Genomic DNA, 81,812 nt, shown 5'->3' with positions numbered 1-81,812 from the left:
ATCCGTCCGGGGGCCGCTCCACGTTCTCGGCGAAGCGGACTACTTCACGTTCTTGGCGAAGTAGTCGAAGGCCTGCTTCGCCTGGTCCTGGAGCGACGGTCCGGCCAGGTACCCGGCCGGGCCGCGGTTGCCGACCGCGCTGACGCTGACCAGGTTGGGCTTGCCGTCCTTGGTGATGAACCAGCCGCCGCCGCCCGCCCCGCCGGTCATGGTGCAGCCGATCACGTACATCGGCGGGCGGGCGCGGTCGAAGGACAGCCGGCCCGGCGCGGCGGGGGAGTCGCAGCGCTGCAGCTCGGTGCCGTCGAAGGGCCGCTCGACCGGGTAGCCGAACGCGGTGGCCGAGGTGACCTGCTCGCGCGGGGCGTTGAACCAGACCGGGACGGAACCGCCGACCGCCTCCTCCAGCGACGGACCGGAGCCGGACTCGGGCCGCACCCGGACGATCCCGTAGTCGTACTGGTCGTGGGCGCCGACCCCGTCCTCCTGCAGCCAGGTCGGCGACACCAGGGCGCGCACCGCCGTCCAGCGGCCGTAGGGGGCGGCCTGCCGGTCGTCGTACGGCTTGCCGCGGACCACCCCGCCGTCCCGGTTGAAGCCGGGGACGAAGGCCAGGTTCCTCACCCAGCCGCCGCCCCTGCCGTCGTGCAGGCAGTGCGCTGCGGTGTAGACCAGGTCGCTGCGGCCCGGGTTGAGCGGGTCGGCGACCACCGTGCCGGAGCAGACCGCGTCGCCCTGCGGCGTGGTCATCAGCAGCTTGCCGACCAGGGCGGAGTCCGGGCCGTACGGGTGCGGCTGCGGCTGGGCCCGGACGGCCGCCGGCGGGGCGTCCCGCTGGACGGTGTCCGGGGCGGCGGCGGTCAGCGAGTACTCGGGGGTCGGCCGGGCCTTGGCGGCCTCCGTCCGGGCGGTGGTCCAGTAGCCCGGCGCCGCCCGGCCCGGGGCGCCGCTGTCGGCGACGTACCGGGCCCAGTCCTCCAGCTTCCAGCCGCTCAGGTCGCCCAGGCTGGTCGGCGCGGCCTTGGGCAGCGCCGCGGGCGGGCCGGCCGGGGCGGCCGGGTTGTCCGGCCCGCAGGCGGCCGCGGTGAGGGTCAGGGCGGCGAGCAGCGCGGCGCCGGCCGTGGCGGCCCGCCGTCCGCGGGTCCTGCCGGTGCCACCGGTGCCACGGACGGTGCTGGTGGTGCTGATGGTGCGCAAATCGAGGTGCCCCCGTGGTGGTGCCGGTCACTGCTTCCTGGAGATCCAGTCCAGGGCCTGCCGGGCGACCGTCTCCAGGTACGGGCCGCTCAGCGAGGTGTGCTCCTGGGTGCCGATCGACGTGTTGCTGACCAGGGCGGTCTTCCCGTCCGGCATGGTGGCGAACCAGCCGCCGCCGCTGGCGCCCTGGGTCATGTTGCAGCCGATCGTCAGCATGCTCGGGCGCTTGGGGTCGAAGGACAGCCGGGTGGGCTTGCCGCCGTCGCACTTGTACAGCTCCTGGCCGTCGAACGGCTTGACCAGCGGGTAGCCGACCGCCGAGACCTTGAGCTGGGCGCGGGGCGCGTCGAACCACACCGGGACGGCCGAACCCACCGTCTCCTCCAGGGACTTGCCGGTGTCGCTCTGGTTGTGCACCCGCATCACGGCGAAGTCGTACTGGTTGGCGGCGTCGCCGGTCGGACCGCCCTCGACCATCCACTGCGGGGAGGTGACCACCTGGTCCGCCCACCAGGTGCCGAGCGGGGCCAGCTCGGACAGCGGTGCCTTCTTGCCGCCGCTGGAGGCACCGGAGTTGTTGTACGCGGGGACGAAGACCAGGTCCTTGAAGAAGTCGCCGCCCTTGCCCTCGTGCACGCAGTGCGCGGCCGTCCAGACCAGGTTGCTCTTGCCCGGGTGCTGCGGATCGGCGACCACCGTCGCCGAGCAGTTGCCCCGGCCGCCCTGGGCGGAGAAGAACACCTTCCCGGAGGGCTGCTTGAGGTACGGGCGGGGCACCTGGACCGCCTTGACCACCGGCGGCTCGGGGTCCGTCACGCCGTCGTCGGTGGACGGCTTCGGGGTCGACGGGGCCGGCTTCGCGGTGGGCGGGGCCGGGTCGGCGGGCTTGGCGTCGCCCATCTTGTCCGGGTCCCAGAAGTCCTTCACCACCGGGTTGTTGAAGACGTGCTTGGACGCCCACTTGTCCCAGTCGTCGAACTTCCACTTCTTCAGGTCGTCCCAGCTCTTCGGCAGGCCCTCCAGCAGGCTGGTCGGCAGGCCGGACGGCAGGGTGATCCCGCCGATCACGCCGCCGCCGGAGGTGGCGGAGGCGCTCACGGTCGCGGTGGGCGGCGGCGCCGCGGACCTGTCGGGGCCCGCCGGGCCGTCCGGTCCGCAGGCGCTGACGGCCAGCAGCGTTCCGGTGGCCAGGGCGGCGGCCAGGACTGACCGGTGGATCGGTGGCATCGGTGCGCTTCCCCCTGCGTTCGGTCGGGCTTCGGTACGGCGGCTCGCCGCCCTGGAGTCTTCCATCGCCGTGCAGGACGGCGGCGGCCGCCCCCCGGGTTCCGGGGCTGAGCGGAGGTCACCGATCCGTGATGCGGGGAGGCTTCCCCCGTCCGTCCGACCGGCCCTCCGGTCGGCCCGGCGGTCGGCGCTCCGGCCGACGCTTCGTCCGCGCAGCAGGGCCGACCGGTCCGGTGGCGCACTATCACCGATCTTCACCCGGACGAGTGAGTGGTCCTTGTGATCACCCGTCATGGATAGGTAACCCTTACCTGACGCGACGGTGCGAGCGCCCGCCGAACCCCTCCGCCACCAGCGCGCGTCCGCACCCCACGCGCACCAAGGAGCAGCCTTGAGCACCGCCCTCACCGGAGCACCGCCCGTCCCGCCGCCGACCGCGGACCGGTCCGCCGGGCCGGACCCGCTGCTGCACCCGGAACCCGCCGTCGCCGCCGAACAGGCCGCCCTGGAAGCCCTGTTGCGCTGCTGGACCCGGGAGACCGGCGCCCGCCCCGGACCGGACGGCCGGCTGCGGATCGAGGTCCTCGGCGGTGCCGCCCGGCTCACCGCCCCGGTCCGCTACTGGTCGCCCGGCGGCTGGCACCGGTTCGGACCGGCCACCCTCGCCGCCGGGGGGACGGACCCGGCGGCGGAGGACGGCAGCGCCCCGGTGGACGCCGTCACCGCGGCCGCCCTGCTCGCCGCCGCGGCCGCCGACCGGCCCGACCCCGGACAGGTCGCCGACCTCGCCGCCCGGGTCGCCGACTCGGTCGTGCGCACCGCCGAGATCCTCGCCCACCACCGCACCGCCCCCGAACCCGGCGGGCCGGAACGCTCGCACTTCCTCGCTGCCGAACAGGCCCTGCTGCTCGGCCACCCGCTGCACCCCACCCCGAAGAGCCGCGACGGCCTCGGCCCGGCCCAGAGCGCCGCCTACTCGCCCGAGCTCCACGGCTCCTTCCAGGTCCACTGGTACGCCGTCGACCGCGCCCTGCTCGCCGCCGACTCCGCCGTCGCCCCGAGCGCCGACCGGATCACCGCCGCCCTGCTCGGCGACCGCGTCACCCTGCCGTCCGGCACCGCCGCACTGCCGCTGCACCCCTGGCAGGCCCGCGAACTCGCCCACCGGCCGGCCGTCGCCGCGCTGCTCGCCGACGGGCTGCTGCACGACCTCGGCCCGGCCGGCGAGCCCTGGTACCCCACCTCCTCGGTGCGCACCGTCTACCGGCCCGGCACGCCCTGGATGCTCAAGCTCTCGCTCGGCCTGCGGATCACCAACTCCCGCCGGGAGAACCTGCGCAAGGAGCTCCACCGCGGACTGGAGGTGCACCGGTTGCTGGAGAGCGGGCTCGCCGCCGAGTGGCGGGCCGCCCACCCCGGCTTCGACGTCGTCCGCGACCCGGCCTGGATCGGCGTCGACCACCCGGACCTCGGCGACCCGGGCGGCCTGGACACCGTGCTGCGCGCCCAGCCCTTCGCGCCCACCGACCGCGCGCTCTGCGTCGCCGGGCTGATCGCCGAACAGCCGGACGGCAGCGCCTCCGGCGGCCCGGCCGGCACCGTGCCGTCCCGGCTCGGCGACGTCCTGCGCGCGCTCGCCGCCCGCACCGGCCGCCCGCTGCGCACCGTGGCTGCTGAATGGTTCCTGCGTTACCTGGACGCCGTCGTGCTGCCCGTCCTCTGGCTGGACGGCCGGGGCGGCATCGCCCTGGAGGCGCACCAGCAGAACAGCATCGTGCTGCTGGACGGCGAGGGCTGGCCCACCGGCGGCCGCTACCGCGACAACCAGGGCTTCTACTACCGGGAGAGCGCCGCCGAACGGCTGACCGCCCGGCTGCCCGGACTCGGCGCGCACAGCGACACCTTCCTGCCCGACCCGGTCATCGACCACCACTTCGCCTACTACCTCGGCATCAACCACGTGCTCGGACTGGTCGGCGCCCTCGGCTCCCAGGGGCTGGCCGACGAGACCGTGCTGCTGGCCGGGCTGCGCCGGTTCCTGGCCGGGCCGCGCGCGGCCGCCACCGGCTCGGCACTGCCCGCGCTGCTGCTGGACGCGCCCACCCTGCCCTGCAAGGCCAACCTGCTCACCCGGATCAACGGCCTGGACGAACTGGTCGGCCCGGTCGCCACCCAGTCCGTGTACGTGGACATCCCCAACCCGCTGGCGGGGGCCTGATGCTGGACGACCTGCCCGGGTGGGGCGACGTCCCCACCCCGGCCGGCCGGTTCCGGCTCGCCCCGGTCCGGCTGCCCGCCGACCTGGCACTGCTCACCGGGTGGATGAACGACCCCGAGGTGGACGAGTACTGGGCGCTCGCCGGACCGCCCGCGGTCACCGAACGGCACGTCCGGGCCCAACTCGACGGCGACGGGAGCAGCGTGCCCTGCCTCGGCCTGCTCGACGGCCTGCCGATGAGCTACTGGGAGGTCTACCGCGCCGACCTCGACCCGCTCGCCGGGCACTACCCGGCGAGCCCCCACGACACCGGGGTGCACCTGCTGCTCGGCCCGGCCGCCAGCCGCGGCCGCGGCCTGGGCGCCCCGCTGCTGGACGCCGTCGCCGCCCTGATCCTCCGCCGGAGACCGCACTGCCGGCGGGTGGTGGCCGAGCCCGACGTCCGCAACCGGCGCTCGGTCCGGTCCTTCGAACGGGCCGGATTCCGGGCCGCCGCCGAACTGGACCTGCCCGACAAACGCGCCGCCCTGATGGTCCGCGACCGAGACTCACCCCCTGCCTAGGACAGCCCTGTGGACACCTCGACACCCCCTCCGTACGACCTGATCGGCGTCGGCATCGGCCCGTTCAACCTCTCGCTCGCCGCCCTCGCCGAGCCCGTACCCGGCCTGCGCACGCTCTTCCTCGACCAGCGCCCGGAGTTCCGCTGGCACCCCGGCATGCTGGTGGACGGAGCCCGGATGCAGGTGCCCTTCCTCGCCGACCTGGTCTCGCTGGTGGACCCGACCAACCCGTGGTCCTTCCTCAACTACCTGCGCGCCCAGGACCGGCTGTTCCCGTTCTACTTCGCCGAACGCTTCCAGCTGACCCGCCGGGAGTACGACCACTACTGCCGCTGGGCCGCCGAAGGGCTGCCCAACTGCCGCTTCGGCACCGAGGTCACCGCCCTGCACCGGGAGGGCCCGCTGTTCCGGGTCGAGACGACCGACACCGCGACCGGACGGCGCTCCACCGCACTGGCCCGCAACCTCGCCCTCGGCGTCGGCACCCGGCCGGTGCTCCCCGAGGCCTTCGCCGGGTTGGCGGACCACCCGGGGGCCTTCCACTCCGCCGAGTACCTGGACCGCCGCGGCCAGCTGGCCGGCGCCCGGGACATCACCGTGGTCGGCAGCGGACAGTCCGGCGCCGAGATCTTCCTCGACCTGCTCCGCCGCCACGAGGGCGACGGCGTCCGGCTCCGCTGGCTCACCCGGACCAGGGCGCTCGCCCCGATGGAGTACTCCAAGCTCGGCCTGGAACACTTCACCCCCGACTACACCCGCTACTTCCACGGCCTGCCCGCCCCGGTCCGGGACGCCCTGGTCAGCGCCCAGTGGCAGTTGCACAAGGCCGCCAGCGCCGAGACCCTCGCCGAGATCCACGACCACCTCTACGAGCGCACCATCGGCCGCCCGATCGACGCCGCCCCGGTCGAGATCACCCCCGGCACCGCCGTCACCGAGGCCCGCCCGGGGCCCTGCGGCGGCCTCGAACTGCGCCTGCGGCACACCGACTCCGGTGCCGAGCACGTGCTGCGCACCGACGCCGTGGTGCTCGCCACCGGCTACCGGGCCGCCCGCCCGGCCGCGCTCGAACCGCTCGCCCCGCTGATCGACTGGGACGAGTCCGGGCGCTACCGGGTCGACCTCGACCACCGGGTCGCCACCCGGCCCGAGCTCACCGGCGGCCTCTACGTCCAGAACGCCGAACTGCACACCCACGGCGTCGGCACCCCGGACCTCGGCCTCGGCGCCCACCGGGCCGCCGTGATCCTCAACGCCGTCACCGGCCGGACCGTCCACCGGCTGCCCGGCCGCACCGCCTGGACGGGCTTCGCCCCGCCCGGGCCCGCCACCCCGGCGCAGGACCCCGCGACGACCCCCGCCCAGACCTCCGCCCGGACGCCCGTCGTCCCCCGCCCCCAGGAGCTGACCCGTGCCGCAACCGTCGGCCGCTGAACCGCCGCTCTACCTGCCCCCGCACCTCACCGCCGGGCACTGGCAGCGGGCCGGCCGTGCCCTGCTGGCCAAGATGCTCGGCGAGTTCGCCTACGAGGACCTGCTCCGTCCCGTCCCGGGCGCCCTCGACGGCGAGTACCTGCTGAAGCTGCCCGAGGCCGAGTACCGCTTCGCCGCGCGGCGCGGCGCCTACGACGGCTGGCAGGTCGACCCGGAGTCGATCCGCTGCTCCCGCCCGGACGGCCTCGACCCGCTGCGCTTCCTCCCGTACGCCCGGGACGCCCTCGGGATGCGCGGCGAGACCACCGCCCACCTGGTCCGCGAGCTCTCCGCCACCCTCACCGCCGACGCCCGCCAGCTCGCCACCGCGCTCACCGCCGCCGAACTCGCCGAACTCGACCACCCCGCACTGGAGGGCCGGCAGACCGGCCACCCGTGGATCGTCCCCAACAAGGGCCGGATCGGCTTCTCCGGCACCGACGCCGCCCGCTGGGCCCCGGAGGCCCGCAACCCGCGCCCGCTGCCCTGGATCGCCGTCCACCGCCGGCTCGCCGAGTACCGCGGGGTGCCCGGCCTGGAGCGGCCCGAGCAGCTGTACGCCCGCGAGCTGGACGACGTCGACGCGCTGCGCGCCCCGCTCGGCGCGGACGACGACGACTACCTGCTGCTGCCGGTCCACCCCTGGCAGTGGGACGAGACGGTCCTGACGCTGTTCGCGCCCTGGATCGCCTCCGGCGAGATCGTCCCGCTCGGCTCGGACGGCGACCCACGGCTGCCCCAGCAGTCCATCCGCTCCTTCTTCAACACCGCCCACCCCGAGCGCTGCACGGTCAAGCTGCCGCTGTCCGTCCTCAACACCCTGGTCTGGCGCGGGCTGCCGGTCGAGCGCACCCTCGCCGCGCCCGCCGTCACCGCCTGGCTGCACGGGCTGCGGGACGCCGACCCGTACCTGCGCGACGAGTGCCGGGTGATCCTGCTCGGCGAGATCGCCTCCGTCACCGTCGACCACCCGCTCTACCGGGAGATGCCCGACTCGCCGTACCAGTACAAGGAGCTGCTCGGCGCGATCTGGCGCGAACCGCTCGGCCCCGCGCTCGCCGCCGGCGAACGCGCCCGCACCCTCGCGGCCCTGCTGCAGACCGGCTCCGACGGGCGGGCGCTCGCCGTCGAACTGATCGCCCGCTCCGGCCTCACCCCCGCCCGCTGGACCGGTCGGCTGTTCGCCGCGCTGCTGCCGCCGCTGCTGCACTTCCTCTACCGCTACGGACTGGTCTTCTCCCCGCACGGCGAGAACGCCATCGTGGTCTTCGACGACCGGGACACCCCGGTCCGGCTCGCGGTCAAGGACTTCGTCGACGACGTCAACCTCAGCGACCAGGACCTCCCCGAGCTGCGCGGGCTGCCCGCCGAGGTCGCCGACGTGCTGCTCCGCGACGACCCCCAGGGGCTCTGCCAGTTCCTCCACTCCGGGCTGTTCATCGGCGTCCTGCGCTACCTCGCCCCGCTGCTGGAGGCGCAGGCCGACCTCGCCGAGACCGAGTTCTGGGCCCTGCTGGGCGCGGAGATCCGGCGCTACCAGGAGCGCTTCCCCGAGCTGGGCGAGCGCTTCGAGCTGTTCGACCTGTTCCGGCCGCGGATCGACCGGCTCTGCCTGAACCGCAACCGGCTGATCATGGACGGCTACCAGGACCGCCCGCACCGCCCGCACGCCGTCCGGCACGGCACGGTGCCGAACGCCCTGGTCGGCGTGGAGGTGCGCGTTCCCGCCCAACGGGACCGGATTGTCACCCCCGCCCCGTAGGGTGGAAGGGTCATGACGAACGACTCCGAATCCCACGCCGTTGAATCCCAGCGGGCGGCGGCCCCCGGCGACGAAGCCGAGGAAGCCGTCGCCGTCCCGCGCTCGCGGATCCCCGAGCTGCTGCACGCCGCGGTCGAGTCCGTCGGCGGCGTCGAGCGCCCCGGCCAGGTGCGGATGGCCGAGGCCGTCGCCGACGCCGTCGACCACGCCGAGCACCTGCTCGTCCAGGCCGGCACCGGCACCGGCAAGTCCCTCGCCTACCTGGTGCCCGCGCTCGCCCACGGCGACCGCGTGGTGGTCGCCACCGCCACCCTGGCGCTCCAACGCCAGCTGGTGGAGCGGGACTTGCCGCGCACGGTCGAGGCGCTCCACCCGGTGCTGCGCCGCCGCCCGCTGTACGCGATGCTCAAGGGCCGCTCCAACTACCTGTGCCTGCACCGCGCCAACGAGGGCACCCCGAGCGAGGAGGGCGAAGGCCTCTTCGACCCGGTCGACGCGCTCGGCGGCCCCGCCGGGAAGCTCGGGCAGGAGGTGCTGCGGCTGCGCGACTGGGCCGACGAGACCGAGACCGGCGACCGGGACGACATGAGCCCCGGCGTCTCGGACAAGGCCTGGGCGCAGCTGTCGGTCAACTCCAAGGAGTGCCTGGGCGCGACCCGCTGCGCGTACGGGCAGGAGTGCTTCGCGGAGAAGGCGCGGGAGCGGGCCAAGCTCGCCGACGTGGTGGTCACCAACCACGCGATGCTCGCGATCGACGCGATCGAGGGCGCCCCGGTGCTGCCCGAGCACGGGCTGCTGATCGTGGACGAGGCGCACGAGCTGGTCAACCGGGTCACCGGCGCGGCCACCGCCGAGCTGACCGTCGGCGCCGTCAACCGGGCGGTGAAGCGGGCGGCCCGGCTGGCCAACGAGAAGGCCGTCGACCTGCTCCAGGCGGCCGCCGAGAACTACCACGGCCTGATGGAGACCGCCCAGCCCGGCCGGGTCGAGGAACTGCCCGAGTACCTGGCCTACGCGGTCACCGCGATCCGGGACGCCGCCCGCCAGGTGATCACCTCGCTCGGCGAGACCAGGGACAAGGGCCTCAGCGACGAGGACGCGGTGCGCAAGCAGGCGATGGCCTCGGCCGAGGCCCTGCACGAGACCGCCGACCGGCTGCTGGAGGGCTCCGAGTACGACGTGGTCTGGATCGAGCGCAGCGACCGCTACGGGCTGGGCACCGCCTCGCTGCGGGTCGCCCCGCTGAGCGTGTCCGGGCTGCTGCGCGAGGGCCTGTACAAGGAGCGCTCGGTCGTCCTCACCTCGGCCACCCTCAAGCTCGGCGGGGACTTCAACGGCGTGGCCGGCTCGCTCGGCCTGCCGAAGGAGACCAGGCTGCCGGACGTGCGCACGCCCGGGGACAACCCGGAGCCGGGGTTCGGCGAGGCCGCCCACGGGGAGGACGCCGTCCCGTACTGGCGGGGGATCGACGTCGGCTCCCCGTTCAAGTACCCCAAGCAGGGCATCCTGTACGTCGCCAAGCACCTCGCCGACCCCGGGCGGGATCCCGAACGGCCGGACATGCTGGACGAGTTGGCCGAGCTGATCGGCGCGGCCGGCGGGCGCACCCTGGGCCTGTTCTCCTCGATGCGCGGCGCCCAGGCCGCCGCCGAGGCGATGCGGGAGCGGCTGGACCACCGGGTCCTGCTCCAGGGGGAGGACACCCTGGGCGAGTTGATCCGGGAGTTCGCCTCGGACGCCACCACCTGCCTGTTCGGCACGCTCTCGCTCTGGCAGGGCGTGGACGTGCCGGGCTCGGCCTGCCAGCTGGTGGTGATGGACCGGATCCCCTTCCCGCGGCCGGACGACCCGCTGATGAGCGCCCGCCAGAAGGATGTCGAACAGCACGGCGGGAACGGCTTCATGGCGGTCGCGGCGACGCACGCGGCGCTGCTGATGGCGCAGGGCGCGGGCCGGCTGGTGCGCGCGGCGGACGACCGGGGCGTGGTCGCGGTGCTCGACCCGCGGGTGGAGACCAAGCGGTACGGGGGCTTCTTCCGGTCCTCGATGCCGGAGTTCTGGTACACCACGGACCGGAACCAGGTGCGCCGCTCGCTGGCGGCGATCGACGCCTCGGCGGCTCCGGTGCGGCCGGTGGCGAAGCGGGGCTGAGGCCGCCGCCCGGGAACGCCGGAGGGGCTCCCCGCTCTCGCGGTGGAGCCCCTCTCCGGTGTGCGGTGATGTGGCGGTGGTGTGCGGCGGCGGGTGCCGCCCTCCGGGTCAGAGCCGGCGCAGCACCGCGACGACCTTGCCCAGGATGGTGGCGTTGTCGCCGTTGATCGGCTCGTAGGCCGGGTTGTGGGGCATCAGCCAGATCCGGCCGTCCTCGCGCTTGAGCCGCTTGACGGTGGCCTCGCCGTCGATCATCGCGGCCACGATGTCGCCGTTCTCGGCGACCGGCTGGCGGCGCACCGTGACCCAGTCCCCGTCGCAGATGGCCGCCTCGATCATCGAGTCGCCGCGCACGGTGAGGGCGAACAGCTCGCCCTCACCGACCAGCTGGCGGGGCAGCGGGAAGACGTCCTCGACCGTCTGCTCGGCCAGGATCGGACCGCCGGCGGCGATCCGGCCGACCAGCGGCACGTAGGAGGTGGAGGGGCGCCCGGCCGTCTCGGCGGTGTTGGGGCGGGCCACCTCGACGCCGCGGACCTCGTAGGCGCGCGGTCGGTGCGGGTCGCGGCGCAGGAAGCCCTTACGCTCCAGGGCCATCAGCTGGTGCGCGACCGAGGAGGTGCTGGACAGGCCGACGGCCTGGCCGATCTCGCGCATGGACGGCGGGTAGCCGCGCCGCTGGACGGAGTCGCGGATGACCTCGATCACCCGGCGCTGGCGCTCGGTGAGGCCGGCCTCGTCGGTGCGGATGCCCGGGGGTCGCCCGGGCATCGAGCGGGCCGGGGAGGGGTGGGAGTCGTCCATCGTGGGGGCGTGCTCGATCGGCTGGTCGGGGACGCGGCCGGTGGTGGAGACGGCCGGGCCGGAGAGGCGGTGGTCTTCGCTACGGTCCATGCTGATGTCCACGCTCTGCTGATTCGTGGTGCGCTGCCCCACCTTGAACTGGGAGTGTTCCTGCACCGGGATGGTGTTGGTTTCGATGGTGTTCACGGCGGCCCCTCTCGACGGCTGTCCTCTCCCTTTTCCAGCCCAACGCACCTCCTATCGAAAGGTTGCGCCAAACACACGTTCGAGTGAATTATTCGGGAGTTGGCTGACTCGATCAAGGCTTTGTTGTACATCGAGTAAATGTTCGACCGGATGTCGACTCCGGAAGTCTAATCGGCGCCGACACGCCAGGGGTGCCGCTTCCCCCCGGGGCCTAGATGTAGTGGCTAGAGTCCTCTCCGTGCCCAGTACTAGTGGTCGTGCCCCATGATCGGCTTGCCGATGCGGGGGGCGCATCGCATAGACTCGACCCGTCCGCACGTCCTGCCAGGGAGGGATCCCGAGGTGCACTGCCCCTTCTGCCGGCACTCCGACAGCCGCGTTGTCGACAGCCGGACCACCGAGGACGGCAGCTGCATTCGCCGTCGGCGACAGTGCCCGGACTGCGGTCGCCGTTTCACCACCGTGGAGACGGCCGCGCTGATGGTCATCAAACGCAGCGGCGTCACCGAGCCGTTCTCCCGGCAGAAGGTCATCACCGGGGTCCGCAAGGCCTGCCAGGGCCGACCGGTCACCGAGGACGCCCTCGCCCAGCTCGGCCAGCGGGTCGAGGAGTGCGTGCGCGCCAGCGGCAGCGCCGAGCTGACCACCCACGACGTCGGGCTGGCCATACTCGGCCCGCTCAAGGAACTCGACGTGGTCGCGTACCTGCGCTTCGCCAGCGTGTACCAGGCGTACGACGGGCTCGAGGACTTCGAGGCCGCCATCGCGGAGCTCCGCGCCGAGCGACCCGAGCCCGAGGCGGACGGCACCTGCGTGCCCGTTCCCGCCGCCGCGCCCTAGGCGGCGCACCCGGGCTCCTTCGGCCCCCGGACCCCAGCACCGCACAGGCCCCCGCGGGCCCTCGGCATCACACCGGGCCCCGCGTGGGCCCTCAGCACCACACCCGGCCCCGCGTGGGCCCTGGCGTGCCCGAAATCTGGGCACAGAACATGACAAAACGTGCGCGAGTGGGCGGGGTCTCCGCCTGCCCGCACGCCGGAAGAACGAACCAGCAGTGCCCGGACTTTTCGGGGCACTTCGGGCGTTTGCCCAGGAGGAGGAGCGAGAAGTGACAGACACCACGAGCGGTTCCGCACGCGGGTCGAAGTCCGAGAAGGCCGCGGCCAAGGGCGCCAAGGCCCCGAAGGGCGGTCTCCGGATGGAGCGCATCCACACCACCCCTGGCGTGCACCCGTACGACGCGGTCCGCTGGGAGCGGCGCGACGTCGTCATGACCAACTGGCGCGACGGCTCGGTCAACTTCGAGCAGCGCGGCGTCGAGTTCCCCGACTTCTGGTCGGTCAACGCGGTCAACATCGTCACGTCCAAGTACTTCCGCGGCGCCGTCGGCACCCCCCAGCGCGAGTGGAGCCTCAAGCAGATCATCGACCGCGTGGTGCTCACCTACCGCGCGGCCGGCGAGAAGCACGGCTACTTCGCCACCAAGGACGACGCCGAGATCTTCGAGCACGAGCTGACCCACGCCCTCCTCCACCAGGTGTTCAGCTTCAACTCGCCGGTCTGGTTCAACGTCGGCACCAAGCAGCCCCAGCAGGTCAGCGCCTGCTTCATCCTGTCCGTCGACGACTCCATGGAGTCGATCCTCGACTGGTACAAGGAAGAGGGCATGATCTTCAAGGGCGGCTCCGGCGCCGGCCTCAACCTCTCCCGGATCCGCTCCTCCAAGGAACTGCTGTCCTCCGGCGGCACCGCCTCCGGGCCGGTCTCCTTCATGCGCGGCGCCGACGCCTCGGCCGGCACCATCAAGTCCGGCGGCGCCACCCGCCGCGCGGCCAAGATGGTCGTGCTCGACGTCGACCACCCCGACGTCGAGGCCTTCATCGAGACCAAGGTGAAGGAGGAGGAGAAGATCCGCGCCCTGCGCGACGCGGGCTTCGACATGGACCTCGGCGGCGACGACATCACGTCCGTCCAGTACCAGAACGCCAACAACTCGGTCCGCGTCAACGACGAGTTCATGACCGCGGTCGAGAACGGCACCGGGTTCGGCCTGCGCGCCCGGATGACCGGCGAGGTCATCGAGACCGTCGACGCCAAGAAGCTGTTCCGCAAGATGGCCGAGGCCGCCTGGGCCTGCGCCGACCCCGGGATCCAGTACGACTCCACCATCAACCGCTGGCACACCTGCCCCGAGTCCGGCCGGATCAACGCGTCCAACCCGTGCTCGGAGTACATGCACCTGGACAACTCCAGCTGCAACCTCGCCTCGCTGAACCTGATGAAGTTCCTCCGCGACGACGACTCGTTCGACGCCGAGCGCTTCGCCAAGGTCGTCGAGCTGGTCATCACCGCGATGGACATCTCCATCTGCTTCGCCGACTTCCCGACCGAGAAGATCGGCGAGACCACCCGCGCCTTCCGCCAGCTCGGCATCGGCTACGCCAACCTCGGCGCCCTGCTGATGGCCACCGGCCACGCCTACGACAGCGAGGGCGGCCGCGCCCTGGCCGGCGCCATCACCTCGCTGATGACCGGCACCGCCTACCGCCGCGGCGCCGAACTCGCCGGTGTGGTCGGCCCGTACGACGGCTACGCCCGCAACGCGGCCGCCCACCGGCAGGTCATGAAGCAGCACGCCGACGCCTCGCTCGACGCCGTCTCCTTCGACGACCTGGACGCCCCGGTCTGGCTCGCGGCCAACAAGTCCTGGCAGGACGTGCTGCGCGTCGGCGCCCAGAACGGCTTCCGCAACGCCCAGGCCTCGGTGCTCGCCCCCACCGGCACCATCGGCCTGATGATGGACTGCGACACCACCGGCGTCGAACCCGACCTCGCCCTGGTCAAGTTCAAGAAGCTGGTCGGCGGCGGCTCGATGCAGATCGTCAACGGCACCGTCCCGCGCGCGCTCAAGCGCCTCGGCTACCAGGACGAGCAGATCGAGGCGATCGTCGCCCACATCGCCGAGCACGGCAACGTGGTGGACGCGCCCGGGCTGAAGGCCGAGCACTACGAGGTGTTCGACTGCGCGATGGGCGAGCGCTCCATCTCCCCGATGGGGCACGTGCGGATGATGGCGGCGATCCAGCCCTGGATCTCCGGCGCCATCTCCAAGACCGTGAACATGCCGGCCGCGGCGACCGTCGAGGACGTCGAGGAGATCTACTTCGAGGCGTGGAAGATGGGCGTCAAGGCGCTCGCCATCTACCGCGAGAACTCGAAGGTCGGCCAGCCGCTCTCGGCCAAGAAGAAGGACTCCGAGGACAAGACCGAGGAGGCCCCGGCCGCCGCGGTCGAGCGGGTCGTCGAGTACCGCCCGGTCCGCAAGCGCCTGCCGAAGGGCCGCCCGGGCATCACCACCTCCTTCGCGGTCGGTGGCGCCGAGGGCTACATGACCGCCAACTCCTACCCGGACGACGGCCTCGGCGAGGTCTTCCTGAAGATGTCCAAGCAGGGCTCGACCCTCGCGGGCATGATGGACGCCTTCTCCATCGCCGTCTCGGTCGGCCTGCAGTACGGCGTGCCGCTGGAGACCTACGTCTCCAAGTTCACCAACATGCGCTTCGAGCCGGCCGGCCTGACCGACGACCCGGACGTGCGGATGGCCCAGTCGATCGTCGACTACATCTTCCGCCGCCTGGCGCTGGACTTCCTGCCGTTCGAGACCCGCTCGGCGCTCGGCATCCACTCCGTCGAGGAGCGCACCCGGCACCTGGAGACCGGCTCCTACGAGCCGCTGGAGGCCGAGGAGATCGACACCGAGTCGCTCGCCCAGTCCGCCCCGGTCGCCGCCGCGAAGCCGGCGCCCGCCCCGGCGGCCGCCGAGGCCCCCAGCCCGGCCCCGAAGCAGGCCCACAACTCCACGGAGCTGATGGAGATCCAGCTCGGCCTCAACGCCGACGCGCCGCTCTGCTTCTCCTGCGGCACCAAGATGCGCCGCGCCGGCAGCTGCTACCTCTGCGAGGGCTGCGGCTCCACCAGCGGCTGCAGCTGACGGATCCGGTGTTCACCTCCTGAGGTGAATCCCCGAAGCGGGGCGAGGACTTCACGGTCCTCGCCCCGCTTTTCCGCGTTCCGGGGGCTGATGTCACGAAGGCGGTCGCCGGTCGGTCGTAGGGGGTGTCGGGGCTTCCGGGAGGAGTGGTGCGGTGATGGTCGGGACGGTGCTGGTGACCGGGGCGACGGGGACGTTGGGGCGGGAGGTGGTGCGGCTGCTGGTGGCGCGCGGGGTGGCGGTGCGGGGGTTGAGCCGGCGGCCCCGGGCGGCGGGGGACGGGGTCGAGTGGGCGGTGGGGGACCTGGTGACCGGGGCGGGCGTCGCGGCGGCGGTCGCCGGGGTGGCGACGGTGGTGGACTGCGCGACCACCCGGGGGCGGAGGGACGTGGCGGCGGTCGGGCGGTTGGCGGCGGAGGCCCGGCGGGCCGGGGTGGGGCACCTGGTGTACGTGTCGATCGTGGGGATCGACCGGGTGCCGCTCGGGTACTACCGGGCGAAGCTCGCCTGCGAGCGGGTGGTGCGGGAGTCCGGGGTGGGGTGGACGGTGCTGCGGGCGACGCAGTTCCACGACCTGGTGCTGGAGGCCTTCGACCTGAGCGCGCGGTTGCCGGTGTTCCCGGTGGCGGGCGGTGCCCGGATCCAGCCGGTGGAGGTCCGGGAGGTGGCGGCGCGGGTCGCGGAGCTGGTGGGGCGGGAGCCGGCCGGGTTCGCGCCGGAGGTGGGCGGGCCGCGGGTGTGGACGTACCGGGAGCTGGCCGGGGCGTACCTGCGGGCGGCGGGCCGGCGGCGGGTGCTGGTGCCGCTGCCGGTGCCGGGGGCGTTGGGCCGGTCGTTGCGGGCGGGTGGGCTCACGGTGCCGGAGCGGGCGGTGGGGGAGCGGGGCTTCGAGGAGGCCCTGGCGCGACGGTTCGGGTGAGCGACCCGGCCGTTGCGGCGAGCCATCCGTCCCCCGTCCCAACGGTTCCCCGTCCCGCGTGTGTCAACCAGGGTTGACATTCGCGCGACTGTCAACCATGGTTGACAGCATGAGCGAGAGCGGAGAGCTCGCGGCCGCCGCGAGCAGTCGTGACCCCGCCGTCGGGCTCCGGGCGGTCCGCGCCCTGCGGGACCTGGCGGACCGCCTGGAGGCCCTCCAGGTGGGAAACGCCCGGTCGCAGGGGTGGTCCTGGCAGGACATCGCGGTCTGCCTCGGGGTGACCAGGCAGGCGGTGCACAAGAAGCACGCACGACGGGGGCCCGGCAAGGGCGAGAACGGAGGCTGAGCGATGTTCGAACGGTTCACCCGAGGAGCCCGGCGGGCTGTGGTGATCGCGCAGGAGGAGGCCAGGCAGCTGGGGCACGACCGGGTCGGCACCGAGCACCTCCTGCTGGGGATCCTGGAGCAGCCGGAGGAGCCGGTCCTCGCCGTGCTGGCGGAGGCCGGGCTGGACCAGGAGGCGGCGCGGCAGGCGCTGCGCCGCCTGCGGGGGAAGGGCGACCAGCAGGTCCTGGCCACGATCGGGGTCGACCTCGACGCGGTCCGCGAGGCGGTCGAGGCGGCCTTCGGCGAGGGCGCGCTGGACGATCCGCCGGAGGAGGGGCGGAAGCGCTGGGGCCGGTTCCGCCCCTCCGCCGACGGGGTCGTGACCGGCCACATCCCGTTCTCCTCCCCGGCGAAGAAGGCGCTGGAGCTGTCGCTGCGGGAGGCGCTGCGACTGAAGTCGAAGGAGATCGGGGTGGGGCACCTGCTGCTCGGAGTGCTCCGCGAGGGCGAAGGGCTCGGGGTGCTGGTGATCGCGGAGCACGGGCTGGAGCCGACGGCCGTCCGGCGGGCGGTGGAGGCCGAACTGGCCTGAGTCGCGGTGCCGGTCGGGGTGGAAAGTGTCGCTGCGGGGTGTGCCCGACGTGAATGTAAGGAGATTGACCGTCAACTAGCGGCTTGAGGCCAATGTCTGAATCGATATGATCGGCCGAAAGCGTGAACCGATCAGCCGCCCGGAGATGTTTCACGACGTCACCGGGCGGTCTGGTATGCGCCCGACCAGCTGTCGGCGGCCGCAACCGTCGCCGACCCGCCGCCCGCGCCGCCGCCCGCCGACGTTGCCGAGGACCGCACCGATGAGAGAAGCCACCAGCCCCGACGGTCGGCCGCGCCGTCGCCCCGCGCCGCGCACCACCGCCCTGACCGCAGCCGCCGTCCTGCTGGCGCTGGTCGCCGCGCCGGTCGGGATCGGCCGGGCCCTGCACGCCCACCAGCCGGTCACCGCCCTCGCCGTGGCCGCGGTGGCGGTGCTCTGGCTGATCGCGGTCGGCCAGGCCGCGAGCGGTGCCGAGCGCTCCCGCCGGCTCACCGAGGACCTGGCCGCCCAGCACGAGGAGACCCGCGCCGCGCTGGTCGCCGCCGGCACCGCCCGGCAGGCGGAGACGGCCGCCCTGGACCGGGCCGCGGCCGCCCTGGTCGAACGGGACGCGGCCCGCGCCGAGCAGGCCCGGATCGAGGCGGACGTCACGGCCGCGCACGCCGAGCTGGCCCGGCTGCGCACCGAGCTGGACGCCGAGCGGGCCGGGGCGGAGGAAGAGCGGGAGCGGTCCGCCGCCGAGCGGGCCGAGTTGGAGCGGATCCCCGCGGGTGTCCTGCCCGAGGTGGTGCAGAAGCTTCGCGGGGGCGCGGCCGTGGACAGTGCGCTGTCCGCGTACCGCAAGCACCCCCAGTACGCGCTGCTGCGCGCCGTCGGGGAGGAGATCGGCCGGGGCGAGCGGCTGCGGGCCGCCGCGCTGGCGGTCTGCGCGACCGCTGCCGGCCGGGTCCAGGCACTGGCCACGAGCATGCACGCCGAACTGCGCGAGATGCAGCACCGGCACGACGAGGAGGTCCTCGGCGACCTGCTCCGCCTGGACCACTCGACCGCCCAGGCGGGCCGGATGGCCGACAGCATCGCGGTGCTCACCGGCGCCCGCTCCGGTCGCCGCTGGGCCAAGCCGATCGCGGTGGAGTCGGTGCTGCGCGGCGCGCTCGGCCGGATCGGCGCCTACCAGCGGGTCCGGCTGCACAACGCCAGCACCGCCGCGGTGGCCGGGTTCGCGGCCGAGGGTGTGATGCACGCGCTGGCCGAACTGCTGGACAACGCCACCAACTTCTCCGCCCCGCCGGCCGAGGTGCACGTCTACGTCGAGGAGGTGCCGGCCGGTCTGGCGGTCACCGTCGAGGACAGCGGGCTGGGCCTGAGCGACAGTTGGCTGCGCCGGGCCGAACGTGCCGTCTCCGCCGAGCCGCTGGACCTCGCCACGCTGTCCGCCGGTACCCGGCTGGGCCTCGCGGTGGTCGGGGTGCTGGCGCGCAAGCACGGGCTGCAGATCTCCTTCCGGCCGTCGGCGCGCGGTGGTACGGGGGTGGTGATGCTGATCCCGCAGCAGTTGGTCACCCACCCGGCTCCGACGCCCGCCACGGCTCCCGAGGCAGCGCCCGTCCGGGCTTCCGCGCCCGCCGCGGAGTCCGTGCGCCCCGCGCTCACCCCGGCCCGCCCGGCGCCCGCCTCCCTGCCGCCCGCGCCCAGCGCCTCGCGGGTGTCGAGCGCCCCGCCCGCTCCGGGAACTCCCGCCGTGATCGCCGCGCCCCTCGCCCCCGCCGTACCCGCCCCGACCCCGTCGGCGCCCGCCCGGACTCCTTCGGCACCCGCCCGGATGACCGACAGCGGTCTGCCGCAGCGGCGGCGCGGACAGACGATGGCCACCGCCACCGCGGCGGCCCCGGCCGCGAAGCCCGTACGGACCGACGCGGCGCGCGCCGCCGCCCGGTTCGGCGCCTTCCGCAGGTCCGCCCAGCCGGCCCTGCCCGCATCCGGGCCGGTCCAGCCGGCCCAGCCGACGCAGACGACGACGTCGGCCTCGACATCGACCGCGGACCCCGACACCACGCCCGACGCTTCCCCCGTCACCGAGAAGGACTCCTGATGAGCAGCGCCCCCGAACGCGACCTCGACTGGCTGTTGGAAAACCTGCTGGCGGCAACCCCCGGCACCCGGCACGCCCTGGTGCTGTCCGCCGACGGCCTCAAGCTCTGCCACACCGCCGGGCTGAGCGCGGACCAGGCCGACCAGCTGTCCGCGATCGCCTCCGGGCTGCAGAGCCTGGCGCACGGCGCCTCGATCGAGTTCGGCGACGGCAGCGGCGGCGTGCGGCAGTCGATGACCGAGTTCCACGGCGGCATCCTCTGCATCGTGGCGGCGGGCGAGGGCGCGCACCTCGCGGTGGTCACCGACGACGACGCGGACGTGGGCGTGGTCGGCCACAACATGCACGGCCTGATCGAGCAGATCGGCATCCACCTCAGCGCGCCGGCCCGCGATGCGGACGCGGGCCCGGAGGCGAACGCCGAGGTGGGCCCGGAGGCGGACGCGGGAGCGGAGGCCGTCGGGGCCACCGGACGAGGGAGCGCCGGGATATGAACGCCGGGCCGGTGCTGCCGGGCCGCGACGACGACCCGGACCGCCTCTACACCATCACCGGGGGCCGGAGCCGTTCCCCGGAGAACGCCTTCGACCTGGTCACCCTGATCGTCGCGGAGCGGCAGCCGGCGCCGGGGATGCAGTCGGAGCACGCCCGGATCCTGCGGCTGTGCGAGGCCCCGACCGCCGTCGTGGAGGTGGCGGCGGAGCTCTCCCTGCCGATCTCGGTGGTGAAGATCCTGCTCGGCGACCTCCTGGAGTCCGGCGCGGTCACCGCGCGCCACCCCAGGTTCGCGCCGAACAAGGCCCGGCTGCCCGACCTCGACACGCTGAAGCAGGTGCTGCATGGCCTCCAACGGCTCTGACCTCGGGGACGACCGGTCCGCGGTGCGCACCCCGCTGCGGGCGACCGCCGACAACGCGCTGAAGATCGTGGTGGTCGGCGGTTTCGGGGTCGGCAAGACCACCCTGGTCGGTTCGGTCAGCGAGATCCGCCCGCTGAACACCGAGGAGGTGATGACCCGGGCGGGGGAGGGCGTCGATCCGGAGGGCAGCTGGGGCAAGCGCTCCACCACGGTCGCCTTCGACTTCGGCCGGATCACGCTGTCCGAGCGGCAGGTGCTCTACCTGTTCGGCGCGCCCGGGCAGGAGCGCTTCTGGTTCCTCTGGGACCGGCTGTTCAGCGGTGCCCTGGGCGCGGTGGTCCTGGTGGACACCCGGCGGCTGGAGGACTCCTGGTACGCGATCGACCGGCTGGAGCACCACGGCACGCCGTTCATCGTCGCCCGGAACAACTTCGGCGAGCCCGGCCACACCCTGGAGCAGGTCCGGGAGGCCCTGGACCTGCCGCCGGAGGTGCCGCTGGTGGACTGTGACGCCCGCGACCGGGAGTCCGGCAAGCGGGTGCTGATCGACCTGGTCCACCACCTGGCCGCCCTCGCCGGTGCCGGGCCCGACGACCTGGCGGAGGCCGGTGCCGTGGCCGTGGCCGTGCCGCCCGACGGGGTCGGTACCGGGCCCACCGTCACCACCGCGCCCACCGCGCCCGCCGCGCCCGCCGCGCCCACCGCCACCGCCGGAGCACTCGAAGCGATCTACGAGGAGAGCACCCCGTGACCGAGCCCGCCGCCACCCCGCCCCCGGGCTGCCCGGCGCACGCCGGCGCCACGCCGCTGTACGGGCCGCGCTTCCAGACCGATCCCGCCCAGCTCTACCGCGAGCTGCGCGCCGCACACGGACCGGTCGCCCCGGTCGAGCTGGCCGGCGGAGTGCCCGCCTGGCTGGTCATCGGCTACCGGGAGCTGCAGCAGGTCACCGGCCAGCCGCAGCTGTACGGCCGGGACTCCGGCCGTTGGCACGCCTGGGCGACCCTGCCCGCCGACTGGCCGTTGAAGCCGATGATGGCCCCGGTGCCGTCGATCCTGTACGCCGAGGGCGAGGAGCACGTCCGCCGTTCCCGGGCGGTCACCGACGCGCTGGCCGGGATCGACCCGTACGAGCTGCGCAAGCACGCCGAGGAGATCGCCGACGGGCTGATCGACGAGTTCGCCGGGCGCGGTGAGGCGGACCTGGTCGCCGAGTACGCGCACCGGATGCCGTTGCTGGTGCTGTGCCGGGCGCTGGGTCTGGACGAGGAGCAGGCACCGCAGCTGATCACGGCGCTGCTGGCGATGCTGGACGGCGGTGCGGACGCTCCGGCCGGCGCCCAGCGGCTGCTGGAGCTGATGCAGGCGCTGGTCGAGGAGAAGGCCGAGTACCCGGGCGCCGACGTGGCCTCGCGGATGCTGTCGCACCCGGCGGAGCTGACCCGGGACGAGGTGATGCGCGACCTGCGGGTGCTGCTGATCGCCGGTCACCAGCCCAGTTCGTACTGGATCTCCAACGCGCTGCGGCTGATGCTCACCGACGAGCGGTTCGCCGCCTCGCTGGCCGGCGGGCGGCGCAGCATCAGCCAGGCGCTCAACGAGGCGCTCTGGGAGGACACCCCGACCCAGATCTTCGCCGGCCGCTGGGCGGTGCGGGACACCCAGCTGGGCGGTCAGCGGATCGCCGAGGGGGACATGCTGCTGCTCGGCATCGCGGGGGCGAACGCGGACCCGGCGGTGCGCGAGGCCGACGGCCGTCCGGCGGAGGGGAACCGGGCGCACATGAGCTACTCGTACGGCGAGCACGGTTGTCCGTTCCCGGCCCAGGAGACGGCGGAGGTGATCGCCACCACGGCGATCGAGGTGCTCCTGGACCGGCTGCCGGACCTGCGGCTGGCGGTGGCCGAGCACGCGCTGGTGTGGCGGCCGTCGGCCTGGGTGCGCGGGCTGGTCGCGCTGCCGGTGTCGTTCACCCCGGGGCACTAGGGCAGTTGGGGCTGCGCGGACCGCCCGGTCCGCCCGGTCTGCCAGGGCCGCCCGGTGTGCCAGGGTCGCGGGGCGTGGGAGTGGGGCCCGGTCGGCCGACCCGGCGCGGGGCACGTCTTGCGGATCCGGGCCGGGCCGGTCAAGATCCACAGTGCGTGCACAATCGTTCGAAGTCCCTTGATCTGCAGGAGAGTTGACGCCGATGACCGCTGCCCCGGCCCCGATGGCCCTCGACCCGCTGGCCCGTGACAACGCCGCCGAGGGCGCCCTGCTGCGGGCCGCCGGCCCGGCGGTGCCGGTGGTGCTGCCCGGTGGGGTCGCCGCCTGGGCGGTCACCCGGCACGCGGCCGCCCGCGACCTGCTCACCGACGCCCGGCTGGTGAAGGACGCCCGGCACTGGGCGGCCTACCAGCGCGGCGAGGTGCCGAAGACCTGGCCGCTGATCGGCCTGGCGGTGCCCGGCCCGAGCATGGTGACCACCGACGGCGCCGAGCACCGCCGGCTGCGGGCGCTGGTCGCCCAGGCCTTCACTCCGCGCCGGGTCGAGCTGATGCGCCCGCGGGTGGAGGAGATCACCGGTGCGCTGCTGGACGCCCTGGCGGCGGGGGAGCCGGTGGTCGACCTCAAGTCGGCCTTCGCCTTCCCGCTGCCGATGACGGTGATCTGCTCGCTGCTGGGGGTCCCGGAGTCGGACCACGGGCTGCTGCGCGACCTCTACGAGCGGTTCTTCGGGGTCAAGCCCGACCCGGCGGGCATCCAGGCGACCGTGGCCGGGCTGAACGCCTTCGTCAACGGCCTGGTGGCGCAGCGCCGTTCGGCGCCCGGCGAGGACCTGGCGAGCGTGCTGCTGGCGGCGGACACCGAGGGCGGGGCGCTCACCGACGCGGAGGCGGCGGCCACCCTGCGGGTGATCATCGCGGCCGGTCACGAGACCACGGTCAATCTGATCTGCAACGCGGTGCGGGCCCTGCTGGCGCACCCGGACCAACTGGCGCTGGTGCGGGCCGGGGAGGTGTCCTGGGACGCGGTGGTCGAGGAGTCGCTCCGCTGGACGCCGCCCACCAGCAACTTCCTGTTCCGCTTCACCGCCGAGCCGGTCGAGGTCGGCGAGGTGGTGATCCCGGCGGGCGAGCCGGTGCTGGTCTCGTACAACGCGATCGGCCGGGACCCGCTGCAGCACGGTGTGACGGCCGAGCTGTTCGACATCACCCGGGACCCGAGCCGCCACCTGTCCTTCGGCCACGGACCGCACGTCTGCCCGGGCTCGCCGCTGGCCCGGCTGGAGGCGGCGGTCGCGCTGCCGGCGCTGTTCGAGCGCTTCCCCGGGCTGTCGCCGGTGGTGCCGGACGGGGAGCTGCGGCCGAGCCCCTCGCTGGTGGTGAACAGTCTGCTGGAGCTGCCGGTCCGGCTCCGGTGACACCCGGTCGCGCCGTTCGTCGGGGCCGCGGCCGCGTCCGGTTTCCGGGCGGGGACGCGGCCCGCAGCGGTCGCGGTCGGTGTTTCGGGCGTCCCGGTCGGGGCACCGGTACGGGAAGGTCGACCATGGACCTTGGCGGCGGCGGACGGCTGCGTTAACGTCGTCGAATCGGTTCGGCCGCCGCTCGTCCAGTGCTCCCGTACGCCCATCTCCGGTACAGCGCAATGTCGTTCAGCCCACCCTAGGCAGCACGCCCTGGCGAGGAGGACCGCATTGACCCTCAACCCGACCGCGCCGTCCACGAGTTCGCGTCGTCGACTGGTGGCCGTACCCGCCCTGTTGGCGGCACTGGCCCTGACCGCGGCCTGCTCGAACAGCTCCGGCGGTTCGGGTGACGGCGGCGGCGCGGCCCAGACGCTGACCGGCGACTGCGCCACGTACCAGCCGTACGCGGGGCATTCGGGCACCACGGTGACGATGTTCGCCTCCATCCTCAGCCCGGAGTCGGACAACCTGGAGAAGTCCTGGGCCGAGTTCAGCAAGTGCACCGGCATCAAGATCAGCTACGAGGGGTCCAACGACTTCGAGTCCCAGCTGCCGGTCCGGGTGGCCGGCGGCAACGCCCCGGACTTCGCGATCATCCCGCAGCCGGGCCTGCTGGCGCAGATGGTCAAGAGCGGCAAGGTGGTCAAACCGCCGGCCGGGACGGTGGCCAACCAGGACAAGTGGAGCCCGGTCTGGAAGACCTACGGCTCGGTCGACGGCACCTTCTACGCGGCCCCGATGAGCGCCAACATGAAGTCCCTGGTCTGGTACTCGCCGAAGACCTTCAAGGCGGCCGGCTACGAGGTGCCGAAGACCTGGACGGACCTGATGGCGCTCAGCGACCGGATCGCCAAGGCCGGCGGTGCCAAGCCCTGGTGCGGCGGCATCGCCTCCGGCACGGCCACCGGCTGGCCGGCCACCGACTGGCTGGAGGAGGTGGTGCTGGGCACGTACGGCGGCGACGTGTACGACCAGTGGGTCGGCCACCAGGTGAAGTTCTCCGACGAGAAGATCACCGCGGCGATGCGGACCGTGGCCGGCTGGATGCTCAACCCGGCCTGGGTCAACGGCGGTTACGGCGACGTCAAGTCGATCGCCACCACCACCTTCCAGGATGCGGGCGCGCCGATCCTCACCGGCAAGTGCGCGATGCTCCAGCAGGCCTCGTTCTACGAGGCGCAGTGGCCCAAGGGCACCAAGGTCGCCCCCGACGGCGACGTCTTCGCCTTCCACCTGCCCGCCGTCAACCCGGCGATCGCCAACCCGGTCGAGGGCGGCGGCGAGTTCCTGGCCGCCTTCTCCGGGCGGCCCGAGGTGCAGGCGGTGCAGAACTACCTGTCCAGCTCGGACTGGGCGAGCAGCCGGGTGAAGACCGCGAGCGGCTGGGTCTCGGCCAACCAGGGCGTGGACAAGAGCCTCTACACCGATCCGATCGACAAGCTCTCGGCGGAGGCGCTGACCGACCCGAGCGCGACCTTCCGCTTCGACGCCTCCGACATGATGCCGGCGGCGGTCGGGTCCGGGCAGGAGTGGAAGTCGCTGACGGCCTGGTTCGCGGAGGGGCAGTCGATCCAGAAGGTCGCCGGCGACATCGACGCCGCCTGGCCGAAGTAGCCGGCCGACCGGGGCACTCGGGGACCACCTGTCGAGGGCGGTGCGGGGCCACCCACCCGCACCGCCCGCCCCCTTCGCCCGGTTCCGCTCCCGTTCCTCCGTTCCTGCCCCCTGCTCCTGCTCCTTCGTCTCCGCTCCACTGCTTCCGCTCCCGCTCCTCCGCTTCCCACCGGATGACCCGAAGGGACGTGCAGCCATGTCCGTATCCGGCTCCCCACCGGTCGCCGACTCCCTGGCCGTCGGCGCCTGGGGCGACGCGGCGGTCAAGTTCGGCAACAGCCTCGGCGCGATCGCGGGCTTCCTCGGCATCCTGCTGGTGGTCTTCCTGGTGGCCGGCCGCGCCCGGGGCCGACTGGCCCGTCCGCTGGCCGTGCTGGTCTTCCTCGGTCCGGCGGTGGTGCTGCTGGTGGTCGGGCTGGTGGCGCCGCTGATCCGTACGGTCTACCTGAGCCTGCACAGCGCGGACGGCAGCACCTTCGTCGGCGGGGAGAACTTCGGCTGGGCCTTCACCACCGACTCGGTGCGCGAGGTGCTGCTCACCACCCTGCTGTGGCTGGTGGTCGCCCCGCTGGCGGCGACCGGTCTCGGCCTGGTGCTGGCACTGCTGGTGGACCGGATGCGCGGCCAGGCGGTGTACAAGTCGCTGATCTTCATGCCGATGGCGATCTCGCTGGTCGGGGCCTCGATCATCTTCAAGTTCGTCTACGAGGCGCGCGGGAAGGACCAGCCGCAGATCGGGCTGCTCAGCCAGCTCGCCCACGCGGTGGGCTGGTCGGACCCGCCGAACTGGCTGCTCAGCCAGCCGCTGAACACCTTCCTGCTGATGGCGGTGATGGTCTGGGTGCAGACCGGCTTCGCGATGGTGGTGCTGTCGGCGGCGATCAAGGCGATCCCGGACGAGGTGGTGGAGGCGGCCCGGCTGGACGGCGCGACCGGGGTGCGGCTGTTCTGGCACGTCACGGTGCCGATGATCCGCACCACGGTGATGGTCGTGCTGACCACCGTCATGATCATCACGCTGAAGGCCTTCGACATCGTCCGCACCATGACCGGCGGCAACTTCGGCACCCAGGTGCTGGCCAACGAGATGTACTCGCAGTCCTTCGTGCAGTTCAACGACGGGCGGGGCGGCGCCCTGGCGGTCCTGCTGTTCCTCGCGGTGCTGCCGCTGGTGGCCTACAACATCGTCCAGCTGCGGAGGGAGCGTGAGGTGCGGTGAACGGGAGTGAGGCGAAGGCCGCCGCCCGGGGCCCGGTCCGGGTGAACCCGGTGCGGAGGGCCTTCAGCAGCCCGCTGGCCTCGGTGTTCGTGATCGCGATGACGGTGCTGTGGACGATCCCGACCCTCGGCCTGCTGGTCACCTCGCTGCGGCCCAAGCAGGACGTGACCGCCGACGGCTGGTGGAACGCCCTGCTGCACCCGGACTTCGGCCTCGGCAACTACCACGCGGTGCTGTTCGAGGGCGGCTCCGGCGGGTCCACCGGCCTGATGCCCTTCCTGGTGAACTCGCTGGCGATCAGCATCCCGGCCACCCTCTTCCCGCTGGTGCTCGCGGCGATGGCGGCGTACGCGCTGGCCTGGGTGCGGTTCCGGGGCAGCGACACGGTGTTCTTCACGGTGTTCGCGCTCCAGGTGGTGCCGCTCCAGATGGCGCTGATCCCGCTGCTGCGACTGTTCTCCAGCGGCGCGCACCTGGGCTCGCTGACGCTGATCCCGGCGCTGGACCTGAAGGGCAGCTACGCGCCGGTCTGGCTGGCGCACACCATGTTCGCGATGCCGCTGGCGGTGTTCCTGCTGCACAACTTCATCGCCCAGCTGCCGCGGGACCTGATGGAGGCGGCGGTGGTGGACGGCGCCTCGCACTTCAAGATCTTCCGCTCGATCGTGCTGCCGCTGTGCGCCCCGGCGCTGGCCTCGTTCGCGATCTTCCAGTTCCTGTGGGTCTGGAACGACCTGCTGGTCGCCCTCACCTTCGCCGGCGGTACGCCGGAGGTGGCGCCGATGACGGTCCGGCTGGCGCAGCTGTCCGGTTCGCTCGGCGGGCGCTGGGAGCTGCTGACCGCCGGGGCCTTCCTGTCGATCATCGTTCCGCTGATCGTCTTCTTCAGCCTCCAGCGGTACTTCGTCCGCGGACTGCTGGCGGGCTCGGTCAAGGGGTAGGGCATTCTGAACGCGTTCAGAAGTAACTTTTGAACTTGTTCAGAATGGTCTACAGTCGGCAGCGGCAGCGGCGCTGAGCGCGCCCGCCGCGGACCGCCCGGAGGGCGGCTTCCGCCTGCCCGCCGACCACCGAGGGGGACTCATGCCGGGCCCGTCCACGCCTGCCCCGACCGATCCGCAGCCCGCGCCCTTCGATCCGAACCGACCCGGGCCGCACTCGTCCGGGGGCCCGGGCTGGGGCGGGCCGCACCCGTCCGGGGGCCCGGGCTGGGGCGGGCCGCACCCGTCCGGCCCGAGCTGGGGCGGCCCGCACCCGTCCGGCGGCCCGTACCGGCCGGGCGGCCCGCACCGCTCGCCCGGGGTTCCCGCGCCGTCGATCGGGGACCGGCTGCGCGACACCGACCCCGAGCGGCGGGCGGCGGCCACGCCCCGGGTCCTCCTGTGCGCGGTGCTGACCGGCCTGCTGACCGCCTGGCTGCTGTACGGCGGAATCGGCGCCAACCTGCTGATCTGTGGCGTCGCCACGGCCGTCGCCGCCGGCGCGGTGGCTCGCACGGCCGGTCGCCGGGTCCGGCCCTGGACGGTCGTCTGGAGCCTGCTGGCCCTCGCCCTGCTCGCCGTCCCGGCCTGCTGGGACGCGGGCTGGCCCGCCCTGCTGGCCGTCGCCGGCGCGCTCGGCCTGGCCTCGCTCGCCCTGCACGGCGGCCGCCGCTGGCCGGGGGTGCTGCTCGCGCTGCCCGCGCCGCTCTGGCAGCTGGTGCCGGGGGTGGACTGGCTCTGGGACGGCCTACGGGGGCGGTCGCTGCGCGGCCGAGGCCGGATCGTCCCGGTGCTCAAGGCGCTCGCGGTCGCGGCCGTCCTGCTGACCGTCTTCGGCCTGCTGTTCGCGAGCGCCGACGCCGCCATGGCGGACCTGCTGGCCGGCCTGACCCCCAGCCTCGACCTCCGTCAGCTGCCCGTGCGCGCGCTGCTGTTCGCCGTCGGGGTGCTCACCGTGCTGGGCTTCGCGTACACCGGTGCCGGTCCGCGCCGCTGGGACCGGCTGGCGGTCCGCCCGGGGCGGGAGCGGCGCCGGCTGGAGTGGGCGCTGCCGCTGATCGCGCTCGACCTGATGTTCGGCGCCTTCGCGGTGATCCAGGCCGTGGTGGTACTCGGCGGCGCGGACGCCGTGTTGGGCAGCACCGGGATGAGCCGTTCCGCGTACGCCCGCCAGGGCTTCTGGCAGCTGAGCGTGATCACCGTGCTGACCCTGGTCGTGGTGGCCGTCGCCAAGCGCTGGGCCCCGCGCACCATGCCCGGCGACCGTCGGGTGGCGCGGATCCTGCTCGGACTGCTCTGCCTGCTCGCCCTGGTCGTGGTCGCCTCGGCGCTCGGGCGGATGTGGTTCTACGTGGACGCCTCCGGGCTCACCCGGCTGCGGCTGTGGGTGCTGGTGGTCGAGATCTGGCTGGGCGTCGTCCTCCTGCTGCTGATCGCCGCCGGACTCACCCGAGGCGCCGGCTGGCTGCCCCGCGCCGTCGTCCTCAGCGGCATGCTCACCGCCGCCGTGTACGGGCTGGCCGGGCCGGACGCCATCGTCGCGGAGCAGAACGTGGCCCGCTACGAGCGGACGCAGCGGATCGACCTGCGCAACGTCCGGGACCTCTCGGCCGACGCGGTGCCCGCCCTGGACCGGCTGCCCGAGCCGCAGCGGAGCTGCGCGCTGCAACTGATCCGGCGGGACCTGGACCGGGACACCAGGCCCTGGTACGCGGCCGGCGGCTCGGTGGCCGACGCCCGGCGGGTCCTGGCGGAGCGACCGCCGGCGGAGCGGCCGCAGTCGGGGCGGGGGCCGTGCGAGCTGGTCGGACTGCTGACGGCGGGGGGCTGGTAGCGGGCGAACGGCGGGTCGGCCCGGGGGCGAGCGGGCGGGGGGCGGAGCGGGCCGGGGCGCCCGTAGCGCGGCGACCGACCCGGCGGGGGAGCGAACGGCGGAGCGGGCGGGGAGACGGAAGGGCCGGCCGGGAGCGTGCTGCTCCCGGCCGGCCCGTCGCGGTTCCGCAGCGGATCAGTGCATCGCCACGCCGGCGCTGTCGCCGCTCGGCAGGTCGCTGGCCTTCGCCTTGATCACGAAGAGCGCGACCAGCAGCGCGACCGCGGCGAGTGCCGCACCCACGATGAACCCGTGCGAGATCCCCTGGGAGAGGACCGAGTTGGCGGGGCCGGTGCCCGGCAGGAACTCGTGGTGCTGTTCGAAGTAGGCCTGCTCCTGCGGACTGCCGCCCTGGAGCAGAGCGGGCAGCTGGGCCTTGGTCTCGATGGTCGCGTAGTGCGCGAAGACGGTGGTCAGGATCGAGAGGCCGAGCGAACCGCCGATCTGCTGCATCGAGTTGAGCAGGCCCGAGGCGGCGCCGGTCTCCTCGCCGGGCACGCCCGCGACGGCGAGCAGCATCACCGGGACGAAGATCAGACCCATCCCGAAGCCGAAGATCACCGTGGGGGCGAGCACCCCGTCCAGGTAGCCGCTGTCCTGGTGGATCTGGGTCAGCCAGGTGAGGCCGACGGTGACCAGCAGGGCGCCGCCCGCCATGAACGGCTTCGGGCCGTACTTGGCCTGGAGGTTGGAGGCGAGCTGCGCGGCGATGATGATCGACACGCTGATCGGCAGGAACGACACGCCCGCCTTGAGCGGGCTGTACCCGAGCGGCCCCTGCACGAACAGGACCACGTAGAAGAAGATGCCGAACATGGCCGCCGCCAGGCAGAGCATCATCACCAGCCCGCCGGTGCGGTTGCGGTTGGCGAACAGGTGCAGCGGGGTGATCGGCTGGGCGGTGCGCCGCTCGATCACGAAGAAGGCGGCCAGCAGGATCGCGCCGCCGGCGAAGGAGCCGATCGTCAGGCCGTCCGACCAGCCGTAGTCCGGGTTGGCGGCCCGGATGAAGCCGTAGACCAGGCCGACCAGTCCGAGCGTGGAGGTGAAGGCGCCGGGCAGGTCGAAGCGGCCCGGGTGGCGCTCGGACTCGGCGATGTAGCGCGGCGCGGCGATCGCGATCAGGACGGCGATCGGCACGTTGACGAAGAACACCCAGCGCCAGTTCAGGTACTCGGTGAGCAGACCGCCGGCCAGCAGGCCGATCGCGGCGCCGGAACCGGCCACCGCCGAGAAGACCCCGAAGGCCTTGTTGCGTTCCGGGCCCTCGTCGAAGTTGGTGGCGATCAGGGCGAAGGCGGTCGGTGAGCAGATCGCGCCGCCTATGCCCTGCAGTGCACGGGCGGCCAGCAGCAGCGTGCTGTCCTGGGCGAACCCGCCCAGCAGCGAGGCCAGACCGAACAGCAGGGTGCCGAAGATGAACACCCGGCGGCGGCCGAGGATGTCACCCGCGCGGCCGCCGAGCAGCAGCAGCCCACCGAAGGTCAGCGTGTACGCGTTGATGACCCACGACAGGTCGGTGGTGGAGAAGTTCAGCGCGTCCTTGATGTGCGGCAGCGCGATGTTCACGATGGTCGCGTCGAGCACCACCATGAGCTGGGTGGCCGCGATCACGGTCAGGGTGATGCCCTTTCCCCGGCCCTGACCGCCCTTCGGCGGTGAGTTCTTGCTGAGCGTGTCGGTGATAGCCACGAAATGAGCCCCCTGCTGGCAACGTGCTCGGTGCTGGAGTGCGTCGGGCTCATCGCGGATCCGCTGGCCCGGACGTGCTGCTGCGCATGAGCGCAGACTAGGAAGGAACGGTGCCGTTCACTAATCTGGACGATAGCCTGCGCTTGATAGTGAACGCAAGCGTTCCTTAAGGGCGGTAAGGACGGTAGGGACGGTGGGGATGGATCGATTGATGCGGCGCCTGTCGGCGGACCGGGCGTCCGGTCGGGCGGCCCCTCGGCCGACTGCGACTGCGACTGAGGCTCCGACTTCGGCTCCGGCTCTGGCCAGGGCTTCGACGGAGGGCGCGACGCCCGCGGAACCCGCCTCGTCCGCGGGGTCCGGTGCGGTCCCGACCGGACCCGGAGCGGCCCCGGCGGTGCCGGGGGCGGAGACGGAGTCCGATCCCTGCTGTCGGGTACGGGTCGCCCGGGAGGCGCTGGCGCGGCCGATGCGGCGTCGGGGGAAGGAGTTGGAGAACGCGATCTTCGAGGCCGCGCTCGACCAGCTCACCTCCGGCGGCTACGCGCGACTGACGATGGAGGGTGTCGCCGCTGCGGCGCGGACCGGGAAGGCCGCGCTCTACCGGCGCTGGACGTCCAAGGTCGAACTCGTCATCGACGCCCTGGACTCCACTCTGCCACGCCCCTACGGCATCCCCGATCTCGGGTCCGCCCGAGCCGAGTTGCTGCAGCTCATCGAGCTGTTCACGGACGCGATCTGCTCCCGGGCGGGCGCCGCCCTGCACACGCTGATGGCCGAGCTCTCGCAGCAACAGGCCGAGGTGTTCAAGGACTTCATCGTGCAGCGGGTGATCGGACCGACCAAGGACACCATCCTGGACATCCTCCGCCGGGGTGTCGAGCGCGGTGACGTCCGGCCCGGAGCGGTCACCCCGCTGGTCGTCGACGTCGTTCCGGCCATGCTGATGTTCCAGGTCAAGGCGTTCGAGGAGCTGGCCCCGGACTTCGCGGTCCGGCTGGTGGACGACGTGCTGATCCCGATGGTCCGGCAGCCGTAGGACTCCTGCGGCCAGGGGTGGGGCGGGGGTGCGGTGCCGGCCCACCCGGCGACCGGCCGGACCGGATCGAGTGGGGCCGCGCAGTATCGGGCGGGACCGGATCGGGTGGGGCCGCGCAGTGCCGGGCGGGACCGGGGCGTCCGTGGGCGGGCTTAGGCTGGAGAGCGCCCCACCGGTGCGGGTCACCTGCCCGACCGGTCGCCCGGCCCGCGTGGGCCGCCCCGCCCCCCGACCGGGCCGTCCCGCCCGACGGGGCTGCTGTGCCGAACGGAGTCCCTGATGCCCATCGTCCCGCCGACGCACTCGGTCGAACGCTCCCTCCGCCGGGCCGGAGCCAAGGTCGTGGTCGGGCTGGACGAGGTGGGCCGCGGTGCCTGGGCCGGACCGGTCACCGTCGGCGCGGCCGTCACCGGCCTGCGCAAGCCACCGGAGGGGCTCACCGACTCGAAGCTGCTCACCGAGTTGCGCCGCGAGGCCCTCGCGCCGGTGCTCGCGGACTGGGTCACCGCGTACGCGCTCGGTCACGCCTCGTCGCAGGAGTGCGACGAGCTCGGCATGACGGCGGCCCTGCGGCTGGCCGCGGTCCGCGCGCTGGAGGCCCTCCCGGTCGAGCCCGATGCGGTGATCCTGGACGGCAAGCACGACTACCTCGGCGGCCCCTGGCGGGTCCGCACGGTGATCAAGGGCGACCAGTCCTGCATCTGCGTCTCCGCGGCATCGGTGCTCGCCAAGGTCCACCGCGACGGACTGATGGCCGAACTGGGCGAGGCCTGCCCGGAGTACGGCTTCGCGGACAACGCCGGCTATCCGTCCCCGGTGCACCGCGCCGCGCTGGAGGAGCTCGGCCCCACCGAGCACCACCGGCTCTCCTGGGCGTACTTGGACGCGCTGCCCAAGTGGCGCCATCTGAAGCGCGATCGGGACCTCGCGGGCGCGGGTCAGGGATCCGCCGACGAACAGTTGACGCTCGGTTTCTGACGGTGCGTCTGGAATTGCCCCGGGTGGGTCGGGGGGATACCCGACGTCCAATGGGTGGGGTGCCCGTGCGCGTTCGACCGGCATTTGATAGATATCCGGGTATGCCTGTCTTCCCCGAGGAGCCGGAGATTCACGAGAGCCTCCCGGGCCCCGGCGTTCCCTTTCCACGCGAGTCGGACGCACAAGCCCTCCACACGCCTGCCACCGGCGGCGCACCCACCAAGCCCACCGCCACTGCCGCCGCGCCGCTCCCGGTGCCCGGCCCGCGCCCGGCGCCCCGTCCGGCACCGTCGCGTGCCGACCGCTCGGGCCCGCCGCGCCTGATCCCCAAGCCCGGTCCGGCCCCGCGCCGCCCGGCCCCCGCCACCCCGCAGGTCGAGGTCCGGCGCATCGCCGCCACCCCGGCCGAGGCGCTGGAACGCGCCGACGAGGCGGTCGACCAGCTGCTGGACTCGGGCCGCAACCCGGGCGAGGTCCTGGTGCTGACCGTCGGCGAGGCGCACCCCTGGCAGCAGCACGAACTCTCCTTCGGCGAGCAGCGCTACTGGGCGCAACTCGCCGAGGGCGGGGACGTGTTCTACGCGGACGCCGCGCTGACCCGGCCGGTCCGCCGCGAGGTGGTCGTCCTGGTGGCCAACGGCGGTTCGCCCGCCCGGGCCGCCACGGCCTACACCGAGGCACTCGGCCGCGCCACCGCTCTGCTGGTGGTCTGCGGAGAGGCCGGCCCGGCCGTCACGGCGGCGGCCGGCGCCGCCCCGGGGTGCCCGGCCAAGGCCTGACCGCAACGTCACCCACCGTCTCCACTCCGGGTCCGGCGCCGTACGGTGCCGGGCCCGGAGCCCGTCCTCGCCGGAGCGCCCTGCTGTCGGGGGCGGGATGCCCTGCTGCGGGCGCCCTCGACCGGGCGCCCCGGCCGGCGCCCGGAACAGATGCCGGGAACGGACGACCGGACCGGTGCCCGAGGCGGACGCCCGGAACGGAGCGCCGGACCAGACGCCCGGGGTCGCTCAGCGCGTACCGGTGCGGCGGCCCGGCGGGGCGGCCGTGACCCGGGCCGGGATCCACGGCGGCTCGGACTGCGGGGAGCGCTGTGGAGCGTCGGCCCGTTTGGCCTGTTCGGCGGCCTGCTGGCGGGCACGCTGGCTGCGCGCGGCCTCGTCCAGCACCGAGCGCGGCGGCAGCTCCGTCACGGTGTGCACCGGCCCGTCCGCCCACGAACCCGCGTGCGGATTGCGCCCGCCGCGTCCGTCCCCGAGGATCTGCCAGCCCGTCGGGGTGAGCCCGACGTAGGAGCCGCAGCGCAGCCCGTGCAGCCCGGCCGCGTCCCGCAGCGCCCACATCCAGGCGCCGTCCTGTTCCGTCCAGCCGGGTGCGCCGTCGCGGCAGCGCAGCAGCACGGCCGTCCGGGTCGGCTCGGGCAGGCGCAGGTCGTGCGGGGTGATCCGGCGGAGGTGGGTCAGCAGGGCGTTCCGGTGCTGCCAGCCGTCGGTGTCATGTGGCCAGGGCGTGAACGAGGCCGAGGCGGCCAGGTGGTGGAGCGCGTCCAGGACGGCCACCACGACCGTCCCCGGTTGGGGCAGGTGGCGCTGGTGAAGTTCCAGGACGAACTCGCGCGGGTCGCGCAGCAACGGGATCCCCGAGGCGGTCCAGGTCTCCAGGTCCAGCAGCCGTCTCGGCGCCGAACTCCCGGAGAGGGGATGCTGACCTCGGCCGATACCGTTGATCACGATCCTCCTTCCTGGCCCGTGGGCAGGCGGGTGCCTGGGTACGCCGGAGGGCGGGTCCAGCGGACCGGGTTTCGGGTACCTCCCAATTCTCGGGGCAACCGGGCCGGAGCGGCAACGATGAAATGATGAACGCCATCCGATAGCCCATGTTCTGCCGGATATGTTCCACGGTGGCCCGAGCGAGGTTCAGGTGCCGCCCGCGCTTGATCCACACTGCGTGAAGAGCATCGCGAACCGTCGTCGACATGGTCGGCACTCCTTTCCCGGGTCGGGTCTCCGGTGTGATCGAAATCGCGCTACGAGCTCCTTTCCGTTAGGCCATTCGAGTGAAGGCCGTCCCGTGGGCGGCGGTCGCCCGCCGTCGGTTCACCCCTGCACGGCCAGGACCAGTGGCAGCACCGCGCCGGCGCCGGCCCGGCGCAGCAGCCGGGCTGCCACGGTGACCGTCCACCCCGAGTCCACGAGGTCGTCCACCAGCAGCACCGGCCCGCCCGCGGCCGCCACCGCCTGCTCCAGCTCCGGCGGCAGGACGAGTGCCCCGGCCAGCGAGTGGAGCCGCTGCGCGCTGTTGCTGCGGGCCCCGCGCGGGGGCAGCCCGCCGGCGTACTCGATCCGGCCGAGCAGCGGCAGCCGCCCGATCTCGGCGATCCGCGCGCCGAGGCTGCCCACCAGTTGGGGGCGGGCCGAGGAGGCCATGGTCACCACGCCCACCGGCCGCTCCAGCCGGGTGCCCTCCGCGGTGGCCGGCCCGGCCCAGCCGCCCGGGCCGCGCGCCCAGTCGGCCAGCACGGCGACCAGCGCGTCCACCGCCTCGCCGGGCACCGGGACGTCCGGTGCCTGTTCGGCGAGCAGGGCGCGCAGCCGGTTTCCCCAGCCGATGTCGGACAACCGGCCGAGCGCCCGACCGCTCTCCGCCTGTTCACCCGCCGGGATCCGGCCCTTCAGCGGCACCCCGAGCGCCTCCATCCCGGTCGGCCAGAGCCGGCGCGGCTCGAAGCTCACCCCGGGCCGGCCGAGCGCGGCCCGGGCCGCGGCCAGCGTCTCGGCGGTGACCTCCGGGGTGTGCAGCGGCCCCGCGCAGTTGTCGCACCGCCCGCACGGCACGGCCGCCTCGTCGTCCAGCTGGCGGCGCAGGAACTCCATCCGGCAGCCGGTGCCCGCCGCATAGTCGCGCATCGCCCGCTGTTCCGCCTCCCGGGAGGCGGCGACCTTGGCGTAGCGGGCGGTGTCGTACTCCCAGCTCTGCCCGGTGGCCGTCCAGCCGCCCTTGACCCGGCGGACGGCGCCGTCCACGTCCAGCACCTTGAGCATGGTCTCCAGCCGGGCCCGGCGCAGGTCCACCCGGGGCTCCAGGGCGGCGGTGGAGAGCGGCCGACCGGCCTCGGCCAGCGCGTCGATGGTGCGCCGCACCTGCTCCTCCGGCGGGAAGGCGAGCGAGGCGAAGTAGCGCCAGATCGCCTCGTCCTCGCGCCCGGGCAGCAGCAGCACCTCGGCCCGGTCCACCCCGCGCCCGGCACGGCCGACCTGCTGGTAGTAGGCGATCGGCGAGCTGGGCGAGCCCAGGTGGACGACGAAGCCGAGGTCGGGCTTGTCGAAGCCCATGCCGAGCGCGGAGGTGGCGACCAGTGCCTTGACCCGGTTGGCCAGCAGGTCGGCCTCGGCGGTGCGGCGCTCGGCGTCCTCGGTGCGGCCGGAGTAGGAGGCCACCGGGAAGCCGCGCTCGCGCAGGAAGGCCGTCACCTCCTCGGCGGCGGCCACCGTCAGGGTGTAGACGATGCCGGAGCCGGGGAGCCGGTCGAGGTGGTCCGCCAGCCACGCGAGCCGGTGCGCGGGATCGGGCAGGGCGAGCACGCCCAGGGTGAGGCTCTCCCGGTCGAGCGGACCGCGCAGCACCAGGGCGCGCTCGTCGGTGGTGCCGGTACCGAGCTGCTCGGCGACGTCCGCGGTGACCCGGGCGTTGGCGGTCGCGGTGGTGGCCAGCACCGGGACGCCGGGGGACAGGTCGGCGAGCATGGTGCGCAGCCGGCGGTAGTCCGGGCGGAAGTCGTGGCCCCAGTCGGAGATGCAGTGGGCCTCGTCGACCACCAGCAGGCCGGTGGAGGCGGCCAGCTTCGGCAGCACCTGGTCGCGGAAGTCCGGGTTGTTCAGCCGCTCGGGGCTGACCAGCAGGATGTCGACCTTCCCGGCGGCGACCTCGGCCTGGATGCCGTCCCACTCCTCGGTGTTGGCCGAGTTGATGGTCCGGGCGTGGATGCCGGCCCGGGCCGCCGACTCGACCTGGTTGCGCATCAGGGCGAGCAGCGGGGAGACGATCACCGTGGGCCCGGCGCCGCGGGCGCGGAGCAGCGCGGTGGCGATGAAGTAGACCGCGGACTTCCCCCAGCCGGTGCGCTGGACGACCAGTGCGCGGCGGTGGTCGACCACGAGGGCTTCGATGGCCGTCCACTGGTCCTCGCGCAGGCTGGCGGTGGGGCCGGCCAGCTCGCGCAGGACGGCCTCGGCCCGCGCCCGGACCTCGGCGCGGTCGGCGGTTTCGGTGGTGTGGATGTCGGGCTGCTGCATGGCGTCGATGTAACCCCATGGCACCGACAGGCGGCGAATGGGGGCACGCGGACGGAGCGGAAGACCGGGTGTATTTCATCTGGTGGTCCGTTGAACGGCTCTCGAAATTCACTCTCCGGAGTGGGCGGAGCGTGCTGCGAATGAGTGAAGGAAAATTCGGAGGCCGAGTTATCCACAGGAAAAAAGAAAATTCCGGGGCCGCTGTCGGACAGCGCGCACTCTTGCGGCCATGAACGCGATGAACAACGAACACGTCACCCTGTCCCTCGGCCCGGCTTCCACACAGCGGCCGGTCGTCATGCGCGGTCCGGCCGACATGGCCGAACTGTTGCCCTACTTCCTGGGGTTCTACCCCGACGACAGCATCGTCGCGGTCGGCCTCCAGGGCCCCGACCTGCACCAGGGCGGGGTCATCCGGGCGGACCTCCCGGTCTCGCCCGCCGAGTGGCCCGCCGCGGCGGAGGAGACGGCCGGGTTGCTGGTCGCCCTCTCCGAGCGGCACGGCGGTCGGCCGCTCGAAGTGCTCCTCTACCTCTGCCGGGATCAGGTCACGGCGCACGCCCCGCCCCCGGTGGAGGGCCTGCGTCCGCTGGCCGACCAACTGCGTGCGGCCTTCGCGCGCCGGGGGGTGGCCGTCAAGGAGTCGCTGTGCGTCTCGGACGACCGCTGGTGGTCCTTCCTCTGCCGCCGGGAGGGGTGCTGCGACCCGGCGGGCAACCCGGTGCGGCGCGGGCCCGACCCGGGCCCGGCGGCCGCCGCCGCGACGGTGGCCGGCCTGGTGCCGCGCGGTAGCCGGAAGGCGATCGTCGCCGGGCTGGCCCCGATCGGCCCGCCGGGGTCCACCGCGCAGTGCGAGGCGCTCGTCCGTGCGGAGCCGCAGGCGGCGGACGCCCCCAGGGGCCCGGGCCTCGCACTGCTGGAGCAGGCCTTCGCCGAGTTCGCGGCCGGTGCCCGGGAGCTCGACGAGGACCGGACGGCCCGGCTGCTGTTCGCCCTGCGGGACCGCCTCATCAGGGACCGCGGCGTCGAGTACGTCCGGTCCGCCGAGCTCGCCCCCGCCGAGCGGCTCTGGCGCTTCCTCGCCCGGCGCGCCGTCCCGCCGTACGAGGACTGTGCGGTGGCCCCGCTCACCCTGCTGGCCTGGGCCTCCTGGGTCGCCGGGGACACGGCCACGGCGCGGGTGGTGCTCGGCCACGTCCTGCGGCTCTCCCCGAGTTACCTGCTGGCCGAGCTGCTGTACGAGTCGATGAACGACGGCATGACGCCCGAGGCGCTGCTGGCGGCCGTCGAGGCCCAGCGGAGGCGGCGCGAGGCACGTGCGGCCGGGGCGCAGGACGGGCCCGAGCCCGCCGCGTCCGGTCCTGCGGCCGACGGTGGGCAGCAGCCGCCCCCCGGGCCCGCCCGGGCCCCGGGTGGCGCGCGCCGACGGCGGCGGGGCGGCCGGCGGAAGGGTGCGCCCGCGGGGTCGGCCCCGACCGATCGCGGTCCCGACGCTCCCGGGCGCTCCGGTGAGCCGGGGCGGGATGCGAGCGGCCCCGGCCCGGTGGCCGTGCTCCCGGCCTCCGGGAGCGGCCCGGCAGCCGGAAGCGGGCCCGCTCGGGGTGTTCGGCTCGGCCGGGCGGGGGCCGGTACCCCGGTGGCCGCGGTCCGCTTCGGTGCCGGGCTCCACCGGTGCCGGGGCATCCGCCGGGCGACGAGGGGAGTCCGCGGTGCGCACTGACCCACTCGCCGCCCCACCGGCCGGACGGCCGCTACACCTCGCCGTGGGCCATCCTGATCAGCCGGTCCAGGACCTTGCCGCCGCTCACCCGCACGCCGTCGTGCTCCCACTCGTTGGTGATCCAGGCCCGCAGACCGCGTACCGCGCGCGCGGTCTCCAGCGAGTCGGCCGTGTCCACGTACATGTCGTCGTGGTAGACGGCGGCCACGACGGGCACGGTGTTGGCGGCCAGCCGCGCCGGGTCGTAGAGGTCGGGCCAGTCGGTGCGGGCGGCGAGCAGGTCCGCGGTCTCCTTCAGCGGGCGCAGCGCCGGGTCGGTCTCGAACATCCAGGAGTAGATCATCTCCCCGGTGAACAGCACCGGGGCGCCGGACTCCAGCGCCGCCCGGGCGTCGAACTGCGGGAACTCCTTGCGGACCCGCTCGGCGGACCAGGCCGTGCCGCCCCGCTCCACCGACCGCTGGCCGTAGATCGACTCGTGCAGCACGGCGTAGAGCGGTCCCGGGGCGAAGGAGAGCTGGGCCTGCACGTCGGCCAGGAAGGCGTCGGAGAGTTCGGCACCGGCCGGGCCCTCGACCCAGGCCTCTTCCAGCAGGTAGTGCAGCGTCCCGGAGCCGCTGCCGCCGCCGAGCAACATCCCGAGCACCTGGAAGGCCTCGACGGTGAGCTGCCCGCCGTCGGGCAGGGCGGCGGGGGACTCCGCGAGGTGGGCGGCGATCCGCCGCACGGCCTCGACGTCCTGAGGGAAGCGGGCGTAGTGGTCCTCGTTCTTGCGGACGACGCGCGGGTAGGCGGCGCGGTACACGTCGTCGGCCGAGCTGCCCAGGCCGGAGAGGCCGCCGGTGATGAAGGCCTCGGTCAGGCCCTCGGGGGCGAAGGAGAGGTAGGTGAGGGTGCAGAAGCCGCCGAAGCTCTGGCCGAGCACGCTCCAGCGGCGGTCGGCGCCGAGCAGCCGGTGGCGGATCAGTTCGGCGTCCCGGACGATCGAGTCCGCACGGAAGTTGGCCAGGTAGTCCGCCTGCTGCTGCGGTCCGCCGCGCCGGGCGAGGGTCTGCCGGGTGGCGGGCGTGGACCGTCCGGTGCCGCGCTGGTCGAGCAGCAGCACCCGGTAGTCGTCCAGGGCGCGCTCCAGCCAGGCGTCCCGGCCGAGCGGGCGGGGGGCCTTGCCACCGGGCCCGCCCTGGAGGAAGAGCAGCCAGGGCAGCTCGTCCCGCTCGCGGCCGGAGGCCACCACCTCACGGGCGTACACCTCGATCTGTTCGCCGTCCGGGGCGGCATGGTCGAGCGGGACCTGGAAGACGTGGTCGGTCGTGACAATCCCGGGCAGCCGGCTGACGGTGGACATGCAACTCCTCGGTCTCTGCTGGTCACAGCGGTTGCGTCGCGGTTCACGGGGTCACCGGGTACGGGCGCCGCGACCCCCGCACCGTATCCTGACGGCGGTCGAGCACCGGTTCGACCGCCCCTGTCCACCCAACCGGCCCCGCGGTCGCGACGGGCCCCGGTCCGACCGGTGCCGGGTCCGGGCGCTGGGTGGCAGCGGAGCCCTGGCGGAGCCGTCCGTGACGGCCCGACGGAGACGGTGCGACCGCTCGGCGGCCCTGGTGCGACCGGCTGTGGGGACGGCGGGCGTGACCTGGCGGCGGTGCTCGGCGTTCACCCCGGGGGCCCTGTGTCCGCTCGGCGCCCGGCCGCGGCCCGGTTCCGGGCGGCGGCCATCCGGCGGGGCGGCGGGCCCGCCGGTACGACGGGTCGGCCGTCCGGTGGCCGCCACGGCGGTCGGGTGCCACGGGCGAGGCGTCACCGGCGGCCCGGGGTACCGGACCTGACGGTGGGCCGGGCACCATGACGTGTCCGACGGGGACGGCACGGCGTGGCGGTACCGGCCCGGTACCGCGCACCGCACGGCACGACCCGGCGCCGGGTACGGCCGGACACGGCACACCTGCCGGCGGGTGAGACCCCGCCGGCCCGGCACCATCAGCACGCGATCGAGCATGTTCGCGGCCCACCGGCCTGATCGGCCACCGGACCGCCGAGGGGAGGAGAGTCCGGTGACCGCCATGAGGCCACTACAGGCCATGCCGGCCGAGAGCGTGGTCGGCGCGCCCAGACCGGCGGGCCGGTCCGACCAGGCCCCGGCGGCCGGGCCCGCAGGCGCACCGACCGGCCCCGGACGGCCGGCGCCCCCGCCGCGTCCGCAGCCTCCGGCCGTCCACCACGCGCTGCTCTGTGTCAACGCCCCCGCGATGGCCGCGTCCGGCCCGGACGGCCAGCTGCGCGGTCACGGCCTGCACGGCTTCTACCGCAACGGCGTCCGGGTGCTGGCCCGGATGGAGCTGCGACTGGGCGGCATGGAGCCGCTGCCGCTCCAGGGCACCCTGACCAGCGCCGCCCAGGCCCGTTTCCTCGGCGCGGTCCGTCTGCCCGGTGACCTCGACCCGGATCCGGCGCTGACCGTCGAGCGGCTGCGGCACGCCGACGGCGTGGAGACGGTCACCGTCCGCAACACCGGGTCCCGGCCCGCCCGGTTGCCGCTGGAGATCGCGCTCGGTACCGACCTCGGTCCGGTCGCCGAGATCGCCGCCGGGCACCGCCCGCCTGACCTGCCCGGCCAGGTGCAGTCCGCCGGGCTGCGCTGGTCCGGCCCGCTGCACAGTGCCGTGGCCAGCGCCAAGCCGTCCCCGCACGCCGTGTTGGCCGGGGCCGGAGTGCTCCGCTGGGACTTGGAGGTCCAGCCCGGCGCCCGCTGGTCGGTCGAGCTGCGCGCCGAACTGGAGAGCGCGGCCGGCGGCCCGCGGCCGCCCGGTGGGCGCGGCACGGGCGTCCCGTTGCCCTGGGCCGAACCCGAGGTGCGCAGCGACGACCCGCGGGCCGCTCTGCTGGTCGACCGCTCCCTGGACGCCCTTGGCGGGCTGCTGTTCGCCGACCCGGACCGGCCGACCGACCTCTATCCGGCCTCCGGCGCGCCCTGGCGCTTCGGTCTGGCCCCGGCCGACGCGCTGTGGGCCGCCCGGTTGACCCTCCCGCTTGGCACCCGGCTCGCCGCCGGCACCCTGCGTGCGCTGGCCCGCCGCCAGCAGCTCACCCCCGCCCCCGGCCGTACCGAGGGGCTGCTGCCCGGCGCGCTGCGGCACGGCGGCCCCGAGCTGCCGCCCACCTGCACGGCCACCGAGGCCACCCTGCTGTTCGTCACCGTGCTGGCCGAGGCGTGGCGCTGGGGCCTGCCCCGGGCCGAGGTCGCCGAACTGCTCCCGGCCGCCGAGCGGGCCCTGGCGGCCCTGCGGGAGGGTTCGGTCGACGGCTTCGTCACCGACCTCAGTCGTCCGGTGGAGGACCGGGCCGCCCAACCGGTCGCCGCCCGCGCGGAGGTCCAGGCGCAGGCCCACCGTGCCGCCCTGCACGGGGCCGAGCTGCTGGAGGCCTTCGGCAGGCCGGGGGCGGGGGAGTGGCGGAGCTGGGCCGCCGGACTGCGGGGGCGTTTCCGCGAGCGGTTCTGGATCGACGACCTCTCCGGCGGCCGCCCCGCCGCCGGGCTGGCCCCGGGCGGCCAGCCGCTGCCCGCCCTCGCCTCCTCCCTGGTGCACCTGCTCGACACCGGGCTCGCCGCCGACGGCGGCCGGCACGAGAGCCTGCTGGACCGCGAACAGACCAGGCTGTTCGCCCAGCGCCTGGTCGCGCCGGAGCTGGACAGCGGCTGGGGTCTGCGAACCCTCAGCGCCAAGTCCCCGCGCTTCAACCCACTGGGCCACCGCGGCGGCGCGGTGCGGATCCACGAGACCGCGCTGGCGATCGCCGGGCTGGCCGAGGCCGGCCACGAGAACGAGGCCCGGGCCCTGCTGGAGGGGCTGCTCGCCGCGTCCACCCACTTCGAGGGCCGACTGCCGGAGATGTACGCCGGGGAGCAGCGCATCCCCGGCAGTCCACCGGTGCCGCACCCCGCGGCCTGCCGTCCGGCGGCGGTCTCCGCGGCCGGAGCCGTTCACGCGGTGTTCGCACTCGCCGGAGTCCGGCCGGACGTCCCGGGCGGTCGCGTCCTGGTCCGCCCGGCCAGCACCGCCCCGCTCGGCGAACTCGAACTGACCGGTCTGCGGGTGGCGGGCGAGCCCTTCTCGGTCCGGGTGAGCCGGATCGGGGTGGCGATGGTCGAGGAGGCCTCCGCGGACCTGCAACTGGTCGCCCGCTGACACCGGGCCGGGCCCGCACCCCGCCGTCACCGGACCGCCGTCCTGCCCGCGCCGACCGTCGGCGGGCCGGTCGGCGTCCGGGCCGGCCGTGACCGATGTGCGCGCTCCGTGTGCGGGCCTGTGCTTATCGTCAGAGAGACGACTATGATCGTCGCCATGTCGCGCTACGATCCGTCGGCCTTCCCCCCCTTCGCTGTCACGGTTGACCTGGTGGTTCTGACGGTGCGCGACCACTCGCTGTGCGCCCTGCTGGTCAGACGAGGGGAGCCCCCCTACCAGGGGTACTGGGCGCTGCCCGGCGGCTTCGTCCGACCGGACGAGGGCCTGGCCGAGGCGGCCTCCCGGGAGCTGGCCGAAGAGACCGGGCTGCGCGCCCACTCCGCCCCCGGCCACGAGGCGGTCGGCCCCGGTGCGGCCGGTGCCCACCTGGAGCAGCTCGCCACCTACGGTCACCCGCAGCGGGATCCCCGGATGCGGGTGGTCAGCGTCGCCTACCTGGTGCTGGCCCCTGACCTCCCGACCCCCCGGGCCGGCGGCGACGCCAGCAGCGCCCGCTGGGCCCCGGTCGGCGAACTGCTCGGCGAGGACCCGGTCGACGGGGTGCCGCTGGCCTTCGACCACGGCCTGATCCTCGCCGACGGCGTGGAGCGCGCCCGGTCCAAGATCGAGTACTCCTCCCTGGCGACCGCCTTCTGCCCGACCGAGTTCACCGTGGGCGAGCTGCGCCGGGTCTACGAGGCCGTCTGGGGCGTCGTGCTGGACCCGCGCAACTTCCACCGCAAGGTCACCGGCACGCCCGGCTTCCTCCTCCCCTCCGGCGGCACCACCACCCGTCAGGGCGGGCGCCCGGCCCAGCTCTTCACCGCCGGCGGCGCCCCCGTCCTCAACCCGCCCATGCTCCGCCCCGAATCCTGACCGCTGCGGATCCTGACCGCCGCGAGCCCCGGAACCGCCCCGCGCCACCTCCCACCCGCTCTCACCCGTCCCCACCCGCCCCGCCTGCGGCCGCCGAACGGCCCGGCCCGGGAGGCCGGCCCGGGGGCACCGGCGCACAGTGACGGTGGACGCTCCGGCCACCGGGCCGGAGGCCTTCGGACCCGGGAGTCCCGTGATGGCCGTCAGCAAGGACTGCGCCGACCGGCGAACCGCCATCGAGAGGCTCGTGGCGGAGATCAGGAGCCTCGCCACGACCACCGACGGCAGCGAGGACCAGTTGGCCGCCCTGACGGCCGCGCACGCGGATCCGGAGTCGATCGCTTCCGTGCAGGAGAGGCTGAGCGCCGAGCGGGAGCGGTTGGCGGAACTCATCGCGGCGGGTGAGGCCGCCGTCGAGGAGTTCCGGAGCGAGTGCGTCGGCCACCCGCTCCCACCGGGAGCCGCGGAACTCCTGACGGCCGGGTCGTCGGGCGACGGCCGGGAGGCCGGTGCCGAAGGCACGCCGCCGGGACGCCCGCGGCCGTGAATCGCAGGATCGGATTGTCCCCTGATCGGGTGAGGCGGGCGGGCGGTGGGCCCGTGGCGGTTCGGTAATGCCCGGAATCGGCGGTGCCGGCCCCTAATGTGCTGGCGTCGAGCAGGTCGGCCGAGGGCATGGGAGCAGCCAGCGATGATCCAGATCACCGGACTGACCAAGGTCCATCGCAAGGGCGCCCCACCGGCGCTCCTCGATCTGACCTTCGACGCCCGGCCCGGGATGGTGACCGTACTGCTCGGTGACGAGGGCGCCGGGAAGTCCACCGCACTGCGGCTGATGCTCGAACTCGAACGCGGCCAGGGCATCACGCTCTTCGACGGTCGCCCCTACCGCCGGATCCGCCGCCCCGAGCGCGAGATCGGCGTGCTGCTGCCCGGGCCGGGGGAGGGCGCCGCCGCGGTGGCCGGGAACCCGGGGCGCAAGGCCCGCGGCCACCTGCGCATGCTGGCGGCGGCCGTCGGCGTCCCGGCCCGCCGCGCCGACGAACTGCTGGAACAGACCCGGCTGGCCGCCGTGGCCGGGCAGCGGCTGCGCACCTTCTCGCCGGGCATGCACCGCCGGCTCTCGTTGGCCGCCGCCCTGCTCGGCGATCCCGGGACGCTGCTGCTGGACGCGCCGACCGAGGGTCTGTCCCCGCGCAACGTCGAGTGGTTCCACTCCTTCCTGCGCTCCTTCGCCGTCGCGGGCGGAACGGTGCTGGTGACCACCCGGACCCCGCAGGAGGCCGGGCAGCTCGCGGACCGGGTGGTCACCCTGGACCGCGGCCGCATGATGGCCGACCAACCGGTCGCGGAGTTCTGCCGGACCAGGCTCAGCCCCGAAGTGGCCGTCCGCGGACCGCAGATGGCGCGCCTGGCCGACCTGCTGGTCGGTCAGGGGGCCGAGGTCCGCCGGGACGGCGGCGCGGGACTCGCGGTGGCGGGCATCGACCGCACCGAGATCGGTGAACTCGCCTACCGGCACGGGATCCTGCTGCACGAGCTGGCCGACCGGGTGGTCGAACAGCCGGTGCCCCGCACCGCCCTGCCGGTCGCCTCCGGACGCTCCGGTCACCTCCGCCTCCAGCCGGAGCCGGAGCCGGAGCCGGAGCCGGAAGCCGACCCGGTCCGGAAGCCGGCCGAGGGATCGGCGCCGGAGGCCGACCGGCCGGGCATCTCCCCGGACCACCAGTCCACCGCTCCCGCCCCCGTGCCGGCGCCCGAGCACCCGCTCCGTGAACCCACCGTCCCCGAGCCCGCCACGGAAGACCGCTCCCGCGAGCCCCACGTCGACACGCCGCGCGGCGCCCGCGCCCTGCCCGTCGCCGCCGTGGTGGCCGCCCAGCCCGTCCTCGCCGCGGCCGCCGCCCCGCCGGCGGACCCCGTCACCCCCGCGGTCGTCGTCGACCGGCTCTTCCGCGACCAGCCGGCGCCCGCCGCCACCCGCCTCACCCCGGTCGCCCGGCCCCTCCCGGCGGAGTCGCTCCAGGCCGAGTCACGTCAGGCCGAGTCCCTCCGCACGGAGCCGGTTCACGCCGAGCCGCCCTGCGGCGAGAGCGTCCGCGCCGAGGCGCTCGGCACCCGGACCGAGCCCACGCGTCGCCGCACGAGCGCCGCCGACCTGCTCACCGACGACACCGTCCGCCTCGGCCGGATCACCACCGGCAAGGCCCCCGCCACCCCCGACGACCACCGGAGCGAGTGAACCGTGCGTGTCCTGGCCTACGAGCTGCGCCGCCTGCGCGGCCTGCGTTCCACCTGGTTGCTGCTCGCCGCGGTCCTGCTCTGCGACGCCGTTGTGGCCGCCGTCCTGGCGAGTCAGGCCCCGAACGGTCCGCTGGCCGGCCCGGCCGGGGTGCGGCTGCTGACCGCCACCGTCCCGCTGATCCCGCTGCCGTTCGCGGCGCTCGGCGCCGGGGTGCTGGGCGCGCTCGCGTACGGGCACGAGGTCCGCCATCCGGGGCTGGCGGCCTCGCAGGTGGGGTACGCGCGCCGGGTGCGGCTGCTGCTGGCCAAGTTGGTGGTGGTCGCCCCGGTGGCGGCGCTGCTGGCACTGGCCACCCTGGTGATCGACACGGTCGCGGTGCACCTCGCGCTGCCGGGCGGGGTGACGGTGGCGAGCTGGACGGATCCCGGCGCGCTGTCCGACCGGGCCTCCGCGGTGCTGGGCGCCGTCGGGCTGAGCGGACCGGCCGACCTGCCGGGAGTGTTCGCCCCGCTGGCGCTGGTGTCCGGACACGGGGTGCCGGTCGCGCTGTTGGCCTTCGTCCTGCTGACCGTGGTGGCCGCCTGGACCGGTGTGCTGGCCACCTCGCTGACCCGCAGCGCCGCAGCCGGAGTGCTGTTGCTGTGCGCGCTGCCGCCGCTGCTGGAGTCCGGTGTCGCCCTCCTGCTGCGGCGGACCGGGCACCCCTGGCCGACCCGGGCGGCGGAGCTGCTGCCCTTCCAGTCCGGCATCGAGTGGGCCTACGGCTGGGTGTACGGCGGAGCCCGTGGGGCGGCGGCCGGGAGTGCGGCGCTGACGGACCCGGCCCTCCTGACGGCGGTCGCGGCCCCCGCGGCGGTGCTCCTGCTCGCAGCCCTGATCGTCCAGGCCCGCCGCCGCTCTCTGTAGCCGCGCGTGGTTCCGCGGGCCCCCGCCGGCCCGGGCCCGTACCCCCGGGCCCGTACCCCCGGGCCCGTACCCCCGGGCCCGTACCCCGAGGCCCGTACTCCGGGGCCCGTACCCTGGGTGGCCGCCCGAAGCCCACGTGCTGAAGCTCGTGCCCCGAAGGACCAAGATCGACCAGCACTGACCGCAATGCGGGGTTCTTCCTGATAAGAAGTCAATTATCCAGTCACGGTCGATCACCCTTTCGTGTGCTTTTCACGAGAATTCTCAAGCTGCGCCTGCCGATCGCCGACAAAGGAGGCGTGAGTACCCTTGCGCACCCCACCATGACCCCCGCCCGTTCCGCCGATGGGCCCATCCACGGTCCCGGCGATCTGGACCGCTTCTCGTACGCCGACCGGCCGACCCCTCCGGCGCCCCGCTGGGAGGGCGCCGAGTCCGACATCGGCCGGGTCGGCCGCAAGACCACCAGCAGCCGCGGTCGCGGTCTGCACGGCCAGCTGGTCCAGCAGCTGGGCCAGATGATCGTCTCCGGCGACCTGGGCGCCGACCGTCCGCTCGTGCCCGAGGAGATCGGCCAGCGGTTCGAGGTGTCCCGGACCGTCGTCCGCGAGTCGCTGCGCGTGCTGGAGGCCAAGGGCCTGGTCAGCGCCCGCCCGAACGTCGGCACCCGGGTCCGCCCGGTCGGCGACTGGAACCTGCTGGACCCGGACATCATCGAGTGGCGCGCCTTCGGCCCGCAGCGGGACGAGCAGCGCCGGGAGCTGTTCGAGCTCCGCTGGGCGATCGAGCCGCTGGCCGCCCGGCTCGCGGCCGGCCACGGCCGGGAGGACGTCCAGCAGCGGCTGGTCGAGCTGGTCGAGATCATGGGCCACGCCGCCGCCCAGGCCGACCTCTCCACCTACACCCGGGCCGACGCCGAGTTGCACGGCCTGATCCTGCAGATGGCCGGCAACCGGATGCTGGAGCACCTGTCCGGCATCGTCTCCTGCGCGCTGCAGGTCTCGGGCGGTCCGACGATCTCCTGCGAGCGCCCCTCCGAGTCCTCGGTCAGCCTGCACGCCCGGCTGGTGGACGCGCTGGGCACCGGCGACGGCACGGCGGGCGAGGCCGCCATGCGGGCGCTGCTCACCGTCCACCCCGAGATGGAGCCCTCCGTCCCCGCGCCCCGGGAGCACTGAGCGGGCTGTGATCGCGAGCGGCTGCGCCCCGGGCGCGGTCCGTTCCTCCGAGGCCCTCCGGCCGCACCGCGCGGCGCAGCCGGGGGGCCTCTGCGTGGCGTCGAACGCCCGCCGGGTGACCGGGCCCGGGGCGGGAGCGGTCGGCGGAGCACCTCGACATCCACTGCCCGGTCCATGACAATCACTACGGGCGCCAGTGCGCGATGATGGATTCCGGCCCCGGGCCGCGGGCGCCGAGCGGTGTGACCCGCGACACGAAGGCCATGCGTAACACTTGACGAGTAGCAGCGATGTGTCCTGAGCGGGAGCAGCTCCGGAATACTCCAACATGTCAGAATGCTGTGTTGGTCCGCGGCGCTGCTGCCGTCCTGCAAACCCAGTCCTCAAGCCCGAGTCGGTCGGAATCGACACCGCGCGTCCGACGCGCGATCTCCTTCCCCGCCCGCTCGGGCGGCCGGTACGGGTTCGAGTCCACTCATCGTCCGAGAGGTTGTTCGTGTCGGCCAGCACATCCCGTTCGCTTCCCCCCGAGATCGCCGAGTCCGCGGCTCTGCTGGCGCTCATCGAGCGGGGCAAGGCCCAGGGGCAGATCGCCGGTGACGACGTGCGCCAGGCGTTCGAGGCGGACCAGATCCCGGTCACCAAGTGGAAGAACGTCATGCGCAGCCTCAACCAGGTGCTGATTGAGGAGGGGGTGGACCTCATGGTCAGCGCGGCCGAACCGGCCGGCGCCAAGCGCAAGAGCGTTGCTGCCAAGAGCCCCACCAAGCGCACCGCCACCAAGGCTGTCACCACCCGGACCCCGGCCGCCCCGTCGGCCCCGACCAAGCCGCCCGTGCGGATCGCCCCCGGCGCTCCCGTCGCGGCTCCGGCCGTCGCGGCCGCCGCCGCGGCGCCCGCCCCCACCGTGTCCGCCGACATCACCGTCGAGGCGACCACCGTCGTCACCGAGGTGAAGGCCGTGGCGAAGAAGGCCGCCGCGCCGGCCAAGAAGGCCGCCGCCAAGAAGACGGCCGCGCCCGCCAAGAAGACCGCCGCCAAGAAGACCGCCACCGCCAAGTCCGGCAAGGGCGACGAGGAGCTGCTCGGCGAGGAGGAGCTGCTCGAGGACGTCGCGCTGCCCGGCGACAAGGCCGAGGCCGAGGCGGGCCCGGAGGAGGAGTCGGAGGGCTTCGTCCTCTCCGACGACGACGAGGACGACGCACCGGCCCAGCAGGTCGCCGTCGCCGGCGCCACCGCCGACCCGGTCAAGGACTACCTGAAGCAGATCGGCAAGGTCCCGCTGCTCAACGCCGAGCAGGAGGTCGAGCTCGCCAAGCGCATCGAGGCCGGCCTGTTCGCCGAGGACAAGCTCTCGGCCGCCGACAAGCTCGCCCCCAAGCTCAAGCGCGAGCTGGAGATCATCGCCGAGGACGGCCGCCGGGCCAAGAACCACCTGCTGGAGGCCAACCTCCGCCTGGTGGTCTCGCTGGCCAAGCGCTACACCGGTCGCGGCATGCTGTTCCTGGACCTGATCCAGGAGGGCAACCTCGGTCTGATCCGTGCGGTCGAGAAGTTCGACTACACCAAGGGCTACAAGTTCTCGACCTACGCCACCTGGTGGATCCGCCAGGCGATCACCCGCGCCATGGCCGACCAGGCCCGCACCATCCGCATCCCGGTGCACATGGTCGAGGTCATCAACAAGCTGGCCCGCGTCCAGCGCCAGATGCTCCAGGACCTGGGCCGCGAGCCCACCCCGGAGGAGCTGGCCAAGGAACTCGACATGACCCCCGAGAAGGTCATCGAGGTCCAGAAGTACGGCCGCGAGCCGATCTCGCTGCACACCCCGCTGGGCGAGGACGGCGACAGCGAGTTCGGTGACCTGATCGAGGACTCCGAGGCGGTCGTCCCGGCCGACGCGGTCTCCTTCACCCTGCTCCAGGAGCAGCTGCACTCCGTGCTGGACACCCTGTCCGAGCGCGAGGCGGGCGTGGTCTCGATGCGCTTCGGCCTGACCGACGGTCAGCCGAAGACCCTCGACGAGATCGGCAAGGTGTACGGGGTCACCCGTGAGCGCATCCGCCAGATCGAGTCGAAGACCATGTCGAAGCTGCGCCACCCGTCGCGCTCCCAGGTCCTGCGCGACTACCTGGACTGATCGACCGACCGGTCGGCCCGGCCGACCGGCGACCGCACGCGACGAAGGCCCGGGACCCCACGGTTCCGGGCCTTCGGGCTGTTCGGGGGCGGTATGTCAGCGTCCGGGTGGCGCTTGTCGCTCGTCCGGGTGGCGGGACGCCCGGAAGCGGTCGCACAGCGTAGTTGATCACCTACGCTGTGCCGGTTGCCTGCTGCCGAGCCTTGTGGAGTCACGGTGCTGACCGACCCGGACCGAGCCGATCTGTCGAACCCCGTCCCGTGCCGGGCCGCCCGGGCCGTCGCCCGCCCGGGCCGTCACAGGCGGCGGGGCGCCCTGCTGGCGCTGCTCGCCGCCGTCCCCGTGCCGCTGGTGGCCCTCGGCGTGGCCGCCCCCGCCGAGGCCCAGCGCCGGGTGGTCGGGGGCAGCACGGTGAGCACCTCCGACCACCCGTGGGTCGTGGCGCTGGCCAGCCGCCAGCAGTTCGGCGGCGGGCGCTCCGGCCAGTTCTGCGGCGGCGCGCTGGTCACCCCGACCAAGGTGGTCACGGCGGCGCACTGCTTCTACGACGAGGCCAAGGGGCGGGTGGACCGGCCGGGCCTCAAGGTGATCGTCGGCCGGGACGACATGCGGGGCTCGGCCGGTCGCGAGGTGGCCGTTCAGCGGATCTGGGTCCACCCCGACTACAGCTTCGCCGCGAACATGAACGACGTCGCGGTGCTCACCCTCGCCGAGTCCCAGGGTTCCCGTCCGGTGCTGGAGCTGGTCGGCCAGGGCGAGACCGGGCCGTACGCGGCCGGGTCGGCGGCGCGGGTCTACGGCTGGGGCGACACCAGCGGGCGGGGCGACTACTCGCCGTTGCTGCGCGCGGTGGACGTGTCGATCGTCGCGGACCAGGCCTGTGCGCACGCCTATCCGGGTGGGCAGGACGGCAAGTTCGACGCCCGGGGCATGGTCTGCGCGGGGGAGGAGAAGGGCGGCAAGGACGCCTGCCAGGGGGACAGCGGCGGCCCGCTGGTGGTGGCCGGCCGGCTGGTGGGCCTGGTGTCCTGGGGGACGGGCTGCGCCGAGGCGGCCCACCCGGGGGTCTACACCCGGGTGTCCTCGGTCACGGACGCGGTGCGCTCGGTGCTGTGAGCCCCCGCGAGCGCCTGCACCGGGAGCGTCGCCGTGGGTGAGGGTCCGGTGAGGTTCTGACGATGTGTCGGTTTCCGCCGGCCCAGAGGCCCCGGGAGGGCCCCTGGCCGGGTGGACGCGGGAGAACCGTCGGGGGAACAGCAGAGCCGGGTGGTCGGCCCCTGAAGGGGTCGACCACCCGGCTCCCCGGTCACGCGCGGTGCGCGACCGGACACAGCTCGACGCCGGCTGCTGGTGGTGGCGCCTGTGATCAGCGCTCGTCGTCGGCGGCCGTCGCCGTGGTGCTGGTGCTGAGACGGCCGCTCTCGTCCTGTATCTCCACGGCGATCTTCTTGAGCTCGGGCTCGAACTTCCGGCCGTGGTGGGCGCAGAAGAGCAGCTCTCCGCCGCTGGCGAGTACGACGCGCAGGTAGGCCTGGGCGCCGCAGCGGTCGCAGCGGTCAGCCGCGGTGAGCGGGCTCGCAGGTGTCAGAACAGTAGTCACGTCGCCTCTTCTCTAGCTCGACGAGCTGTCGTACCAGGGTCAACATCCAACCAGGCCGAAAACGTTCCCGCTCGTGGCTTTTCTTCTCTGAGGATTCTGCTGTGTTGATGAGGACGTGCCCCGGGCGCCGGTGGTTCATGCGTGCCCGACGCCGGGATCCGTCCGTGGCTCGAACGTCCGATCGGGGACCGGGTTCGAGGTCCGCGTAGCATAATCCTCTGCCGGGTTGGAGCATAAGCCCCGTCCCGGGCCCCGGTAGCCTGCATAACGGCAGTTCCGGAGCCTGAGCCGGACCCCACGATCCGCCAGGACCGGTGGTACCGGGAGGAGATGGCGCCCACGGGCCCCACACCCGGGTGTGGTCCTTGTTCGCGCAGCGCGTACAAGCTGCGCGGGACCGGCCCGCCGTGCTCTGCACCCGTCGCAGGGGTGCGGGCACACAGAGCGACGACTGTCGGTGCGGCGTGCTGCACTGGCGGTTGGTCCGGATGCGTCCGGATGTGACCGATGAGACAGACTTCACCGAGGAGAGTGCCGCGTGAGTGCCGAAACGACCGTGCCGTCCGCGCTGCTGGCCGGCGACGACGGTTCCAACTACACCGCGCGGCACCTGCTCGTCCTGGAGGGCCTGGAGGCGGTCCGCAAGCGCCCCGGCATGTACATCGGCTCCACCGACAGCCGCGGTCTGATGCACTGCCTCTGGGAGATCATCGACAACTCGGTCGACGAGGCGCTGGGCGGCTACTGCGACCGGATCGAGGTCCTGCTGCACCCGGACTCCTCGGTGGAGGTCCGCGACAACGGCCGCGGCATCCCGGTGGACGTCGAGCCCAAGACCGGGTTGTCCGGCGTCGAGGTCGTGATGACCAAGCTGCACGCGGGCGGCAAGTTCGGCGGCGGTTCGTACGCGGCCTCCGGCGGTCTGCACGGCGTCGGCGCCTCGGTGGTCAACGCGCTCTCCGCCCGCCTCGACGTCGAGGTCGACCGCAGCGGCCACACCCACGCGATCAGCTTCCGCCGCGGCACCCCCGGCATCTTCACCGAGACCAGCCCGGACGCGCCCTTCGAGCCCGCCAACGGCACCACCCGGACCCGCAAGGTGCCCAAGACCCGCACCGGCACCCGGATCCGCTACTGGGCCGACCGGCAGATCTTCCTCAAGGACGCCAAGCTCTCCCTGGAGAACCTGCACAGCCGCGCCCGGCAGACCGCCTTCCTCGTCCCCGGCCTGACCATCGTGGTGCGTGACGAGCGGCTCACCGAGAGCGAGCAGGTGGAGGAGTCGGTCTTCCGCTACGACGGCGGCATCGCCGAGTTCTGCGAGTTCCTGGCCCCCGACAAGCCGGTCAGCGACGTGGTGCGGCTGCAGGGCGAGGGCACCTTCAAGGAGACCGTGCCGGTCCTGGACGACCTCGGCCACATGACCCCCACCGAGGTCACCCGGCACCTCGGGGTGGACATCGCGCTGCGCTGGGGCACCGGTTACGACACCACCCTGCGCTCCTTCGTCAACATCATCGCCACCCCCAAGGGCGGCACCCACGTCACCGGTTTCGAGCGCTCGCTCGCCAAGACCGTCAACGAGGCGCTGCGCGCCGGCAAGCTGCTGCGCGTCGCCGAGGACGACATCACCAAGGACGACGCCACCGAGGGCCTGACCGCCGTCGTCACCGTCCGGCTCGCCGAGCCGCAGTTCGAGGGCCAGACCAAGGAGGTGCTCGGCACCTCGGCGGCCAACCGGATCGTCGCGGCGGTCGTCGCCAAGGAGCTCAAGGCCTTCCTCACCTCGGCCAAGAAGGACCAGAAGCAGCAGGCCCGGGCCGTCCTGGAGAAGGTCGTCGCGGCCGCCCGCACCCGGGTCGCCGCCCGGCAGCACAAGGAGGCCCAGCGCCGCAAGACGGCACTGGAGACCAGCTCGCTGCCTGCCAAGCTGGCCGACTGCCGCAGCGACGACGTCGACCGCAGCGAACTGTTCATCGTCGAGGGGGACTCCGCGCTCGGCACCGCCAAGCTCGCCCGCAACTCCGAGTTCCAGGCGCTGCTGCCGATCCGCGGCAAGATCCTCAACGTCCAGAAGGCCTCGGTGAGCGACATGCTCAAGAACGCCGAGTGCGCCGCGATCATCCAGGTGATAGGGGCCGGCTCGGGCCGTACCTTCGACATCGACCAGGCCCGCTACGGCCGGGTCATCTTCATGGCCGACGCCGACGTCGACGGCTCGCACATCCGCACCCTGCTGCTGACCCTCTTCCACCGCTACATGCGGCCGATGGTCGAGCAGGGCCGGGTCTTCGCCGCCGTCCCGCCGCTGCACCGGATCGAGCTCACCAGCCCCAAGCGCGGCCAGGAGAAGTACCACTACACCTACTCCGACGCCGAGCTGCGGTCCACCCTGCTGGAGTTCCAGCGCAAGGGGCAGCGCTGGAAGGAGCCGGTGCAGCGCTACAAGGGCCTGGGCGAGATGGACGCCGACCAGCTGGCCGAGACCACCATGGACCCGCGCCACCGCACCCTGCGCCGGATCAACCTGGGCGACCTGGAGCAGGCGGAGAAGATCTTCGACCTGCTGATGGGCAACGACGTCGCCCCGCGCAAGGAGTTCATCGTGGACTCGGCGGCCACCCTGGACCGCTCGCGCATCGACGCCTGAGCCCGCCCGGACCGACCGGGGGCCTCCACCCGTGGGTGGAGGCCCCCGGCGCCACCGGTTCCACCCGGGGTCCACCCCGGCTCCGATCAGCGGGGGACGCCGGATCCGTAGCGTCGGAGAGGTCAGCAACAAGCCTCTCCCCGGACGGAGAAATCCGATGGTCTCCCTCGCCAACCTCCTCGTGATCGTCGCGGTGGTGGCCGTGGTGGTCACCCGCCAGATGCGTGTCCAGCGCCTGGACACCGAGCGCCGCTTCTGGCTGCTCCCGCTGATCCTGGGCGCGCTCGCGCTGCGCGACCCGCAGATCGTCGACCACCAGCACACCGCGCTGTCCGTCACCCTGGTCGCCGCCGGGCTGGTCGCCGTGGTCGCGATGGGGTCGGTCTGGGGCTGGACCGTCCGGATCTGGCGGGCGGCCGACGGTGCCGTCATGGTCAAGGGCACCAAGGCCACCCTGGCCGCCTGGGTCGGGATGATCGCCATCCGGATCGGCCTGTACGCGGTCGGCTCGGCCCTGGGCGTGCACCAGGCGGGCAGCTCGCTGATGCTCGGCATGGCGGTCCTGCTGCTGGTCCGCTCGCTCGTGGTCAACTGGAGGGCCCGTTCGCTGGAGCCCGCGCGGGCGACCGCGACCCTGTACTGACCCCGCCCGCCGTGAGCACCGAGGAGGCCCCCTTGTCCGGGTGGTACTGGACCCGCTGGCCGGCCCGGGAGGGGCTGGAGCGGGAGGCCGAGAGCCTGCCGCGGCGGGTCCTCACCGTGCTCGGCCGGATCGTCCTGCTGGCCGTGGTCAGCTGGGGGACCTTCACCGGCCGCCGGTACGACGCCCTGGGGATCGCGGTGGCGGCGGCCGGGCTGGCCGCCGCCGCGGCACTCTGCGGGGGGTACCTGCGGGCCAGCCGGGAGCAGCGCCCGGTGGCCACCTACCTGCTGGCCGCCGCCATCGTCGGCGGCGCCTGGCTGGCCGTCTGGGGGCAGGTCTACACCCTCGCCGACCTGCTCTGGATCGGGCTGGCGGTGTTCTCCGTGGTCCGGCTGCCGCCCGCCCCCGCGCTGCTCACCATGGCGGCCTCGCTGGGCTCGTACGCCGCGGCCAGCACGGCCAGCTGGCTCAGCATCGGGGCCACCGTCGGCGGGGTCACCCTGCTCGGGTTCCTGCTCCGGCTGGACATCGAGGCGCGCGGCGCCTCCCGCCGGCTACTGGTCCAGGAGCGGGCCGCCCGGGCCGCCGAGGCGGAGAGCGCGGCGCTCGCCGAACGGGCCAGGATCGCCCGGGAGATCCACGACGTGCTGGCCCACAGCCTGTCCGCGCAGCTGGTCCACCTGGAGGCGGCCCGGCTGATGCTGGACGCGGGGACGGACCGGGAGCAGATCCGCGAACGGGTCGTCGCCGCCCGGCGGATGGCCCAGGACGGGCTGGTCGAGACCCGGCAGGCGCTGTCCGCGTTGCGCGGGGAGTTCACCCCGGTCGGGGAGTTCCTGGTGGAGCTGACCGAGCGGGAGCGGGCCCCGCTCACCGTCACCGGTACGCCCCGGCCGCTGGCCGCCGAGGCCGGGTTGGCGGTGCGGCGCACCGCGCAGGAGGCGGTCACCAACGTGCGCAAGCACGCGCCGGGCGGCCGCTGTTCGGTCGAACTGCGCTACCTGGACGACGCGGTGGAGCTGGAGGTGCGCAACACCCGGGCGCCGCGCGGGCCGTCGGCGGGTGAGCCGTCCGCCGCTGAACTGGCCGCCAGCGGCAGCGGGTACGGTCTGCTGGGGATGCGCGAACGCGCGGAACTGCTCGGCGGCACCCTGCTGGCGGGCCCGGAGGACGGAGGGTGGCGGGTGTTGCTGCGGGTGCCGGCATGAGGGAGCGGGGCGAACTCATCATCGAGGGAAGCGGGTTGCGCACAGCGGCCGCCGAGCGCAGTGGGGTGGGCGGATGAGCGCGGCGGTCACCAGGGTGCTGGTCGCGGACGACCAGACGGTGGTGCGCGAGGGCATCGTGATGCTGCTGGGGCTGCTGCCCGGCATCGAGGTGGTCGGTGCGGCCGCGGACGGGGAGGAGGCGGTCACCCTGGTGGAGCGCCATCACCCGGACGTGGTGCTGATGGATCTGCGGATGCCGCGGGTGGACGGCGTCGAGGCGACCCGGCGGATCCGGGCCGCGCACCCGGAGACCGAGGTCGTGGTGCTCACCACCTACGCCGACGACGAGTCGCTGTTCCCGGCGCTGCAGGCCGGGGCGCGCGGCTACCTCACCAAGGACGCCGGCGGCGAGGAGATCGCCAAGGCCATCGCGGACGTCCGCGCCGGAGCGGCGGGGCTCTCGCCACAGGTCCAACTCCGTTTGCTGAAAAGGCTTTCGGAGGCGCCGGGAAAGGCCGCCCCGACGGGTGCGGCGGGCCCGGAGCGGCCCGCCGCACCGCGCGGGGAGCTGCCGGACGGGTTGACGGTGCGGGAGGCCGAGGTGCTCGCGCTGATCGCCGAGGGGCTCTCCAACGCGGAGATCGCCCAGCGGCTGTTCGTCAGCCAGGCCACCGTGAAGACGCACATCAACAACCTGTTCGCCAAGACCGCGGTGCGGGACCGCGCGCAGGCCGTCGCGTACGCCTTTCGACACGGAATCACCAGTACGCAGCAGTAGTCGGATGAGCGTCCGTCAGATGATCGATCACCTCATTGAGTGAACGTATCTGCGATGGTCAGGGACGGTGTCCGGGGGCCTCCATGATGGTTCGGGTCAGAACGCCCGGCCCGGCCCAGGAGCAGCAGTGCCACAGCAGCAGACCAGCAGTCCCGGCCAGGGACAGCGATTCGACTGGTGGGCCGCTCCGGCCACCGCCACCGCGTCCGAGCCGGCCGCCGCGCCCCGCCGAACGGCCGTACCGGCCCAGCCGGCACCCACCCGTCCGGCCGCCCCCCGGACGGCCGCCGGTCCCGAGCCGGTGCCCGCGCCCGCCGCCCCGCCGGCCCCGCCGCGTGCTGTGCCCCCGCCCGCCCCGGCCGTCGCACCGCAGCCGGTGCCGCAGTTCGCGCCGCAGGCCGTGGCAGCGGCTCCGGCGCCGGTGCCGCCGGTGAGCGACACCGACAGCACCGAGGTCTACCGCAGCGTCCAGGCCAGCGCGGCCTTCCAGTCCATCCGCCGCAGCTACCGGGCGTTCGTCTTCCCGGTCAGCGGCGCCTTCCTCGGCTGGTTCCTGCTGTACGTCGCCGCCCAGGCCGCCGCGCCCGACGTGATGCGCAGCGCGGTGGTCGGCCCGCTCAACGTGGCCTGGCTACTCGGCCTGCTGCAGTTCGCCTCCACCTTTCTGCTCACCTGGCTCTACGCCCGCAACGCCCGGACCAAGCGCGACCGCGCCGCCCTGGGCCTGCGCTGGGACACCCAGGACCAGCTGCGATGACGGCCACCACCGGCGTGCTGACCACCGCCACCCCGCCGCCCGTCGCCCCCACCGGCCAGCACCACGGCCTGGCGATCGTGCTGTTCGCCGTCATCGTCCTGGTCACCCTGGGCATCACCCTCTGGGTCGGCCGCCAGGGCAGCGCCGAGGACTTCTACACCGGCGGGCGCGACTTCACCCCGCTGCAGAACGGCTTCGCGCTCTCCGGCGACTACCTCTCCGCCGCCTCCTTCCTCGGCGTCGCCGGACTGATCGCGCTGTACGGCTACGACGGGGTGCTCTACAGCATCGGCTTCCTGGTCGCCTGGCTGGTCGTGCTGATGCTGGTCGCCGAACTCGTCCGCAACGCGGGCCGGTACACCCTCGCCGACGTGCTCGAACTGCGGCTGCGCCGCCGCAAGGTGCGGGCGGCGGCCGGCGGCGCCAGCGTCGTGGTCACCCTGCTCTACCTGGTCGCCCAGATGGTCGGCGCCGGCTCGCTGGTCGCCCTGCTGCTCGGCACCAACAGCGCCCAGGCCCGGACCTGGACGATCATCGCGGTCGGCGCCCTGATGATCGTCTACGTCACCATCGGCGGGATGCGGGCCACCACCTGGATCCAGATCGTCAAGGCCTTCCTGCTGATCGCGGGTTCGGTGCTGCTCACCGTGCTGCTGGTGATGCGCTTCCACGGCGACCTCTTCGACCTGATGCGCCAGGCCGCCCGGCACAGCGGCGCCGGGCAGCGCTACCTCGAACCCGGGCTCAAGTACGGCGCCACCTTCACCAGTCGGCTGGACTTCTTCAGCCTCGGCCTGGCCCTGGTGCTCGGCACCGCGGGCCTGCCGCACATCCTGTCCCGCTTCTACACCGTGCCCACCGCCCGGGCCGCCCGGCGCTCCACGATGTGGGCGATCGGACTGGTCGGCGCCTTCTACCTGATGGCCATCGCACTCGGCCTGGGGGCCACCGCGCTGGTCGGCTCCGCCGAGGTGCGGCACGCCAACTCGGCCGGGAACACCGCCGTTCCGCTGCTCGCCCTGGTGCTCGGCGGCGGCAACGGCAGCACCGGCGGGGTGGTGCTGTTCGCCCTGATCTCGGCGATCGCCTTCGCCACCATCCTCGCCGTGGTCGCCGGGCTGACCCTGGCCTCCTCCGCCGCCTTCGCCCACGACATCTGGGCCGGTGCCTGGCGCGCCCGCCCGCGTCGCGGCGGGGAGGCCGACGGGAAGCCGACCGAGCAGCAGGAGGTGGTGGTCGCCCGGTTCGCGGCCGGCGGGATCGGCGCGGCGGCGATCGTGATCAGCCTGTACGCCCAGCAGATGAACGTCGCCTTCCTGGTCGGCCTGGCCTTCGCGGTGGCCGCCTCCTCGAACCTGCCGGTGCTGCTGTACAGCCTGTTCTGGTCGCGGTTCACCGCCCGGGGCGCGGTCTGGTCGGTGTACGGCGGGCTGGTCCCGGCGATCGTGCTGGTGTTCTTCTCGTCGGTGGTCTCCGGCTCCAAGACGGCGCTGTTCCCCGGCGTCGACTTCCACTGGTTCCCGCTGGAGAACCCCGGGATCGTCTCCATCCCGCTGGGCTTCCTGGCCGGCTGGATCGGGACGCTCACCTCGCCCGAGCCCGCCGACGCGGACCGCTTCGCCGAGCTGGAGGTGCGCGCCCTGACCGGGGCGGGCGCGGCCTGAGGCCCGTCGTCGGACCCCGGCCGTTGCGTTCCGGAACCCCGGTGGGCCCGAGCCCGCCGGGGTTCCGTCGTCCCCAGGGGGCCGGACCCGCGTCAGGCCCTGGCCGCCAGCCCGTAGCGGTGCTCGGGGCGGCCGGTGTCGCCGTAGCGCAGGGTCAACCGCAGCCGGCTGTCCCGTTCCAGCTGCTTGAGGTAGCGCTGGGCGGTCGAGCGGCTCAGCCCGGTGGCGTCGGCGACCTCCTGGGCGGACAGCGGGCGGCCGGCCCGGCGCAGCACGCCCAGCACCAGGTCGGTGGTGGGCGCCGAGTGGCCCTTCGGCAGCGTCCCGGCGGGCGCGGCGGCGCTGCGCAGGGTCGCGAACAGCCGGTCCACCTCGTCCTGGCCGGCCTCCCGGGCCGGCGCGGCCAGGGCGTGCCGCAGCTGCGCGTACGAGACCAGCTTCTCCCGCAGCCCGGCGAAGGTGAACGGCTTGACCAGGTACTGCAGCGCGCCGTGCTGCATCGCGGCGTGCACCGTGGAGACGTCCCGGGCGGCGGTCACCATCATCACGTCGCAGGCCACCTGGCGGTCCCGCAGCCGGCGGACCAGGGCCAGGCCGGTCTCGTCCGGCAGGTGGTGGTCGAGCAGCAGCAGGTCCACCGGGCGGCGTTCGAGCGCCGCCAGCGCCTCGCCGGCCGAGTGCGCGGTGCCGGTGACCCGGAAGCCCGGCACCTTGGCCACGTACGCGGCGTGCACGTCCGCGACCCGGAAGTCGTCGTCCACCACGAGTACGTCGATCATCACGCCTCCACGAGCTGAGCGGTGAGCAGGGCCTCGGGCAGCTCGACGGTGAACCGGGCGCCGCCGAGCGGGCCGGTGTCGAGCACGATCCGGCCGCCGGTCCGCTCGACCAGCCGCCGCACCATCGCCAGGCCCAGCCCGCGCGGACGGTGCGCGGGCGCGTCCTTGCTGGTCCACCCCTCCTCGAAGACCTGCTCGCGCAGCTCCTCCGGGACGCCCGGGCCGCTGTCCGCGACCTGGAGCAGCAGGGTCGAGCCGGCCGCCGCCAGGGTCACCTCCAGCCGGCCGCCCCCGGCCAGGGCGTCCATCGCGTTGTCGATCAGGTTGCCGAGCACGGTGACCAGCGCCCGGGCGTCCACCACCGCGTCCGGCAGGTGCGCCGCCGGGGCCAGCGCCAGCCGCACCCCGCGCTCTCCCGCCACCGCGGTCTTGGCCGCCAGCAGCGCCGCCGTGTGCGGGTCCTGCACCTGTTCGGCGATCCGGGCGGCGACCACCGCGTGCGAGCCGGACTGCTCCGAGATGAAGGCCGCCGCCTGGTCGTGGCGGCCCAGTTCGAGCAGGCCGAGCAGGGTGTGCATCCGGTTGGCGTGCTCGTGGTCCTGGGCGCGCAGCGCCTCGGTCAGGCTGCGGGTGGTGTCCAGTTCGCGGACCAGCGACTCCAGTTCGGTGCGGTCGCGCAGCGTCACCACCGCGCCCTCGGCAGTGGCCGTCCGGTTGACCACCAGCACCCGGTCGTCCCGGACGGCCGGCAGGTCGGTGCCGGTGATCCGCCCGGTCAGCACGTCGGCCAGCCGGCCCGGTGGCAGCACCGCGGCGATCGGGCGGCCGGTGCAGTCCCCGGGCAGGTCGAGCAGCCGCAGGGCCTCGTCGTTGGCCAGCCGGATCCTGCCCCGCTCGTCCAGCGCCACCAGGCCCTCGCGGATGCCGTGCAGCATCGCCTCGCGCTCGACCAGCAGCGCCGAGATGTCGGCCAGCGCGATGTTGTGGGTGCGGCGCTTCAGCCGACGGGCCAGCGCCAGGGTGGCGATCGTGCCGGCGGCCAGGCCGGCGGCGGCGCACAGCAGGATGCCGGTGAGCATCTTCAGCAGCCTGCGGCGGATCGAGTCGTCGCTGATGCCGACCGACACCTCGCCGACGATCCGGCCGTCCGTGGTCCGCAGCGGCACCTTGCCCCGGGCGGTGCGTCCCAGGGTGCCCTGCTGGATCGCGGTGACGCTGCGGCCGCTGAGCGCGGGCTCGGGGTCGGTGCTGACCCGCTGGCCGATCCGGCCCGGGTCGGTGTGCGAGAGGCGGATCCCGTCCAGGTCGGTGACCACGACGAAGCTGGCGCCGGTGGCCAGCCGGATCTGCTCGGCGTTGCGCTGCGCGGTGACCACGTCCCGGGCGTCGGCGGCCCGGGCGAGGGTCTCGTCGGAGGCGGTCGCCTGGGCGATGGACAGCGCCCGCTGCATCGCGTCGTGGTCCAGTTCGCTGCTGACCGGGGCCAGGAACAGCCCGGCGGTCACGGCGGTGACGCCGACGGTGACGACGGTCTGGCTCAGCAGGAGCTGGGCGAAGACCCGGCGGGGCCAGTGCGGGAGCTTCATCCGGGCCTCCTCTCGGCGGCGGTGGTGCGACGGGGGCGGGGTCGGCACACCCTATGTTTCCGGGGTGTTTCTGTCAGCCCGCGTCCCCGCAGTTGTAGCGGAAGCAAAACGAGCAGAACACCCCTCAATGCGGAGAAGTCGCACTACGCCGAGAAGGCTCCCGCCGGGGCGGGGCCCGCTCCTACCTTTCCGGGGCAAGCACTGACCCGGGAGGAATGAATGACCACTGCCCCGGCGATCGAGCTGACCGGCGCGACGAAACGCTTCCGCACCCCCTCAGGGGCCCTGCACACCGCCGTCCGCGATCTCGATCTGACCGTCGCCCAGGGCGAGTTCGTCGCCGTCGTCGGCCCCACCGGCTGCGGCAAGTCCACCACGCTGACCCTGGTCAGCGGCCTGGAGGAGCCCACCGAGGGCGAGGTCCGGGTGTACGGCGAGCCCGTGCGAGGGATCGACCCCAGGGTCGGCTTCGTCTTCCAGCAGGACGCCGTCTTCCCCTGGCGCACCGTGCTGTCCAACGTGATGGCCGGGCCGCGCTTCCGCGGGGTGCCCACCGCCGAGGCCAGGGAACGGGCCCGGGACTGGCTGGACCGGGTCGGCCTGGCCGCCTTCGAGGACCGCTACCCGCACCAGCTGTCCGGCGGCATGCGCAAGCGCGTCGCGCTCGCCCAGACCTTCGTCAACGACCCGACCGTCCTGCTGATGGACGAGCCGTTCTCGGCGCTGGACGTGCAGACCCGCGCGCTGATGTCGGACCAGCTGCTGGAGCTGTGGGCCGGGACCGGCTCGTCGGTCGTGTTCGTCACCCATGACCTGGACGAGGCCATCGCGCTCGCCGACCGGGTCGTCGTGATGACGGCCGGGCCCGCGACCGTCAAGGAGGTCTTCACCGTCGACCTGCCACGACCGCGCACCGTGGAGGCCGTCCGGCTGGAACCGAGGTTCGTCGAGCTGTACCGCGAGATCTGGGCCTCGCTCGGCGAAGAGGTGCGCATCACCCGGGAGAGAGGAGCGGGTCGTGCCGCTTGAGACCACGTCCGAGACCGCTGAGACCGCCGCGACCGTCGCCGGGGCGACCCCGGCCGGCCCGGGCAGCAGGACCGAGGCCCGCGAACGGGCCGCCCGCAACCGCAGGTTGACCGTCTACGCGGCCCGGATCGCGGTGCTGGCCGCCTTCCTCGGGCTGTGGGAGGCCTGCGCCCGCACCGAGGTCATCGACCCGTTCAACTTCTCCCAGCCGTCCAGGATCTGGGACCAGATCTGGCAGTGGATCACCCACGGCACCGCCCAGGGCTCGCTCGGCGAGCAGATCGGCTACACCCTGTACGAGGCCCTCACCGGCTGGGTGATCGGCGTGGTCGGCGGCGTGCTGCTGGGCATCGCGCTCGGCCGGATCCGCTTCCTGGCCGACGTGTTCGGGCCGTACGTGAAGGTCCTCAACGCCATCCCGCGGATCGTGCTCGCCCCGATCTTCCTGATCTGGTTCGGCCTCGGCCCGGCCTCCAAGGTCGCCTCCGCGGTGGTGCTGGTGTTCTTCCCGGTGTTCTTCAACGCCTTCCAGGGCGCCCGCGAGGTGGACCGCAACCTGGTCGCCAACGCCCGCATCCTGGGCGCCGACAACCGCAGGGTCACCCTCCAGGTGGTCATCCCCGCCGCCACCACCTGGATCTTCACCAGCCTGCACGTCAGCTTCGGCTTCGCGCTGATCGGCGCGATCGTCGGCGAGTACATCGGCGCCACCAAGGGCCTGGGCCTGATGGTCGCCGCCGCCCAGGGCACCTTCAACTCGGCCGGGGTGTACGCCGCCATGACCATCCTCGCCGTCGTCGCGCTGCTCACCGAGGGGCTGCTGACCTTCGCCGAGAAGAGGCTGTTCCGCTGGAAGCCCGCGGACGCGGGCGACGGCCGCTGAACTCCCCCCGCCCGCACGGCCCGTAAGACTTCCGAGAAGAGAGAGGCACCCCCACCCATGCGCCGATCAGCCGCCGCCGCCCTCGCCGCCGTCCTGCTGCTCCCGCTCGCCGCCTGCGCCAACGACGCCGCCACCGCCGGCCACGGCGCCGCCGCCCCGGCCGGGCAGCAGGTCGACGGACCCAAGGTCAAGATCATGGTCGGCGGCCTGGACAAGGTCATCTACCTACCTGCGGTGCTCACCCAGCGGCTCGGCTACTTCGCCGAGGCCGGCGTCAACGTCGAGCTGCTGACCGAGCCGGCCGGCGTCAACGCCACCACCGCGCTGCTGGCGGGCGACGTCCAGGGCGCCGTCGGTTTCTACGACCACACCATCGACCTCCAGGCCAAGGGCAAGCACGTCGAGTCCGTGGTGCAGTTCGCCCAGGCCCCCGGCGAGGTCGAACTCGTCTCCACCAAGCAGGCGGACGCCATCAAGTCCGGCGCCGACTTCAAGGGCCGCAAGCTCGGCGTCACCGGCCTCGGCTCCTCCACCGAGTTCCTCACCAAGTACCTCGCGGTCAAGAACGGCGGCTCCGCGGCCGACTTCAGCCCGATCGCGGTCGGCGCCGGCCAGACCTTCGTCGCCGCGCTCCAGCAGGGCAGCATCGACGCCGGGATGACCACCGACCCGACCGTCGCCACCGTCCTCGACAAGGGGCTCGGCAAGATCCTCTACGACCTGCGGACCCCCGAGGGCTCGCGCCAGGCGCTCGGCGGCCTCTACCCGTCGTCCTCGCTGTACATGAACACCGAGTGGGTGGAGAAGAACAAGGAGACCACCCAGAAGCTCGCCAACGCCTTCGTGAAGACCCTCAAGTGGATGTCCACCCACAGCCCGGAGGAGATCGCCGCGAAGATGCCCGCCGACTACGCGCAGGGCGGCGCGGAGCAGTACGCGGCGGCGATCAAGTCCACCCTGCCGATGTTCACCACCGACGGGGTGATGCCGGCCGACGGCCCCAGGACCGTGCTCGCGGTGCTCGCCGCCTTCCACCCGGAGGTCAAGGGCAAGGAGGGGACGATCGACCTGTCCCGGACGTACACCACGGAGTTCGTGGACAAGGCCGCCGGCTGAGCGGACGGCGACCGCGGTCCCGCGCCCACCCCCACGGGCGCGGGGCCGTCGTGGCGGTGCGGGGCCGGTGCGTCGCGTCGGTGCTGCGGCGCCGGTCCGTGCGGGCCCGTCCGGGGCCCGTTCGTCGTGCCGGTGCTGCGGGGCCGGTCCGTCCGGGGCCCGTTCGTCGTGCCGGCTCAGAGCCCCCGGACGGACAGCACGTCCATCCGCGACGGCGTCCCCGCCGCCTTGCCGCAGCTCTCCGGACGCGGCGGCTCGCTCGCCGACTCGATCACGTCCACCTCCCAGGCCCGGCCGTCCCGGTGCAGCACCCCCACCAGCCAGCGGCCCTCGCCGTCCGGCCGCTGCACCAGGGTCAGCGCGTCCGCCCCGGTCTCGCCGGTCGCCAGCCGCACCGCGTGCTCGGCCGCCTGCCCCGGCCGCTGCCAGCCCGAGCAGCCCCGCGACCACTCCGGCACCATGTGCCCGGCCGCCGTCGCCGCCAGCACCTCCTTGGCGCTCTCCAGCGTCAGCCGCCCGTACGCGTAGCCGTACGGCAGCACCAGCATCGTGGGGGAGAAGCGGTGCCCGCCCAGGTGGGTCACCTCCCACACCTCGCTGTGCCCGGCCGCGGCCAGCTCCGCCGCCAGCGGACGGCCCAGCAGCGCGCAGCAGCGGTCCCGACGGCCGTTGGTGCACACCAGCGCCAGCGGGCCGCCGACGTGCTCCACCCCGAAACCCGTGTGGTCGCCGCCGCCCAGCGCGGTGAAGTCCAGCTCCAGCAGCTCCGCCGGATCCGCCACCTGCGTCCGGCGCACCCAGCCGCGGCCCGGCACCGTGTGCGCCACGACCACCTCGTGCCGCGCCGTCGGCAGGCAGTCCGCGTGCCGGCCGGGCCGCCGGATCAGGGCCACCCGCACGCCGGTACCCGCGGCGGCGGCCTCCAGCGCGCGCCCGGTCGCCTTGTCGAGGTGGCTCTCGCCCAGCGCCTTCGCACCCCACGGGCCGGTCTGCTCCACCAGCAGCCAGGTGGTCGCCACCGCTGCCGTGGCGGTCAACGGCTCCGAAAGTTCACGCGACACGGTCGCACAGGTGCTCACCCGGGCAAGGCTACCCTCGGCGGTTCCGCCCGGCCCGAAGGCCGGGAAGGGCCCGGAGCGGCCGGAGGGCGGGGCACCCGCAGGCACCCCGCCCTCCGCACCCGGCGTCACACCGGGCCCGACCTCACGCCGCACCCGGCGGCATCACGCCTGGCCCGGCACCACACCGCACCCGGCGGCATCACAGCGCACCCGGCGTCACGCCGGGCCGGCCACCACCGCGATCGGCGCCGTCACCGGAGTGCCCGACCCGTCCCGGCGCGGATCCCGCTCCGGCAGCTCGACCGGCGCCCCCTTGGCCCCGGCCGCACGGGCCGGGGCGGCACCCGCCCAGGCGAACGCCAGCCCGTCCTCACCGCGCAGGAACCGCTGGCAGCGGACCCCACCGGTCGCCCGGCCCTTGCGCGGGTACTGCTCGAACGGGGTGACCTTCCAGGACGTCTGCTCCTCACCGGACAGCGTGCCCGAGGCGGCCGCCACCGAGACCACCACCGCGTCCACCGCCGGATCCACCGCCGTGAAGGACAGCACCCGCGCGCCGTCCGACAGCTTGACGCCCGCCATGCCACCCGCCGGACGGCCCTGCGGACGGACCTGCCCCGCCGGGTAGCGCAGCAGCTGGGCGTCCGAGGTGATGAAGACCAAGTCCTCCTCGCCGGTGCGCAGTTCGACCGCACCCACCAGCTCGTCGCCGTCCTTGAGGGCGATCACCTCGAACTCGTCCTTGTTCGCCGGCCACTCCGGCACCACCCGCTTCACCACGCCCTGCGCCGTGCCCAGCGCCAACCCCGGCGAGGACTCGTCCAGCGTGGTCAGCGCCAGCACCCGCTCCCCGGCCTCCAACCGCAGGAACTCACCCACCGCGGCGCCGCCCGCCAGCGTCGGCGACGGCATCGGCGGCAGCGCCGGCAGGTCGATCACCGGCAGCCGCAGCACCCGGCCCGCCGACGTCACCACGCCCACGTCCGCCCGCGCCGTCGCCGGCACCGCCGACACGATCACGTCGTGCTTCGCCCGCTTCTCCGACAGCTCGAACGGCTCGCCGTCCGCCGTCCGCGCCAGCAGCCCCGTCGAGGACAGCAGCACCCGGCACGGGTCGTCCGCCACCTCCAGCGGCACCGACAGCGCCGCCGACGGGGCCGCCCCCGCCTCCAGCAGCACCGTGCGCCGCTCCGTCCCGAACTGCTTGGACACCGCGCCCAGTTCGGACGACACCACACTGCGCAGCCGGCTGTCCGACTCCAGGATCTCGGTCAGCTCCGCGATCTCCGCGGTCAGCTTCGCCTTCTCCTCCTCCAACTCCACCCGGTCGAACCGGGTCAGCCGGCGCAGCGGGGTGTCCAGGATGTACCCGGTCTGCGTCTCCGACAGCGAGAAGCGCTCCATCAGGCGCTCCTTCGCCTGCTGGGCGTTGTCACTCGACCGGATGATCGAGATGACCTCGTCGATGTCGACCAGGGCCACCAGCAGGCCCTCGACCAGGTGCAGCCGCTCCTCCCGCTTGCGACGGCGGAAGTCGCTGCGCCGGCGCACCACCGTGAACCGGTGGTCGACGTAGACCTCCAACAGCTCCTTCAGCCCCAGGGTCAGCGGCTGCCCGTCCACCAGCGCCACGTTGTTGATGCCGAAGGTCTCCTCCATCGGCGTCAGCTTGTGGAGCTGCTCCAGCAGCGCCTCCGGCACGAAGCCGTTCTTCACCTCGATCACCAACCGCAGCCCGTGCTCGCGGTCGGTCAGGTCCTTGACGTCCGCGATGCCCTGCAGCTTCTTCGCGTTGACCAGGTCCTTGATCTTCGCGATGACCTTCTCTGGGCCGACGTTGTACGGCAGCTCGGTCACCACGATGCCCTTGCGGCGCGCCGTCACCGACTCGACCGTCGCGGTCGCCCGGATCTTGAAGGTCCCCCGGCCGCTCTCGTACGCGTCCCGGATCCCCGACAGGCCCACGATCCGCCCGCCCGTCGGCAGGTCCGGACCGGGCACGAACCGCATCAGCGTGTCCAGGTCCGCGGTCGGGTGCTTGATCAGGTGCCGGGCCGCCGCCACCACCTCGGACAGGTTGTGCGGCGGCATGTTCGTCGCCATGCCCACGGCGATCCCGGTCGCGCCGTTCACCAGCAGGTTCGGGAACGCGGCCGGCAGCGCCAGCGGCTCCTGCTCACTGCCGTCGTAGTTCGGCCCGAAGTCGACGGTGTCCTCGTGGATCGACTCCACCAGCGCCATCGACGCAGCCGTCAGCCGGGACTCGGTGTACCGCATCGCGGCCGGCGGGTCGTCGTTGCCCAGCGAACCGAAGTTGCCGTGCCCGTCGATCAGCGGCAGCCGCATCGAGAACGGCTGCGCCATCCGGACGACCGCGTCGTAGATCGACTGGTCACCGTGCGGGTGCAGCCGGCCCATCACCTCGCCCACCACGCGCGCGCACTTCACGTGCGAACGCTCCGGGCGCAGGCCCATCTCGTTGGCCTGGTACAGGATCCGGCGGTGCACCGGCTTCAGACCGTCCCGCGCGTCGGGCAGCGCACGCGAGTAGATCACCGAGTAGGCGTACTCCAGGAAGGAGCCCTGCATCTCGTCCACGACGTCGACGTCGAGGATCCGCTCCTCGAAGTCTCCGGGCGGCGGGGTCTGCGAACTGCGGCGGGCCATCGCGGCGGGGCTCCCTTACGTGTCGCTGGCTGTGGCGTCGGCCGTCGTCCGGCCGTCGGGCGGCGGGCGCACGGGCGTCGCCGTCCTGATTCACCGTCCTGCCGCCGCCACCCGTCAACCGGGCGCGACCGACAGGGCACGGCGCCCCCATTGTGGACCCTCACGCCGACACTCCCGGTCAGCGGCCCTCTTCCGCCCCTGGCGAACGCCGCTTCCGCGCGGACACAAACACGCCCCCCACGCGTTGCACCACAATGGGGGACGCCACACGAACCCCGACATCGACGACGGGAAGGACCCGAGCGCATGGCCAACCCGGCCCCCGCCTCCCACCGAGGCATCGCCATCACCGAGCACCGCCTGGCCAACGGCCTGCGCGTCGTCCTCTCCGAGGACCGACTCACCCCCGTCGCGGCGGTCTGCCTCTGGTACGACGTCGGCTCCCGGCACGAGGTCAAGGGCCGCACCGGCCTGGCCCACCTCTTCGAGCACCTGATGTTCCAGGGCTCCGCCAACGTCTCCAACAACGGGCACTTCGAGCTCGTCCAGGGCGCCGGCGGCTCGCTCAACGGCACCACCAGCTTCGAGCGGACCAACTACTACGAGACCATGCCCGCCCACCAGCTGGAGCTCGCCCTCTGGCTGGAGGCCGACCGCATGGGCTCCCTGCTCGCCGCCCTCGACGAGACGTCCATGGAGAACCAGCGCGCCGTCGTCAAGAACGAGCGCCGCCAGCGCTACGACAACGTCCCCTACGGCACCGCCTTCGAGAAGCTCACCGCGCTCTCGTACCCCGACGGCCACCCGTACCACCACACCCCCATCGGCTCCATGGCCGACCTCGACGCTGCCACCCTCGAGGACGCCCGGACGTTCTTCCGCACCTACTACGCGCCCAACAACGCGGTGCTCTCCGTGGTCGGCGACATCGACCCCGAGCAGACCATCGCCTGGGTCGAGAAGTACTTCGGCTCCATCCCCGCCCACGACGGCAAGCAGCCCCCGCGCTCCGGCGAACTCCCCGACACCGTCGGCCGCGAGGTGCGCCAGAACGTCACCGAGGACGTCCCCTCCCGCGCCCTGATGGCCGCCTACCGCCTGCCGCACGACGGCACCCGGGAGGCCGACGCCGCCGACCTCGCCCTCACCATCCTCGGCAGCGGCGAGTCCAGCCGCCTCTACAACCGGCTCGTCCGCCGCGACCGCACCGCCGTCGCCGCCGGCTTCGGCCTGCTGCGCCTGGCCGGCGCCCCCAGCCTCGGCTGGCTCGACGTCAAGACCTCCGGCGACGCCACCATCGCGCAGATCGACGCCGCCGTCGACGAGGAACTCGCCCGCTTCGCCGCCGAGGGCCCCACCGCCGAGGAGATGGAGCGCGCCCAGGCCCAGATCGAGCGCGAGTGGCTCGACCGCCTCACCACCGTCGCCGGCCGCGCCGACGAACTCTGCCGCTACGCCGTCCTGTTCGGCGACCCCAAGCTGCTGAACGACGCCCTCCCCAAGGTCCTCGACGTCACCGCCGAAGAGGTCCAGGCCGTCGCCCAGGCCCGGCTCCACCCCGAGAACCGGGCCGTCCTCGCCTACGAGCCGACCGCGACCGCCGCCGCCGACGCTTCCGACGCCGCTTCCGAAGAGGAGGGTGCCGCCGTATGAGCACCGACTACGTCCCCGCGATGACCTTCCACCCCCAGCCCCAGCCCGGCACCCCCAGCCCCTGGGCCTTCCCCGCCCCCGAGCGCGCCGCCCTCGGCAACGGCATCACCGTCCTGCACTGCCACCGGCCCGGCCAGCAGCTGGTCGCCGTCGAGGTCCTCCTCGACGCCCCGCTCGCCGCCGAACCCGAGGGCCTCGACGGCATCGCCGCCATCCTCGCCCGCGCCCTCAACGAGGGCACCGACACCCTCACCGCCGAGGAGTTCGCCGGCGAGCTCGAGCGCGCCGGGGCCACCCTCGACGCCCACGCCGACCACCCGTGCATCCGGGTCGCCCTGGAGGTCCCCGCCTCCCGGCTGCAGCGCGGCCTCACCCTGCTCGCCGACGCCCTGCGCGCCCCGGCCCTCCCGGCGGAGGAGATCGAGCGCCTGGTCGCCAACCGCCTGGACGAGATCGTCCACGAGCAGGCCAACCCCGCCCGGCGCGCCGCCAAGGCCCTCTACGCCGAGCTCTTCGACGCCGCCGACCGCCTCTCCCGGCCCCGCAGCGGCACCGCCGACACGGTCAAGTCGATCGACCGCGCCGCCGTCAAGGCCTTCTACGACGCCCACGTGCGCCCCGCCACCACCACCGTCGTGGTGGTCGGCGACCTCACCGGCGTCGAGCTGCCCGCCCTGCTGGAGAGCACCCTCGGCACCTGGACCGGCCCCGCCGCCGAGCCCTCCGCGCACGCCCCCGTCACCGGTGACGACCGCGGCCGGGTGCTCATCGTCGACCGCCCCGGCTCGGTCCAGACCCAGCTGCTGATCGGCCGGATCGGACCGGACCGCCACGACCCGGTCTGGGCCGCCCAGATCCTCGGCACCTACTGCCTCGGCGGCACCCTCACCTCCCGCCTGGACCGCGTCCTGCGCGAGGAGAAGGGCTACACCTACGGCGTCCGCGCCTTCGCCCAGCCGCTGCGCTCCGCCGCCGACGGCAGCGGACGCTCGCTGCTCGCGATCAGCGGCTCGGTGGACACCGCCTCCACCGCGCCCGCGCTCGCCGACACCTGGACCATCCTGCGCACCCTCGCGGCCGAGGGCCTCACCGACGCCGAGCGCGACGAGGCCGTGCAGTTCCTGGTCGGCGTCGCGCCGCTGAAGTACGAGACCGCGGGCTCGGTCGCCGGCACCCTGGCCGACCAGGTCGAGCAGTACCTCGCCGACGACTACCAGGCCGAGGTCTACCGGCAGCTGGCCGAGCTCTCCACCGCCGCGGCCACCGAGGCCGTGGTCGCCGCCTTCCCGCCGGACCGCCTGGTCACCGTCCTGGTCGGCGACGCCGCCGCGATCGCCGAGGACGTGCGGGCGCTCGGCATCGGCGAGGTCACCGTCATCAGCTGACCGGGTCCCCGGATCACCGTCCGGCCCGGTGGAGCGCACCCCGCTCCACCGGGCCGGACGCGTTCTTAAATGCCTTGCGGGCCCGTCCCGTTCCGTGGATAGATGTTCCCCGACGCACACGACGTGCGAACTGCGAGCAGCGAAGGGAGGCGGTCACCATGCGGGTCGAGCGAACCATACGACGACGCTCCCCGAGGCCGTCTCTCCCATGCTCCGCCACGGCTGCCTGAGCGCACCCGTCCCCGAACTTCCCCGAGCCGCACCGGGATCCGCATGTGCGCGGCAGCTCATCTTCCTGAACTCCCCGACCCCTGGAGGTCGTTCACCATGACGTACACCGAAGTGCCCGGAATCCGGGTCCCGATCCGGATGTGGACGGACCCGGCGACGGTCGAGGGCCAGGCCCTGCAGCAACTGCGCAACATCAGCTCGCTGCCCTGGCTGCACGGCCTCGCCGTGATGCCCGACGTCCACCTGGGCAAGGGCGCGACGGTCGGCTCGGTCATCGCCATGAAGGGCGCGGTCTGCCCGGCGGCGGTGGGCGTCGACATCGGCTGCGGGATGAGCGCGGTGAAGACCTCCCTCACCGCGAAGGACCTCCCGGACGACCTCTCCGCCCTGCGCTCCAAGATCGAGCAGGCCATCCCGGTCGGCCGCGGCCTCCACACCGACCCGGTCGACCCGACCAAGCTGCACGGCTTCCGCGCGGCGGGCTGGGACGACTTCTGGCAGCGCTTCGACGGGGTGGCAGAAGCGGTCAAATGGCGTCGCGAACGTGCCATGCAGCAGATGGGAACACTCGGAAGTGGCAACCACTTCTCAGAAGTGTGCGTAGATGAGACCGGTTCGGTCTGGTTGATGTTGCATTCCGGATCGCGCAACATCGGCAAGGAGCTGGCGGAGCACCACATGGGCATCGCCCGCTCGCTGTCGCACAACCAGGGCTTGGTCGACCGGGACCTCGCGGTCTTCCTGGCGAAGACTCCGGAGATGACCGCCTACCGCGAGGACCTGTTCTGGGCACAGGAGTACGCGAAGAACAATCGGGCGGTGATGATGGCGCTCTTCCAGGATGTCGTTCGGCGTGAGTTCGCCAAGGCGCAGGTCGCCTTCGACGAGGTGATCAGCTGCCACCACAACTACGTGGCGGAGGAGCGGTACGACGGCGTCGACCTGCTGGTGACCCGCAAGGGCGCGATCCGGGCCGGCTCCGGCGACCTCGGGATCATCCCGGGTTCCATGGGAACGGGCTCCTACATCGTCCGCGGCCTGGGCAACGAGGCCGCGTTCAACTCCGCCTCGCACGGCGCCGGCCGCAAGATGAGCCGCACCGCGGCGAAGAAGCGGTTCACGACGCGGGACCTGGCCGAGCAGACGGCGGGCGTGGAGTGCCGCAAGGACAGCGGCGTGGTGGACGAGATCCCGGGCGCCTACAAGAACATCGAGAAGGTCATCGAGCAGCAGAAGGACCTCGTCGAGGTGGTCGCGCACCTCAAGCAGGTGGTCTGCGTCAAGGGCTGACCGGGGCAGGGGGCCTGCCGAAAGCCGATCGGGGTGCCGCCACGACGTGGCGACACCCCGATCGGGAGGCTGTGAGGGCTCAGGCGGCGGCCGGGAGCTCGTCGAGGCCTTCGGCGACGAGCTTGGCGAGGCGGTCGAGGGCCTCGTCGGCGTTGGGGGCGTCGGAGGCGAGGATGACCTCTTCGCCGCCCTGGGCGCCCAGGCCCAGCAGGCCGAGCATGGAGGCGGCGTTGACGGGGTTGCCGCCCGGCTTGGCGATGGTGATCGGCACGCCGGTGGCCGTGACGGCCCGGACGAAGACGGAGGCGGGACGGGCGTGCAGGCCCTCGGCCCAACCGATGGTGACGCGGCGCTCAGCCATGAGACGTGCCTTTCCGGTGAAGCTGGTCACGGCCGTGCTCGGGGAGCGGGGGAAACGACCGTGTTGTCTAGACCAGTGTTGCACGCAGGAAACCCCTGCGAGGCGCCGCGTTCGGGACTTGTGATTGTTTCTTTTCGGGGCATAAGGCCCGGCCAGCGGCCCTGCCCACCCTGCCGTGCACACGCGCCCGGCGCCATTCGGCTCGCCGCCGGATAACCTGACGAATGTGGAAGACCCCGCGGTGGCGAACCCCGCGCAACCCGACTATCCGCAGCACTGGGAAGCCGACGTCCTGCTGCGCGACGGCGGTACGGCCCGGATCCGGCCGATCACCCCGGGTGACGCCGGACGGCTGGTGGAGTTCTACGAGCAGGTCTCCGACCAGTCCAAGTACTTCCGCTTCTTCGCCCCCTACCCGCGGCTCTCCGACAAGGACGTCCGCCGTTTCACCCATCACGACTTCGTGAACCGGGTCGGCCTGGCCGTGGTGGTCCGGGACCACTTCATCGCCACCGTCCGCTACGACCGGATCGACGCCGAGGGCCGTCCCTCCGAGCACGGCACGGACGCCGAGGTGGCCTTCCTGGTCCAGGACGCCCACCAGGGCCGCGGGGTGGCCTCCGCCCTGCTGGAGCACATCGCGGCGGTGGCCCAGGAGCGCGGCATCCGCCGCTTCCAGGCCGAGGTGCTGCCGGAGAACCGCAAGATGGTGAAGGTCTTCACCGACGCCGGCTACACCCAGCGCCGCAGCTTCGCCGACGGCGTGGTGCACCTGGAGTTCGACCTCGAACAGACCGACCGCTCGCTCGCCGTGATGCGCGCCCGCGAGCACCGCGCCGAGGCCCGCTCGGTGCAGCGGTTGCTGACCCCGCGCTCGGTGGCCGTGATCGGCGTCTCCCGCAACCCGCAGACCGTCGGCCGGGCCCTCCTGCGCGACCTGCTCGGCAGCTTCGACACCGAGTTCGAGAGCCGGTACGAGCCCAAGGACGCCCCGCGCGCCGTGTACGCGGTGAACCGCAGTGCTCCGCCCGGCACCGAGCTGGACGGCGTCCCGGTGCACCGTTCGATTCTGGACATTCCCGGGCCGGTGGACCTCGCCGTGATCGCCGTCCCCGAGGGCGCCGTCCCGGCGGCCGTCGCCGAGTGCGGCGCGCACGGCGTGCAGGGCCTGGTGGTGGTCACCGCCGGCTACGCGGAGACCGGCCCGGAGGGCCGCGACCGCCAGCGCGCCCTGGTCCGCCAGGCACGGGCGGCCGGCATGCGGGTGATCGGCCCGAACGCCTTCGGACTGATCAACACCGACCCCGACCGCCCGCTGAACGCCTCGCTCGCCCCGCACCTGCCGGACCGCGGCGGCTTCGGGATCTTCTGCCAGTCCGGGGCGATCGGCGTCGCCCTGCTGGAGTCCGCCCACCGGCGCGGCCTCGGCGTCTCCTCGTTCGCCTCGGTCGGCAACCGCTCGGACGTCTCCGGCAACGACTTCCTGCAGTACTGGGCCGAGGACGAGGCCACCGAGGTGGTGCTGCTCTACCTGGAGTCCTTCGGCAACCCCCGCAAGTTCACCCGGATCGCGCGCCGGCTGGCCGCCGCCAAGCCGGTCGTCGTGGTCAAGGGCGCCCGCCACACCGGCAGCCTGCCACCCGGCCACGCCGTCCCGGCCACCGCCACCGGCCTGCGCGACGCCACCGTGGACGCACTGTTCGAGCAGGCCGGGGTGACCAGGGTGGCGACCATCACCGAACTGTTCGACACCGGTGAACTGCTCGCCCAGCAGCCGCTGCCGCCCGGCGACCGGGTCGCCGTGGTCGGCAACTCCGACTCGCTCGGCCTGCTCACCTACGACGCCTGCCTGAGCGCCGGGCTGCGCCCGCGCACCCCCGTCGACCTCACCACCGCCGCCACCGGCGAGAACTTCCGGATCGCCCTGGACGTCGCGCTCGGCGACCCGGCCGTGGACGCCGTGATCGCCGTCGCGATCCCCCCGATCGGCACCTCCGCGCACGCCTTCATGGGCGGCCGGCTGACCGGCCCGGACGACCCGGAGATGGGCTCGGACGACCCCGAGATCGCGACCGCCCTGCTCGAAGCGGGTGAGCGGGCCCGGGAACGGGGCAAGCCCCTGGTGCTGGCCCACCTGGCCCTGACCGACCTGCCCTCCCGGCTGCGCCCCGGCGGCATCCCGGCCTACGCGGCGCCCGAGCGCGCGGTCCGCGCCCTCGCGCACGCCGTGCACTACGCCCAGTGGCGCCGCCGCACCGCCGAGGCGGAGGAGACAGCGCGCGTCCCCGAACTCGACCGGATCGACGAGCCCGGCGCCCGCACCCTGGTGGAGGCGGCGCTGAGCACCCGCGCCGCGACCGCCGCCCGCACCCAGCCCGGCGGCGCCCGGATCACCCTGGCGGACGCCGAGGCCCAGCAACTGCTGGCCCGGTACGGGATCGACGTCTCGCCCACGCTGCCCGCCCCGGACGAGGAGGAAGCCGTCCGCGCCGCCGGTCGGCTCGGCTACCCGGTGGCCCTGAAGGCGACCGCCCCGCACCTGCGCCACCGCCCCGACCTGGGCAGCGTCCGCCTGGACCTGACCGGCGAGCCGGGCCTGCGCCGCGCCCACCGCGAGCTGGACGCCCTGCTCGGCGGCGCGGCCGAGGCCCGACTGGTGGTGCAGCGGATGGCCCCGCGCGGGGTCGACACCGTGATCGGCGCCACGGTCGACCCGGCCGTCGGCGCGATCCTCTCCTTCGGCCTGGCCGGTGCCCCCGCCGAACTGCTCGGTGACGTGGCCCACCGGCTGGTCCCGGCCACCGACCAGGAGGTCGCCGGGCTGATCCGGGAGGTCCGGGCGGCCCCGCTGCTGTTCGGCTGGCGCGGCGCCGAGGCGGTGGACACCGACGCGCTGGAGGAGCTGCTGCTGCGCGTCTCGCAGTTGGTGGACGACGTACCGGAGATCGCCTCGGTGGACCTCGAACCGGTGGTCGTGGCCCCGCACGGACTGGCGATCCTGGGGGCGCGGGTGCGGATCGCCCCGCTGCCCGTCCGCAGCGATCTGGGCCCGCGCGCCATGAGCACGCTGTAACCTTCCTTGGTTGCGCCTGCCCGTGGGCGCTGATGTCCGAAGCTCGGCGCCGTGCCGCCCGCTTCGTCGGCGGACCATGCCAGGATGGAGTTATGGCGAAGACCGGTACCACCACCACTCAGGACCTGCGCTCGGCGATCGAGCGCAGCGGCTACTACCCGGCCCTGGTGTCCGAGGCGGTCGAGTCCGCGGTGGGCCCGGAGCCGATCAGCTCCTACCTGGTGCACCAGGAGACGACCTTCGACTCCAACGAGGTGCGCCGGCACGTGACGGTGCTGGTGCTGACCCCGACCCGGTTCGTGGTGAGTCACACCGACGAGCAGTCGGGCGACGCGGGCAGCCCCGCGGTGCCGTTCGCGACGACCTCGACGGAGAGCGTCCGGCTGGACCGGATCGGCTCGGTCGTGGTGAGCCGGATGGTGGCGAACCCGGAGACGTACACGCCCGGGACGCTGCCGCGCGAGGTGGTGCTGACCATCGGCTGGGGCGCGGTGCAGCGTCTGGACCTGGAGCCGGCCGGCTGCTCGGACCCGAACTGTGACGCCGACCACGGCTACACCGGGTCGGCGACGGCCGACGACCTCTCGCTGCGGGTGAGCGAGGCCGGGGACGGCCCGGAGACGGTGGCCCAGGCCCTGGTGTTCGCCCGGGCGCTGTCCGACGCGACGATCGACAACAGCCCGCGGGTCTGAGGTCCGGGCCGAGCCCCGCCGTTCCCGTTCGCGCCGCCGTTCCCGTTCGCGTCTCCGATCGCGTTCCCGCCCGCTACGAATCCGGTTCCATGTCCTTCGCACCCTCCGACGGCTACGACGCCTTCGAGATCCTCGACCCGGCCGCCGCTCCCGCGCCCCCGTACGGCAGCGGTTCGCTCTGCGACCTGCTGCCCTCGGTGGCGGCGGGCCTGGGCGTCCCGGGGTTCACCGCGACGCTGCCGATCGCCCCGGCCGACCGGGCGGTGGTGTTCCTGGTGGACGGCCTCGGCTGGGAGCTGCTGCTGCGCCACCCCGAGTACGCGCCGTTCCTGTCCTCGCTGGCCGGGAGTTCGATGGGCGGCACCGGCCGTCCGCTGACCGCGGGCTTCCCGTCCACCACGGCGACCTCGCTGGCCTCGGTCGGCACCGGAACCCCGCCGGGCCTGCACGGCCTGGCCGGGTACACGGTGGCGGTGCCGGGCGCCGACTACCTGATGAACCAGCTGCGCTGGCAGCCGCACACCGACCCGCAGGCCTGGCAGCCGTACCCGACGGTCTTCGAGCAGACCCACCGGGCCGGGGTGGCGACCGCCCAGGTGTCCTCGCCGCTGTTCGCCCAGACCCCGCTGACCAGGGTGGCGCTCTCCGGCGGCACCTTCCTCGGCCGCACCACCGGCGAGGAGCGGATGGACCTGGCCGCCTCCTGGCTGGCCGAGCACGACCGGGCCCTGGTGTACACCTACGTCAGCGAGCTGGACGGCGCCGGCCACCGCTTCGGGGTGGACTCGGACGAGTGGCGGATGACGCTGGACGCGGTGGACCGGCTGGCCCGCCGGCTGGCCGAGCAGCTGCCCCCGCGGTCGGCGATGTACGTGACCGCGGACCACGGCATGATCGACATCGCCCCCGAGGACCGGATCGACTTCGACGAGGACTGGGAGCTGGGCGCCGGTGTCGCCCTGCTGGGCGGCGAGGGCCGGGCCCGGCACGTGTACGCGGTGCCGGGCGCCGCGGCCGATGTGCACACGGTCTGGAGCGAGGTGCTGGGCGACCGGATGTGGGTGGCCACCCGGGACGAGGCGATCGCGGCGGGCTGGTTCGGCCCGACCGTCGACGACCGGGTGTACCGGCGGATCGGCGACGTGGTGGCCGCGGCGCGCGACGACATCGCCATCACCGCCTCCCGCAACGAGCCCGGCGAGTCCGCGATGATCGGCCTGCACGGTTCGATGACTCCGGTCGAGCAGTTCGTGCCGCTGCTCGAAGTCCGCGGCTGAGGCGGTCCCTTGACTTCTCTGTGCCCGAACCCCCTTGATGTGAAAGGCCTTTGCTCCACCCATGGCTGAACTGGTGTTCTTCTCGGGCACGATGGACTGCGGCAAGTCGACGCTGGCGCTGCAGATGGACCACAACCACACCGCGCGCGGCCGGCAGGGCGTCATCCTGACCCGCAACGACCGGGCCGGTGCCGCCACCATCTCCAGCCGGCTGGGCCTGCGCGCCGACGCGGTCGAGGTGACGGACGACTTCGACTTCCACGCGCACGTGGTGCACCGGCTCTCCGCGGGGGGCCGGGTGGACTACCTGATCTGCGACGAGGCGCAGTTCTTCGCCGCCGGGCAGGTCGACCAGCTGGCCAGGGTGGTGGACGAACTGGGCATCGACGTCTACACCTTCGGCATCACCACCGACTTCCGCACCCGGCTGTTCCCGGGTTCGCAGCGGCTGATCGAGCTGGCCGACCGGGTGGAGGTGCTCCAGGTCGAGGCCCTGTGCTGGTGCGGCGCGCGGGCGACCCACAACGCCCGGACGGTCGGCGGCGTGATGGTGGTCGAGGGCGCCCAGGTGGTGATCGGCGACATCTCGGTGCGTGAGGACGAGGTGGGCTACGAGGTGCTGTGCCGTCGCCACCACCGCCGTCGGCTGACCGCCGCGACGGCGCGCGCCTCGGTGCTCTCCCCGGACGTGCTGCCCTTCGAGGAGCAGCAGGCCTGAGGCCGGTCCACGATCCGGGAGGCAGGCCCTAGGCCTGCCGGGGCGCGGCTTCGAGCACCGAGAAGTGGCCGCCCTGCGGGTCGGCCAGCCGGGCGGCGCGGCCGCGGGCGGTGTCGTGCGGTTCGACCAGGACGCGGCCGCCGAGGTCGACGGTCTGACGGGCGGTCAGTTCGGCGTCCCGGACGGCGAAGTGGGTGCGCCAGCGCGGCGGGTGGCCGCGCAGGTCGGCGCGGTGGCGGATGCCCGCGACCGGGCGCCCGTCCACCAGCAGGGCGGTCTCCTCGGTGCCGCCCCGGACCGGCAGGTCGAGCACGGCGGCGTAGAAGACGGCGGCGCCGTCGGCGTCCGGGGTGAGCAGTTCGGCCCAGGCGGGACCGCCGGGTTCCGCCCCGGCCTCCCGGCCGAGGTGCTCCTCCGCCTGCCAGAGGCCGAAGACCGCGCCGGAGACGTCGGCGGCGACGGCCATCCGTCCGGCGCGTTCGGCCTGCACCGGCCCGACCGCGACGGTGCCGCCGCACTCGCGCACCAACTGGGCGGTGCGGTCGGCGTCGTCCACGGCGAAGTAGGTGGTCCACTGGACCGGGAAGCCGGTGGCGGTGGAGACGCCGAGGCCGGCGACCGGGGCGCCGTCGAGTTCGGCCCGGACGTAGGCGCCGAGTTGGCCCGGCCCGGGGGAGTACGTCCAGCCGAGCAGGGCGCCGTAGAAGGCGCGGGCGCCGGGCAGGTCGTCGGTCAGCAGGCTGACCCAGCAGGGCGTGCCCTGGGCCAGTCGAAGTTCCACCGCGGGCAATGCGGGCCTCCTCAGGGGTGGTTGGCGCACGGATCGGGTGGTCGGCGCACGGAAATCCTCGCGCGCGAGGGTGATGCTTCCACCCTGGCGCGCGCCCAACCCTCGACCCGCGCGGAAAGTCCGGCAAAGAGCGCACAAAGAGCCGCGCGCCGGACGTGCTGCGCGAGAATGGCCGGCATGACCACCTTCAACGACGGTTCCCCGCTGATCTCCGCGGCCGAGCTGCGCGGGGCGCTGGCCTCCGCCCGCCCGCCGGTGCTGCTGGACGTGCGCTACCAGCTGGTCGGTGCCGCTCCGGGCGGCCCGACCGCGGCCGAGGAGTACCGGGCCGGGCACCTGCCCGGCGCCCACTTCGTCGAGTTGGACCGGGACCTCGCCGCCCCGCCGGGCGCCCCCGGCCGGGGCGGGCGTCACCCGCTGCCGGATCCGGAGGAGTTCGCGGCGGCGATGCGCGGGTTCGGGGTGAGTGCGGGGCGTCCGGTCGTGGTGTACGACGGTGCGGCGTCGATGGCGGCGGCCCGGGCCTGGTGGCTGCTGCGCTGGGCCGGGCACCGCGACGTCCGGGTGCTGGACGGCGGCTTCGCGGCCTGGCGGGCGGCGGGGCTGCCGGTGACGGCCGAGTCGCCGGAGCCGGCGGCGGGCGATTTCAAGGCCGTCCCGGGGCAGCTGCCGACGGTGGACGCGGACGGCGCCGCGGCCTGGGCGCGTGACGCCCTGCTGCTGGACGCCCGGTCGGGGGAGCGCTACCGGGGCGAGACCGAGCCGGTGGACCCGCGGGCCGGGCACGTCCCGGGTGCGGTGTCGGCGCCGACCTCCGAGAACGTGGGACCGGACGGACGGTTCCGTCCGGCCACCGAACTGGCCGACCGCTTCCGGGCGTTGGGCGCGGAGGAGCGGGCGGTCGCGGTGTACTGCGGTTCCGGTGTGACGGCGGCCCATCAGATCCTGGCGATGGCGGCGGCCGGCCTGGACGCCACCCTGTACCCGGGTTCGTGGAGCGAGTGGTCGAGCGACCCGGGCCGCCCGGTGGCGGTGACCGACCAGCCGGGCTGAGCCCGGACGTGCCGGAGGGGCGGGAGGCCCGGCCTCCCGCCCCCCACGGAAGGGCCAAACAAATAAAACCCTACACAACCC

General features: G+C 73.7%; 62 protein-coding genes and 2 pseudogenes. 50 read left to right on the top strand and 14 right to left on the bottom strand.

Features of this window, described 5'->3' with window-relative positions; translation table 11 throughout:
- Positions 1-39: 39 nt before the first annotated feature.
- Together AB0O91_RS30130 and AB0O91_RS30125 are read right to left on the bottom strand one after the other, a co-directional pair.
- Positions 40-1,197, bottom strand: a complete 1,158-nt coding sequence (locus AB0O91_RS30130; RefSeq protein WP_363439588.1) for a hypothetical protein — start codon at positions 1,195-1,197, stop codon at positions 40-42.
- Between the two features lie 27 nt (positions 1,198-1,224).
- Positions 1,225-2,424 carry a hypothetical protein gene (locus AB0O91_RS30125; protein WP_363439585.1) on the bottom strand — a complete coding sequence of 400 codons (1,200 nt, stop codon included), beginning with the start codon at positions 2,422-2,424 and terminating at the stop codon, positions 1,225-1,227.
- A 391-nt stretch (positions 2,425-2,815) separates the two neighbouring features.
- Here AB0O91_RS30125 and AB0O91_RS30120 point away from each other — a divergent pair, with 391 nt between their 5' ends.
- From AB0O91_RS30120 to AB0O91_RS30100, 5 genes are read left to right on the top strand one after another with little or no spacing between them, the layout of a single operon-like run.
- Entirely contained in the window at positions 2,816-4,642 is a 1,827-nt protein-coding gene (locus AB0O91_RS30120) for an IucA/IucC family protein (RefSeq protein ID WP_363439582.1), read from the top strand.
- On the top strand, positions 4,534-5,205 hold the full coding sequence (locus AB0O91_RS30115; protein ID WP_363439608.1) for a GNAT family N-acetyltransferase: 672 nt from the start codon (positions 4,534-4,536) through the stop codon (positions 5,203-5,205). Before AB0O91_RS30120 ends, AB0O91_RS30115 begins: the two co-directional genes overlap by 109 nt.
- A 9-nt stretch (positions 5,206-5,214) precedes the next feature.
- Positions 5,215-6,639, top strand: a complete 1,425-nt coding sequence (locus tag AB0O91_RS30110; RefSeq protein WP_363439579.1) for a SidA/IucD/PvdA family monooxygenase — start codon at positions 5,215-5,217, stop codon at positions 6,637-6,639.
- A complete protein-coding gene (locus AB0O91_RS30105; protein WP_363439576.1) occupies positions 6,617-8,440 on the top strand; it encodes an IucA/IucC family siderophore biosynthesis protein in 1,824 nt (607 codons plus the stop codon). Before AB0O91_RS30110 ends, AB0O91_RS30105 begins: the two co-directional genes overlap by 23 nt.
- Before the next feature lie 12 nt (positions 8,441-8,452).
- Positions 8,453-10,591 (top strand): ATP-dependent DNA helicase, encoded by a 2,139-nt coding sequence (locus AB0O91_RS30100; protein WP_363439573.1) that lies wholly within the window; start codon positions 8,453-8,455, stop codon positions 10,589-10,591.
- 108 nt (positions 10,592-10,699) lie between these two features.
- On the opposite strand, the gene lexA is transcribed toward AB0O91_RS30100, so the two are convergent.
- On the bottom strand, positions 10,700-11,485 hold the full coding sequence (gene lexA / locus AB0O91_RS30095; protein ID WP_363439605.1) for a transcriptional repressor LexA: 786 nt from the start codon (positions 11,483-11,485) through the stop codon (positions 10,700-10,702).
- 438 nt (positions 11,486-11,923) lie between these two features.
- On the opposite strand from lexA, the gene nrdR reads away from it, so the two are divergent.
- The 16 genes and pseudogenes from nrdR to AB0O91_RS30015 all read left to right on the top strand — a co-directional run bounded on the left by nrdR (position 11,924) and on the right by AB0O91_RS30015 (position 29,459).
- Positions 11,924-12,421, top strand: coding sequence for a transcriptional regulator NrdR (gene nrdR, locus AB0O91_RS30090; protein ID WP_363439570.1), 498 nt, complete (start codon positions 11,924-11,926; stop codon positions 12,419-12,421).
- 268 nt (positions 12,422-12,689) lie between these two features.
- Positions 12,690-15,572 (top strand): vitamin B12-dependent ribonucleotide reductase, encoded by a 2,883-nt coding sequence (locus AB0O91_RS30085; protein ID WP_363439567.1) that lies wholly within the window; start codon positions 12,690-12,692, stop codon positions 15,570-15,572.
- A gap of 157 nt (positions 15,573-15,729) precedes the next feature.
- A complete protein-coding gene (locus tag AB0O91_RS30080) occupies positions 15,730-16,491 on the top strand; it encodes an NAD(P)H-binding protein (protein WP_363439602.1) in 762 nt (253 codons plus the stop codon).
- A gap of 109 nt (positions 16,492-16,600) precedes the next feature.
- Positions 16,601-16,837, top strand: coding sequence for an RNA polymerase subunit sigma-70 (locus AB0O91_RS30075; protein WP_363439565.1), 237 nt, complete (start codon positions 16,601-16,603; stop codon positions 16,835-16,837).
- Positions 16,838-16,840: 3 nt separating this feature from the next.
- A pseudogene (locus tag AB0O91_RS30070) lies at positions 16,841-17,032 on the top strand (Clp protease N-terminal domain-containing protein); the annotation flags it as partial.
- A 168-nt stretch (positions 17,033-17,200) separates the two neighbouring features.
- Positions 17,201-17,410, top strand: a pseudogene (locus AB0O91_RS30065) (Clp protease N-terminal domain-containing protein); the annotation flags it as partial.
- 262 nt (positions 17,411-17,672) lie between these two features.
- Complete coding sequence (locus AB0O91_RS30060) at positions 17,673-19,505, top strand: ATP-binding protein (RefSeq protein ID WP_363439562.1); 1,833 nt, start codon at positions 17,673-17,675, stop codon at positions 19,503-19,505.
- Positions 19,505-19,999, top strand: a complete 495-nt coding sequence (locus AB0O91_RS30055; protein ID WP_363439561.1) for a roadblock/LC7 domain-containing protein — start codon at positions 19,505-19,507, stop codon at positions 19,997-19,999. The genes AB0O91_RS30060 and AB0O91_RS30055 overlap by 1 nt, the downstream gene beginning before the upstream one ends.
- A complete protein-coding gene (locus AB0O91_RS30050; protein ID WP_363439559.1) occupies positions 19,996-20,364 on the top strand; it encodes a DUF742 domain-containing protein in 369 nt (122 codons plus the stop codon). Before AB0O91_RS30055 ends, AB0O91_RS30050 begins: the two co-directional genes overlap by 4 nt.
- The gene (locus tag AB0O91_RS30045; RefSeq protein ID WP_363439558.1) at positions 20,345-21,115 is read left to right on the top strand and encodes an ATP/GTP-binding protein; all 771 of its coding nucleotides are present in this window, start codon (positions 20,345-20,347) and stop codon (positions 21,113-21,115) included. The genes AB0O91_RS30050 and AB0O91_RS30045 overlap by 20 nt, the downstream gene beginning before the upstream one ends.
- On the top strand, positions 21,112-22,350 hold the full coding sequence (locus AB0O91_RS30040; RefSeq protein ID WP_363439557.1) for a cytochrome P450: 1,239 nt from the start codon (positions 21,112-21,114) through the stop codon (positions 22,348-22,350). The genes AB0O91_RS30045 and AB0O91_RS30040 overlap by 4 nt, the downstream gene beginning before the upstream one ends.
- Positions 22,351-22,552: 202 nt before the next feature.
- Positions 22,553-23,767: a cytochrome P450 gene (locus tag AB0O91_RS30035; protein WP_363439555.1), complete on the top strand. Its 1,215-nt coding sequence runs from the start codon at positions 22,553-22,555 to the stop codon at positions 23,765-23,767.
- A gap of 273 nt (positions 23,768-24,040) precedes the next feature.
- Positions 24,041-25,426, top strand: a complete 1,386-nt coding sequence (locus AB0O91_RS30030) for an ABC transporter substrate-binding protein (protein ID WP_363439554.1) — start codon at positions 24,041-24,043, stop codon at positions 25,424-25,426.
- 196 nt (positions 25,427-25,622) lie between these two features.
- On the top strand, positions 25,623-26,645 hold the full coding sequence (locus AB0O91_RS30025) for a sugar ABC transporter permease (protein WP_363439551.1): 1,023 nt from the start codon (positions 25,623-25,625) through the stop codon (positions 26,643-26,645).
- Complete coding sequence (locus AB0O91_RS30020) at positions 26,642-27,586, top strand: carbohydrate ABC transporter permease (RefSeq protein WP_363439548.1); 945 nt, start codon at positions 26,642-26,644, stop codon at positions 27,584-27,586. Before AB0O91_RS30025 ends, AB0O91_RS30020 begins: the two co-directional genes overlap by 4 nt.
- 142 nt (positions 27,587-27,728) lie before the next feature.
- Entirely contained in the window at positions 27,729-29,459 is a 1,731-nt protein-coding gene (locus tag AB0O91_RS30015) for a DUF4173 domain-containing protein (protein ID WP_363439545.1), read from the top strand.
- A gap of 174 nt (positions 29,460-29,633) precedes the next feature.
- Here the strand turns inward: AB0O91_RS30015 and AB0O91_RS30010 are convergent, their stop codons facing one another.
- Positions 29,634-31,184 (bottom strand): MFS transporter, encoded by a 1,551-nt coding sequence (locus AB0O91_RS30010; protein ID WP_363439599.1) that lies wholly within the window; start codon positions 31,182-31,184, stop codon positions 29,634-29,636.
- Positions 31,185-31,680: 496 nt separating this feature from the next.
- Here AB0O91_RS30010 and AB0O91_RS30005 point away from each other — a divergent pair, with 496 nt between their 5' ends.
- The 3 genes from AB0O91_RS30005 to AB0O91_RS29995 all read left to right on the top strand — a co-directional run bounded on the left by AB0O91_RS30005 (position 31,681) and on the right by AB0O91_RS29995 (position 33,986).
- The gene (locus AB0O91_RS30005; RefSeq protein WP_363439542.1) at positions 31,681-32,229 is read left to right on the top strand and encodes a TetR-like C-terminal domain-containing protein; all 549 of its coding nucleotides are present in this window, start codon (positions 31,681-31,683) and stop codon (positions 32,227-32,229) included.
- A gap of 279 nt (positions 32,230-32,508) precedes the next feature.
- The gene (locus AB0O91_RS30000) at positions 32,509-33,207 is read left to right on the top strand and encodes a ribonuclease HII (protein ID WP_363439540.1); all 699 of its coding nucleotides are present in this window, start codon (positions 32,509-32,511) and stop codon (positions 33,205-33,207) included.
- A 101-nt stretch (positions 33,208-33,308) separates the two neighbouring features.
- Positions 33,309-33,986 carry a hypothetical protein gene (locus AB0O91_RS29995; RefSeq protein WP_363439537.1) on the top strand — a complete coding sequence of 226 codons (678 nt, stop codon included), beginning with the start codon at positions 33,309-33,311 and terminating at the stop codon, positions 33,984-33,986.
- A 228-nt stretch (positions 33,987-34,214) separates the two neighbouring features.
- Here AB0O91_RS29995 and AB0O91_RS29990 read toward each other — a convergent pair whose 3' ends face one another.
- Positions 34,215-34,934, bottom strand: coding sequence for a hypothetical protein (locus AB0O91_RS29990; RefSeq protein ID WP_363439534.1), 720 nt, complete (start codon positions 34,932-34,934; stop codon positions 34,215-34,217).
- Between the two features lie 366 nt (positions 34,935-35,300).
- Positions 35,301-37,496, bottom strand: a complete 2,196-nt coding sequence (locus AB0O91_RS29985) for a RecQ family ATP-dependent DNA helicase (protein WP_363439531.1) — start codon at positions 37,494-37,496, stop codon at positions 35,301-35,303.
- Between the two features lie 229 nt (positions 37,497-37,725).
- Here AB0O91_RS29985 and AB0O91_RS29980 point away from each other — a divergent pair, with 229 nt between their 5' ends.
- Positions 37,726-39,216, top strand: a complete 1,491-nt coding sequence (locus tag AB0O91_RS29980) for a DUF4192 domain-containing protein (protein ID WP_363439528.1) — start codon at positions 37,726-37,728, stop codon at positions 39,214-39,216.
- 31 nt (positions 39,217-39,247) lie between these two features.
- On the opposite strand, the gene AB0O91_RS29975 is transcribed toward AB0O91_RS29980, so the two are convergent.
- A complete protein-coding gene (locus AB0O91_RS29975) occupies positions 39,248-40,561 on the bottom strand; it encodes an alpha/beta fold hydrolase (RefSeq protein ID WP_363439525.1) in 1,314 nt (437 codons plus the stop codon).
- 718 nt (positions 40,562-41,279) lie between these two features.
- On the opposite strand from AB0O91_RS29975, the gene AB0O91_RS29970 reads away from it, so the two are divergent.
- From AB0O91_RS29970 to AB0O91_RS29935, 8 genes are all read left to right on the top strand, one after another.
- Positions 41,280-43,403, top strand: a complete 2,124-nt coding sequence (locus AB0O91_RS29970) for a glycogen debranching N-terminal domain-containing protein (RefSeq protein WP_363439597.1) — start codon at positions 41,280-41,282, stop codon at positions 43,401-43,403.
- Between the two features lie 156 nt (positions 43,404-43,559).
- Positions 43,560-44,318 carry an NUDIX domain-containing protein gene (locus tag AB0O91_RS29965; RefSeq protein WP_363439523.1) on the top strand — a complete coding sequence of 253 codons (759 nt, stop codon included), beginning with the start codon at positions 43,560-43,562 and terminating at the stop codon, positions 44,316-44,318.
- Between the two features lie 196 nt (positions 44,319-44,514).
- Positions 44,515-44,865: a hypothetical protein gene (locus AB0O91_RS29960; RefSeq protein ID WP_363439520.1), complete on the top strand. Its 351-nt coding sequence runs from the start codon at positions 44,515-44,517 to the stop codon at positions 44,863-44,865.
- A gap of 144 nt (positions 44,866-45,009) precedes the next feature.
- A complete protein-coding gene (locus tag AB0O91_RS29955) occupies positions 45,010-46,560 on the top strand; it encodes an ATP-binding cassette domain-containing protein (RefSeq protein WP_363439517.1) in 1,551 nt (516 codons plus the stop codon).
- 3 nt (positions 46,561-46,563) lie between these two features.
- A complete protein-coding gene (locus AB0O91_RS29950) occupies positions 46,564-47,469 on the top strand; it encodes a hypothetical protein (RefSeq protein WP_363439515.1) in 906 nt (301 codons plus the stop codon).
- A gap of 245 nt (positions 47,470-47,714) precedes the next feature.
- Entirely contained in the window at positions 47,715-48,647 is a 933-nt protein-coding gene (locus AB0O91_RS29945; protein WP_363439513.1) for a FadR/GntR family transcriptional regulator, read from the top strand.
- Positions 48,648-49,143: 496 nt separating this feature from the next.
- Complete coding sequence (locus AB0O91_RS29940; protein WP_363439509.1) at positions 49,144-50,787, top strand: RNA polymerase sigma factor; 1,644 nt, start codon at positions 49,144-49,146, stop codon at positions 50,785-50,787.
- Positions 50,788-51,003: 216 nt separating this feature from the next.
- Positions 51,004-51,903: a serine protease gene (locus AB0O91_RS29935; RefSeq protein WP_363439506.1), complete on the top strand. Its 900-nt coding sequence runs from the start codon at positions 51,004-51,006 to the stop codon at positions 51,901-51,903.
- A gap of 250 nt (positions 51,904-52,153) precedes the next feature.
- On the opposite strand, the gene AB0O91_RS29930 is transcribed toward AB0O91_RS29935, so the two are convergent.
- Positions 52,154-52,387 carry a hypothetical protein gene (locus AB0O91_RS29930; protein WP_363439503.1) on the bottom strand — a complete coding sequence of 78 codons (234 nt, stop codon included), beginning with the start codon at positions 52,385-52,387 and terminating at the stop codon, positions 52,154-52,156.
- A gap of 538 nt (positions 52,388-52,925) precedes the next feature.
- Between AB0O91_RS29930 and AB0O91_RS29925 the strand changes: the two genes are divergently transcribed.
- The 6 genes from AB0O91_RS29925 to AB0O91_RS29900 all read left to right on the top strand — a co-directional run bounded on the left by AB0O91_RS29925 (position 52,926) and on the right by AB0O91_RS29900 (position 60,087).
- Positions 52,926-55,037: a DNA topoisomerase IV subunit B gene (locus AB0O91_RS29925; RefSeq protein WP_363439501.1), complete on the top strand. Its 2,112-nt coding sequence runs from the start codon at positions 52,926-52,928 to the stop codon at positions 55,035-55,037.
- A gap of 157 nt (positions 55,038-55,194) precedes the next feature.
- Complete coding sequence (locus AB0O91_RS29920; protein WP_363439498.1) at positions 55,195-55,680, top strand: DUF1453 domain-containing protein; 486 nt, start codon at positions 55,195-55,197, stop codon at positions 55,678-55,680.
- A 32-nt stretch (positions 55,681-55,712) separates the two neighbouring features.
- A complete protein-coding gene (locus AB0O91_RS29915; protein ID WP_363439495.1) occupies positions 55,713-56,888 on the top strand; it encodes a histidine kinase in 1,176 nt (391 codons plus the stop codon).
- A 73-nt stretch (positions 56,889-56,961) separates the two neighbouring features.
- Positions 56,962-57,666 carry a response regulator transcription factor gene (locus AB0O91_RS29910; RefSeq protein ID WP_363439492.1) on the top strand — a complete coding sequence of 235 codons (705 nt, stop codon included), beginning with the start codon at positions 56,962-56,964 and terminating at the stop codon, positions 57,664-57,666.
- 127 nt (positions 57,667-57,793) lie between these two features.
- Positions 57,794-58,423, top strand: coding sequence for a DUF485 domain-containing protein (locus AB0O91_RS29905; protein WP_363439489.1), 630 nt, complete (start codon positions 57,794-57,796; stop codon positions 58,421-58,423).
- Positions 58,420-60,087, top strand: a complete 1,668-nt coding sequence (locus tag AB0O91_RS29900) for a cation acetate symporter (protein WP_363439486.1) — start codon at positions 58,420-58,422, stop codon at positions 60,085-60,087. Before AB0O91_RS29905 ends, AB0O91_RS29900 begins: the two co-directional genes overlap by 4 nt.
- 92 nt (positions 60,088-60,179) lie before the next feature.
- On the opposite strand, the gene AB0O91_RS29895 is transcribed toward AB0O91_RS29900, so the two are convergent.
- Together AB0O91_RS29895 and AB0O91_RS29890 are read right to left on the bottom strand one after the other, a co-directional pair.
- Positions 60,180-60,866 (bottom strand): response regulator, encoded by a 687-nt coding sequence (locus AB0O91_RS29895; RefSeq protein WP_363439484.1) that lies wholly within the window; start codon positions 60,864-60,866, stop codon positions 60,180-60,182.
- Positions 60,866-62,452, bottom strand: a complete 1,587-nt coding sequence (locus AB0O91_RS29890) for a sensor histidine kinase (RefSeq protein WP_363439482.1) — start codon at positions 62,450-62,452, stop codon at positions 60,866-60,868. The genes AB0O91_RS29895 and AB0O91_RS29890 overlap by 1 nt, the downstream gene beginning before the upstream one ends.
- A gap of 219 nt (positions 62,453-62,671) precedes the next feature.
- On the opposite strand from AB0O91_RS29890, the gene AB0O91_RS29885 reads away from it, so the two are divergent.
- Genes AB0O91_RS29885 through AB0O91_RS29875 form a run of 3 tightly spaced genes read left to right on the top strand, consistent with a single transcriptional unit; the run spans position 62,672 to position 65,480 of the window.
- On the top strand, positions 62,672-63,481 hold the full coding sequence (locus tag AB0O91_RS29885; protein ID WP_363439479.1) for an ABC transporter ATP-binding protein: 810 nt from the start codon (positions 62,672-62,674) through the stop codon (positions 63,479-63,481).
- Complete coding sequence (locus tag AB0O91_RS29880) at positions 63,471-64,364, top strand: ABC transporter permease (RefSeq protein ID WP_363439477.1); 894 nt, start codon at positions 63,471-63,473, stop codon at positions 64,362-64,364. The genes AB0O91_RS29885 and AB0O91_RS29880 overlap by 11 nt, the downstream gene beginning before the upstream one ends.
- A gap of 57 nt (positions 64,365-64,421) precedes the next feature.
- Positions 64,422-65,480: an ABC transporter substrate-binding protein gene (locus AB0O91_RS29875; RefSeq protein WP_363439474.1), complete on the top strand. Its 1,059-nt coding sequence runs from the start codon at positions 64,422-64,424 to the stop codon at positions 65,478-65,480.
- 176 nt (positions 65,481-65,656) lie between these two features.
- Here the strand turns inward: AB0O91_RS29875 and AB0O91_RS29870 are convergent, their stop codons facing one another.
- Together AB0O91_RS29870 and AB0O91_RS29865 are read right to left on the bottom strand one after the other, a co-directional pair.
- Complete coding sequence (locus AB0O91_RS29870; protein WP_363439471.1) at positions 65,657-66,559, bottom strand: sucrase ferredoxin; 903 nt, start codon at positions 66,557-66,559, stop codon at positions 65,657-65,659.
- A 198-nt stretch (positions 66,560-66,757) separates the two neighbouring features.
- On the bottom strand, positions 66,758-69,208 hold the full coding sequence (locus tag AB0O91_RS29865) for a DNA topoisomerase IV subunit A (protein WP_363439467.1): 2,451 nt from the start codon (positions 69,206-69,208) through the stop codon (positions 66,758-66,760).
- Positions 69,209-69,514: 306 nt separating this feature from the next.
- Here AB0O91_RS29865 and AB0O91_RS29860 point away from each other — a divergent pair, with 306 nt between their 5' ends.
- The 3 genes from AB0O91_RS29860 to AB0O91_RS29850 all read left to right on the top strand — a co-directional run bounded on the left by AB0O91_RS29860 (position 69,515) and on the right by AB0O91_RS29850 (position 73,767).
- Positions 69,515-70,861 (top strand): pitrilysin family protein, encoded by a 1,347-nt coding sequence (locus AB0O91_RS29860; protein WP_363439464.1) that lies wholly within the window; start codon positions 69,515-69,517, stop codon positions 70,859-70,861.
- A 20-nt stretch (positions 70,862-70,881) separates the two neighbouring features.
- A complete protein-coding gene (locus AB0O91_RS29855; RefSeq protein ID WP_363439594.1) occupies positions 70,882-72,246 on the top strand; it encodes a pitrilysin family protein in 1,365 nt (454 codons plus the stop codon).
- Between the two features lie 327 nt (positions 72,247-72,573).
- Positions 72,574-73,767 (top strand): RtcB family protein, encoded by a 1,194-nt coding sequence (locus tag AB0O91_RS29850; protein ID WP_363439461.1) that lies wholly within the window; start codon positions 72,574-72,576, stop codon positions 73,765-73,767.
- A gap of 79 nt (positions 73,768-73,846) precedes the next feature.
- Here AB0O91_RS29850 and AB0O91_RS29845 read toward each other — a convergent pair whose 3' ends face one another.
- Positions 73,847-74,128 (bottom strand): HPr family phosphocarrier protein, encoded by a 282-nt coding sequence (locus tag AB0O91_RS29845; protein WP_363439458.1) that lies wholly within the window; start codon positions 74,126-74,128, stop codon positions 73,847-73,849.
- Between the two features lie 226 nt (positions 74,129-74,354).
- Between AB0O91_RS29845 and AB0O91_RS29840 the strand changes: the two genes are divergently transcribed.
- The 4 genes from AB0O91_RS29840 (at position 74,355) to AB0O91_RS29825 (ending at position 79,888) form a co-directional block, all read left to right on the top strand.
- Complete coding sequence (locus AB0O91_RS29840) at positions 74,355-77,201, top strand: GNAT family N-acetyltransferase (protein ID WP_363439456.1); 2,847 nt, start codon at positions 74,355-74,357, stop codon at positions 77,199-77,201.
- Positions 77,202-77,293: 92 nt separating this feature from the next.
- The gene (locus tag AB0O91_RS29835; RefSeq protein WP_363439453.1) at positions 77,294-77,893 is read left to right on the top strand and encodes a DUF5998 family protein; all 600 of its coding nucleotides are present in this window, start codon (positions 77,294-77,296) and stop codon (positions 77,891-77,893) included.
- Between the two features lie 89 nt (positions 77,894-77,982).
- The gene (locus AB0O91_RS29830) at positions 77,983-79,170 is read left to right on the top strand and encodes a nucleotide pyrophosphatase/phosphodiesterase family protein (protein WP_363439450.1); all 1,188 of its coding nucleotides are present in this window, start codon (positions 77,983-77,985) and stop codon (positions 79,168-79,170) included.
- A 61-nt stretch (positions 79,171-79,231) separates the two neighbouring features.
- Positions 79,232-79,888: a thymidine kinase gene (locus AB0O91_RS29825; RefSeq protein ID WP_363439447.1), complete on the top strand. Its 657-nt coding sequence runs from the start codon at positions 79,232-79,234 to the stop codon at positions 79,886-79,888.
- A gap of 28 nt (positions 79,889-79,916) precedes the next feature.
- Here the strand turns inward: AB0O91_RS29825 and AB0O91_RS29820 are convergent, their stop codons facing one another.
- Positions 79,917-80,669 carry a VOC family protein gene (locus AB0O91_RS29820; protein WP_363439591.1) on the bottom strand — a complete coding sequence of 251 codons (753 nt, stop codon included), beginning with the start codon at positions 80,667-80,669 and terminating at the stop codon, positions 79,917-79,919.
- 186 nt (positions 80,670-80,855) lie between these two features.
- Between AB0O91_RS29820 and AB0O91_RS29815 the strand changes: the two genes are divergently transcribed.
- Positions 80,856-81,731 carry a sulfurtransferase gene (locus AB0O91_RS29815; protein WP_363439444.1) on the top strand — a complete coding sequence of 292 codons (876 nt, stop codon included), beginning with the start codon at positions 80,856-80,858 and terminating at the stop codon, positions 81,729-81,731.
- Positions 81,732-81,812 lie beyond the last annotated feature (81 nt).

The sequence above is a fragment of the Kitasatospora sp. NPDC089797 genome, from assembly GCF_040684795.1.
Lineage (GTDB): Bacteria > Actinomycetota > Actinomycetes > Streptomycetales > Streptomycetaceae > Kitasatospora.
The sequence above is the reverse complement of the archived record's forward strand: the minus strand, read 5'-3'. Positions and strand labels throughout refer to the sequence as shown.

What these genes read in the sequence shown, in the direction of transcription:
- AB0O91_RS29965 (WP_363439523.1), top strand. Translation starts at nt 43,560, where the DNA reads ATGTCGCGCTACGATCCGTCGGCCTTCCCCCCCTTCGCTGTCACGGTT.
- AB0O91_RS30125 (WP_363439585.1), bottom strand. Translation starts at nt 2,424, where the DNA reads ATGCCACCGATCCACCGGTCAGTCCTGGCCGCCGCCCTGGCCACCGGA.
- AB0O91_RS29995 (WP_363439537.1), top strand. Translation starts at nt 33,309, where the DNA reads ATGCCTGTCTTCCCCGAGGAGCCGGAGATTCACGAGAGCCTCCCGGGC.
- AB0O91_RS29970 (WP_363439597.1), top strand. Translation starts at nt 41,280, where the DNA reads ATGAGGCCACTACAGGCCATGCCGGCCGAGAGCGTGGTCGGCGCGCCC.
- lexA (WP_363439605.1), bottom strand. Translation starts at nt 11,485, where the DNA reads ATGGACCGTAGCGAAGACCACCGCCTCTCCGGCCCGGCCGTCTCCACC.
- AB0O91_RS29985 (WP_363439531.1), bottom strand. Translation starts at nt 37,496, where the DNA reads ATGCAGCAGCCCGACATCCACACCACCGAAACCGCCGACCGCGCCGAG.
- AB0O91_RS30025 (WP_363439551.1), top strand. Translation starts at nt 25,623, where the DNA reads ATGTCCGTATCCGGCTCCCCACCGGTCGCCGACTCCCTGGCCGTCGGC.
- AB0O91_RS29850 (WP_363439461.1), top strand. Translation starts at nt 72,574, where the DNA reads ATGACGTACACCGAAGTGCCCGGAATCCGGGTCCCGATCCGGATGTGG.
- AB0O91_RS30035 (WP_363439555.1), top strand. Translation starts at nt 22,553, where the DNA reads ATGACCGCTGCCCCGGCCCCGATGGCCCTCGACCCGCTGGCCCGTGAC.
- AB0O91_RS30055 (WP_363439561.1), top strand. Translation starts at nt 19,505, where the DNA reads ATGAGCAGCGCCCCCGAACGCGACCTCGACTGGCTGTTGGAAAACCTG.
- AB0O91_RS29900 (WP_363439486.1), top strand. Translation starts at nt 58,420, where the DNA reads ATGACGGCCACCACCGGCGTGCTGACCACCGCCACCCCGCCGCCCGTC.
- AB0O91_RS30015 (WP_363439545.1), top strand. Translation starts at nt 27,729, where the DNA reads ATGCCGGGCCCGTCCACGCCTGCCCCGACCGATCCGCAGCCCGCGCCC.
- AB0O91_RS30045 (WP_363439558.1), top strand. Translation starts at nt 20,345, where the DNA reads ATGGCCTCCAACGGCTCTGACCTCGGGGACGACCGGTCCGCGGTGCGC.
- AB0O91_RS30100 (WP_363439573.1), top strand. Translation starts at nt 8,453, where the DNA reads ATGACGAACGACTCCGAATCCCACGCCGTTGAATCCCAGCGGGCGGCG.
- AB0O91_RS30000 (WP_363439540.1), top strand. Translation starts at nt 32,509, where the DNA reads ATGCCCATCGTCCCGCCGACGCACTCGGTCGAACGCTCCCTCCGCCGG.
- AB0O91_RS29855 (WP_363439594.1), top strand. Translation starts at nt 70,882, where the DNA reads ATGACCTTCCACCCCCAGCCCCAGCCCGGCACCCCCAGCCCCTGGGCC.
- AB0O91_RS29815 (WP_363439444.1), top strand. Translation starts at nt 80,856, where the DNA reads ATGACCACCTTCAACGACGGTTCCCCGCTGATCTCCGCGGCCGAGCTG.
- AB0O91_RS29825 (WP_363439447.1), top strand. Translation starts at nt 79,232, where the DNA reads ATGGCTGAACTGGTGTTCTTCTCGGGCACGATGGACTGCGGCAAGTCG.
- AB0O91_RS29955 (WP_363439517.1), top strand. Translation starts at nt 45,010, where the DNA reads ATGATCCAGATCACCGGACTGACCAAGGTCCATCGCAAGGGCGCCCCA.
- AB0O91_RS30060 (WP_363439562.1), top strand. Translation starts at nt 17,673, where the DNA reads ATGAGAGAAGCCACCAGCCCCGACGGTCGGCCGCGCCGTCGCCCCGCG.
- AB0O91_RS30080 (WP_363439602.1), top strand. Translation starts at nt 15,730, where the DNA reads ATGGTCGGGACGGTGCTGGTGACCGGGGCGACGGGGACGTTGGGGCGG.
- AB0O91_RS29885 (WP_363439479.1), top strand. Translation starts at nt 62,672, where the DNA reads ATGACCACTGCCCCGGCGATCGAGCTGACCGGCGCGACGAAACGCTTC.
- AB0O91_RS29875 (WP_363439474.1), top strand. Translation starts at nt 64,422, where the DNA reads ATGCGCCGATCAGCCGCCGCCGCCCTCGCCGCCGTCCTGCTGCTCCCG.
- AB0O91_RS29975 (WP_363439525.1), bottom strand. Translation starts at nt 40,561, where the DNA reads ATGTCCACCGTCAGCCGGCTGCCCGGGATTGTCACGACCGACCACGTC.
- AB0O91_RS29835 (WP_363439453.1), top strand. Translation starts at nt 77,294, where the DNA reads ATGGCGAAGACCGGTACCACCACCACTCAGGACCTGCGCTCGGCGATC.
- AB0O91_RS30050 (WP_363439559.1), top strand. Translation starts at nt 19,996, where the DNA reads ATGAACGCCGGGCCGGTGCTGCCGGGCCGCGACGACGACCCGGACCGC.
- AB0O91_RS29830 (WP_363439450.1), top strand. Translation starts at nt 77,983, where the DNA reads ATGTCCTTCGCACCCTCCGACGGCTACGACGCCTTCGAGATCCTCGAC.
- AB0O91_RS29865 (WP_363439467.1), bottom strand. Translation starts at nt 69,208, where the DNA reads ATGGCCCGCCGCAGTTCGCAGACCCCGCCGCCCGGAGACTTCGAGGAG.
- AB0O91_RS29895 (WP_363439484.1), bottom strand. Translation starts at nt 60,866, where the DNA reads ATGATCGACGTACTCGTGGTGGACGACGACTTCCGGGTCGCGGACGTG.
- AB0O91_RS29910 (WP_363439492.1), top strand. Translation starts at nt 56,962, where the DNA reads ATGAGCGCGGCGGTCACCAGGGTGCTGGTCGCGGACGACCAGACGGTG.
- AB0O91_RS30075 (WP_363439565.1), top strand. Translation starts at nt 16,601, where the DNA reads ATGAGCGAGAGCGGAGAGCTCGCGGCCGCCGCGAGCAGTCGTGACCCC.
- AB0O91_RS29860 (WP_363439464.1), top strand. Translation starts at nt 69,515, where the DNA reads ATGGCCAACCCGGCCCCCGCCTCCCACCGAGGCATCGCCATCACCGAG.
- AB0O91_RS29920 (WP_363439498.1), top strand. Translation starts at nt 55,195, where the DNA reads ATGGTCTCCCTCGCCAACCTCCTCGTGATCGTCGCGGTGGTGGCCGTG.
- AB0O91_RS29845 (WP_363439458.1), bottom strand. Translation starts at nt 74,128, where the DNA reads ATGGCTGAGCGCCGCGTCACCATCGGTTGGGCCGAGGGCCTGCACGCC.
- AB0O91_RS29980 (WP_363439528.1), top strand. Translation starts at nt 37,726, where the DNA reads ATGAACGCGATGAACAACGAACACGTCACCCTGTCCCTCGGCCCGGCT.
- AB0O91_RS29960 (WP_363439520.1), top strand. Translation starts at nt 44,515, where the DNA reads ATGGCCGTCAGCAAGGACTGCGCCGACCGGCGAACCGCCATCGAGAGG.
- AB0O91_RS29890 (WP_363439482.1), bottom strand. Translation starts at nt 62,452, where the DNA reads ATGAAGCTCCCGCACTGGCCCCGCCGGGTCTTCGCCCAGCTCCTGCTG.